The sequence below is a fragment of the Sphingopyxis sp. USTB-05 genome (assembly GCF_023822045.1).
Taxonomy (GTDB): Bacteria; Pseudomonadota; Alphaproteobacteria; order Sphingomonadales; family Sphingomonadaceae; genus Sphingopyxis.
On record NZ_CP084712.1, the window covers coordinates 224,571 to 339,913 of the forward strand.

Annotated in this window: 95 protein-coding genes, 1 tRNA gene and 9 pseudogenes (2 of these 105 cut by a window edge); 59 read left to right on the forward strand and 46 right to left on the reverse strand. The window is 61.3% G+C overall.

The features are described 5' to 3' along the window. Positions 1–205, forward strand: the end of a protein-coding gene (locus KEC45_RS01095) for an alpha/beta fold hydrolase (protein ID WP_062184893.1). The gene continues 698 nt to the left of window position 1, outside the view; the window shows 205 of its 903 coding nt (coding positions 699–903); the start codon falls outside the window, past its left edge; it ends in the stop codon at positions 203–205. A gap of 134 nt (positions 206–339) precedes the next feature. Here KEC45_RS01095 and sppA read toward each other — a convergent pair whose 3' ends face one another. The 5 genes from sppA to lptF all read right to left on the reverse strand — a co-directional run bounded on the left by sppA (position 340) and on the right by lptF (position 7,378). Continuing rightward, entirely contained in the window at positions 340–2,322 is a 1,983-nt protein-coding gene (sppA, locus tag KEC45_RS01100; RefSeq protein WP_083435961.1) for a signal peptide peptidase SppA, read from the reverse strand. Positions 2,323–2,556: 234 nt separating this feature from the next. After that, on the reverse strand, positions 2,557–3,453 hold the full coding sequence (locus KEC45_RS01105; protein WP_062186848.1) for an NAD(P)-dependent oxidoreductase: 897 nt from the start codon (positions 3,451–3,453) through the stop codon (positions 2,557–2,559). A 47-nt stretch (positions 3,454–3,500) separates the two neighbouring features. After that, positions 3,501–4,607, reverse strand: coding sequence for a glutamate 5-kinase (proB, locus tag KEC45_RS01110; protein ID WP_062186846.1), 1,107 nt, complete (start codon positions 4,605–4,607; stop codon positions 3,501–3,503). Positions 4,608–5,110: 503 nt separating this feature from the next. Beyond that, complete coding sequence (gene lptG, locus KEC45_RS01115; RefSeq protein WP_062184890.1) at positions 5,111–6,211, reverse strand: LPS export ABC transporter permease LptG; 1,101 nt, start codon at positions 6,209–6,211, stop codon at positions 5,111–5,113. Further along, positions 6,212–7,378 (reverse strand): LPS export ABC transporter permease LptF, encoded by a 1,167-nt coding sequence (lptF, locus tag KEC45_RS01120; RefSeq protein WP_062186844.1) that lies wholly within the window; start codon positions 7,376–7,378, stop codon positions 6,212–6,214. A gap of 34 nt (positions 7,379–7,412) precedes the next feature. Here lptF and KEC45_RS01125 point away from each other — a divergent pair, with 34 nt between their 5' ends. The 3 genes from KEC45_RS01125 to KEC45_RS01135 are packed head-to-tail and all read left to right on the forward strand — an operon-like array spanning position 7,413 to position 9,888. Next, positions 7,413–8,039 carry a DUF2141 domain-containing protein gene (locus KEC45_RS01125; RefSeq protein ID WP_368389952.1) on the forward strand — a complete coding sequence of 209 codons (627 nt, stop codon included), beginning with the start codon at positions 7,413–7,415 and terminating at the stop codon, positions 8,037–8,039. Between the two features lie 6 nt (positions 8,040–8,045). Then, on the forward strand, positions 8,046–9,020 hold the full coding sequence (locus tag KEC45_RS01130; protein ID WP_062184884.1) for a diacylglycerol kinase family protein: 975 nt from the start codon (positions 8,046–8,048) through the stop codon (positions 9,018–9,020). Positions 9,021–9,027: 7 nt separating this feature from the next. Beyond that, a complete protein-coding gene (locus KEC45_RS01135) occupies positions 9,028–9,888 on the forward strand; it encodes a hypothetical protein (RefSeq protein WP_062184881.1) in 861 nt (286 codons plus the stop codon). Here the strand turns inward: KEC45_RS01135 and KEC45_RS01140 are convergent, their stop codons facing one another. From KEC45_RS01140 to KEC45_RS01150, 3 genes are all read right to left on the reverse strand, one after another. Beyond that, positions 9,889–11,859 (reverse strand): ATP-binding protein, encoded by a 1,971-nt coding sequence (locus KEC45_RS01140; RefSeq protein ID WP_062186842.1) that lies wholly within the window; start codon positions 11,857–11,859, stop codon positions 9,889–9,891. 113 nt (positions 11,860–11,972) lie between these two features. Next, positions 11,973–13,175 (reverse strand): aminotransferase class I/II-fold pyridoxal phosphate-dependent enzyme, encoded by a 1,203-nt coding sequence (locus KEC45_RS01145; protein WP_062184878.1) that lies wholly within the window; start codon positions 13,173–13,175, stop codon positions 11,973–11,975. A 7-nt stretch (positions 13,176–13,182) separates the two neighbouring features. Beyond that, the gene (locus KEC45_RS01150) at positions 13,183–13,419 is read right to left on the reverse strand and encodes an acyl carrier protein (RefSeq protein ID WP_062184875.1); all 237 of its coding nucleotides are present in this window, start codon (positions 13,417–13,419) and stop codon (positions 13,183–13,185) included. Between the two features lie 179 nt (positions 13,420–13,598). On the opposite strand from KEC45_RS01150, the gene KEC45_RS01155 reads away from it, so the two are divergent. The 5 genes from KEC45_RS01155 (at position 13,599) to KEC45_RS01175 (ending at position 18,778) form a co-directional block, all read left to right on the forward strand. Continuing rightward, entirely contained in the window at positions 13,599–14,171 is a 573-nt protein-coding gene (locus KEC45_RS01155) for a Pycsar system effector family protein (protein WP_062184872.1), read from the forward strand. A 103-nt stretch (positions 14,172–14,274) separates the two neighbouring features. Continuing rightward, a complete protein-coding gene (locus KEC45_RS01160; protein WP_062184869.1) occupies positions 14,275–15,672 on the forward strand; it encodes an MATE family efflux transporter in 1,398 nt (465 codons plus the stop codon). Positions 15,673–15,804: 132 nt separating this feature from the next. Then, positions 15,805–16,092: a co-chaperone GroES gene (gene groES / locus KEC45_RS01165; RefSeq protein WP_037514464.1), complete on the forward strand. Its 288-nt coding sequence runs from the start codon at positions 15,805–15,807 to the stop codon at positions 16,090–16,092. 63 nt (positions 16,093–16,155) lie between these two features. After that, a complete protein-coding gene (gene groL / locus KEC45_RS01170; protein WP_062184866.1) occupies positions 16,156–17,799 on the forward strand; it encodes a chaperonin GroEL in 1,644 nt (547 codons plus the stop codon). Positions 17,800–18,019: 220 nt separating this feature from the next. Continuing rightward, positions 18,020–18,778 (forward strand): glutaminyl-peptide cyclotransferase, encoded by a 759-nt coding sequence (locus KEC45_RS01175; protein ID WP_238586749.1) that lies wholly within the window; start codon positions 18,020–18,022, stop codon positions 18,776–18,778. On the opposite strand, the gene KEC45_RS01180 is transcribed toward KEC45_RS01175, so the two are convergent. The 4 genes from KEC45_RS01180 to KEC45_RS01195 all read right to left on the reverse strand — a co-directional run bounded on the left by KEC45_RS01180 (position 18,775) and on the right by KEC45_RS01195 (position 20,714). Next, positions 18,775–19,452 (reverse strand): DJ-1/PfpI family protein, encoded by a 678-nt coding sequence (locus tag KEC45_RS01180; protein ID WP_252171316.1) that lies wholly within the window; start codon positions 19,450–19,452, stop codon positions 18,775–18,777. The genes KEC45_RS01175 and KEC45_RS01180 overlap by 4 nt on opposite strands. A 146-nt stretch (positions 19,453–19,598) precedes the next feature. Next, complete coding sequence (locus tag KEC45_RS01185; RefSeq protein ID WP_152682469.1) at positions 19,599–19,802, reverse strand: hypothetical protein; 204 nt, start codon at positions 19,800–19,802, stop codon at positions 19,599–19,601. Between the two features lie 78 nt (positions 19,803–19,880). After that, complete coding sequence (locus KEC45_RS01190) at positions 19,881–20,210, reverse strand: hypothetical protein (protein ID WP_062184852.1); 330 nt, start codon at positions 20,208–20,210, stop codon at positions 19,881–19,883. Positions 20,211–20,381: 171 nt separating this feature from the next. Then, positions 20,382–20,714, reverse strand: coding sequence for a hypothetical protein (locus KEC45_RS01195; RefSeq protein ID WP_062184849.1), 333 nt, complete (start codon positions 20,712–20,714; stop codon positions 20,382–20,384). A gap of 229 nt (positions 20,715–20,943) precedes the next feature. Between KEC45_RS01195 and KEC45_RS01200 the strand changes: the two genes are divergently transcribed. From KEC45_RS01200 to KEC45_RS01225, 6 genes are all read left to right on the forward strand, one after another. Beyond that, a complete protein-coding gene (locus KEC45_RS01200) occupies positions 20,944–21,930 on the forward strand; it encodes a metalloregulator ArsR/SmtB family transcription factor (protein ID WP_062184847.1) in 987 nt (328 codons plus the stop codon). Next, on the forward strand, positions 21,927–22,865 hold the full coding sequence (metF, locus tag KEC45_RS01205; protein ID WP_062184844.1) for a methylenetetrahydrofolate reductase: 939 nt from the start codon (positions 21,927–21,929) through the stop codon (positions 22,863–22,865). Before KEC45_RS01200 ends, metF begins: the two co-directional genes overlap by 4 nt. After that, positions 22,862–23,926: a homocysteine S-methyltransferase family protein gene (locus KEC45_RS01210; RefSeq protein WP_252171317.1), complete on the forward strand. Its 1,065-nt coding sequence runs from the start codon at positions 22,862–22,864 to the stop codon at positions 23,924–23,926. Before metF ends, KEC45_RS01210 begins: the two co-directional genes overlap by 4 nt. A 4-nt stretch (positions 23,927–23,930) precedes the next feature. After that, on the forward strand, positions 23,931–24,455 hold the full coding sequence (locus KEC45_RS01215) for a GNAT family N-acetyltransferase (protein ID WP_062184839.1): 525 nt from the start codon (positions 23,931–23,933) through the stop codon (positions 24,453–24,455). Positions 24,456–24,477: 22 nt separating this feature from the next. Further along, on the forward strand, positions 24,478–27,096 hold the full coding sequence (gene metH, locus KEC45_RS01220; protein ID WP_252171318.1) for a methionine synthase: 2,619 nt from the start codon (positions 24,478–24,480) through the stop codon (positions 27,094–27,096). Positions 27,097–27,189: 93 nt separating this feature from the next. Further along, entirely contained in the window at positions 27,190–28,143 is a 954-nt protein-coding gene (locus tag KEC45_RS01225; RefSeq protein WP_062186840.1) for a right-handed parallel beta-helix repeat-containing protein, read from the forward strand. Positions 28,144–28,147: 4 nt separating this feature from the next. Here KEC45_RS01225 and KEC45_RS01230 read toward each other — a convergent pair whose 3' ends face one another. The 5 genes from KEC45_RS01230 to KEC45_RS01250 form a co-directional block, all read right to left on the reverse strand. Beyond that, on the reverse strand, positions 28,148–28,654 hold the full coding sequence (locus tag KEC45_RS01230; RefSeq protein ID WP_062184834.1) for a YbjN domain-containing protein: 507 nt from the start codon (positions 28,652–28,654) through the stop codon (positions 28,148–28,150). 95 nt (positions 28,655–28,749) lie between these two features. Continuing rightward, positions 28,750–29,094: an accessory factor UbiK family protein gene (locus KEC45_RS01235; protein ID WP_062184831.1), complete on the reverse strand. Its 345-nt coding sequence runs from the start codon at positions 29,092–29,094 to the stop codon at positions 28,750–28,752. A 37-nt stretch (positions 29,095–29,131) separates the two neighbouring features. Beyond that, the gene (locus KEC45_RS01240) at positions 29,132–29,683 is read right to left on the reverse strand and encodes a TspO/MBR family protein (RefSeq protein WP_062184828.1); all 552 of its coding nucleotides are present in this window, start codon (positions 29,681–29,683) and stop codon (positions 29,132–29,134) included. A gap of 61 nt (positions 29,684–29,744) precedes the next feature. Next, positions 29,745–30,485, reverse strand: coding sequence for a TlyA family RNA methyltransferase (locus KEC45_RS01245; protein WP_062184825.1), 741 nt, complete (start codon positions 30,483–30,485; stop codon positions 29,745–29,747). Then, on the reverse strand, positions 30,485–32,548 hold the full coding sequence (locus KEC45_RS01250; RefSeq protein WP_252171319.1) for a protein-disulfide reductase DsbD: 2,064 nt from the start codon (positions 32,546–32,548) through the stop codon (positions 30,485–30,487). The genes KEC45_RS01245 and KEC45_RS01250 overlap by 1 nt, the downstream gene beginning before the upstream one ends. A gap of 128 nt (positions 32,549–32,676) precedes the next feature. On the opposite strand from KEC45_RS01250, the gene KEC45_RS01255 reads away from it, so the two are divergent. Then, positions 32,677–34,332, forward strand: coding sequence for an alkaline phosphatase family protein (locus KEC45_RS01255; protein ID WP_152682517.1), 1,656 nt, complete (start codon positions 32,677–32,679; stop codon positions 34,330–34,332). A 19-nt stretch (positions 34,333–34,351) separates the two neighbouring features. Continuing rightward, a complete protein-coding gene (gene proC / locus KEC45_RS01260) occupies positions 34,352–35,182 on the forward strand; it encodes a pyrroline-5-carboxylate reductase (RefSeq protein ID WP_062184820.1) in 831 nt (276 codons plus the stop codon). Position 35,183: 1 nt separating this feature from the next. Here proC and KEC45_RS01265 read toward each other — a convergent pair whose 3' ends face one another. Beyond that, a complete protein-coding gene (locus KEC45_RS01265) occupies positions 35,184–35,693 on the reverse strand; it encodes a MarR family winged helix-turn-helix transcriptional regulator (RefSeq protein WP_062184817.1) in 510 nt (169 codons plus the stop codon). 77 nt (positions 35,694–35,770) lie between these two features. Between KEC45_RS01265 and KEC45_RS01270 the strand changes: the two genes are divergently transcribed. The 3 genes from KEC45_RS01270 to KEC45_RS01280 all read left to right on the forward strand — a co-directional run bounded on the left by KEC45_RS01270 (position 35,771) and on the right by KEC45_RS01280 (position 39,178). Continuing rightward, positions 35,771–36,856: a branched-chain amino acid aminotransferase gene (locus tag KEC45_RS01270; protein WP_062184814.1), complete on the forward strand. Its 1,086-nt coding sequence runs from the start codon at positions 35,771–35,773 to the stop codon at positions 36,854–36,856. 55 nt (positions 36,857–36,911) lie between these two features. Then, a tRNA-Gln gene (locus tag KEC45_RS01275) sits at positions 36,912–36,986 on the forward strand. Positions 36,987–37,282: 296 nt separating this feature from the next. After that, a complete protein-coding gene (locus KEC45_RS01280) occupies positions 37,283–39,178 on the forward strand; it encodes an integrase (RefSeq protein ID WP_252171320.1) in 1,896 nt (631 codons plus the stop codon). A gap of 279 nt (positions 39,179–39,457) precedes the next feature. On the opposite strand, the pseudogene KEC45_RS01285 reads toward KEC45_RS01280, so the two are convergent. Next, positions 39,458–39,796 (reverse strand): annotated as a pseudogene (locus tag KEC45_RS01285) (integrase core domain-containing protein); the annotation flags it as partial. Positions 39,797–39,948: 152 nt separating this feature from the next. Between KEC45_RS01285 and KEC45_RS01290 the strand changes: the two are divergent. After that, positions 39,949–41,245 (forward strand): annotated as a pseudogene (locus tag KEC45_RS01290) (IS110 family transposase). A gap of 209 nt (positions 41,246–41,454) precedes the next feature. On the opposite strand, the pseudogene KEC45_RS01295 reads toward KEC45_RS01290, so the two are convergent. Then, positions 41,455–42,287 (reverse strand): annotated as a pseudogene (locus tag KEC45_RS01295) (IS3 family transposase); the annotation flags it as partial. Between the two features lie 338 nt (positions 42,288–42,625). Between KEC45_RS01295 and KEC45_RS01300 the strand changes: the two are divergent. After that, a pseudogene (locus tag KEC45_RS01300) lies at positions 42,626–42,984 on the forward strand (ATP-binding protein); the annotation flags it as partial. 498 nt (positions 42,985–43,482) lie between these two features. On the opposite strand, the gene KEC45_RS01305 reads toward KEC45_RS01300, so the two are convergent. The 3 genes from KEC45_RS01305 to KEC45_RS01315 form a co-directional block, all read right to left on the reverse strand. Beyond that, positions 43,483–43,620 (reverse strand): hypothetical protein, encoded by a 138-nt coding sequence (locus tag KEC45_RS01305; RefSeq protein ID WP_252171321.1) that lies wholly within the window; start codon positions 43,618–43,620, stop codon positions 43,483–43,485. Between the two features lie 19 nt (positions 43,621–43,639). After that, entirely contained in the window at positions 43,640–43,942 is a 303-nt protein-coding gene (locus KEC45_RS01310) for a hypothetical protein (protein WP_252171322.1), read from the reverse strand. 584 nt (positions 43,943–44,526) lie between these two features. Then, on the reverse strand, positions 44,527–45,501 hold the full coding sequence (locus tag KEC45_RS01315; protein ID WP_252171323.1) for a GlxA family transcriptional regulator: 975 nt from the start codon (positions 45,499–45,501) through the stop codon (positions 44,527–44,529). 88 nt (positions 45,502–45,589) lie between these two features. On the opposite strand from KEC45_RS01315, the gene KEC45_RS01320 reads away from it, so the two are divergent. Genes KEC45_RS01320 through KEC45_RS01345 form a run of 6 tightly spaced genes read left to right on the forward strand, consistent with a single transcriptional unit; the run spans position 45,590 to position 52,308 of the window. Continuing rightward, positions 45,590–46,846 carry a sarcosine oxidase subunit beta family protein gene (locus tag KEC45_RS01320; RefSeq protein ID WP_252171324.1) on the forward strand — a complete coding sequence of 419 codons (1,257 nt, stop codon included), beginning with the start codon at positions 45,590–45,592 and terminating at the stop codon, positions 46,844–46,846. 8 nt (positions 46,847–46,854) lie between these two features. Next, complete coding sequence (locus KEC45_RS01325; RefSeq protein WP_252171325.1) at positions 46,855–47,106, forward strand: sarcosine oxidase subunit delta; 252 nt, start codon at positions 46,855–46,857, stop codon at positions 47,104–47,106. Further along, complete coding sequence (locus tag KEC45_RS01330; protein ID WP_252171326.1) at positions 47,103–50,060, forward strand: sarcosine oxidase subunit alpha family protein; 2,958 nt, start codon at positions 47,103–47,105, stop codon at positions 50,058–50,060. The genes KEC45_RS01325 and KEC45_RS01330 overlap by 4 nt, the downstream gene beginning before the upstream one ends. Further along, entirely contained in the window at positions 50,053–50,553 is a 501-nt protein-coding gene (locus tag KEC45_RS01335; RefSeq protein WP_252171327.1) for a sarcosine oxidase subunit gamma, read from the forward strand. The genes KEC45_RS01330 and KEC45_RS01335 overlap by 8 nt, the downstream gene beginning before the upstream one ends. A 22-nt stretch (positions 50,554–50,575) precedes the next feature. Beyond that, positions 50,576–51,436, forward strand: coding sequence for a formyltetrahydrofolate deformylase (purU, locus tag KEC45_RS01340; RefSeq protein WP_252171328.1), 861 nt, complete (start codon positions 50,576–50,578; stop codon positions 51,434–51,436). 5 nt (positions 51,437–51,441) lie between these two features. Further along, positions 51,442–52,308 carry a bifunctional 5,10-methylenetetrahydrofolate dehydrogenase/5,10-methenyltetrahydrofolate cyclohydrolase gene (locus KEC45_RS01345; protein ID WP_252171329.1) on the forward strand — a complete coding sequence of 289 codons (867 nt, stop codon included), beginning with the start codon at positions 51,442–51,444 and terminating at the stop codon, positions 52,306–52,308. A 159-nt stretch (positions 52,309–52,467) separates the two neighbouring features. On the opposite strand, the gene KEC45_RS01350 is transcribed toward KEC45_RS01345, so the two are convergent. The 3 genes and pseudogenes from KEC45_RS01350 to KEC45_RS01360 form a co-directional block, all read right to left on the reverse strand. Further along, the gene (locus KEC45_RS01350; protein ID WP_252171330.1) at positions 52,468–53,793 is read right to left on the reverse strand and encodes an MFS transporter; all 1,326 of its coding nucleotides are present in this window, start codon (positions 53,791–53,793) and stop codon (positions 52,468–52,470) included. A gap of 350 nt (positions 53,794–54,143) precedes the next feature. Beyond that, the gene (locus KEC45_RS01355; RefSeq protein ID WP_252171331.1) at positions 54,144–54,347 is read right to left on the reverse strand and encodes a DUF3422 family protein; all 204 of its coding nucleotides are present in this window, start codon (positions 54,345–54,347) and stop codon (positions 54,144–54,146) included. Between the two features lie 84 nt (positions 54,348–54,431). Further along, positions 54,432–54,770 (reverse strand): annotated as a pseudogene (locus tag KEC45_RS01360) (integrase core domain-containing protein); the annotation flags it as partial. 152 nt (positions 54,771–54,922) lie between these two features. Here KEC45_RS01360 and KEC45_RS01365 point away from each other — a divergent pair. Further along, positions 54,923–56,219: pseudogene (locus KEC45_RS01365) on the forward strand (IS110 family transposase). A gap of 209 nt (positions 56,220–56,428) precedes the next feature. Here KEC45_RS01365 and KEC45_RS01370 read toward each other — a convergent pair. The 5 genes and pseudogenes from KEC45_RS01370 to KEC45_RS01390 form a co-directional block, all read right to left on the reverse strand. After that, positions 56,429–57,201, reverse strand: a pseudogene (locus KEC45_RS01370) (IS3 family transposase); the annotation flags it as partial. Next, entirely contained in the window at positions 57,105–57,908 is an 804-nt protein-coding gene (locus KEC45_RS01375; protein WP_252171332.1) for a DUF3422 family protein, read from the reverse strand. The pseudogene KEC45_RS01370 and the gene KEC45_RS01375, both read right to left, overlap by 97 nt. Before the next feature lie 31 nt (positions 57,909–57,939). Then, positions 57,940–58,305: a DUF3422 family protein gene (locus KEC45_RS01380; RefSeq protein WP_252171333.1), complete on the reverse strand. Its 366-nt coding sequence runs from the start codon at positions 58,303–58,305 to the stop codon at positions 57,940–57,942. Positions 58,306–58,576: 271 nt separating this feature from the next. Then, positions 58,577–59,776: an MFS transporter gene (locus KEC45_RS01385; protein WP_252171334.1), complete on the reverse strand. Its 1,200-nt coding sequence runs from the start codon at positions 59,774–59,776 to the stop codon at positions 58,577–58,579. Positions 59,777–59,815: 39 nt separating this feature from the next. Next, positions 59,816–60,883: an isopenicillin N synthase family oxygenase gene (locus tag KEC45_RS01390; RefSeq protein WP_252171335.1), complete on the reverse strand. Its 1,068-nt coding sequence runs from the start codon at positions 60,881–60,883 to the stop codon at positions 59,816–59,818. 441 nt (positions 60,884–61,324) lie between these two features. Here KEC45_RS01390 and KEC45_RS01395 point away from each other — a divergent pair, with 441 nt between their 5' ends. Genes KEC45_RS01395 through KEC45_RS01405 form a run of 3 tightly spaced genes read left to right on the forward strand, consistent with a single transcriptional unit; the run spans position 61,325 to position 64,596 of the window. Then, the gene (locus KEC45_RS01395) at positions 61,325–62,461 is read left to right on the forward strand and encodes an isopenicillin N synthase family oxygenase (protein ID WP_252171336.1); all 1,137 of its coding nucleotides are present in this window, start codon (positions 61,325–61,327) and stop codon (positions 62,459–62,461) included. A gap of 59 nt (positions 62,462–62,520) precedes the next feature. Next, positions 62,521–63,759, forward strand: coding sequence for an MFS transporter (locus KEC45_RS01400; RefSeq protein ID WP_252171337.1), 1,239 nt, complete (start codon positions 62,521–62,523; stop codon positions 63,757–63,759). Between the two features lie 48 nt (positions 63,760–63,807). Next, positions 63,808–64,596, forward strand: coding sequence for a hypothetical protein (locus KEC45_RS01405; RefSeq protein ID WP_252171338.1), 789 nt, complete (start codon positions 63,808–63,810; stop codon positions 64,594–64,596). Here the strand turns inward: KEC45_RS01405 and KEC45_RS01410 are convergent. After that, positions 64,593–65,126, reverse strand: a complete 534-nt coding sequence (locus KEC45_RS01410; RefSeq protein WP_368389953.1) for a CopG family ribbon-helix-helix protein — start codon at positions 65,124–65,126, stop codon at positions 64,593–64,595. The two genes, KEC45_RS01405 and KEC45_RS01410, sit on opposite strands and share 4 nt — an antisense overlap. Before the next feature lie 214 nt (positions 65,127–65,340). Here KEC45_RS01410 and KEC45_RS01415 point away from each other — a divergent pair, with 214 nt between their 5' ends. Both KEC45_RS01415 and KEC45_RS01420 read left to right on the forward strand, forming a co-directional pair. After that, positions 65,341–66,756, forward strand: coding sequence for an aldehyde dehydrogenase family protein (locus KEC45_RS01415; RefSeq protein WP_252171340.1), 1,416 nt, complete (start codon positions 65,341–65,343; stop codon positions 66,754–66,756). Between the two features lie 172 nt (positions 66,757–66,928). Further along, positions 66,929–67,249: a multidrug efflux SMR transporter gene (locus KEC45_RS01420; protein WP_252171341.1), complete on the forward strand. Its 321-nt coding sequence runs from the start codon at positions 66,929–66,931 to the stop codon at positions 67,247–67,249. A 389-nt stretch (positions 67,250–67,638) separates the two neighbouring features. Here the strand turns inward: KEC45_RS01420 and KEC45_RS01425 are convergent, their stop codons facing one another. The 3 genes from KEC45_RS01425 to KEC45_RS01435 all read right to left on the reverse strand — a co-directional run bounded on the left by KEC45_RS01425 (position 67,639) and on the right by KEC45_RS01435 (position 71,428). Then, entirely contained in the window at positions 67,639–68,658 is a 1,020-nt protein-coding gene (locus KEC45_RS01425; protein ID WP_252171342.1) for an IS110 family transposase, read from the reverse strand. A gap of 81 nt (positions 68,659–68,739) precedes the next feature. Continuing rightward, positions 68,740–68,979 (reverse strand): hypothetical protein, encoded by a 240-nt coding sequence (locus KEC45_RS01430; protein ID WP_252171343.1) that lies wholly within the window; start codon positions 68,977–68,979, stop codon positions 68,740–68,742. A 22-nt stretch (positions 68,980–69,001) separates the two neighbouring features. Beyond that, positions 69,002–71,428 carry a TonB-dependent receptor gene (locus KEC45_RS01435; protein ID WP_252171344.1) on the reverse strand — a complete coding sequence of 809 codons (2,427 nt, stop codon included), beginning with the start codon at positions 71,426–71,428 and terminating at the stop codon, positions 69,002–69,004. An 816-nt stretch (positions 71,429–72,244) separates the two neighbouring features. Between KEC45_RS01435 and KEC45_RS21925 the strand changes: the two genes are divergently transcribed. Further along, positions 72,245–72,316, forward strand: coding sequence for a hypothetical protein (locus KEC45_RS21925; protein WP_368389976.1), 72 nt, complete (start codon positions 72,245–72,247; stop codon positions 72,314–72,316). Between the two features lie 25 nt (positions 72,317–72,341). Then, positions 72,342–72,572, forward strand: a complete 231-nt coding sequence (locus KEC45_RS01440) for a hypothetical protein (RefSeq protein WP_252171345.1) — start codon at positions 72,342–72,344, stop codon at positions 72,570–72,572. Positions 72,573–72,880: 308 nt separating this feature from the next. On the opposite strand, the gene KEC45_RS01445 is transcribed toward KEC45_RS01440, so the two are convergent. The 3 genes from KEC45_RS01445 to KEC45_RS01455 form a co-directional block, all read right to left on the reverse strand. Further along, positions 72,881–73,924 carry an IS4 family transposase gene (locus tag KEC45_RS01445; RefSeq protein ID WP_252171346.1) on the reverse strand — a complete coding sequence of 348 codons (1,044 nt, stop codon included), beginning with the start codon at positions 73,922–73,924 and terminating at the stop codon, positions 72,881–72,883. Between the two features lie 268 nt (positions 73,925–74,192). Further along, positions 74,193–74,642 (reverse strand): globin domain-containing protein, encoded by a 450-nt coding sequence (locus tag KEC45_RS01450; RefSeq protein ID WP_252171347.1) that lies wholly within the window; start codon positions 74,640–74,642, stop codon positions 74,193–74,195. 174 nt (positions 74,643–74,816) lie between these two features. Next, positions 74,817–75,506 carry a TetR/AcrR family transcriptional regulator gene (locus KEC45_RS01455; protein WP_252171348.1) on the reverse strand — a complete coding sequence of 230 codons (690 nt, stop codon included), beginning with the start codon at positions 75,504–75,506 and terminating at the stop codon, positions 74,817–74,819. Between the two features lie 609 nt (positions 75,507–76,115). Here KEC45_RS01455 and KEC45_RS01460 point away from each other — a divergent pair. From KEC45_RS01460 to KEC45_RS01495, 8 genes are all read left to right on the forward strand, one after another. Further along, positions 76,116–78,599, forward strand: a complete 2,484-nt coding sequence (locus tag KEC45_RS01460; RefSeq protein ID WP_252171349.1) for a TonB-dependent receptor — start codon at positions 76,116–76,118, stop codon at positions 78,597–78,599. 161 nt (positions 78,600–78,760) lie between these two features. Then, entirely contained in the window at positions 78,761–80,512 is a 1,752-nt protein-coding gene (locus tag KEC45_RS01465) for a DUF1592 domain-containing protein (protein ID WP_252171350.1), read from the forward strand. A gap of 13 nt (positions 80,513–80,525) precedes the next feature. Beyond that, entirely contained in the window at positions 80,526–81,869 is a 1,344-nt protein-coding gene (locus tag KEC45_RS01470; protein ID WP_252171351.1) for a DUF1552 domain-containing protein, read from the forward strand. Between the two features lie 68 nt (positions 81,870–81,937). After that, positions 81,938–83,248, forward strand: coding sequence for a hypothetical protein (locus KEC45_RS01475; protein WP_252171352.1), 1,311 nt, complete (start codon positions 81,938–81,940; stop codon positions 83,246–83,248). Positions 83,249–83,275: 27 nt separating this feature from the next. Then, positions 83,276–84,484 carry a hypothetical protein gene (locus tag KEC45_RS01480; RefSeq protein WP_252171353.1) on the forward strand — a complete coding sequence of 403 codons (1,209 nt, stop codon included), beginning with the start codon at positions 83,276–83,278 and terminating at the stop codon, positions 84,482–84,484. Between the two features lie 73 nt (positions 84,485–84,557). Beyond that, the gene (locus tag KEC45_RS01485; RefSeq protein ID WP_252171354.1) at positions 84,558–85,895 is read left to right on the forward strand and encodes a c-type cytochrome; all 1,338 of its coding nucleotides are present in this window, start codon (positions 84,558–84,560) and stop codon (positions 85,893–85,895) included. Between the two features lie 29 nt (positions 85,896–85,924). Continuing rightward, entirely contained in the window at positions 85,925–86,395 is a 471-nt protein-coding gene (locus KEC45_RS01490) for a cupin domain-containing protein (RefSeq protein ID WP_252171355.1), read from the forward strand. A gap of 169 nt (positions 86,396–86,564) precedes the next feature. Beyond that, entirely contained in the window at positions 86,565–86,927 is a 363-nt protein-coding gene (locus tag KEC45_RS01495; RefSeq protein ID WP_252171356.1) for a hypothetical protein, read from the forward strand. A gap of 35 nt (positions 86,928–86,962) precedes the next feature. On the opposite strand, the gene KEC45_RS01500 is transcribed toward KEC45_RS01495, so the two are convergent. Then, positions 86,963–88,918, reverse strand: a complete 1,956-nt coding sequence (locus KEC45_RS01500; RefSeq protein WP_252171357.1) for a sigma-54-dependent Fis family transcriptional regulator — start codon at positions 88,916–88,918, stop codon at positions 86,963–86,965. A gap of 93 nt (positions 88,919–89,011) precedes the next feature. After that, positions 89,012–89,584, reverse strand: coding sequence for a hypothetical protein (locus KEC45_RS01505; RefSeq protein ID WP_252171358.1), 573 nt, complete (start codon positions 89,582–89,584; stop codon positions 89,012–89,014). 42 nt (positions 89,585–89,626) lie between these two features. Here KEC45_RS01505 and KEC45_RS01510 point away from each other — a divergent pair, with 42 nt between their 5' ends. The 3 genes from KEC45_RS01510 to KEC45_RS01520 all read left to right on the forward strand — a co-directional run bounded on the left by KEC45_RS01510 (position 89,627) and on the right by KEC45_RS01520 (position 94,500). Then, the gene (locus KEC45_RS01510) at positions 89,627–91,192 is read left to right on the forward strand and encodes a TonB-dependent receptor (RefSeq protein ID WP_252171359.1); all 1,566 of its coding nucleotides are present in this window, start codon (positions 89,627–89,629) and stop codon (positions 91,190–91,192) included. Positions 91,193–91,541: 349 nt separating this feature from the next. Beyond that, positions 91,542–92,984 (forward strand): aldehyde dehydrogenase family protein, encoded by a 1,443-nt coding sequence (locus tag KEC45_RS01515; RefSeq protein ID WP_252171360.1) that lies wholly within the window; start codon positions 91,542–91,544, stop codon positions 92,982–92,984. A 91-nt stretch (positions 92,985–93,075) separates the two neighbouring features. Beyond that, positions 93,076–94,500, forward strand: coding sequence for a class I adenylate-forming enzyme family protein (locus KEC45_RS01520; RefSeq protein WP_252171361.1), 1,425 nt, complete (start codon positions 93,076–93,078; stop codon positions 94,498–94,500). Positions 94,501–94,692: 192 nt separating this feature from the next. On the opposite strand, the gene KEC45_RS01525 is transcribed toward KEC45_RS01520, so the two are convergent. The 3 genes from KEC45_RS01525 to KEC45_RS01535 form a co-directional block, all read right to left on the reverse strand. Further along, positions 94,693–95,994, reverse strand: coding sequence for an FAD-binding oxidoreductase (locus tag KEC45_RS01525; RefSeq protein ID WP_252171362.1), 1,302 nt, complete (start codon positions 95,992–95,994; stop codon positions 94,693–94,695). Positions 95,995–96,005: 11 nt separating this feature from the next. Beyond that, complete coding sequence (locus KEC45_RS01530) at positions 96,006–96,389, reverse strand: hypothetical protein (protein WP_252171363.1); 384 nt, start codon at positions 96,387–96,389, stop codon at positions 96,006–96,008. 131 nt (positions 96,390–96,520) lie between these two features. Continuing rightward, on the reverse strand, positions 96,521–97,054 hold the full coding sequence (locus KEC45_RS01535) for a cupin domain-containing protein (protein WP_252171364.1): 534 nt from the start codon (positions 97,052–97,054) through the stop codon (positions 96,521–96,523). A 266-nt stretch (positions 97,055–97,320) separates the two neighbouring features. Here KEC45_RS01535 and KEC45_RS01540 point away from each other — a divergent pair, with 266 nt between their 5' ends. From KEC45_RS01540 to KEC45_RS01580, 10 genes are all read left to right on the forward strand, one after another. Beyond that, entirely contained in the window at positions 97,321–97,518 is a 198-nt protein-coding gene (locus KEC45_RS01540; protein WP_252171365.1) for an SDR family NAD(P)-dependent oxidoreductase, read from the forward strand. A 174-nt stretch (positions 97,519–97,692) separates the two neighbouring features. Further along, a complete protein-coding gene (locus KEC45_RS01545) occupies positions 97,693–98,367 on the forward strand; it encodes a hypothetical protein (protein ID WP_252171366.1) in 675 nt (224 codons plus the stop codon). Positions 98,368–98,394: 27 nt separating this feature from the next. After that, a complete protein-coding gene (locus tag KEC45_RS01550; protein WP_252171367.1) occupies positions 98,395–99,240 on the forward strand; it encodes an enoyl-CoA hydratase/isomerase family protein in 846 nt (281 codons plus the stop codon). A 69-nt stretch (positions 99,241–99,309) separates the two neighbouring features. Next, the gene (locus KEC45_RS01555) at positions 99,310–100,371 is read left to right on the forward strand and encodes an AMP-binding protein (protein WP_368389954.1); all 1,062 of its coding nucleotides are present in this window, start codon (positions 99,310–99,312) and stop codon (positions 100,369–100,371) included. A gap of 90 nt (positions 100,372–100,461) precedes the next feature. Next, positions 100,462–100,833, forward strand: coding sequence for a hypothetical protein (locus KEC45_RS21930; RefSeq protein ID WP_368389977.1), 372 nt, complete (start codon positions 100,462–100,464; stop codon positions 100,831–100,833). A gap of 544 nt (positions 100,834–101,377) precedes the next feature. Next, positions 101,378–102,418, forward strand: a complete 1,041-nt coding sequence (locus KEC45_RS01560) for a dipeptidase (protein ID WP_252171368.1) — start codon at positions 101,378–101,380, stop codon at positions 102,416–102,418. Positions 102,419–102,665: 247 nt separating this feature from the next. Continuing rightward, on the forward strand, positions 102,666–103,667 hold the full coding sequence (locus KEC45_RS01565) for a GlxA family transcriptional regulator (protein WP_252171369.1): 1,002 nt from the start codon (positions 102,666–102,668) through the stop codon (positions 103,665–103,667). A gap of 241 nt (positions 103,668–103,908) precedes the next feature. Next, positions 103,909–104,922: a GlxA family transcriptional regulator gene (locus tag KEC45_RS01570; protein ID WP_252171370.1), complete on the forward strand. Its 1,014-nt coding sequence runs from the start codon at positions 103,909–103,911 to the stop codon at positions 104,920–104,922. Between the two features lie 188 nt (positions 104,923–105,110). Continuing rightward, positions 105,111–107,348, forward strand: a complete 2,238-nt coding sequence (locus KEC45_RS01575) for a TonB-dependent receptor (RefSeq protein ID WP_252172051.1) — start codon at positions 105,111–105,113, stop codon at positions 107,346–107,348. Positions 107,349–107,955: 607 nt separating this feature from the next. Continuing rightward, a complete protein-coding gene (locus KEC45_RS01580) occupies positions 107,956–111,825 on the forward strand; it encodes a hydantoinase B/oxoprolinase family protein (protein ID WP_252171371.1) in 3,870 nt (1,289 codons plus the stop codon). A 36-nt stretch (positions 111,826–111,861) separates the two neighbouring features. On the opposite strand, the pseudogene KEC45_RS01585 reads toward KEC45_RS01580, so the two are convergent. The 3 genes and pseudogenes from KEC45_RS01585 to KEC45_RS21935 form a co-directional block, all read right to left on the reverse strand. Continuing rightward, positions 111,862–112,851, reverse strand: a pseudogene (locus KEC45_RS01585) (IS110 family transposase); the annotation flags it as partial. 76 nt (positions 112,852–112,927) lie between these two features. Then, positions 112,928–113,302 carry a DDE-type integrase/transposase/recombinase gene (locus KEC45_RS01590; RefSeq protein WP_252171372.1) on the reverse strand — a complete coding sequence of 125 codons (375 nt, stop codon included), beginning with the start codon at positions 113,300–113,302 and terminating at the stop codon, positions 112,928–112,930. A 203-nt stretch (positions 113,303–113,505) separates the two neighbouring features. Continuing rightward, positions 113,506–113,583: pseudogene (locus KEC45_RS21935) on the reverse strand (hypothetical protein); the annotation flags it as partial. Positions 113,584–114,005: 422 nt separating this feature from the next. Between KEC45_RS21935 and istA the strand changes: the two are divergent. After that, the gene (gene istA, locus KEC45_RS01595; protein WP_252171373.1) at positions 114,006–115,262 is read left to right on the forward strand and encodes an IS21 family transposase; all 1,257 of its coding nucleotides are present in this window, start codon (positions 114,006–114,008) and stop codon (positions 115,260–115,262) included. After that, positions 115,259–115,343: the start of an IS21-like element helper ATPase IstB gene (istB, locus tag KEC45_RS01600; protein ID WP_368389978.1), read on the forward strand. It continues 773 nt past the right edge of the window; only the first 85 of its 858 coding nucleotides appear in the window; the start codon lies at positions 115,259–115,261; the stop codon falls past the right edge of the window. The genes istA and istB overlap by 4 nt, the downstream gene beginning before the upstream one ends.

Genomic DNA, 115,343 nt, shown 5'->3' on the forward strand with positions numbered 1-115,343 from the left:
GGATATCAAGGCGCCGACGCTCGTCATCCATGGCGAGGACGATCCGCTCGTGCCGCTGCCCGGCGGACGCGACACTGCCGACAATATCGCGGGCGCGCGGCTGCTGACGATCCCGGGCATGGGTCATGATTTGCCGCTTGGGCTTGTTGATACGATGGCCAATGCGATCGCGGAACACATCAACGAAACGACCGCCGCCGCCTGAGCCGCGGTGAGAGGAAATCGGGCCCCTGCGAAGGCAGGGGCCCATCACCGGTCGGCGCAATTTCGAAGCATCGGGAGATGGGTCCCCGCGCTCGCGGGGACACATTTTTTCGGGCTAACGCCTCCGTTCGAACGCTATTTCAGCAACAACGCCATCGTCGCGAAGAACCCCTTCGCCTCAGCCTGACCCGGCCGCGGGACCGCGGGCAGATAGGCGCGACAGTCGAGGCACGACGCCTGCACCGACCCCGCCCGCGTCAGCATCGTCAGATCCTGGACGAGGCGCCGTTCGGTCAGTTGGCGGTTCATCGCCGCGATCCCGAACCAGCCGCGTGGAAGTGCTGCAGTTTCTTCCTCGGTGCCGGACCAGCTTGCGAGCATCTTCGAAAATTCGCTTGGTTCATCCTCGAAATATTTCGCGTGGAAATCGCCGTCGATCTTCGCGAACTTCGCCGCCGCTTTCAGCGCATCGGGCAAGCCGCCGAACTGGTCGACAAGGCCGATCTGGCGCGCAGTACCGCCGGCCCACACGCGCCCTTCGGCAATGGTGCGGATTTTCTCGATCGGCTGCTTGCGGCTCTTTGCGACGAGCCCGGTGAAGCGCGCATAAATGTCCTCGACGCTCGCCTGCGCCAGCGCGTTGAAATCGTCGTTGACCCCGCCGAATATATCGGGCTGGCCCGACAGCGGCGTCGTCGCGATGCCGTCGGCGTTGACCCCGATCTTGGCAAGCGCCTGATCGAAACTCGGCAAGATGCCGAACACGCCGATCGAACCGGTGATCGTCTCGGGCTCGGCAAAGATGCGGTCGGCGGGGGTCGAGACCCAATAGCCGCCCGATGCCGCGACATTTGCCATCGACACGACGATCGGCAGCTTCTTCGCCTTCGCAGCGAGCAGCGCTTGGCGAATTTCCTCCGACGCCAGCACCGATCCGCCGGGCGAGTCGACCCGCAGGACGATCGCCTTGATGCTGCTGTCGGCAGCGGCGTCGAGGATATGCTGCGCGACGGTCTCCCCACCCGCGGCGCCGTTCGGCGCCTCGCCATCGACGATCTCGCCGACGACGGGGACGACCGCGATTGCGCTGCCCTTTGTTTCGGGCGGGTTCGCGGCGACCCAGTTTTCGAGCGGGATCGCATTATATTCCCACGGCTTGCTGTCGTCCGGGGAGCCGCTGAGCTCCGCAACGCGGCGGTTGAAAGCCATGCGGCTGCCGAGCTTGTCCACAAGGCCCGCATCGACCGATGCCTTCGACAGGTCGTTGCCCGCCGCCTTCACGGCGCCCGCCGTGTCGGCGATGAAGGCGTCGACCTTGGCAGCCGGGCGTGCCTTCTTGACGTCGGTCAGCCAGTTTTCCCACAGCACGCCGGCATATGCGAGGTTGGCTTCCTTCGCCTCGGGCGACTGGTCGGTGCGCAGGAAGGGCTCGACCGCGCTCTTGAAAGTGCCGACGCGATAGATATGCGCGGTGATGCCGAGGCGGTCCATCAACCCCTTGTAATAAAGGCGCGATCCGCCCGGCCCCGCGATCGCTACGCCGCCGATGCCGTCGGCCCAGATTTCGCTGGCGTGCGCCGCGACCTGATAGCTGTCGGTGGTGTAGGCGGTGGCGAAAGCGAGCACGGGCTTTTTCTTCGCGCGCACCTTGTCGACCGCAGCGCCGATTTCGGCAAGCGAGACCTGCCCGCCGCCAAGGAAGCGGTCGAGGTCGAGCACGACCGATGTTACGCGCTTGTCGTCGGCGGCAACCTCCAGCGCATGGACGACGTCGCGGACGCGGATTTCCTTGAGCTGCGCGCCGCCCGACAGCGCCGCGAGCGGGTCGACGTCGGCGGGTTGTTCGCTGACGACGCCGTCGAGTTCGATCAGCAGCGCACCCTGGCTGACCGGCAGGCCCGCATTGGGGCGTCCCGCGAGCAGGCCGAACAATGCGACGAAGAAGAGCAGAAGAAAGATGAGCGCCAGCGCATCCTTGATCCCGACGAGCAGGTTCCAGACCTTGCGCGGAAAGCTTGTTCTCGATTTCGGTTTGTCGTCGCCCGGCAGCGGCCGGCGGACGGGAATGGCCCATGGGCCGGCGGGATCGTTGGGCGCGTTCGCGGTGCTATCGGTCATGTCCGCGAACCTAGGGGCGCGTCCCGTCCTTGGCAATGCACGCTTCGACGGGCGAGCGATCAGTGCCCATGGACTACATTTACCAAGAATATCATATCCGTTTGCACCGAGCCCTTCGACTGCCCTGGCACGCGCTCAAGACCAACTTCGGCCTTTCGCCGATGCCCGGAGAGCCCTGGGTCTGCAGTCCTTCGATGAGTGTCTCGACGTTGCCGGACATAAACGGAAATATATTCAGAGCCAGCCTTCGCGGCGATACCAGCGCACCGTTTCCGCGAGCGCGTCGTCGGTGTCGCGCTCGGGCCGCCACAACGCGGCGGGCGGACAGGCGCCCTCGGTCGCAACCCAGTCGGGATGCGCGATATAGCGCGCGCGGTCGGGGGTCAGTTTCGCCCGGCTGCGGCGCACGAGTTTGTCGAGCTGGCCCCCGGCCTTCAACAGCAGGGCGGGAGTCGCGATCGTCGACAGCCGCTGCCGTCCCACCGCGCGCGCGACCGCGCGGGCAAATCCGCGATGCGACCAGCCAGTGGGCCTACCGTCGTCGGGCTCGTAAATCTGGCCGACGCTCGCGCCCCGGTCGGCGGCGAGTGTCACGAGCAGCCGCGCGAGTTCGTCGACATAAATCGCCGACATGCGCCCGTTCGGCACCAGCGCGATGCCGCGCCGCGCCATGCGGAAAAGGTCGAGCATTTCGGTATCGCCGGGACCGAAGACCGCGGGCGGGCGCACGATCGTCCAGTCGAGCCCGCTCGCCATGACCACCGCTTCGGCGCGTTCCTTTGACCAGCCATAGTTGGAGATATCGGGCTCGCGCGCGGCGAGCGACGACACATGGACGAAGCGCGTGACGCCGGCCCCGCGCGCGGCATCGACGACGTTCGCGGTTGCGATCGCATTGCCCGCCTCGAACGCCGCGCGGGTGGGGACGTTGACCACGCCCGCGATGTGCATGACAACATGGCTGCCCGCCGCCATTTCGGCGAGGCTGTCCTTGTTGTCGAGCGCGCCCGCAATCCACGTCACCCCTTCGATTTCGGCCTGTGGTCGGCGGGTGAGGGCGCGGACGTGCCATCCCGCCGCGACTGCATCGCGCATCGTCGCGCCGCCGACAAAGCCGGTCGCGCCGGTCATCGCCAGCACGCGCCCGCCGTGTTTGTCCCCGGAACGGGGAGGGGGACTCAAAGCAGCACCATATGGTCGCGGTGCACCATCGCGCTGCGCGGCGCATAGCCGAGCGCGGCTTCCTGCGCGTCGCGGCCGAGGCCGACGATGTTCGCGGCGTCGGCGCCCGGATATTCGGACAGGCCGCGTGCGATGATGCGCCCGTCGGGACCGGCGATGTCGAGGATGTCGCCGCGCGCGAAGCTGCCGCTGACCGCGGTTACGCCCGCCGCGAGCAGGCTGGCGCCGCCCTGCAGCGCTCTCGCGGCGCCGGCGTCGATCTCGACCCGCCCCTTGGCGGTGAGCCCGCCCGCGAGCCACGCCTTGCGCGCGCTTGCGCCCTTGTCGGCGACGAACAGGCTGTGCCGTGCAGCGGTCGACAGCGGCCGGTCGATGCGACCCGAGGCGATCGCGAGATGCGCCCCGGCGGCGTTGGCGATGCGGGCCGCCGCGATCTTCGACACCATGCCGCCCGATCCCATGCCCGATGCCGATCCGGTATCGGCCATCGCCTCGATCCCCGCATCGATGCGCTCGATCCGCGCGATATGGACGGCGCCGTCCTGCGCCGGGTTGCGATCATACAGCCCGTCGATGTCGGACAGCAGGATAACGCCGCCCGCCGCCGCGGCCTGCGCGACCCGCGCGGCGAGGCGGTCGTTGTCGCCGAAACGGATTTCCTCGGTCGCGACGCTGTCATTCTCGTTGATGATCGGCACGACGCCAAGGCTGAGCAGCCGGTCGAGCGTCGCCGCGGCATTGAGGTAACGGCGGCGATGTTCGAGGTCGTCGAGCGTCACGAGCATCTGCGCGGCGGTCAGCCCTTCGGCGCCGAGCACTTCGGCCCAGACCTGCGACAGTGCGATCTGCCCCGTCGCGGCCGCCGCCTGCGCATCCTCGAGCGTCCCGCGCCCGCCCTTGGCGAGCCCCAGCCGCCGCGCGCCGAGCGCGATCGCGCCCGAAGACACCACCGCGACCTGCTGTCCCGCGCGCGCGCGCTCGGCAATGTCGGCGGCGATGCCCACAAGCCAGCCGCGCCGCACTGCGCCATCCGGGTCGACGAGCAACGCCGATCCGATCTTGACGATCAGCCGGGGACAGGATGCGGGCGGAAACAGGCTCATGGCGCCGCCGATAGCGCGATGCGCGCGCGCCGCCAATGCGAATGTCCCGGCAAGCCCGGTTCGCGTAATTTTATTCCGCTGATGGTAACGTCGGCTTTGGGGTGGGGAGCGGAGGTTTGCTACTATGTTGTACCCCGGCGAAGGCCGGGGCCCAGGGCTTTAGAAAGCCGAGCTGTGCGGATTGCCGCCCTGGACCCCGGCTTTCGCCGGGGCACACATTACCGTCGTTAGTTTCCGGTCGTTTCTTCGCTCTCGTCATCCCGGGCTTGACCCGGGATCCCGCTTTTTGACGCACTCACCGACTTCGACTTCAAGCGGGACCCCGGGTCAAGCCCGGGGTGACGAGGATGGCAGGGTCCGCCCCCGGTCGTTAGCCGACGGTTCCTACTCCAGCTTCGTCATTCCCGCGAAAGCGGGAGCCCGGCGAGCCGGCGCTGTCACTGGGTTCCCGCTTTCGCGGGGATGACTAATGTGGGGAAGGCAACCAGCGGCCGCTAGCCGCCCTATTCCTCGGTACGGATCAGGATCATCTCGCCGATCAAAGCGAACAGGATGAACGGCCCCCATGCCGCGAGGAAGGGCGAGTAGGCGCCCAGATCACCCATCGCGAGCGCGAAATTGTCGGCGACGAAATAAGCGAAGCCAAGCCCCATGCCGATGATCGCGCGAATGAACAGCTTGCCCGAACGGGCGAGGCCGAACGCGGCCACGGCGCCGAGCAGCGGCATCAATATCGCCGACAATGGTCCCGAAATCTTGTGCCACAGCACGCCCTTCAAGGCATCGACCGGGCGGCCCGCGGCCTCGAGATCTGCAATCGCGGCCTTGAGCTTCATGAACGGCAATTCGTCGCCGTCGACCTGCGCCAGCGTGAATTGGTCGGGGCGCACACTCTTCGCCGCGACGATCGTGCCGAGTGGTTCGAGCGTGCCCGACCGCCGCATGAAACGGCGCGCGTTGGTCAATTCCCAGCCGCCGGTCGGAAGCGCGCGGGCGCTGTCGGCCGACAGCATCGACGACAGCACGCCGCCGGTGCGCTCATAGATCGTCACATAGCCGAGCACGATCACCGGGCCGCTGGTGTCTACCGTCGTTGCATTGATCAGGTCGTCGCCGTCGCGGACCCAGATATTCGTGCGTATGCCGCTGTCCTTGGGCACTTTTTTATACTCGACCTTTTGCCACGCGCTGAGCGCCGCGGTCGAGCGTGTGACGATCCGTTCGTTGAACGCAAAGCTGATCCCGGCGACGAGCAGTGCGGCAAGGAACAGCGGCGCGAGCACCTGATGTGCCGACATGCCCGACGCCTTCATCGCGATCACTTCGCTGTTCTGGTTGAGCGTGACCATCGTCAGGATGGTGCCGAGCAGCACCGAAAAGGGCAGGAAGGTCTCGATAATCTGCGGCATCCGCATACCGACATAGCGCCACACGTCCGAATCGCTGTTGCCCGCGACGGCGAGAATCTTGCCGCTCTCACCCAGAAGGTCGAGCGTCTGGAGGATCAGGACCAGTGCGAAGAGGATCGAGAAGGAGCGGACGAGGAAGAGGCGGCCGACATAGAGCGCCATCGTGCGCGAAGGGAAAAAATGGAGCTGATGCATTTAGTTCAAACTCTCCAACGGCCGCTGCTTGCGCTGGAACATCGTGAGCATCGCACGAATTTTCTGCCCCGCCTTCGCCGCCACGCGTTCGAGCGCGCCGATCGGCTGGCCCCCGGGGACGTGCGCGACGGTGTAGTACATCCAGATCGCGAGCGCCGCGAACAGAAGATAGGGTACCCACATCGCGATCAGCGGGTCGATCGTCCCGCGCGCGCCGAGATCCTCGGCATATTGGTTGATCTTGTGCTGAGTGACCAGCAGCACGATCGACAGGAACACGCCGAGCGACGACGTCGATCTTTTTGGCGGGATCGCGAGGGCGATCGCGATTAGCGGGATCAGGAACATCGACATCACTTCGACGATGCGAAAATGAAAATTCGCCCTCGATTCGAGCCGCGTCTGCACCGATTGCGTCTGGTCCTTGCCCGCGACGAACAGCTCTGGGATCGTCATTTCGCGGTCGGCGCCGCCGCGCAGGCGGAACGCCTCGATCTTGGGCAGCGGGATCGGCAAGTCGTGATTGTCGAAGGTCAGAACGCGCGGGACAGCGAATTTGGGCGATTCATGGATCAGAACGCCCTGCGACAGGCGGAGGATGATCGTGTTCGGATCGTCGGTGGCGAGGAACTGGCCGCGCGCCGCGGTGGCCGACACGCGCTGCCCGTCCTTATTTTCGCCGCGCACGAAGATTCCGCGCAAACTGCGGCCATCATTATAGCTTTCCTCGATCCTTAGCGTCATGCGGTCGCCCAATTTGGTAAACTCGCCGACCTTGATCGATGCGCCGAGCGCGCCCGAGCGGAGTTCGAACTGCAGCCCCTCATAGGCATAGCGCGCGACCGGCTGGATGAACCCCACGATCGCCAGATTAAGCGCAGCAAGCGCGATTGCATAAGCGAAGGGTATGCGCATCAGCCGCCCGAAACTCATGCCCACGCCCTTCAGCACGTCGAGTTCACTCGATGTCGCAAGCCGCCGGAAAGCAAGGAGAATCCCTAACATCAGCCCGATTGGAATACCGAGCGAGAGATATTCGGGAATGAGGTTTGCGAGCATCCGCCACACGACGCTGACCGGCCCCCCTTCGGTGGCGACAAAATCGAACAGGCGAAGCATTTTTTCGAGCACGAGCAGCATCGCCGACAGGACGAGGGTGCCGAGCATCGGGAAGAAGATGAGCCGCGCGATGTAGCGGTCGATGGCAGGAAGCTTATTCAATCTTTGGTCGCCCCATCACCATGATTTGGCCGCAGTTGTTTCCGATATGCCGATTCAAGGGCGACAGGGACCCATCTCGGCGTGCGTTGTTGCGCTCGTGGAGATGGCTATAGCCTCTGGAGGTTTTGAGGTCATGTCGAAATTTGTATCCGCTCTCCTTGCTGTTTCCGTGCTGGCTTTTACCGCCACGGCGCAAGCGGAAGGCCGGGTCCTCTCGAACGATCTGTCGAAGTGCAGAAGCGGCCCGTCGACGCTGGTCCAGATCAGCGGCGTCAAGGCGTCGGCTGGCAAGATTCGCGTGCAAAGCTATCGCGGGACGGCAGATGATTGGCTCGCGAAGGGGCGCTGGCTCGCCCGCGTCGAAGTTCCGGCGCGTGCCGGGATGATGACCGTCTGCGTGCCCCTGCCCGAAGCCGGTGTCTACGGCATTGCAGTGCGTCACGATGTCAACGGGAACGGCAAGACCGACTTCCGCTCGGATGGTGGCGGGATGTCGAACAATCCCAGCATCAATGTCTTCAATCTTGGCAAGCCGAGCTACAAGAAGGCAGCCTTTTCGGTCGGGGATGCGCCCAAGACGATCTCCATTTCGATGAAATATATGTGATCGGGAATGGCTAGCGTCGCGCTCCTTTCCAACCCACGCTCGACGGGTAATCGCTCGTTGTTGCCGCGGGTTCGCGAATATTGCGCGGCGCATCCCGACATTTTTCACTATGAAGTCGAGGATGTCGACCAGATCGAAAAGGCCATCAGCACGATGGCAATGGTCGGTCCGCGCGTCGTCGTTATCAACGGCGGCGACGGCACCGTGCAGGCCGCGCTGACCGAAATTTATTCGGGCGGCCATTTCGGTGGCTCGCCGCCGCCGGTCGCGGTGCTTCCGAATGGGAAAACCAATCTCATCGCGCTCGATCTCGGTGCCGAGGGTGATCCGATCAAGGCGCTGCAGCGCGTTGTCGAACTGGTCGAAAGTGGCCGGCTCGAAGATCATGTGATTGAACGCCAATTGATCGCGCTCGATAGCGGCGGCGAAGAACGACCGGTGCTCGGCATGTTCCTCGGCGGCGCTTATCTTGCCGACGTGATGCTTTATTGCCGCAACCGAATCTACCCGCTCGGCCTGCCCAACGGGATTTCGCATTTCCTCGCGGCGATCCTGGGTCTGTTCGCGATCATCTTTGGAATCGGCGGCGGGCGCCTGCCGCCCAAGCCCGAACCGATGACCGTGTCGCTGATCCGCCAGGGCGAATTCAAGGGCAAATTCTCGTTGCTGATCGTCACGACGCTGGAGAAACTGCTGCTCAGTATCCGCACCAGCGAAGTCTATGGAACGAACGGCAATATGAAATTGCTCGCGACCGACAGCAATGTCGGTGCGCTGTTCCGCATGCTTGGCGCGACCTGGCGCGGGACGCTGGGGCAGAAGCAGCTCGACGGGGTGCATTTCCAGCAGGGTGACGAAATCCGTATCGAGGGCGAACGCTCAAACGTCATCCTCGACGGCGAAATCTTCCAGGCGAAGAACGGCGCGCCGATCATCCTGACTTCGACGCAGCCGGTTCCCTTCCTGCGCCTCGCCGCCTGAGCCCTTCATGTCCGCGCTAGCCGAACTCGTCCGCGAAGAACTCGCGACCCCCGTCGACCCGCGCGTCACCGCTATGGCGCAGGCGATTGCGGCTCAATATCCCGGAAGCGCGCGCGCGGTGCTTTTCTACGGCAGTTGCCTGCGCGAAAGCGAACTCGACGGCTTGATGCTCGATTTCTACCTGATCGTGTCCGACTATGGCGACGCCTATCCCAAGCGCTGGATGGCGGTCGCGAACCGGCTGATCCCGCCCAATGTATTTCCGTTTCAACATGGTGGGCTGATTGCAAAATACGCGGTGCTCAGCGAAGCCGATTTCGACCGACTTAACGGCGCCGCGACGCGTAACGTGTCGGTATGGGCGCGCTTTGCGCAGCCTTCGCGGTTGGTCTGGGCGGTCGACGATACCGCGCGGGGCCGCGCGGTGGGCGCGGTTTCGCGCGCGGCGCCGGCGCTTCTCGCCGCTGCGGGCCGGATCGAGGGCGAAGCGCCGCTCGACTGGTGGCGGCGGGCCTTTTCGCTCACTTACTCGGTCGAACTACGTGCCGAGCGGACCGGGCGGGCGCAATCGGTCGTCGATGCGGACGCCGACCGCTATGAACGTTTCAGCGGCCCGGCCATCGCAGCTATTCCTGCCGATGCCGTCAGCGGACGCTGGTCGCAGCGGCGCTTCGAAGGCAAGGCGCTCAGCATCGCGCGGCTTGCCAAGGCCAGCCTGACCTATGCTGGCGGGATCGATTATCTCGCGTGGAAGATCAATCGGCATGCGGGGACGAAGATCGAGATCAAGGCATGGCAGCGCCGCTGGCCGCTCGTCGCCGCGCTGACGTTGGTGCCGCGCCTGATCAAGGGCGGCGCGATCCGCTGATTAGCCCGCGAGGCGCTGACCCTCGGGCCGCGGTTCGCCGCGCCGCCGGATTGCCTGATCTAGCGCCGTGAGCGTGAAGGGCTTCCTGAGCACGTCATGATCGCCGAACGCGGCATCTTCGCTCGCATCGCCGGCATAGCCCGTTACAAACAGGACCGACAATTCGGGCCAACGCTGCTTCAGCTGCGCGACCATTTCCGGGCCGGTAAGCTCGGGCATCAGAACATCCGACAATATCAGATCAAAGCCGCGCTCTCCGCCCGCCAGCCTTTCTTCGACAAGCGCTTCGGCCTGAAGCGGGTTGCCGCATGCGACGGCGGTATGGCCAAGTTCGCTGACCGCGTCGACCGTGGCGGCCAGGACGCGGGCGTCGTCCTCGACGACAAGGATGCTCAACGCGTCGGTGGGGGCGTCGGGGTCGGTGGCCTCGCTCGGGAGCATCTCTGCCGCGACATCGGCATCCGCCTGGGCGATCGGAAGCAGCATGGCGACGCTTGTGCCTTCGCCCTCGGTCGACGAAATCTGCACCTCGCCGCCCGACTGGCGGCAGAAAGCGAAGACCTGGCTCATGCCAAGTCCGGTGCCCTGGCCTGCAGGCTTGGTGGTATAGAAGGGATCGAAGACGCGTTCCAGCACCTCGGGCGACATGCCGCAACCGGTATCGATGACCTGCACCGCAAGCGCCTTGGCCTCGCCGTCGTCGATCGTCCGGATCGTCAGCGACCCATGGCTGTTCATCGCATCGCGCGCATTGACCGCCAGATTGAGCAGCGCGTTTTCGAACTGTTGCCGGTCGACCCAGCAGGCGAGACCGTCGGCCTGAAGATCGAGTGTCAGCGCAATTCGGTCTCCGATCGTGCGTTCGATGAGCTGCGCAAAGCTTGCGATACAGTCGTCGATCGCCGTCATTTCGGGGCGTGCCGGCTCCGATCTGGCGAAGGTCAGCAGGCGCCGGGTCAGGTCCGCGGCGCGATTGGCGCCGTCGAGCGCGTTGGCGAGGTGGCGCTGCGCCTTTTCGGGGGTTCCCGGTAGCCAGCGCTGCGCAAGTTCGAGCCCGCCAACCACCACCGCGAGCATGTTGTTGAAGTCGTGTGCGATGCCGCCGGTCAGTTGGCCTACGGCCTCCATCTTCTGGGCCTGGCGAAGCTGCGATTCGGCGGTCTCGCGTTCGGTCATTTCGCTGCGCAGCGCCTCGTTGGCCTGCGCCAGTTCGGCAGTTCGCTCCTCGACCGCTGCTTCAAGCTGCATCGCACGGTCGCTTTCGGCAAACTGTTCGCGCCGCGCGAGGCGCCGCTCGCCCTCGGCGCGGAGCAGCGAGAAGGTCGTGGCGATCGCAATGACGGCGGCGGCAGCGCCAAGTAACGAAAAGAGCAGTATTGCCTGGTTCAGGCTGGCACGATCGGCGGCCGCGAGCCGGTTGCGGTCGCGAAGCAAAGTGCGCTCGTTCGCGATGATTTCGCTGATCAGCTTGTCGATCTGGCTGACCCCCTGTCCCTTGCCGGCCGCATAATATTTCGAGATTGCGGCGACCGTCTGATTGTAATTCGCACTCAGCGCTGCATCGCCGAGCAATGCCCCGCGACTGTCCATCTCGCGCGTCAGCCGTTCGACCAGAACCATCTGCTTCGGATTGTCGCGGACGTTGCGCCGCAATTGGGCCAGGAACTGGCGCGCGCGGCCCCACTGATATTCATAGACGCGCCCGTCTTCTTTCTGCAGCCCGACCGCGAAGCGGCCGAGCGATGCCTCGGCCCGCGCAATTGCAGCGTCGACCGAGCGGGTCTGCGAGATGACCTCCATGCTCTGCGTCTGCCAGCCGAGCGAACGGTCATAATTGTCGTTGGCGCGCGCGAGCAGCACAAGGAGCGCCCCGACCACGCCGGTCAGGATCGCACCGAGGACGATCGTCAGCCAGAAGCGGATACGCTCCCGCCGGCCGTCATTTTCGCTGTCGATATCCCGCTCGAACACGCGCATCTCTTACCGGACAAGCGCGGCGCCGCAAAGCGCCGAAGCTTCGGTTAACTTAACACCGCTTCAACTCGCCCCGAAAAGGAATCCGCTGGTCGGCGAAGTCGCTCGATTCAACCGATAATGCCCACGCGTTTGCCCGCACGCTCGAAGCGGCCGAGAATTTCGGTAACCTGCTCGCTCGAATGCTCGGCGCAGAGCGAGCAGCGGAGCAGCGTCATGCCCGCGGGGGTCGCCGGCGGGCGTGCGAGATTGACGTAAAGCCCTTCTTCCAGAAGCGCTTCCCACATCATCGCGCCTCTTTCGAGGTCGGGCATGATCACCGCGATGATAGCCGACTGCGGCTCTGCGGTGCCGAGCTGGAAGCCGAGATCGCGCAGTCCCTTGTGCAGATCCTTGCTGTTTTCCCACAGATGCGCGCGCTTGTTCGACCCGTGCATCAGCTTGCGGATGCTGGTCGCGGCGGTCGCGACGACGCTCGGCGGCAGCGAAGCGGTGAAGACATAAGGGCGACAGACGAGCCGCATGATCTCGAACTTCGGATGGTTCGACACGCAGAAGCCGCCGACCGTGCCGACGCTCTTGCTGAAGGTGCCGATGATGAAGTCGACGTCGTCGATCACACCCTGCGCCTCGGCAACGCCGCGGCCGTGTTCGCCGATAAAGCCCATCGAATGCGCCTCGTCGACGAGGACCATCGCGCCATTTTCCTTCGAGACGCGGATCATCTCTTTCAGCGGAGCGATGTCGCCCAGCATCGAATAGACACCCTCGAGCACGACCAGCTTGCCGGCTTCGGGCGGCAGGCGCTTCAGCCGCTTTTCGAGCGCTTCGACGTCGTTGTGGCGGAAAGCGACGATTTCGGCATCGCCCATCTTGCACCCGTCATAGATCGACGCATGGCTGTCGATGTCGAGGATGACATAGTCGCCCTTGCCGGCGATCGTTGAAATGATGCCAAGGTTCGCCTGATATCCGGTCGAGAACACCATGGCATGGTCCATGGCGTAAAATTCCTTGAGCGCGTCCTCGCACTCCTTGTGCCCCTGATAGGTGCCGTTGAGGACGCGGCTGCCGGTGGTGCCGCTGCCGAACTTGTCCAGTGCGTCCTTGCCCGCTGCGATGACATCCTCGTCGAACGTCATGCCCATATAATTATAGGTGCCGAGCAGAATCGTCTCGCGCCCGTTGCAGATCGCGACGGTTGGCGAGACGACCTTTTCCATGACCAGGCTGAACGGGTCGGTGACGCCGGTCGCGAGCAGCGCCTCACGCTGCTGGATGAGCGGGTCGAACTTGCTGAAGAGGTCGGTCATCGGCGTATCAGCCCTTCAGCTTCTCGACGGCGGCAACCAACTGGCCGACGGTTTCGATTTCGGCCTGCATGTTCATGCTGATGATGATGTCGAATGTGTCCTCGACCTCGGCAACAAAATCCATGACCGTCAGGCTGTCCCATTCGAGGTCGCCGGCAAAGGTCGTGGCGTCGGTCAGTTCGACGCCCTTTTTGTTGAAGGGTTGGATCAGGCCGAAAATCTGGTCGGTGAGGGCGGTGCTCATAGGGTGCGTCCCATTATGGAAGAAAGTTGCGCGCGGGCATGCCGCGAAGGCTCCCGATTGGCAAGTGAATGCGGCGGGAACAGGGCAGCATCTTGCCGCTGGCGGGACTTCATGTCATCCCTGTGGCGGGTCGCTTGCAGGATATCGGGGCAGAGTATTGGGGCAGGGGGCAGCTTGGCATGGACAGCGCAGAAACAACGACACCGACCGAACGGCCGGCGATTTCCTTCCCGCCGAACGCGGTGCACCTGGTGCGCACCAACCAGCAGATCACGATGCAACTGTCGCAGATGGCCGATCAAAAGGCTTCGATCCTGATGGGTGCGACCTTCGTCGTCTTCACGCTCGCGATCGGGCAGGCGCGTTCGGGGGGCGGTGCGCTCGCGATGCCGCTCGCGATCCTCGCGACCTTTTCCTTCCTGTCAGCGCTGCTCGCGGTGTCGGCGGTGCTCCCGCGCGTCGGCAAGGCGCCGCCGGTCGTCTACAAGGACGGTAAGGACCACAGCAATATCCTGTTCTTCGGCCGCTTCGCACAGATGGACGAGGATGAGTTCATCGACGCGGTGAAGACACGCCTGCGCACCGAGGAAGATCTGTACGAGACGATGCTGCGCGATACCTATCAGAACGGCGTCGTCCTCGCGCGGCGCAAATATCGCTATCTCGCTTACGCCTATCGGCTGTTCGTCGTCGGATTGACGCTGACATTCATCGCGTTCGGGGTCGAGATGGCGATGCTTTGGGGTAAATAGCGCAGATGGGGCTGTTGCCCTTATGCCACCCCTGCCGTTGAAAAATCCGATGAGCGCCGTGCGGGATTGAAGCCCGTCCCCGCTGCGACTATCCGGGCCGGCTATGTTGCAGCAGGCGACCTCTCTGACCGCGGACACGCCGCAGGGTCTTCGCGCGGAATTCCGTGCGACGCTGGCGCTCGCGGTGCCGTTGGCGGCCGCCAACCTGCTCCAGATGATGGTTCACGCGATCGACGTGATCTTCGTCGCGCGGCTTGGCGATGCGGCGCTCGCCGCCTCGTCGCTCGGCGTCGCGATCTTCGGCCTCCTCCTCTGGACGGGGTCGGGGCTTGTCGGTGCGTCGGCCCCGCTGATCGCCGCCGAACTCGGCCGCCGCAAACATGCGGTGCGCGAGGTGCGTCGCACCGTGCGCATGGCATTGTGGCTCAGCGCGCTCGTTTCGCTCCTATTCATGGGAATCTGCGCCGCGGGTGGGCCCATCATGCTGGCGACCGGACAGCCGCCGGAAACCTCGGCGCGCGCCGCGAGCTTCCTGCTCATCCTGATGTGGGGGCTGTTCCCGATGATTGCCGCCGCGGTGCTGCGCATCTTCGTCTCGGCGCTCGGGCGCGCGACAATCGCGACTGCGATCACCTTCGGCGCGTTGTTCGTCAATGCGCTCGGTAACTGGGTGCTGGTATTCGGTCACCTCGGCATGCCCGCGCTCGGCTTGCACGGTTCGGCGATCTCCAGCGTGATGACGAGCGTGGCGATGCTTATTGCCTATATTGTCGTCATTCAGACCGATCGCCGGCTGCGCCGTTACCGGCTGTTCGGCAATATATGGCGGTCCGAATGGAGCCGCTTTTTCGACATGCTGCGCATCGGCACGCCGATCAGCCTGACGATTCTGGCCGAAGCCGGGCTGTTCACCGGGGCCGCCTTCCTGATGGGCCGGATCGGCGAGGCCGAGCTTGCCGGACACACGATCGCACTGCAGGTCGCGGCGCTGGCCTTTCAGATTCCCTTCGGGGTCGCGCAGGCCGCGACGATCCGTGTCGGCCTTGCTTATGGCGCGCGCGACCATCGCGGTATCGCCCATGCGGGTTTTGCGTCGCTGGCGCTCGGCATTGGCTTCATGGGCTTCACCGCGCTGCTCATGTGGCTGTTCCCTACGGTGGTGCTGTCGATCTATGTCGACGTCCATGCGGCGCGCAACGCGGCGCTGGTCGGCTTTGCCATGCAGTTTCTTGTCGTCGCGGCCGCTTTTCAGCTGTTCGACGGCGCGCAGGCGGTGGCGGCCGGCGTACTGCGCGGCCTACAGGACACGCGCACGCCGATGATCATCGCGATCTGCGGTTACTGGATCGCGGGCTATGGCACCGCCATCTATCTCGGTTTCTGGACGCCGCTCGCCGGAGTCGGCGTGTGGATCGGGCTGGCCGTGGGGTTGATCGTGGTCTCGGCGGTGCTGCTGCTCAGGTGGCGGATGCGCGGTCGTCTCGGCCTGCTTCCGGCCTGACGCAAAAACTTCGCAAGAATCTTGCAGGGCGGCGCTTGACGCCTATCTGACTCCCACCCATATGCCCGACGTGTTAGCACTCGCGCCCTGTGAGTGCTAAACGACATTATTTCCATCTCTGGAGGGATTTCCATGCAATTTCGCCCGCTGCACGACCGCGTGCTTGTTCGCCGTATCGAAGCCGAAGAAAAGACGGCTGGCGGCATCATCATTCCCGACACCGCCAAGGAAAAGCCGCAGGAAGGCGAAGTCGTCTCCGTCGGCACCGGCACCCGCGCCGATGACGGCAAGGTGACCCCGCTCGACGTCAAGGCTGGCGATCGTATCCTGTTCGGCAAATGGTCGGGTACCGAAGTCAAGGTCGACGGCGAAGAGCTGCTGATCATGAAGGAATCGGACATCCTCGGCGTCATCGCCTGAGCGTTTCCATCGATTTGCGAATGAAGTTGCGCAGTTTTCTGCGCCTTTGAAAGGAATAAGCACATGGCTGCTAAAGACGTAAAATTCAGCCGCGACGCGCGTGAGCGCATTCTTCGCGGCGTCGACACCCTCGCCGACGCGGTGAAGGTGACCCTCGGTCCCAAGGGCCGTAACGTCGTGATCGACAAGAGCTTCGGCGCGCCCCGTATCACCAAGGACGGCGTCACCGTCGCCAAGGAAATCGAACTTAAGGACAAGTTCGAAAACATGGGCGCCCAGATGCTGCGCGAAGTCGCATCGAAGGCAAACGACAAGGCCGGCGACGGCACCACCACCGCGACCGTTCTTGCTCAGGCAATCGTTCGCGAAGGCATGAAGTCGGTTGCTGCCGGCATGAACCCGATGGACCTGAAGCGCGGTATCGACCTCGCGGTCACCAAGGTTGTCGAAACGATCAAGGCGCAGTCGAAGCCGGTTTCGGGCACGTCTGAAATCGCCCAGGTCGGCATTATTTCGGCCAATGGCGACAAGGAAGTCGGCGACAAGATCGCCGAAGCCATGGAAAAGGTCGGCAAGGAAGGCGTGATCACCGTCGAGGAAGCCAAGGGCCTCGATTTCGAACTCGATGTCGTCGAAGGCATGCAGTTCGACCGCGGCTACCTCAGCCCCTATTTCATCACCAACCCCGAAAAGATGCTCGTCGAGCTTTCGGATCCGTACATCCTGATCTTCGAAAAGAAGCTGTCGAACCTCCAGTCGATGCTTCCGATCCTCGAAGCCGTGGTGCAGTCGGGCCGTCCGCTCCTCATCATCGCTGAAGACATCGAAGGCGAAGCGCTCGCAACGCTGGTGGTCAACCGCCTGCGCGGCGGCCTGAAGGTCGCTGCCGTCAAGGCACCGGGCTTCGGCGATCGTCGCAAGGCGATGCTGCAGGACATCGCGATCCTCACCGCCGGTGAAATGATCAGCGAAGACCTGGGCATCAAGCTTGAGTCGGTCACGCTGAACATGCTCGGGCAGGCCAAGCGCGTCACGATCGACAAGGACAACACCACCATCGTCGATGGTGCTGGCGACCATGATGCGATCAAGGGCCGCGTCGAACAGATCCGTGCGCAGATCGAAACGACCACGTCGGATTACGACAAGGAAAAGCTGCAGGAACGTCTGGCGAAGCTCGCTGGCGGCGTTGCAGTGATCAAGGTCGGCGGCGCTTCGGAAGTCGAAGTGAAGGAACGCAAGGATCGCGTCGATGACGCTCTCCACGCGACCCGCGCTGCGGTCGAAGAAGGCATCGTCCCTGGCGGCGGTACTGCGCTTCTGTACGCGACGAAGGCTCTCGAGGGCATGTCGGGCGTCAACGAAGACCAGACCCGCGGCATCGACATCATCCGTCGCGCTCTGCAGGCTCCGGTTCGCCAGATCGCTGAAAACGCCGGCTTCGACGGCGGTGTCGTCGCGGGCAAGCTGTTCGACCAGAACGACAGCAACTTCGGCTTCAACGCCTCTACCGACGTCTATGAAGACCTGGTCAAGGCCGGTGTTATCGACCCGACCAAGGTTGTCCGCACCGCACTTCAGGATGCTGCCTCGGTTGCCGGTCTGCTGATCACCACCGAAGCCGGCATTGCCGAAACGCCCGACGACAAGCCCGCCATGCCCATGGGTGGCGGCGGCATGGGCGGCATGGGCGGCATGGACTTCTAAGTCCAAACCGTTCGGCGTTCAGCCAATAAGAGGGCCGGGGGAGCAATCCTCCGGCCCTTTTTCTTTGTGTTTATGCTCTCTCGTCACCCCGGAGTTGATCCGGGGTCCCGCTTGGCGTCTCTTTCAGGATTACGGCCGGAGTGAGTGGGGCGTTGCTGACGAAATAGGGCGGGCGGGACATTGCCAGTTAAGGCAAGGCGGCATAGCTAGGGCGGCGATGATGTTCGCCCTCGCCCTCGCGCTGCTCGCCGACCCCGCAACCGCCACGCCCCCGCCGCCGGTCGAGCGCTGCGGTTATCGGATCGTCGAGACATTTCCGCACGACAGGTCGTCCTTCACTCAAGGACTATTTTGGCACGAGGGGCATTTATACGAAGCCACCGGTCAATATGGCCAATCGCGCGTCGCACGCCTTGACCTCAAGACCGGCAAGGCGCTCGCCCAATCGAAACTTCCGTCCGATCAATTTGGTGAGGGGATCACGCGTTGGGGTGACCAGATCATCGGTGTGACCTGGCAGGGCGGCATCGGCAATCGTTGGTCTATCAGGGACCTGAAGCCCGCCGGCACCTTTAAATATGAGGGCGAGGGTTGGGGGCTGACAATGGTCGGCGACAGCCTGGTTCTGAGCGACGGCACCACCGACCTTCGTTTCTTCGATCCCGCGACGATGAAGGAGCAGAAGCGTGTCACCGTGCGCTTCGCCGGTCGCCCGCTTCCGATGCTCAACGAGCTTGAGACGATCGATGGCCAGATCTGGGCCAATGTCTGGATGACGGACTTCATCGTCCGCATTGACCCCGCCACCGGCGACGTCGTCTCGCTCGTCGACCTGACGACGCTCAAGGCCGATGCCGGCGTCAGCGATACCGACAGCGTGCTGAACGGCATCGCCTGGGACGCGAAGAAGAAGCGCCTGTTCGTGACGGGCAAGAACTGGCCGAAGCTTTACGAGATCGCGCTCGCCGACTGCCACTAAGCCATCAGCGCCGCCTCCATTCGCGCCGCCGCGGCGTCATAGACGCGCGCTTTCAGTCCGGCGGTCACGGCTTCGGGCGCACGGTCGGGGTGGCCGCCGGTGAAGGGTGGGGCCGGGTCATATTCGATCGCGAGCTGGATCGCCTGAGCGACCGCGTCGCCCTTGAGCCGAGCGATCAATGTCAGCGCGAAATCGAGCCCTGACGTCACGCCGCCGCTGGTCACGACATGGCCGTCCTCAACGACGCGGGCATTTTCATGGCTTGCTCCGACGAGCGGCAGCAGATGCGTATAGCCCCAGTGCGTCGTCGCGCGCCTGCCCGCGAGCAGCCCGGCGCGGCCGAGCAGGAAGGCGCCGGTGCACACGCTCGTCACCCATTGAGCGCCCGCAGCCTGGCGCGCGATGAAGTCGATCGTCGCCTTGTCATTCAGCGCGTCGGTAACGCCGTGACCGCCGGGAACGCACAAAATGTCGGCTTGCGGCGCGCGCGCAAAGTCATGCGTCGGGACGATCGCGAAGCCGCTGTCGGTCGCGATCGGTTCGAGGCTTGCCGCTGCGCCGGCCAGCACTACGCCGGGCATCCGCGACAACGCTTGCGCGGGCGCCGTGAAATCGAGCTGGGTGATGCCCGGAAAAAGCAGGAAAAGGATTGTTGTGGTTGGGGCGTCGGTCATGCGGATGTCCTTGCACTGGCAGTGGATCACCCAGGCGCGCGGCTCGTCTCGATCGTCGGATCGGTCCCGCTTCCCGATGGGACTCCATCTTCAGCGCCAGTTGCGGAACGACGGCAATCTAGCGCGGGCAAGGCCGCGAGGAAAGGCTATTTGGCGGCATCTTTTGCCGCAGGGGCCTCGTCTGAGACCGGAAGACTGTCGCGGCTTTCGAGCATTTCGGCGGCATCGTCGAGCGCCTTTGCCTCGCTGACGGTCACGCCGCCGGGGCCGGGTTCGTTGTCGGTACGGCTGCATCCTGCCGCAAGGATCAGGACCACGAGCGCGGCGCTGGTCTTCCACCGATCGATCATTTCATACGCTCCCACGAAAAAGGGCCCCATCCAAGGTGGATGGAGCCCCGAATATCAGCCCGAAGGCGTGCCGACGACTTACTTCTTGTCGTTTGCTTCGGCCTTCTTGGTTTCTTCGGCGATCTTGTCGCCAGCATTGGCAGCAGCGTCGCCGGCCGCGTTCACGGTGCCTTCGACGGCATTGCCGGCGTTCTTCGCGGCGTCGGCGGTCGCATCGGCGGCTTCGCCAGCGGCGGCGGCGGTCGCGTCGGCAGCGCCAGCGGCTGCATCGGCAGCGGCGTCGCCAGCGGCGGCAGCGTCATCGGCGGCCGAGGTGGCGGTTTCCGACGCGGCGTCCTGCGTCTTTTCCGAGCAGGCGGTGAGGCTGAAGGCCGCAGCGGCCATCGATGCGAGGATGATCTTGCGCATGGGTAATTCCTTTCGAATACAACGGCCGTGTGATGGGCCATTGGGACTGAGAGTTAACGAGGGATCAGGTCCTTTGCAACTGCGCTGCTTGATACCCGACCCGGAAGGAAAAAGGGGCCACCGGTGAACCGGCGACCCCCCTTTGTCTTGGCCGAAAAGCCGAAAAGAAGCTTACTTCTTGGCTTCTTCCAGAGCGCCCTTTGCGGCGTCGGCAGCTTCCTTGGCAGCGCCAGCAGCTTCGGTCGCCTTGTCAGCAGCCTTGGCAGCGTCACCAGCAGCGGCGGCATCGCCTGCGGCGCCGGCAGCGGCGCCGGCTTCGCCAGCGGCAGCAGCGCTCGCGTCGGCAGCGCCTTCGGCTGCTTCCATCGCGCCATCGGCAGCGCCTTCAACGGTCGCGGCTGCGTCTTCGGTTGCAGCGGCCGTGTCATCGGCAGCCTTGTCGGCGCAAGCAGCGAGGCCCATCGAGGCGGCGAGGACGAGCGACAGAGTGATCGATTTCTTCATGTGGGAATACCCCTCTCGGTTTGAACTGACCGATCGGCACAGGAACGGATCGATCCCGAATATTGCCAATCGCGGGCAGAATTACCGCCTCGTGGAATCGCGTGCAACGCCCTTTTTGGGAGAGCTCGTCCGTTTCGTCGTAATTCGGTCGTAATCGGGGGACGTGTGGCGGAAATTGTGGCGTGGCGCTTGGTTGACCGGATATAAAGAAACCTTTATATGTCCTTTCATGAGCGAGCTACTCGACATTTTTCGCGCCTTGGCGGACCCGACGCGTCTGCGAGTCGTCGCGCTTTTGCGCGAAATGGAGCTTGCCATCGGTGAATTGGCGGTCGTTCTCGACCAAAGTCAGCCCCGCGTGTCACGCCATGTCCGGATCCTCGTCGAGGCAGGCATCGTCGAGCGGCGGCGCGAAGGGAGCTGGGTTTTTCTGCGTATTGCCGAGGGCGGAGCGGTTGCCGGGATTATCGGGCAGGCCGAAAAATGGCCTTTCTCGGCCCGTGAAACGCGGGTCATTGCCTATGATGCGCGGCGGCTGGCGGCGGTGCGCGACGAACGCGCAGCGGCAGCCGAGCGCTATTTTGCCGAACATGCTGCCGAATGGGATGCGATCCGCTCGCGTCACGTCGCCGAAAGCCAGGTCGAGGCCGCGATGCTCGCCATGATGCACAACCGCCGGCTAGGCCATCTGCTCGATATAGGTACCGGCACCGGCCGGATGGCGGAAATCTTCGCCCCGACCGCACGGCGCATCACTGCGCTTGATCGCAGTCCCGAAATGCTACGCATTGCGCGCACCAAGCTGGAGGGGCAGTCGGTTCCTGTCGACCTGCTGCAGGGCGATTTCCTGAATCTGCCCGTCGCCGACGCGAGCATCGACAGCGTCGTTATCCATCAGGCCTTGCATTTCGCGCACGAGCCCGACCGTGTGATCGCCGAAGCAAGCCGCGTGCTGCGCGGCGGCGGGCACCTGCTCGTGGTCGATTTCGCGCCGCATGAGGATGAAGAATTGCGCAATCTCGCGGCGCACGCCCGTCTCGGCTTTTCGGACGCGCAGATTCGCGGCTGGTTCGCTTCCGCAGGGCTGCTCCTCGAAACGACTCAAACGCTCGAAGGTGGGGAGCTGGCTGTAAAGCTATGGCTCGGCCGCCGTCGCAGCGACGAAGATCAACCCCCCGCCAGTGAAGGCGGACAAAGTAAAAGGCTTGCGGCATGACGTCGAATTTGAATTCGCTGGCAGAGGCGCGCCGCGCCGCAGCTACGCCGCTGTTTGCCAATCTCGAAGGCGACATCGGCGTCAGCTTCGAATTCTTCCCGCCCAAGACGGAGAAGATGGAAGCGCAGCTGTGGGACACCTTCCGCACGCTCGAACCATTGGCTCCGAGCTTCGTTTCCGTCACGTACGGCGCCGGCGGTTCGACGCGCGAGCGCACCCATGCGACCGTCGCGCGCATTGCCGCCGAAAGCGCCGTTCCCCCGGCGGCGCACCTGACATGCGTCGAGGCCTCGCGCGCCGAGATTGACGAGGTCGCGCGTGCCTATTGGGATGCGGGCGTGCGCCACATCGTCGCGTTGCGTGGGGATGTTCCGGGCGGCGAGCCGTACCGGGCGCATCCGGACGGCTATGCCAATGCGATCGAACTGGTCGCGGGGCTGAAAGCCGTCGCGCCGTTCGACATTTCGGTTGCCGCCTATCCCGAGGTGCACCCCGACGCGTCCTGCGCCGAGGCCGATCTCGATAATCTGAAGCGCAAGCTTGATGCGGGCGCTACGCGCGCGATCACGCAATTCTTCTTCTCGCCCGAGGCGTTCCTGCGTTTCCGCGATGCCGCGGCGGCTGCAGGGATCGATGCGCCGATAATTCCCGGTATCCTGCCGGTGTCGAACGTGTCGCAGACGCGGCGCATGGCCGACATGTGCGGCACGGCGATCCCCGCATGGATGGTGTCGCTGTTCGACGGTCTCGACGATCACCCTGCCGCACGCCAGTTGGTGGCGGCGACGATTGCCGCCGAAATGTGCCGCCGCCTGTACGCGGGCGGCGTGCGGGACTTCCATTTCTACACCCTCAACCGTGCCGAGCTCAGCTATGCCATCTGCCATCTGCTGGGATTGCGGCCGATTTCGACCGCAAAGGATCAGGCAGCATGACCTCCAAATCCATTTCGGGCGCACGTGAAGCCCTTCAGGCCGCGGCAAAGGAGCGCATCCTGCTCACCGATGGTGGCTGGGGAACCCAGATCCAGCTCCGCAAGCTGACCGAGGCTTGCTATGCGGGCAATCTCGGCCTGTCGCATGACCAGAAGGGCAACAACGATATCCTCGCGCTGACGCGTCCCGACGTTGTTACCGCGATCGGAGAGGCCTATCTCGCCGCGGGGTCGGACATCGTGTCAACGAACACGTTCAGCGCGAACCGCATTAGCCAAGCCGACTATGGCGCCGAGGCGCTGGTCGCCGACATCAACATTGAAAGCGCGCGGCTGGGACGCGAGACCGCGGTAAAATATGAAGCGCTCGACGGTCGCCGCCGCTTCGTCGCCGGTGCGGTCGGGCCGACGAACAAGACACTGTCGCTGTCGCCCGACGTCAACAATCCGGGCTTTCGCGAGATCGATTTCGACGAACTCAAGGATGTCTATCTGGAACAGGTGGTCGCGCTGGCCGAGGGTGGCGCCGATTTCATCCTGATCGAGACGATCTTCGATACGCTCAACGCCAAGGCGGGTATCGCCGCGACGCTGGAGGCCGAAGCGAAGATCGGGCGCGAACTGCCGCTGATGATCTCGATGACGCTGACCGACCTTTCGGGACGCAACCTGTCGGGCCACACGGTCGAGGCTTTCTGGTATGCCGTACGCCACGCCAAGCCGCTGACGATCGGGCTCAATTGCTCGTTCGGTGCGTCGCAGCTCCGTCCGCATGTCCGCGTCCTCTCCGATATCGCCGATGCGTTGGTGATGGTCTATCCGAACGCCGGCTTGCCCAACGAACTCGGCGAATATGACGAAATGCCCGACACGACCGCGAGCCTTGTGCGCGAATGGGCCGAACATGGCCAAGTCAATATCCTCGGTGGCTGCTGCGGATCGACACCCGCGCATATCGCGGCGATGGCGAAAGCGATCGAGCGGCTCGCGCCGCGGCAGATTCCCGATGTGCCGGTGCGCACGCGGCTTGCGGGGCTCGAGCCCTTTACCATGGCGGCCTGAACCGATGCCCGACAATCCGACATGGACGATCCGGGAAGCCGGAGTCGATGATGCGCCGGCGCTCGCGCTGATCGGCGCGGCGACCTTCCTCGAAACCTTCGCGGGCATTCTCGATGGCGATGCGATCGTCGGTCACTGCGCCGCACAGCATAATGCGGCTGCCTATGCGGCCGGTCTGGCGGCCGGCGCGCGCGCCTGGATCGCCGAAGCGCAGCCCGGCGGCGCGCCGATCGGATTCGCGCTGGTCGGCAAGCCTGACCTTGCTGCGGCACTCGAAGGCGATATCGAGCTGAAGCGCATCTATTTGCTGTCGCGCTTTCACGGCACCGGGCTCGGCGCGGCGCTGATGAAGCGGGCGCTGGAGGCAGCGCACGGTCATCGCCGTCTGTTGCTCGGTGTCTACGCCCGCAACGAGCGCGCGCTCGCCTTCTATCGCAAACAGGGTTTTGTCGACCTCGGCACGCGCCAGTTCAATGTCGGCGGCAAGCTTTACGACGATCTCGTCCTAGCCCGCCCGCTTGCCGCCTAATGCTCAGTTTCAGGATTATTCGATGACCACCGCCGCTTCCTCCAGCTTCGTCAATATCGGCGAACGCACCAACGTTACCGGATCGGCGGCGTTCAAGAAGCTGATCCTCGCCGACGATTATACCGCGGCGGTCGAGGTTGCGCGCCAGCAGGTCGAAAATGGCGCACAGGTCATCGACGTCAATATGGACGAGGGTCTGCTCGACGCCGAATATGCGATGACGACCTTTCTGAAACTCATCGCCGCGGAGCCCGATATCGCGCGCATTCCAGTGATGATCGACAGCTCGAAATGGGATGTCATCGAGGCGGGGCTGAAATGCGTGCCCGGCAAGCCGATCGTCAATTCGATCAGCATGAAGGAAGGCGAGGAGCAGTTTCTGAATCATGCGCGCAAGTGCATGGCCTATGGCGCCGCGGTCGTCGTGATGGCGTTCGACGAGGTCGGGCAGGCCGACACGAAGCAGCGCAAGATCGAAATTTGCGAGCGCGCCTACAAGCTGCTGATGACTATCGGCTTTCCGCCCGAGGACATCATCTTCGACCCGAATGTGTTTGCGGTCGCGACCGGGCTGGAAGAGCATGATAATTATGCGGTCGACTTCATCGAGGCGGTGAAGGAAATTCGCGTCCGCTGTCCGCACGTTCATTTTTCGGGCGGCCTGTCGAACCTGTCGTTCGGTTTCCGCGGCAACGAGGTCGTGCGCCGGGCGATGCACAGCGTTTTCCTCTATTATGCGATCCCCGCCGGGCTCGACATGGCGATTGTCAACGCTGGCCAGCTCGACGTTTACGACACGATCGATCCCGAGCTTCGGCAGGCGGTCGAGGACGTCGTGCTCAACCGCAAGGTCGACGGCGAGGCGGAATCGCCGACCGAGCGGCTGATCGCGCTTGCCGAACGCTATAAGGGTACCGATGCGGCGCAGGAAAAGGCGGCCGAGGAATGGCGCGGCTGGGAGGTGCGAAAGCGGCTCGAACATGCGCTGGTCAAGGGTATCGACGCCTATGTTGTTGATGATACCGAGGAAATGCGCCTGCTGCTGCCGCGTCCGATCGAGGTGATCGAGGGGCCGCTGATGGACGGCATGAACGTGGTCGGCGACCTGTTCGGATCGGGCAAGATGTTCCTGCCGCAGGTCGTGAAATCGGCGCGCGTGATGAAGAAGGCGGTCGCCCATCTGCTGCCCTTCATCGAGGCGGCGAAGGAGCCCGGCGCCAAGGGCAAGGGCAAGGTCGTGATGGCGACCGTCAAGGGCGACGTTCATGACATCGGCAAGAATATCGTCGGCGTCGTGCTCCAGTGTAACGGCTTCGAGATCGTCGACCTCGGCGTGATGGTGCCCTGGTCGAAGATCCTTGAGGCGGCGAACGAGAATGATGCCGACATGATCGGCCTGTCGGGTCTGATCACCCCCTCGCTCGACGAGATGGTAACGGTCGCCGAGGAGATGCAGCGCGCCGGTATGACTATGCCGCTGCTGATCGGCGGCGCCACGACGTCGAAGGTCCATACCGCGCTGCGGATCGACCCGGCGTACAAGGGCCCGGTGCTTCACGTTCTCGACGCGAGCCGCGCGGTCGGCGTCGCGACTGCACTGGTCAGCGACACCGGGCGCGACGCCTATGTGCAGGGCTATAAGGACGATTATGAGCATGTCCGCGACGTGCGCGCGGGCAAAGGACAGAGCGTTTTGCATACGCTTGAGGAGGCGCGTGCCAATTTTTACGACGCCTATCTCAGCGACAAGCCTGCGCCGCCGCTGCAGCCGGGGCTGCACCGCTTTGACGACTGGTCGCTCGAAGATTTGCGCGAATGCATCGACTGGACGCCCTTTTTCCGCGCGTGGGAGCTGCACGGCACTTATCCGTCGATCCTTCAAGACGATGTCGTCGGCGAAACGGCGCAGGCGCTGAAGGCCGATGCCGACGCGATGCTCGACAAGCTGATCGCCGAAAAATGGCTGACGGCGCGTGGCGTCTGTGCTTTCTGGCCGTGCGCGCGTGACGGCGACAGCGTCACGATCCACCTCGCCGAGGAGGAGCGCCATGTGACGCTTCCTTTCCTGCGTCAGCAGATCAAGAAGAGCCGCGACCGCGCCAATATGTGTCTTGCCGATTTCATCGATCCGGCGGGCGACTGGATGGGCGGCTTTGCGGTGGGCATCCACGGTATCGAACCGCATTCGGAGCGTTTCCGCGCCGATAAGGACGATTATTCGGACATCTTGCTGAAGGCGCTAGCCGATCGCTTTGCGGAGGCGTTTGCCGAGCGGCTGCACCAGCATGTCCGCACCACCCTCTGGGGTTACGCGCCTGGCGAGCAGTTGACAAACGAGGCGCTGATCAAGGAAGAATATCGCGGTATCCGTCCGGCACCCGGCTATCCCGCCTGCCCCGATCACAGCCTGAAGCCGATCCTGTTCGACCTGCTCCAGGCTGGCGACAATGCGGGGTTGGTGCTGACCGAGAGCTTTGCGATGTTGCCCACGGCTGCGGTCAGCGGCTTCTATTTCGGGCATCCCGAAAGCCAGTATTTCGGCGTCGCGCGGATCGGTAGCGACCAGCTTGAGGATTATGCCGAGCGGCGCGGGGTCGACATCGAAACCGCGACGCGCTGGCTACGCCCGAACCTCGATTAACCTGCATCGGTGTGCCTGTCCGATAAGGGGACAGGCGCCCGATTAACCAGCTTCGCGAGCGACGAAGGTCCCGAAAGCCGCTATGGCGCGGCGATGTCCAAGGCAATTCTCCGCCGGCCCTTGCTGCCGCTGCTCGCCCTTCCGCTGCTTCTCGCGCCGCTGCCGCTGCCGGCACAGACCGGCGGCGAGCCCTATAGTGTCGATGGGCGCAGCTTCGGGCGGTTGCAGGATGCCGTCGATGCGATCGGGGAAGGCGAGGGCACAATCCGCGTCGCTCCCGGTTACCATCGCGATTGCGCCGTGCAGACCGCGGGTCGCATCGCCTTCGTTGCGGTCGAACCCGGCCGTGCGATCTTCGACGGTGTGACGTGCGAGGGCAAGGCTGCGCTAGTGCTGCGCGGTGCTGGCGCGAAAGTCGACGGGATCGTGTTCCAGAATATGCGCGTCCCCGACGGCAATGGCGCAGGTATCCGTCTCGAGCAGAGCGACCTCGACGTCGTGAACAGCCTTTTCCGCAACAGCGAGGAGGGTATCCTAACCGCCGACGATCCCGCCGCGACGCTGACGATCGACCGCTCGACCTTCTCGCGCCTTGGTCGCTGCGACCGCGGCCTGAGCTGCGCGCACAGCGTTTACACAGGCAGCTATGGCCGCGTTGTCGTGACGCGCACGCGCTTCGAAAAGGGCAGCGGCGGCCATTATCTGAAAACCCGCGCGGCGCGGGTCGACATCAACGACAACAGCTTCGACGACACGCAGGGCAAGACGACCAATTATCTGATCGACCTGCCCGCAGGTTCGACGGGCCGCGTCGTGAACAATCTGCTGATCCAGGGGCGCGACAAGGAAAATTATTCGGCGCTGATCGCCGTCGCTGCCGAGGCACGCGACAATCCATCGCGCGGCCTGGTGATCGAGGGCAATCGCGCGAGCATTCCGCAAGGCATTGGCCGAAACTCGGTGTTCGTTGCCGATTGGAGCGGCGAACCGCTGGCGATCGGACCAAACGAACTGGGGCCGGGGCTGAAGCGCTTCGAGAAGCGGTAGGGGCTTACGCCTCGCCGCGCGTTTCGATCAGCGACGCGGCGAGCGCCTCAGCGGGCGATTTGCCGCCCCACAGCACGAACTGGAACACCGGGTAAAAGCGCTCGCATTCGTCGATCGCGCTTTCGATCAGCGTCTCGGTGAGGTCGAGCGGCAGCGACGCGTCGGCGCCGAGCAGCATACCGTGGCGGAACAGGATCGTGCCGCTGTTCGACCACAGTTCGAAATGGCCGAGCCACAATTGCTCGTTGATCAGCGCGAGCGCTTCATGCGCCACGGCGCGTTTGTCCTCGACGACGCGAATGTCGGGGAAAGCGAGGAGCTGGATTACCCCGTCGTCGGCACGCCACACCGCGCGCAGTTCATAAGTTGTCCAACTGCCCTGTGCAGTGGCGACAATCTCGTCCTCACCGACCATCTCGTGCGGCCAGTCGTGCGCGGCGAAATAGGATGCCAGCATCTCCATCGGTGCCGCGTCCTGGCCGTCATCATCGTCGTAAATATCGTCACTCATGCGCGCGCCTTAGCCCGGATGGCGCCGCGACGCGAGTCCGCGTCCCGTGCCATCCGGGGAATATATTGTGCATAATGGACCGCGCGCTTGGCGCGTCAGCCCTTGGGCTTGCGCGCCGCAGGCTTCGCGGCCGGTTTCGTCGCAGCCGGCTTTGTTGCGCCCTTCGGCGCCGCCGCAGCCTTCGGAGCCGCCGCCGGCTTCGCCACGCCTTCGAGCTTGTCGAGCCGTGCCTTCAACGCTTCGGCTTCGGCGCGCGCGGTCGCGGCCATCTGCTTCACCGCCTCAAATTCCTCGCGGCTGACGAAATCCATGCGGCCAACCCATTCCTTGGCACGGTCGCGCATCGCGGATTCGGCTTCGCGGCCTGCACCGGCGACGGTTCCGGCAATGCCGTTCACCATCTTGGCGAGGTCGTCGAAAAAGCGGTTTTCGCTTTGCATGTCTCATATTCCTTCGTCGGGGTCTGTCCCCTTGCCGTCACCTTATCTGGGTGCTGGCGGCGGCGGGGACAAGGGTTTCGGCATCGGGATTGCGCTGATCGATCTGGAAATTCAGGATCGCGGCAAAGCTTAGCCAGATCATATAGGGCACCAGCAGCCACGCCGCCGCCTTGCGGATTGCCGCAAATGCGAAGGCCGTCGCGATGGTCACCATCAAGATGAAGATGATCACATAGAGCGCGGTCGTCACCTGATGCTGCCCAAAGAAAAGCGGCGACCAGGCGAAATTAGCGAAAAGCTGAACGAAGAAGAGCAGCAGCGCGAAGCCGCGCCCCTTTGCGCCGCGCGCATGGAGGATCATCGCGAGCGACAGGCCGAGGCAGATGTAGAGGATCGGCCAGACGGTGCCGAACACCCAGCCCGGCGGCGTGATCGGTGGCAAGTCGAGCGATGCGAACCAGCGATTGCCATAACCGCTGTTCGACAAGAGCCCCGACAGGCTGCCCGCAAGCACGATCGCTGGCACAGTAACGAGCGCCCAGCGCAGATAGGACATGCGAAGCTGTCCCGGCGTTGCGATTTCGGTCATGTCCGCATTATCCCCCACACGCGAATCCGTTGCATTGGTGTCGCGATTGTGCGGCGCAGCGTCAAGCGGCTCGCTTCACTGCAGCGATCAGAAATTCGACATTTCCTTCCGGACCGGTGATCGGACTTTCGACGAGGTCGGCGACCTCCCAGTTTTCGCGGGTCAGCCAGTCCCGCACTTCGGCGCAAACGCGTGCATGCACGGCGGCATCGCGAACGACGCCCTTCTTGCCCACCTCGTGGCGCTCCGCCTCGAACTGCGGCTTGATCAGCGCGACCATATGCGCGCCTTCTTTTGCGAAAGACATCGGTACGGGCAGCACTTTTGACAGCGCGATGAAACTGGCGTCGCAGACGATCAGGTCGACCGGTTCGGGGATGTGGGCGGGCGTCAGGATGCGCGCGCTCGTCTGTTCGTGGACGATGACGCGTTCGTCCTGCCGCAGCTTCCACGCGAGTTGATTGGTCCCCGAATCCACCGCATAGACGCGCGCCGCGCCGCGGCTGAGCAGCACGTCAGTAAAGCCGCCCGTCGACGATCCGACGTCGATCGCAACCGCACCGCTGACGTCCCAGCCGAGATGCCTCAGCGCATGGTCGAGCTTGATCCCGCCGCGCGACACCCACGGATGATCGCGGCCCTTGACGCTGATCTCTGCATCGTCGGCGATCTGCTGCCCAGCCTTGTCGATCTTGCGGTCGCCGACGAAGGCAAGCCCCGCAAGGATCAGTGCCTGCGCGCGCGTCCGGCTTTCGGCCAGGCCGCGGTCGACGAGCAGTTGGTCGGCGCGCTGCTTCGCCATCAGCGCTTCGCCTTGTCGGCGAGCAGGCCCGGAGTCAGTATCTGCGGCAGGATTTCGGGCTTGGCGGCGCCGGGCGCGTACCAGAGATAGAGCGGCACGCTGTTGCGGCCATGTTCCGCCAGCGTGCGCGTGATGACCGGATCGCCGTTGGTCCAGTCGCCGACGAGCGTGACGACGCCTGCCTTTTCGAAGACCTGTTGCACCGTCTCGCGGTTGATCGCGCCGGCCTCGTTCGCCTTGCACGACAGGCACCAGTCGGCGGTGAAATAGACGAAGACGGGCTTGCCTGTGGCGCGTGCCTTGGCGAGCGCATCCGCCGAAAAGGTCGATCCGGCGCCGTCGGCGGTGCGTTCGGCCTCGGCGACTTCGGTTACCGTGCCCGCGAGGCTGACGAGCAGAAGCAGACCGGACGCGAACAGCAGCCACGACCGCCGGTCGCCGCGCTGAATCGACCCGTAGTGTGTGAGCAGGACGAACGCCATCGCGACCGCAAGGGTTGGCCACATCAACTGCGCACCGCTACCAAGCTGGCGCCACAGCAGCCATGCCAGCGCGAGGGTGGTGAGCGCCATCGGTAGCGCCATCCATTTGCGGAAACGGTCCATCCATGGCCCCGGCTTTGGCAGCTGATTGCGCAGCGCAGGTACGAAGCCGACCCCAAGGAAGGGCAGGGCGAGCCCCAGCCCCAGCCCGCCGAAGATCGGCAGCGCGGCCCATGCCGGCAGCACCAGTGTCGCGCCCAGCGCCGCGCCGAGCAGCGGCCCGCTGCACGGCGTCGCGACGAAAGCGGCCAGCGCGCCGGTCCAGAAGCCGCCTGCCGCACCGCCCTTGTCGACGAGCGCCTGTCCACGGCCAAAGGACGGCAGTTCATATGCCCCGAGCAGATTGAGCGTGATCGCCAGCGCGAGGAGCAGCAGCGCCAATACGCTGACCGGATGCTGCAATTGGAACGCCCAGCCGACCTGCTCGCCCGCGGCGCGCAACACAAGCAGCGCGCCGCCGAGGAGCAATGCGGTAACGATGGCGCCGGCGGTATAGGCTAGCGCCTCGACCTTCGCGCTGCGCGCATCGCCGCCCGAACGCGCAAGGCTAAGCGCCTTCAGGCTCAATATGGGAAATACGCACGGCATCAGGTTGAGGATGAGCCCGCCAAGGATTGCGCCGCCGAGCGCGGTCCAGAACAGGCCCATGTCGATGCCGCCGGCTTTCCCGGCGATCCCCTCGCCCTTCGCGGGAACCGTGCCGGGTTCGAGCGTCAGTGACAGACCGCGCCCGGCTCCGAGTTTCAGTAGCGCCGAAATCGGCCCCGCCTTGTCGCCCTTCACGCGCGTTTCGACGATGATGTGGTCGCCATTGCGACTGAAGCTTTGCGGCGCGGCATAGTCGACGACGTCCTGTGTCTCGACGAACAGATGCGGCGCGTCGATCGCGGTGCTGGCGGGGAGGGGGATGGCAAAGCGCACCATGTCGCCGCGCCGCTCCCACGTGCCGTGGCGATCGAGCGGCTGCGGCAGCAGCGCGCGCCAGCCGTCGAAGCGGGTGCGCTCGGCGGATGCGACCTTGCCATCGCCTGCCTTCAGTGCGACCGAAATTACGGCTTTTTCGGGCACGCACACCTTGTCTGTACAAGCGAGCCAGTTGGCGACCCCGGATAGCGTCAGGTCGGTGCCCGGCGCGACGCTCTTGTCGACCTGAACTTCGGCGAGCAGCGCATAGGGGTGCTCATAGACATGGTTCATCATGCCAAAGAGGATCAGCGCGTCGGGCACCGGGTAACGGAAGGGGGCGATCGTCACGCCCTCGGGCGCGTTCCATTCGACGGACAGGCCGAAGCCCGCGTCGCCGCCATTTACCCAATAGCCGTGCCATGTCTTTTCAGGCGCCATCGTCAGCGCGAGCGTCATATTGCCGCCGGGAGCGGGCGTTGCCGACTCGGCGACCAGTTTTGGCTGTATATGGGTCGATTGTGCGTGCGCCGTGCTCATGGTGACTAGCGTCAGCGCCAGCAATGCCAGCAGGGCGCGCAATACGCGTGTCACAAAAGCCTCACTTCTCAAATTCATGCTCAGCCCGCGCCCGTTCGTCGTTCGAAGGCTTGCCATATAGGCGGCTTTCGACGAGAGGACAGCCCGCGCTTTTTGGGGCGACACCCCACCATCATTTGGAGAAGCCGTCCGTGAAGCTGAAATATCTGTCCACTGCCCTTGCCGCCGTGCTTTGTGTCGCCGCTGCCGGAACCGGTCTCGCGCAGAATTCGGCCCCGCCGGCGCAAAAGGTTACGGCCGCGACGCCGGCGCCGAAGCTTGTCGTGATGATCGCGGTCGACCAGTTTTCAGCCGACCTGTTCGCCGAATATCGTGGGCATTTCACCGGCGGCCTTGCGCGGCTTGCATCGGGCATCGTTTTTCCGTCGGGCTATCAGGCGCATGGTGCGACCGAGACCTGCCCCGGCCATTCGACGATCCTGACCGGCAATCATCCGGCGCACACGGGCATTGTGGCCAATAATTATTTCGACCTGTCGGTCGCGCGCGCCGACAAGCGCGTCTATTGCGCCGAGGATGAGACAGTCGCGGGGGCGACCTCGAAAAGCGGCGAATATGCGCCGTCGGTGAACCATCTGCTCGTCCCGACGCTCGGCGACCTGATGAAGGCGCGCGATCCGAAGGCGCAGGTGGTTTCGGTGTCGGGCAAGGACCGCTCGGCGATCATGATGGGCGGCCGGCAAGCCGACGAACTGATGTGGCTCGCACCCACCGGGCTCACCAGCTATCGCGGTACGACGCTGTCGCCAGCCGCGCAGCAGGCGAGCGCCGCGATTGCTGCCGCGATTAACCAGCCGCGCACGGCGCTGGCGCTACCCGCGGATTGTGTGGCGCACGATATCGCAATCCCGGTTGGTGATAAGGGCGCGACGGTGGGCACCGGGCGGATGGCGCGCGACGCTGGCGACTTCCGCAAATTCATGGCGTCGCCGGAGGCCGACGGCGCAGTGCTTGCGACTGCGGCAGCGCTGCGTCAGGTGCGCAAGATGGGTGAAGGCAGCACCACCGACCTCCTCATCGTCGGTCTGTCGGCGACCGACTATGTCGGGCACAGCACCGGCACCGAGGGCAGCGAGATGTGCATCCAGATGGCGGGGCTCGACCGCGAGCTCGGTGATTTTTTTGCTCGGCTTGATGCGGCGGGGATGGACTATGTTGTGGCGTTGACCGCCGACCATGGCGGCCATGACCTGCCCGAACGCAACCGTCAGAACGCCTGGCCCGATGCGCAGCGTATCGACAAGGCGCTCAATCCCGGGGCAATCGGAAAGGAAATTGCCGAGAAACTTGGCCTGCCGCAGCCCATTCTCTATGGCGACGGCGACGATTATTATTTCGCGAAGACGCTGACCGAGGCGCAGCGCAAAGCCATTCTTGCCGAGATTCTGCCCCGCTTGCGCGCGCACCCGCAGATCGAAGCGGTGGTCACGCGCGACCAGTTGGAGGCGCATCCGATCTCGAAGCGCGCCCCCGATACGTGGAGCCTGATGGACAAGCTGCGTGCTTCATATAATCCGCAGCGGTCGGGTGATTTCATCATCGCGCTGAAGCCGCGAGTCACCCCGATCCCCGAATCGGGCATCGGCTATGTCGCGACGCACGGGTCGGTGTGGGATTATGATCGCCGCGTGCCGATCCTCTTCTGGCGCAAGGGGCTCGCCGGTTTCGAACAGCCCAATGCGGTGATGACCGTGGATATCATGCCGACATTGGCGTCGGTGATCGGCCTTCCAGTCGATACGAGCAAGATCGACGGCCGTTGTCTCGACCTGTTGTCGGGGCCCGAGACGAGCTGTCGGTAGGACAAGAAAAGAAGGACCTATGACCAAAGCATTGCGGAATTTCTCCGGCCGCCTTCTGCTGGTCGGCTGCGGCAATATGGCGGGCGCAATGCTCGATCGCTGGCTGGCGGCGGGGCTCGACCCGGCGCTGGTCGCGATCGTCGACCCGTTTGCGGCGCCGCGCGCCAGCATCGTCCAGCATGAATCGCTGGGCGAGTGGCAGGCCGCGGGCGGTAGCGCCGACTGGATCATGCTTGGCATGAAGCCGCAGCAACTGGGCGACGTCGCCGAGATACTCGCGCCGCTCGCGACCGGTCAGGTCCATCTCCTGTCGATCCTCGCGGGCGTCTCGCTCGCCGATCTCGCCGCCCGCTTCCCCGACGCCGGGGCACAGGTCCGCATCCTGCCCAACCTCGCCGCACGTATCGGCGCGGGCGTGTCGGCGGTCGCCACATCGGGCGATGCCGACGACAAGGCGATCAATGCGCTGCTCGATCCGCTCGGCAAGACGGTGCGGCTTGCCGACGATTCGACGATGGATCTCGTGACGGCCTTCACCGGCAGCGGTCCCGCCTTTGTCTTTCGCCTGATCGAATCCTATGCCGCGGCGGGCGAACGGCTGGGCCTGTCGGCCGAGGATTCGCTGGCGCTCGCCACCGCGACCTTCGGCGGCGCGACCGCTTTGCTTGCCGACAGCGGCGAAAAGCCCGGTGTGCTGATCGCGCAGGTGGCGAGCAAGGGCGGCACGACGCAGGCGGGGCTGGATGTGCTCGACAGCGAAGGCCAGCTCGCCGCGTTGCTTACCAACGTATTACGCGCCGCGCGCGACCGCGGGCGCGAACTCGCCGATATCGCCCGCGGCGAAAGTTGAGCTAGCCCTCCTTGCCGAGCGTCGCGATCCGGCGGCGCTCGCGCGGGGGAACAAGTGCTTCGCTGACCTGCCAGAACCCGGTCACCGCCTGTTGCCCTGCATGGGTATAGGCACGGCTCATCGTGTCGCGCAGCGCCGTGAAAATCACGCTCTCGGCCGCTCGGCCGGCGTCGGTCAGGCGCAGTTCCTTCGCTCGCCGGTCGCGGTTGCCCGGACGCGTCGTCAGAAACTCCCGCGCCTCCAATTCCTTCACGACGCGGCCCAGCGACTGTTTGGTGATCCCAAGCAAGGCGAGCAGGTCCGAAATCGTAAGCCCCGGCTGCCGAGCGATGAAATAGAGTGCGCGGTAATGCGCACGCCCGAGCTCCTTTTCGGCGAGCCGCGCGTCGATCGCACGCCACAGCGAGGCGTGCGCGAAAAACAGAAATTCGATGCCCCGACGCACCTCGTCTTCGCGCAAGAAAAGAGCAGAGGCAGCGGGTACTTGTGAAAGAAAATTCTCATCCGGCATAGTCGCTACCGTTGCGCGCGGCGCCGGTCTTTGGCAAGAGGCGCGCTCCATAAACCAGCAAACACAGGTGTTTTCGCATGTCCGCTCCCGCTTTCACCCATCTGCCGCACTCCAATCTGATCGCGGACGATGTACGGGCGGCGGCGATCGCCGATCCGGCGTTCGGACGCGTCTTCACCGATCATATGGTGTCGATCCGTTATGCCGAGGGGCGGGGCTGGCACGATGCGCAGGTGATGCCGCGCGGGCCGTTGTCGCTCGATCCCGCGACCGCAGTGCTCCATTATGCGCAGGAAATCTTCGAAGGGCTGAAGGCGTATCGCCTCGACGACGGCTCGATGGCGCTATTCCGCGTCGAGGCAAATGCCGCGCGTTTCAACGCGAGCGCACGCCGGATGGCGATGGCCGAACTGCCTGAGGAACTGTTCATCGCCGCGGTCAAGGAAGCGGTCGCCGCCGATGCGAACTGGTTCCCGCCGGTCGACGGCGGTGCGCTGTACCTGCGCCCCTTCATGTTCGCGAGCGAGGTTTTCCTCGGCGTCAAGCCTGCCTCCGAATATCAGTTCCTCGTCATCACCTCGCCGGTCGGCAATTATTTCAAATCGGGCGCTCCCGCGATCTCGCTCTGGGTGTCGGAAGATTATACCCGCGCCGCACCGGGCGGCACCGGCGCCGCCAAATGCGGCGGCAACTATGCCTCCAGTCTCGTCGCGCAGCGTGAGGCGATCGCCAAGGGGCACGACCAGGTCGTCTTCCTCGACGCCGCCGAACATCGCTGGATCGAGGAACTGGGCGGCATGAACATGTTCTTCGTCTTCAACGACGGCAGCATCGTGACCCCGCCGCTGACCGGCACCATCCTGCCCGGCATCACGCGCGACGCGATCATCACGCTGGCCCGCGACGCCGGCCTGACGGTGCGCGAGGAACCCTATGCGATCGATCAGTGGCAGGCCGATGCGGAAAGCGGCAAACTCACCGAAAGCTTTGCCTGCGGCACCGCCGCAGTGGTGACGCCGGTGGGCAAGGTTACGCGCGGCGACGCAAGCTTTACCATCGGCGCAGGCGGCCCGGGACAGGTGACCGAAAGCCTCAAAGCCAAACTGGTCGATATCCAACGCGGCCGCGCCGAAGATCCCTATGGCTGGGTCACCCGGCTCTGACCCGCTGCTTGCCAAGTAGCGGAGAGGCGCTATAGACGCGCTCGCACCGGCGCATTGGGGCGTCGCCAAGCGGTAAGGCAGCGGCTTTTGATGCCGCCATGCGCAGGTTCGAATCCTGCCGCCCCAGCCAGCCGGTGCTGTGCCTCAGCCAAGGGACGGAAAACCTCAGGTTTCTCCCTTAACTGAGCAAGGCCGACCATCGCATTGGCATCAATTGCTACCAGTGGGTGGAGCCAGTGCCTGATGCCAGCAATCGAAAACGTGAACCGTCGCGGGGCCACCTACTGGTGGCGTCGCCGGGTGCGCTTCGCTGGACGGCTTGAACGTCCTATAACTATCGTAACAACGGTCAGCCTTCTGACGAAGGACCAGTCGGTCGCGCGACGGCGCGCGGCCGCTATGACCGGCCGAAGCGAGGTTGTGCGAATGAACTTATACGAACGGATCGAGCAGGAAGGACTGACCAGCGAGCAGGTGAACCATCTCTTTCGAGAAGAGATGGTGCGGTATCGCAACATGCTGGCGCATCAGTTGGCGGCGATCGAGAAGGACGGTGAGGGTAATGTCACCGCTCGCTTCCAGCAGATGCTTTCGATCTATGCAGCGTTTAACGGCGATTTCATCGCAAATGGCTTCGACGACTATATGGGCATTGAATACATCGGGTCATTCGACAAGCGCTTTCCGTCGCTGGACGACGAGGCCCGTGCCAATCTTTATGCGATGCTTGCCCAAGCAGGCGATGTTCCCGGCAATTTGCTGCATGAGGCAAAAGCCTTGCTGGAGCGGCTCGGCATTGAGCCATCGGCTGACCGCGTCGAAATTGCCCGGCAGGTCATATGTGGCGCACGGTTGACGGCCGCGGCAACCTACGACAACCCCGAAGTTCGCGCGATCGAACATAGCTTGGCGCTGATGAACGCGCTCGGACGAACGCCTCTGCAGACTTCGATGCCTCCCCCGATTTCCGCCCCTGCGCCTCCAAACGCGTGGAACGCCGGCACTATCGTGCCTGCGTCAGCATCGACACTCACCGATGCGCAGACCCATTATGCCGCCCTTAGCCCGGTGCAGGCGGTAGAAAAATATATGGAGCTGAAACCAAAGGCGCGGGGCCGGGACGATGCGCCGGTCCTGGCCGAGGGTGCGAACACCAAAAAGCGCAGGTCGCAGCCGAAGGTCTGGGGGACCAGCCAGAAGCGCCAGTTCAAGGCAGCGCCCTTTCTGTTCGGCAAGTCAAATAATGGCAAGGCCATGGCAGCAACATGCCAGGAAGACCTGAACCAGTTCTACGACCTGTTGAACCGGTTGCCGTCGTCGCATCATAAGTCGCCTCGACACGAAGCGATGTCGCTGGAGGAGATTTGCAGCGAGGCGCGCGATCGTCTTACTGAAAAAGAGGAGCGCAGCGAAGAAATCTCGTTCACGATTGGCCTCGACGTAGGCACGATCAACCGCCATTTCGCCAACCTCAAGAGATTATGTGCGTGGCTTGCAACGAAAACGCCAATGACGCCTCTCGATTTTTCAGATTTTATCCTCGATGAGGATGACAGGGACGAGCGCAACGAGCGCGACCCCTATACGATTGCGCAGGGTGAAGAATTGTTTCGTCTCGGCATCTGGACTGGAGGTGCGGGCGTGGATTTGCCTCGACGTTTGTTACTGACGCCGGGGGGTCCGATTTGGCATGATGCGGCCTATTGGGTCATGCCGCTGGTCTGGTATTCAGGTATGCGGCGGGAGGAAGCTTGTAAGCTTTTGGTCGATGATATCGGCGAAGAAGACGGTATCTTTTTTGTCAACATCAGGAAGACCTCCGCGGGCGGCGTCAAGAACGCGACCAGCGTGCGTAAAATTCCTGTTTGCGAAGAGCTGCGACGCTTGGGCTTCATGCATTATGTCCAAGCCGTGAAGGAAGCGGGCGAACAGTACCTGTTTCCGGAAATCCAGCCCGGCCGCGCAGGACGCGCGCTGGGAGATGTCTTTTTCAAGAATATATGGCTTCACATTAAGCCACGTCTGAAACTCGTGAAGCCGGGACAGGCGGTCCACAGCGGCCGGCATATGGTCAGCACCGAACTAAAGATGTTGCAGACATTCGAAGAATTTCGATCGGATCTGCTCGGCCAGAAGCCTGGCGGTGAAAATGCCAACCGATACGCGAGCGCCACACGCCTCCAAATCCTACTTGATGTTGTGAACCAGATACCAAAGGTGACAGCTCATCTGCCGGAAACCGGGGAAATTCGGTTACTCCCCGCTAGCATGCGTGGGTCGCGGCCGACCCGCGTGAGTGCCGGGCGGCGCAAGCGCGGTTGACACCTTGTCGGACTGCATGTCGAGCGGTAGTTAGGTGGCGATGCACGATCTATAGCGCGCTAGGGTCAGGACCCATTAATTGCGCGATCGAGGCGTCGGAATGGCGAAGATCTCGGGCTTGGGCGGGTGCAGCGGGTCGCGCCGCTACCCGCAAGGCCGCGCAGGCCTGAGATCGAAGCCATTTCGGCGTCCCTTCGGGAATTGACCGATTTTGCTCAGGGCCGCGTCAAAAAGTCTTGAAATATTGACCGGCCCCCACCGAGTGGTCCGGTTGGATTGTTAGTGCATTGACGCCTCCATCGCCAGTGTTGGCCGTAGGTGGAGCGAAGCGGAACCGGAGGGCGACACTGGCGATGGAACGACCTCGGGCGCCGGTGGTCGATACCCGAGCGAGCTGTGCGGCCGGACGGTGTTGTAATGACGCCGCCACGCCTCGATCAGGATGCGGGCCTCGGCGAGCGAGTAGAAGATCTCTCCGTTGAGCAGCTCATCGCGCAGCGATCCGTTGAAGCTTTCGCAATAGCCATTCTCCCATGGCGATCCGGGCGTGATGTAGAGCGTCTTCACGCCGACCTTCGCCAGCCATTCCTGCACCGCCGTCGCGATAAATTCCGGGCCATAGCACATTGGGAAGCTGCCTATTGGAGGGCCGCAATGCCTTGATGGGGACAAGGGCGCGTAGCGCCCGCCGGCTTCATCAAGGCAGTCATGACCGGCCAGCAGGTCTCTAAAGAGAAGTTGTCGACACAACCTTTGGAGGCTGACCGATCATGACCAAGCTGCATTCTACGCCACCCGACGCCGTCCTGGTAGCCATCGATATGTCGAAGCACCGCCAGGAAGTTCTCCTCGAACGACCGGAAGGCGGCCGCCGACGCCGTATGACCGTCATGGCGACGAAGGCGGACTATGACCGGCTGGCTGACGATCTGACGGCCATCGGCAGGCCCGTGATCGTCGGCTTTGAAGCAACCGGCAACTATCACCGCACGTTGGCGCATCGCTTGCTGTCCGCCGGGTTCGAGCTTCGCCTGATTTCGTCGGTCGCCTTGGCCCGGACACGCGAAGCGCTGCACAATGGCTGGGACAAGAATGATTCCAAGGACGCTCAGGTAATCCTGCATATGCTGAAGATCGGGGCGACGCAGCGCTATGTCGATCCGCTGGCTGCGGGCATCAACGATCTGCAGGAGATGTCGAAGACCCACGAAGCCATTTCCAAGGCGAAGACCCAGACCTGGCATCGGATCCTCACCCATTATCTGCCGCTGTATTTCCCGGAGATCGAGCGTTTCGCGGGCAATAGCCGGTCCGACTGGTTCCTGGCGCTGATCGAACGATTCCCGACGCCGGGCAGCATCACCTCGATTGGGCGCGAGGCTTTCACCGAGCAGGTCTGGCCGCTGATCGGCCGCAAGGTTTCCAAGGCCCGGGTAGTCAACGACATTTACGAGACGGCCTGTGCATCGATCGCGCTGCCGATCGACGAAGATTCCACGGCGGTCGCCATGTTCCGTATGGTTATCGCCCAAGCACGCACCCTGATTCAGCAGCGCAACGAGATCGAGCGGATTGCCCATCACGCGCTGGCGACGAACAGCGATTATCAGCTCCTGCGTATGATCCCCGGCATCGGGCCGATCAACGCCCTGACGATCCTGGCCGAGGCCGGTGACCTGCGGCGTTTCAGCCACCATCGCCAGTTCCTCAAGTTCTGCGGCCTCGACCTCGCCACCTACCAGTCAGGGATATTTCGGGGGCGGACCAAACTATCAAAGTACGGCAACGCTCGGCTGCGACGCACCTTCTGGATGGCCACGCAGGTCGCGATCCGACAACCCAACAACAGCTTCCGCGACAAGCTCTCCCGCTATGTCGACGGCCATGCCAGCGATCCCGATCGCCGCCGCAAGGCAATGACCGCTCTCACCGCCAAGATGGCGCGCGTCGTGCACGCCGTCATCAAGACGGGAACCGAGTACCGCCCGTTCGTCGAACGGGCGGACACCAGATGGAAGGACCCCTCTCTGCTGTGCCGTGAGGGCGCTACGGCGACCCTGTAGATAATGTTCGGGCCTTCCATCTGGCATGCGTATCTCATTTTAAGGACGGTGAGGACCACGATCCCGAGGATCGATGGATCCTGTGTTTGCTATGGCCGAGAGCGCCTTCCTTGACGATGGAAGCCATCTGGATCATAAAATCACCAGCGCCGATCACCTTCGGCGCAACGAGACCTGCTGGCATTTTCCCGCTACGCTTTCCCAACATAGGACGTTGTCAGACCGGATATGCGCCGGCGGACCGCGGGTGACGAACAGTTCGGCCAGCGCCGCGAGCACGTCGTCGCTCTTGAGCTTGCGCGCCACCGGCAACGCCAGGCACTCCCGGCTCGCCTCGTCGATGATCGACAGGATCCGGTATTTGCGACCGTCATGCGTCCGCCCTTCGACGAAGTCGTAGGACCAGACGTGCCCGGGATACTCGGGTCGCAGCCGGATACATGATCCGTCGTTCAGCCACAGCCGCCCGCGCTTCGGTTGCCTTTGCGGTAACTTCAGCCCCTCGCGGCGCCAGATACGCTCGACCCGCTTGCGGTTCACATGCCAGCCCGCATCACGCAGCAACGCCGTCACTCGGCGATAGCCATAGCGACCATATTGCCGGGCGAGCGCAATGATATCCTCGGTGAGAGCGGCTTCGTCATCAGCCCCGCGGGGCACCTTGCGCTGTGTCGATCGATGTTGCCCGAGCACACGGCAGAGCCGTCGCTCGGACACCGGCATCATCGTCCTGATGTGGTCGATACAGCGCCTGCGGCGCGCGGGGCTCAGAAGTTTCCCCGGGCAGCTTCCTGCAGGATCAGCTTGTCGAGCGTCAGGTCCGAGATCGCGCGTCGAAGCCGCTGGTTCTCCTTCTCCAGATCCTTCATCCGGCGCGCCTGGTCGGTCTTCAGACCGCCATATTCCTTGCGCCACCGATAATAGGTCTGCTCGCTGATCGCGATCCGACGGCACGCCTCGGCGGTCGTAGCGCCCTGCGCCAGCACAACCTCCGCTTCACGCAGCTTACCGATAATCTCTTCCGGGCGACGCTTCTTGCTCGGCATTCCATGTCTCCTTCGTCATCCAAAATATCATCAATTTTGGACCACTCAGAAGGGGGCAGATCAGATGTTAACAAGGTTCGGCACCGAGTTGGCAAGGTCGAGCAGTCGCAAGGAAGCTTTCGCTTCAATATCGCCAGCTCCGAGAGCGCTGATAGACAGCGGTACATCGATAATTCGCTCATCCCGCTTACGGGCAGTTACGACGATAGTGCTATCGTTGTCGTCAACTTCTGCCTCGGCGGAAGGCGGAACAGCCTCCTGCGCGAGGGAAGGCGTACTGACCAGAATAGCACCCAGAAAAACGAGAACTTACGCATCATCCTTCTCCCTTTGAATACCTGGTGACACGCCTCGAAGAGGAGACCCGGATCGGCAAAGGCGGGACCCTGGCGGCGCATCTGTCGCGGCTCGACCTGATCGTGCTCGACGAGCTCGGTTATCTGCCGTTCGCCCGCTCCGGAGGGCAGTTGTTGTTCCACCTCATCAACAAGCATTATGAGCGCGCCAGCGTCATCATCACCACCAACCTCGCCTTCGGCGAGTGGCCTGCGCGCGATCGGGCTCGAACCGGTGGCGCCTCGATCACTCGCTCTTCGGTGATCCCAAGATGACTACGGCGCTGCTCGACCGCGTCGCCCACCGCTGCGATATCATCGAGACGGGCAACGACAGCTGGCGCTTCAAAAACCGCAGCTGACCGCCACCTTCGGCCCTTTCAAAAATCCATCTTGCGCTGCGCGCGCCTCCGGGCGGGCTACGCCCGCCCTCCGCCGCACGCAGCGCAAGGCGACCCTCAACTAACCAGCATCATATCCGAAAAGGGGGTCCCTCTTCGACGCCGATCGGGAGTCCCTTTTGAACGCCGTTTGACAGCCCTAGATGTTCGAACTGATTCAATCCTAGAAGACTGCACACTTATCGATCTACCGCTTCGTCTCGGCACCCGGCATCCAGTGCGGCAAGTTCAGCAATCCGGTTGCAGAGTTCTCGATGCTCGCTCGATTCCTGATGACCTAGGTATTGCGCCGCGCGTGCATCGTCGGGGACCATCGTTGCGCCGGTATACCAAGGACACCAATCCGGGCTTCCCTTTGCACAGTGGAAGAGGTGGAGATGCTCCAATCACGGCTTGCGCGCGAATGCACAGGCGACCTTCACAGAATCGGCATTTTGCAACGATGCGCTGCACCGACTGTCAACCGATGTTGATCGAATTACGCAGTTGCTCCCAATATTGCGGCATCGCTATAAGGCGTTCGATCGTCACCGCTCCGAGCGGAAGCGTGAAATCCGCGATGCGAACCGTGCGCTCGTGGGCTGAAGGATCGAACATCAAACCGAACCTGGCGGGATCATCGACGGGCGTATCGATTGACCTTTGCAAGCGGCAACCAACCGTACGGGTCGATCAGCAATATCTTCTTCACTCCTTGCTCATCAGCTCTTCGCTGTGCGAGCTCAATCAGTTCGAGCGCCGGAAGCTCGAACCCGCTGAGTTTTCTGGCACGCAATCTATCTGGCGTAACCGGTCCGGTCAGTCCGGTAGCGAGTTCGGCAACGATGGCGCTTCCACGCGCGTTCGGGCGATCGATGTAAGCGGCAAAATAGGTCTCGCCCTCCGCGATATGCGATTTATCGACCACGATTTGAGCCACGCCCATCTCCTCGACACAAGAGAACTTTTATAGAACAAATCTCCTGGCGGAGCAAGGCGGCTCCACTCAAATGCATTCGCGATGGGGCGCCGAATTCCATTCGGGGCGGCTTGTCGCCGTTTGCTTCCGCTACCAGCAAGAATTTGTCTGCCGAGGGCAAGGCTGGCGCGCGGCGGTACGGCATGATGCAGGGCGGTGGCGCGAGGGCCATCCTGGGCGAAGGACGGATCATGGGTGAAATTTTCCGCAGCAAGCAAGCGTACGAAAGCGATCGCTCTAATCCGCCGGGCAAGGGGACAATGCGGTCGGACGGTTCGCAGTCGCGGCGAGGGAACAAGGCGACGGCGGACGGGACCATCGGGTCGGGCGCCATAGCCGCGGCTCTGCTGTTTGTTCGCTCGCGGAAAGGCGACTAGTGCTTGGATTGTTTGGAAAAGCGCAAGGCTGACATCGGGCGCGGCCATCCGGTCGACCCGCGCAATTATCGCCTGGAGTCTCAATCAGTTTCTGATCGCTTATCTCCCGTTCTCCCCGGGGGACTACTTCCGCCATCGCAGCTTCCGTGCTGCGGTGGCGGCGCTTTGTCAGGCTGTTAGCCGGCGATCACTACTGGGTGCGCGTCCGAAGCGAGCCTTATAGGCGGCCGAAAAATGGCTTGTGCTCCGAAAGCCGCAAGCGACCCCGATGTCGGTAACCGAAAGACCCGTTGACCGAAGCAGTTGTGCAGCCTGTTCGAGGCGAGGGCGCAGATAGCATTCTTGAACAGTCTGCTCCATTTGACGCATGAACAGCCGTTCAAGCTGCCGGACCGAGACGCCGGCGATGCGGGCGGGGTCGATCCCGGACGAGGGGTCCTCGACGGACGCTTCCATATGGGCAAGGACATTCAGGACTCGGTCACTCGCGACTCCGTAGCGATCGCGCAAACTCAGGCGCTGGGGTCTGTCTGCAGCCCGCGGTTCGCTCCGGATCAGCCAGTCGCTGACTTCGACCGCAAGGGCATGCCCATGATCGCGTTCGATGAGATCGACCGCGAGGTCGGGGCTGCCCATCCCACCCGCGCATGTGACGCGTCGACGATCTACTACAAAAAGTCCGGGGTCGACGGTCACAAGCGGAAATGCCTCCATGAAGGCGGCGCGATGCTCCCAGTGGATCGTGGCGCGATACCCGTCGAGAAGGCCAGCTTGCGCCAGCACATAGGGACCGCCCGAAATGCCCGCCAGAACCGTGCCGGTTCGCCCGAGCTTGCGGAGCCAGGCCCAGGTCGCGGGGTCCGAGAACCGGGTGGGATCGCCGCCGGCGAAAACGAACAAGGTCTCGCAATCGATAGATGTGTCGACGCCCTGGTCGGCGATGATGGTGGCCCCGTTCGATGCATGGCACGGCCCACCATCGGTCGAGATATGCGTCCATCGATGGAGAGTACGCCCCGCAAGGACGTTGGCCGCGCGAAAGGGTTCGACGACCGACGCATAGGACATGAGCGCAAATCCGTTCACGAGAAGATAGCCGAGGGATTTCTCCTGCGCTACATTCCCAAGGTCGCTCTGGCGCATGGATATGTCTCTATCAGATAAGCAAGCCAGTCGATAGCCGGTAAAGTCGGGGCTTCGCAATCTCCATCCGATAGGGCGCAGAAAACGCATGACGCGATACTCGATTTTCAGTCTGGCGCGGAACGCGCTGTCAGGTCACCGGAACTGGCGGCCCGCATGGCGCGACGCCGAACCGCGTGCGGGCTATGATGTGATCATCATCGGCGGGGGCGGACACGGTCTCGCGACTGCCTATTATCTGGCCAAGAATCACGGCATCACCTGCGTTGCGGTTCTCGAAAAAGGATGGATCGGTGGCGGCAATGTCGGTCGCAACACGACGATTATCCGCTCGAACTATGGGTTGCCCGGCAACGAACCTTTCTACGAATGGTCCATGCAGCTATGGGAAGGGCTCGAGCAGGACCTAAACTATAACGCGATGGTGAGCCAGCGCGGCATCCTCAACCTTTATCATTCGGATGCGCAGCAGGACAACTTCGCGCGCCGGGGTAACGCGATGCGTCTCCACGGCGTCGACTCTGCTCTCCTGGATCAAGATGGGGTTCGCAAGCTCGCGCCCTTCCTCAATTTCGATCACGCACGCTTTCCCGTGATGGGAGGGCTCTACCAAGCGCGAGGCGGCACGGCGCGACACGACGCCGTCGCATGGGGATATGCGCGCGGCGCGTCCGACCGCGGCATCGACATCATCCAGAACTGCGAGGTAACCGGCTTTCTTCGCGACCAGACCGGCGCGGTCGTCGGGGTGGAGACAAACCGCGGTGATATCCGTGCTGAAAAGGTCGGAATGGCCGTAGCCGGCAACTCGTCGCGCGTCGCGTCGCTCGCGGACCTCAAGCTTCCGATCGAAAGCCACGTCCTCCAGGCGTTTGTCAGCGAAGGGCTGAAACCCGTTATACCGGGGGTCATCACTTACGGCGCTGGCCATTTCTATGTGAGCCAGTCCGATAAGGGAGGTCTCGTCTTCGGCGGCAACATTGACGGCTACAACAGTTATGCGAGCCGGGGCAATCTGCCGGTGGTCGAAGATGTCTGCGAGGCGGCAATGTCGCTTATGCCGATGCTCGGCCGCGTTCGCATCCTCCGCGGATGGGGCGGGATTATGGACATGAGCATGGATGGCTCGCCGATCATCGATCATAGCCCCCTCGCCGGTCTCTATATCAATGCCGGCTGGTGCTACGGCGGCTTCAAGGCGACGCCGGCGTCTGGCTGGTGCTTCGCGCATCTCATTGCCACCGGCATGCACCACGAGACTGCGCCCGCTTTTCGTTTCGATCGCTTCGCGACCGGCCATCTCATCGACGAGAATGGCCAGGGCGCTCAGCCCAACCTGCATTGAGCCCAGCCATGCGTCTTCCTTGCCCTTATTGCGGTGACCGCAACGCCCAGGAATTCATTTATCGGGGCGACGCCTCGCCGGTGCGTCCCGAAGATGACGCCGGATTCTTCGAATATGTCTATCTTCGCGAAAATTCGGCGGGGCCGATCCGCGAGCATTGGTATCACGCCCAAGGCTGCCGGAACTGGCTGGTCGTGACGCGGGATACGAGGACGCACGAGATTTTCGGCTCCAAATTCGTCGGGGAGGACAGGACATGAGCCGCCTTGTCGATGGCGGGCTTATCGACAGGACCAGCCCGCTCGCGTTCACCTTCGATGGTAAGGCCTATCAGGGCTTCGAAGGCGACACCCTCGCATCGGCGCTTATCGCTAATGACGTGAAGCTGGTAGGCCGGTCGTTCAAATATCATCGGCCACGCGGCATTCTTACAGCAGGCGGTGAGGAGCCCAACGCACTCGTGACTCTGCGTACCTGTGCGCGTTCGGAACCCAATTCCCGCGCGACAACTGTCCCGTTGTTCGATGGGCTCGTAGCGCAGAGCCAGAATCGCTGGCCGAGCCTCGCGCTCGATCTCCTTGCCATCAACCAGCACGCCTCGCCGCTTTTTGTTGCCGGCTTCTACTACAAGACTTTTATGTGGCCGGCGAAATTCTGGGAGAAGCTTTACGAGCCGCTGATCCGCCGCGCGGCGGGTCTCGGCAAGCTCTCAATGCTTCCCGATCCCGACAGCTATGACCGCGAGCATGCCTTTTGCGACATCCTCGTGATCGGTGGCGGCCCGGCCGGCCTGGCCGCCGCTCTCACGGCGGGCCGCGCCGGATTGCGAGTGATTTTGGCCGAAGACGACGCCCGGCTCGGCGGCCGGCTGCTCTCCGAGCGACACGAGATCAATGGCCTTTTCGGAGCCGAATGGGCCGCGGAGGTTGGGCGCGAACTTGAGGCGCTTCCAAACGTTCGGTTGCTCACACGCACCTCTGTTTTCGGTGTTTATGACGGCCAGGAATATGGGGCCGTCGAGCGTATATCGGATCATATGGCGGTGCCTCGCCCCGGTCAGCCCCGTCAGCGCCTCTGGAAGATCGTGGCGCGGCGAGCGATCCTGGCGTCTGGTGCGATCGAAAGGCCGATCGTCTTCGGTGGAAACGATCGTCCCGGCGTAATGATGGCCTCGGCCGTCTCTACCTATCTGAACCGCTATGCCGCGGTGCCGGGTAAGCGGGCGGTCATTTTTACATCGACCGACAGCGGCTGGTCGACCGCCCATGACCTCGTCGAATCGGGCATTGAAGTGGCCGCGGTGATCGACAGCCGGGAGGGCGAACCTCCCACGGCCCATCTGCTTCGGGCGGCGGGAACGGAAATCCTGTGCGGATCGCGCGTCGTCAACGTGAGGGGGAGCTGTGTCCGGGCCGTCGATGTACGGACGAAGTGCGGAGCCGAGCGGACGATCGAGGCGGATTTCCTGGCGATGGGTGGGGGCTGGAACCCGGCGATCGGACTCGGCAGCAACATGGGATCCCGTCCGGTCTGGTCCGCGATGATCCATTCATTCGTTCTCGACAAGACGCCGCCGGGTTTTGCTGCGGCAGGGGCCGCTTCAGGGCTGTTTGGTCTCGCAGATGTGCTGCACGGCGGAACGGCGACGGCGATCGAGGCAATCGGGGATCTCGGGGCGAACGTTCCGGGTGCGGCGCGAATCTCTGCGATCAACGAACCGTGTGGTGTCAAGCCGATCTGGCATGCGGGTCCGACGAAATCGAAGGCCTTTGTTGATTTTCAGCACGACGTAACGGACGATGATGTCGTGCTGGCGGCGCGCGAAGGCTTTGTCTCAATCGAACATCTCAAGCGCTACACAACGCTTGGGATGGCGACCGACCAAGGCAAGACTAGTCAGCTGAATGGTCACGCTCTTCTCGCCGCGGCAACCGGAAGATCGATTGCTGAGACGGGTACTATCCTTTCGCGGGCGCCATATCAGCCGATCGCGATTGGCGTGCTCGCCGGTCATCACCGGGAGGAATATTACCGCCCGGCGCGGCACACTGCGGGGCATGGCTGGGCCAAAGAGCAAGGTGCGACATTCGTCGATTCCGGCCCATGGAAACGTGCGCAATGGTTCAGCCGTGAAGGCGAGAGCGATTGGCTGGAGACCGTAAACCGCGAAGTGAAAACGACACGCGGGGCCGTCGGCGTGTGCGACGTGTCGAGTCTCGGCAAGATCGATATTCAGGGCCCGGACGCTTCGACGCTGCTCGACCGCCTCTATATCAACATGTTCTCGACGCTCGGAATCGGCAAGGCGCGCTATGGCCTGATGCTGCGCGACGACGGCTTCGCTTTAGACGATGGCACAACGACACGCTTTGCCGAAGACCGCTTTTTCATGACCACGACAACCGCGAATGCTGGCCGCGTGATGCAGCACATCGATTTCGCGCGACAGGTTCTCTGGCCGGACCTTGATGTTCAGGCGGTGTCCGTCACCGAGCAATGGTCGACCTACGCCGTGGCAGGTCCCCTTGCGCGTGAACTCACGGCGCGCCTGTTTCCGGATTTCGATCTCGGAAACGAGAGTTTCCCCTATATGGCGGCGGCGGAGACAGAATGGGCCGGCTATCCCGCACGGCTTTTCCGCCTCTCCTTTTCGGGCGAGCTTGCCTATGAGGTGAGTGTTCCCGCCAAACTCGGTGACCGCCTCGTCCGCGCCCTGTTCGAGGCTGGCCATGATTTAGGTGTCACACCATATGGCGTCGAGGCGCTGAGCGTGATGCGCATTGAAAAAGGCCATGCTGCGGGTAACGAGCTCAACGGCCAGACGACCGCGGCAGACCTCGGCATGGGCCGCATGATGTCGAAAAAGAAGGAATTCATCGGCCGGATCATGGCCGGAAGGCCGGGGCTCGCCAGCCCCGATCGGCCGGCGCTCGTAGGGCTTCGGCCGGTCGATCCCGGCTCGCCCCTTCGGGCCGGCGCGCATCTGCTTTCGCCGGGCGCCCGGGCGATCGCGTCAAACGACGAGGGCTATGTCAGTTCGTCCGCTTTCTCGCCCACGCTGGGCCATTCGATAGCGCTCGCTTTCCTTGCGAACGGACGGGAGCGCCACGGGCAAAGTGTCATTGTCCACGATCCGGTGCGCGGCCCGGATGTCGAGGCGCTCGTCTGCGATCCTGTTTTCGTCGACCCCGAAGGAGTGCGTGTCCGTGGCTGAAGCATTCGCAAGTCGGGAACTCAGCGACTTTGGCTTGGCCGCCGTCGCGGCTCGCAAGGACGTTACAGCCGGCGCGATTGGCCAGCGGCTCGGGATTGAGCTCGAGGACCGCAGCGGCTTGCAACATGGAGCAGGAACGGCGCTAATCGGAACCGGGCCGGGGCAATGGCTGGTCTTTGTGGACGAAGCGGATTCGCACTGGCCCTTACGCCTCGCCGAGATGCTTTGCGGTGTGGCATCGGTCTCGGACCAGTCGAGCGGTTATGTGATCACGCGCCTGACGGGCAAGGTTGCCCCGACCGTCCTCCAGCGCGGCATGTCGATCGACCTCGATCCCGCCATGTTCAAGCCGGGTGCCTCCGCGGCTTCGGCGATCGCCTACATTCCGGTCCACATGTGGCGGGTCGATGACCAGACTTTCGATGTCGCCATTCCCCGAAGTTACGCCGAAAGCTTCCGCCATTGGCTCGCCGCCGTGACGGCGGCGCTTTGATTTCACGAACTGCGAGAAAGACATGACCGTCGTATCCCATATCCTCACGCTTTCCTGTCCCGACCAGCCCGGTATCGTTGCGCGCGTCACCGCCGAACTTTACCGGCACGAGGGCAATATCCGCGAAGCCAGCCAGTTCGACGACGTCGAGACCGGTCGCTTCTTCATGCGCGTTGAATTTACACTTCCCGAGGGCCGCGATATCGCCGACCTGATTGCAAGTTTCGGCCCGCTTGCGCTGCGCAACGAGATGGCCTGGGCCATCCGTTCGAGGGCCGATCGAAGGAAGATATTTCTTCTTGCCTCGAAGTTCGACCATTGTCTCGTCGACCTCCTCTACCGCCAGCGGATCGGCGAGCTGGCGATGGATGTGGTGGGTATCGCTTCAAACCATCCGCGGGAAACTTATGGCAGCGCTGATTTCGGAGATATTCCCTTTCATCATTTGCCGATCACCAAGGACAGCAAGCCCGAACAGGAGGCCAGGATCAAGGCGCTGGTCGAGGAGAGCGGAGCCGAACTGATCGTACTCGCGCGCTATATGCAAATCCTCTCGGACGATCTTGCTGCCTATCTTTCGGGGCGCTGCATCAACATCCATCATAGCTTTCTGCCTGGGTTCAAAGGTGCCAAACCTTATCATCAGGCCCATTTGCGCGGCGTGAAAATGATCGGCGCGACGGCACATTATGTGACCGCCGATCTCGATGAAGGGCCGATCATCGCGCAGGATGTCGAACAGATCACCCATGCAGATTCGCCCGAGGCTCTTGTTCGCAAAGGCCGCGACATCGAGCGCCGTGTATTGGCCCGCGCGGTCCGCTATCATCTCGACGACCGGGTCCTCATGAACGCCGGCAAAACGGTCGTTTTCTCGGACTAAGAGAGATGGCCAGCATCATTGACGGAAAGGCGATCGCCGCACAGGTCGAAGCCGAGGTGGCGGCGTCGGGCGCTGCGCTTTTGCGCGACCACGGCATCCAGGCGGGCCTCGCCGTCGTCCTCGTCGGCGAAGATCCGGCGAGCCGTATCTATGTCAGGCGCAAGATTGCGCAGACTCGCAAAGCGGGCATGCTCTCGATCGAACATCGGTTGCCTGCCGAAACGAGCGAGGCCGATCTCCTGTCGCTTATCGAAGCGCTTAACGTCGATCCAACCGTGCACGGCATTCTGGTGCAGTTGCCGCTCCCGCCCCAGATCGATGCGAACCGGGTCCTCGACCGGATTGACCCCATGAAGGATGTCGATGGCTTCCATCCGGTGAATGTCGGGCGCCTTTCGACGGGGACAGGCGGCCTCATTCCGTGCACCCCGCTGGGTTGCATGATGCTTCTCGACACCGTGATCAGTGATTTTCGCGGGATGAAGGCTGTTGTGATCGGCAAATCCAATATCGTGGGCAAGCCTGTCGCGATGCTCCTCCTCGAGCGCGAATGCACGGTGACGGTAACCCATATCCACACGCGCGGTTTGCCGGAGATCGTTCGCGGCGCGGACATCGTGGTCGTCGCGGCCGGCTGCCCGGGGCTCGTGCGCGGGAACTGGGTGAAGCCGGATGCCATTGTGATCGACGTCGGTATCAACCGGATCGAAGGACCCGACGGTCAGCCGACGCTCGTCGGAGATGCCGCATTTGGAGAGCTCGGTCACGCGAGGGCCATCACACCCGTTCCGGGCGGCGTCGGGCCGATGACGATCGCCTGCCTGCTGCGCAACACCATGGATGCAGCCAGTCGTCATGCGACCGTCCGCTGAGTGCCCGGGGAATGCGCCGTGACCAAGCACGGCACGATCATCGCGAAAGTATCCGGCATAGCGCCAATCGTTGATCGTCGCAGCGATTGCCGGCAAAAACGGTCTCGACAGTTCGCTGTTAAGAAGCGGCCCGGGGCCGAGCGTTTGCTTCAACGACCTTTAATTCTCCACGCGGACGGAGGCGCGGGCAGCGAGATCCGCGAGGAGCGCCCGCGCCGACCACAGGTAGAATATCGCTGGCAGGACATGGAGGCTGGCGACCGCGATCGAGGCTTGACGAAGGCCGTGAGAACCATATTGCGCAGTGAAATGGTCACTGAGCGCGCCGACAATGAGCGGACCGCCTCCAAGGCCGATAATGCTCGTGAGCAGGGTCATGAACGCGACCGCGAGCGCGCGGATTCTGGGATCTACCGTGTTGTGGATTGTAGCGAAGACGCCGCCGGTCGAGACACTGAGAATGATGGCGGAGAGCCCGAAGAGCAGCAGCGACAGGGTCGCGTCGGCGACCATATAGCTTAGCACCGAACAGCCGCACGCGACGCTGTGGCACATCGCGGCGAGCCAAGGCGCCCACCGCGGATCGCGTGTCATCAACCGCTGGGTGAGATAGCCGCCGGCGATAAGCCCGAAGGCACCGCCAAGGCCGACGACAACAGCAATTATGCTCCCAATCTGCGCCGCTGAAAGGCCGTGGCTGCGCATGTAGAAGGCCGGAACCCAGTTCTGCAGGCCAAAAATGACGAGATTGCTGAAGGCGAGAGCAACGCAGATCAGCATATAGCTGGGGGTGGTGAACAAGGCCCGAAAAGCCGGCCAAGTTGCAACGGGCGCAGCATTCGCGACGAAGCCATCGAACTGTCCATGCGGCGGATCCTTCATCGTCAGGCGTACGAGCAAGGCCACGAGAAGTCCGGGAACGGCAAGGATGAGGAGCGTCGCGCGCCAGCCGTAGAGCGCCACCAGAATTCCCGCACCGCCGATCCCCAAAACCTTGCCGAGCATCACGCCCGACGAGAAGAGCGAGAGTGCGAAAGGGCGTTTCTCCTTCGGGAAAAGATCGGAGATGATCGATTGGCCGGTAGGGATGCAACCCGACTCACCGGCGCCGGTCCCGACGCGGGCAACGATAATCTGCCAGAAATTCTGTGCGAGGCCGGTAAAGCCGGTCATGACGCTCCAAACGGTGAGAGCGGCGGCGAGAATGTTGCGCCGGTTGCCGCGGTCAGCAAGCCAGGCGATCGGAAGCGCCGAAACCGAATAGCCGACCGAGAAGGCAGCCCCGGTCAAGAGGCCGATCTCAGTATCGGTGAGCTGCAGATCTGCCTTGATATATTCGACGAGGACAGAGATCGACCAGCGGTCCATGAAATTGATCGCGTTGACCAAGATAAGCAGGCCGAGCACATACCATGTGTAAAGCGGAATCTTGTCGGTCGGATCTTGCGAAGCGATGGCGGGAATTGCTGGGTTGGGCCGTGTCAAATGTGCACCCCTTTTAGTTTCTAACCGTAGCGACGCGATACCTGAGGAACCCCGGGCGTCCCAGTCTGGACCCAAAAGTCGCTTTCGAATTGACGGTGGCCGACTCTGACTTTCCTCCTTGGGACCAAATTGTTGGTCAGTGCACGCCGGCTGCCGGCTGTATCTCCTTCGCCGGGAACTCCCGGGGTGCTGCGGATCGCCTTATAGGGAGGCGGCGATGCCATAGGCGGGCGTCGGTCGCGACGGAAAGCAATATGTGCCGCCCGCCGGCACCAAATGGGGGAGCGTCGCTCTCGTCTTACTTGCGGCCGGTTCGGGGGATGGGATTGAGCGCTGAGCCCGATCCCGGTTCAGAAGGCGTCGCGATGGTGCCGACGTATTCGCAGCATCGCGAAGGTTATAGCGGCAAATAGAAAGGGCGTCGCGGCCGCCGTCAGAAATTCGGCGTCGATGGTTTGCCAGATTGTGTGCGCGCCGGCGAGCATCAGGTGAAGGACATTGGCCATATAATTAGTGATGGCAGCTACCGAGAGTCTCTCGACCGTGTGTTGCATGCGAAGCTGGAGCCGGACGCGGTTGCCCATCGCGGCAAGGAGATCGCGGTTGACCGGCCCCCACCGAGTGGTCCGGTTGGATTGTTAGTGCATTGACGCCTCCATCGCCAGTGTTGGCCGTAGGTGGAGCGAAGCGGAACCGGAGGGCGACACTGGCGATGGAACGACCTCGGGCGCCGGTGGTCGATACCCGAGCGAGCTGTGCGGCCGGACGGTGTTGTAATGACGCCGCCACGCCTCGATCAGGATGCGGGCCTCGGCGAGCGAGTAGAAGATCTCTCCGTTGAGCAGCTCATCGCGCAGCGATCCGTTGAAGCTTTCGCAATAGCCATTCTCCCATGGCGATCCGGGCGTGATGTAGAGCGTCTTCACGCCGACCTTCGCCAGCCATTCCTGCACCGCCGTCGCGATAAATTCCGGGCCATAGCACATTGGGAAGCTGCCTATTGGAGGGCCGCAATGCCTTGATGGGGACAAGGGCGCGTAGCGCCCGCCGGCTTCATCAAGGCAGTCATGACCGGCCAGCAGGTCTCTAAAGAGAAGTTGTCGACACAACCTTTGGAGGCTGACCGATCATGACCAAGCTGCATTCTACGCCACCCGACGCCGTCCTGGTAGCCATCGATATGTCGAAGCACCGCCAGGAAGTTCTCCTCGAACGACCGGAAGGCGGCCGCCGACGCCGTATGACCGTCATGGCGACGAAGGCGGACTATGACCGGCTGGCTGACGATCTGACGGCCATCGGCAGGCCCGTGATCGTCGGCTTTGAAGCAACCGGCAACTATCACCGCACGTTGGCGCATCGCTTGCTGTCCGCCGGGTTCGAGCTTCGCCTGATTTCGTCGGTCGCCTTGGCCCGGACACGCGAAGCGCTGCACAATGGCTGGGACAAGAATGATTCCAAGGACGCTCAGGTAATCCTGCATATGCTGAAGATCGGGGCGACGCAGCGCTATGTCGATCCGCTGGCTGCGGGCATCAACGATCTGCAGGAGATGTCGAAGACCCACGAAGCCATTTCCAAGGCGAAGACCCAGACCTGGCATCGGATCCTCACCCATTATCTGCCGCTGTATTTCCCGGAGATCGAGCGTTTCGCGGGCAATAGCCGGTCCGACTGGTTCCTGGCGCTGATCGAACGATTCCCGACGCCGGGCAGCATCACCTCGATTGGGCGCGAGGCTTTCACCGAGCAGGTCTGGCCGCTGATCGGCCGCAAGGTTTCCAAGGCCCGGGTAGTCAACGACATTTACGAGACGGCCTGTGCATCGATCGCGCTGCCGATCGACGAAGATTCCACGGCGGTCGCCATGTTCCGTATGGTTATCGCCCAAGCACGCACCCTGATTCAGCAGCGCAACGAGATCGAGCGGATTGCCCATCACGCGCTGGCGACGAACAGCGATTATCAGCTCCTGCGTATGATCCCCGGCATCGGGCCGATCAACGCCCTGACGATCCTGGCCGAGGCCGGTGACCTGCGGCGTTTCAGCCACCATCGCCAGTTCCTCAAGTTCTGCGGCCTCGACCTCGCCACCTACCAGTCAGGGATATTTCGGGGGCGGACCAAACTATCAAAGTACGGCAACGCTCGGCTGCGACGCACCTTCTGGATGGCCACGCAGGTCGCGATCCGACAACCCAACAACAGCTTCCGCGACAAGCTCTCCCGCTATGTCGACGGCCATGCCAGCGATCCCGATCGCCGCCGCAAGGCAATGACCGCTCTCACCGCCAAGATGGCGCGCGTCGTGCACGCCGTCATCAAGACGGGAACCGAGTACCGCCCGTTCGTCGAACGGGCGGACACCAGATGGAAGGACCCCTCTCTGCTGTGCCGTGAGGGCGCTACGGCGACCCTGTAGATAATGTTCGGGCCTTCCATCTGGCATGCGTATCTCATTTTAAGGACGGTGAGGACCACGATCCCGAGGATCGATGGATCCTGTGTTTGCTATGGCCGAGAGCGCCTTCCTTGACGATGGAAGCCATCTGGATCATAAAATCACCAGCGCCGATCACCTTCGGCGCAACGAGACCTGCTGGCATTTTCCCGCTACGCTTTCCCAACATAGGACGTTGTCAGACCGGATATGCGCCGGCGGACCGCGGGTGACGAACAGTTCGGCCAGCGCCGCGAGCACGTCGTCGCTCTTGAGCTTGCGCGCCACCGGCAACGCCAGGCACTCCCGGCTCGCCTCGTCGATGATCGACAGGATCCGGTATTTGCGACCGTCATGCGTCCGCCCTTCGACGAAGTCGTAGGACCAGACGTGCCCGGGATACTCGGGTCGCAGCCGGATACATGATCCGTCGTTCAGCCACAGCCGCCCGCGCTTCGGTTGCCTTTGCGGTAACTTCAGCCCCTCGCGGCGCCAGATACGCTCGACCCGCTTGCGGTTCACATGCCAGCCCGCATCACGCAGCAACGCCGTCACTCGGCGATAGCCATAGCGACCATATTGCCGGGCGAGCGCAATGATATCCTCGGTGAGAGCGGCTTCGTCATCAGCCCCGCGGGGCACCTTGCGCTGTGTCGATCGATGTTGCCCGAGCACACGGCAGAGCCGTCGCTCGGACACCGGCATCATCGTCCTGATGTGGTCGATACAGCGCCTGCGGCGCGCGGGGCTCAGAAGTTTCCCCGGGCAGCTTCCTGCAGGATCAGCTTGTCGAGCGTCAGGTCCGAGATCGCGCGTCGAAGCCGCTGGTTCTCCTTCTCCAGATCCTTCATCCGGCGCGCCTGGTCGGTCTTCAGACCGCCATATTCCTTGCGCCACCGATAATAGGTCTGCTCGCTGATCGCGATCCGACGGCACGCCTCGGCGGTCGTAGCGCCCTGCGCCAGCACAACCTCCGCTTCACGCAGCTTACCGATAATCTCTTCCGGGCGACGCTTCTTGCTCGGCATTCCATGTCTCCTTCGTCATCCAAAATATCATCAATTTTGGACCACTCAGAAGGGGGCAGATCACGGTTCTGGCTTTCGAGAGCGATTTCAACACGGGTACGGAGCAACTGAGCCGCGCGGGTAAGCTTGCGGGCAAGAATGGCCTCGCGGTCGAGGGCCGATGTGCAGGTCCGGATTGCGGGATCGAAGCGACGTGAGAAGAATGCGGCGAGACCTCGCTTCGCCGGATCGGGTTGTTCGGAAAGCGCGGCCAGCCGAAGCCGGACCAATTCGCTATAGGCGCGCGCTGCTCCAAGCCTGAAATGCGAGGCGGCGCTGCTGCGCTCGATTTCGAGCGTCATCTTGGAAAGCAAGTCGAGGAGATGCCTATTGTCCTCGAGGCTGTCGGCGGCGTCCATCTTTTCCGTGACGTCGGGCAGTTGGTCTTCGATCTTGGCAATCGCGCGCATTGCCTTCTCCGCCGAGGGTAGTCCGAGAAGAGCGAAGGTCCTGTAGGTTTCCAGCTCGAGAATTCGCTGAACATGCGCGCCCGCGATTTCGGGCGTCATGCCCAGATCGATAACATCAATCCGGATGAACCCGTCTGCTCCGGGTAAGAAGTCGCTGCTTATCCGCGCATCGCCATTGGCAAGCACGGCCTCGACCAACGTTGGCGGAGCGCTTCGCTCGGTCAAAAGACTAAGTTCGCTCGGTCAAAAGACTAAGATCGACCGCGACAAGAAGCGGTCCCGGCGCGATCAGCCCGGAAGGCCAGGCAGCCGGCGCATCGGTATCGACGCGCAGCGTGTAGGTGACGAACTCGCCATGGCGTTCCCAGCGCAGCGCTCCATCCTTCAGAAGCCGGTAGCGACATTCTTGATCGACGGGCGCTTCGCTTGCTGTGCGAGCACGGCTGTCCAGCCTCGCGCGGTCGTCGTCGGCTCCGCCGTGCGATACTTGGAAACCGAAATGCAGAAGCCGGGTTCCGGCCGTCAGAGGGGTAAACGGACGGGCGTGAAGTTCCTCGAGCACGCGTTGCCGCTGCGGATGAATTATCGGCGCCATATTGCCTCCCTCCGATTTGAAGACGCTCTAGCCGCGCCCGGACACACACGCTTTCTCCGGAGGGACATCCATGGGCCGCCCGACGCCCTCGCACCCATTTTTGAGGCAGTGCAAGGAGTCCGGGGCTATGGGGATCAGTATGAGAATGCGAGCCTTGCGACTATTTGATCGGAAACCCGCCATAATGAGAACCGATCTGACCCGAGCAGGCCTTCGGTTACGGGCCGGGACCTTCGAAGGCAATGTAGGGTTTGTTGTGAAGCTGTGGCGGTTATTGGACGTCAGTAGCGATCTTTTCGCGTTTTTCGCTCGCCACATCGACGGAACTGCCGCGTATTGCCCAAATAACGGCGATCGATGCCAGGATGATGAGCGCCATCGAGAAATCGGCAAGGCCGGTGAAGCCGAAACCCGCCGATAGAACGAGAGCGGACAAGGCCGGCGTGACGCCGCTTCCCAAGGCATAGGCGCCGAAGTTCAGAGTGACAAAGCGTCCGCTGGGATCCGCGGCCACGCAAAGCCCGTTCATATACGGCTTCACCAGCATCACCGCCACGCCCTGTAGCATCAGTCCGGCGATCAGGCTTGCTGGAGATGTCGCGTATCCGATGAGCAATGCACCAGAGCCGATGGCCGCATAAGACAGAAGAAGCGGGTTGAGCCGGCCGAAACGAACACCTGCCCAATGTGCGAAAACGGGGCCTAGCAGCATGGACAGGTTCGATAGCGTCATGACGTAAAGGACTTGGGTAAAACTCATCCCGAGAGAGGTTGCTGTCCTCTCGAAGAAAACAAATGTCGCGTTGCTTGCAACCACCATGCAAAAAAAGCTGATGAGCATCAGAGCGATCATGGGTTGCCGTAAAAGGGTCCAGGCCGCGACCCCTGCGGGACGGTCCGGCTCGCTAGCGTCGGCAGGGGCGGCCGGAAAATGGATACGAGGCACCATCGAAATGGCGAGGAGCGGCAATAGCCCAAGCACGACAAAAATCGCATCCTCACCCAAGCGGGGGATCAACATCGGCGCGATAAGCGATACGGCCGTCGAACCAAGGCCGACACCGAAGGCCTGAACCGCAAAACCTTCCTCTACTCCTTCGTCCTTCCCGATCAGAAGGGATACGACGACGATCACTATTCCTTCGCCGATCCCCGCCATCGTGCGCAGCACCACCAGTTCGCTCATCCTGTGAGCGAATATTGTACCAAGGTTGCTGACGAGCAATAGCATCAAGCCGGCGTAGAGTGTCCACTTCGACAGAATTCTGGGAGCGATCGGGAAGAGAAGGCAACCCAGCAATGCTGTCGACATTACCTGGATGGTAGCAAGGATGCCTCCCTGCAGCTCGCTCACTCCATGCCGAACCACCATTGCTCCCAGTATCAGCGGAAGAACGAAATAGGTGAGGTCCGCGGCAACTGAATTTGTTGCAAGATACATGTGCTGCCGCGTCGGCAACTTGATTAACATATCGTCTAGCCTAGCTCAGCATCATGTATGGGATTGTGCTCAATCAGCGCGATCGAACTCGTTGACTGCTTTGCGCTGGAATGGATTGGTTGTGTGGATTGGAAAATCTACCTTCAACTCTCCATTGACGACCTTCTTGCGCAGGTGCTTGGCGCCTTTGATCATGAAGCCTGCGAGATGCTCGCCAGCGATGATGCTGCCGTAACGGGCCGGCTGGTCTGCGGAGACGAACTGCGGCAGCGGCTCGATGACCGTGTCATAGTTGGTCGCGAAGAAGAGCGGCAGCGAGAACCGTTCCTCGCCCTGGTTGACGACACGGTGCTGGGTGGCCTTGAAACGCCCGTTCGTCAGCGCCTCGAGCATATCGCCGATGTTGACGATGAAGGTACCGTCGATGGGCGGCGCCGCGACCCACTCGTCGGCTGCATTCATCACCTGAAGCCCGGCGCTTCGCTGGTTGAGGATCGTGAAACATTCGAAGTCCGAATGCACCCCGATCCCGAGATGCTGATTATCCATCGGCAGGTCATTCTCGGGATAATGAAGAAGCCTTAGATAGGAAGTGGCCCTGTCCGTCATTGAAAGGAAAGTGGCTTCCGGCAAAGCAAGATAGATTGCGAACGCACGGAACAGCAGGTCGCCGATCTCCTTCACCGCATCATAATATTCCATGACTCCATCGCGAAAACCCGGGATCCAGTCAGGCCATTGATTGGGGACGGTTAGCACGTTTCCTGCAAGGAAATCTGGATCGTCCTCGGCTACCTCCTGCGCCAGGTCGAGCGTATCGAACAGCCGGGGACGCGTGAGGAAATCATAGTCAGGATCGGCCGGGACGAGCCGGTAGAGTTCCGGGTCATCGTCATCGTCATCGGCGCTGGTCGGAAACCAGCCGCGGACCCCCTGCGAATGGCGAGCGTTGACCGCGGTTTTTTTCTCAAGCGGCGATGCATGAAACTGCTTTGACAGCGCATAGGTTCGCTCGATCACGCTTCCCGGGATTCCATGGTTCTTGATGTAGAAGAAACCGACCTGTTCGCATGCGAGGCCAATCTCATTGGCAACAGCCGCACGCACCGACGCGCTTTCGGATCGCAATCCGGACATTTCGATGATCGGTATGGAGGAGAATGGCATGAACTTCGCATTCATAGCGCCATGCCCGTCCGTCTTTTCGCCAGCTCCCACGTCCATCTGCCTCTCCATTTTGAAGCCTCAAATCTGGCAGCGACCCTCCCGGTTTCCGCTGCCAGTATTACATACTTTATAATTCGTAATACGTAATGTAAAGCTGCTCTGCGATATTTTCGGTCCCTCGCATGCATTGCGTCTTTCGGTATAGGTCTTGGGGCCCGGCGTTGGCGTAAGGGCCGCCTGTCCGAAAGATATAGGGCGGGCAGTAGATCAATGTGCTGCCACTGCGATTCCAGGTAGCCGGACGAGGAATAATGGGCTTGACTCGCGCCAATATTAATACGAATTTGAAAATTCGTAATATCATTGTCGCCGCCTGCTGCTGCCGGGGTGAACAGCTATACGGAGAGGCAGATGGACGTGGGAGCTGGCGAAAAGACGGACGGGCATGGTGCTATGAATGCGAAGCTTATGCCATTCTCCTCCATACCCGTCATCGATATTTCGGCTCTCCGGACTTCGGATCCCGTCGCACGGCATGCCACTGCTGAACGCATCGGTCTCGCGTGCGAGCAGGTCGGTTTCTTTTACGTCAAGAATCACGGCATTCCGGAAAGCGTGATCGAGCGCGCCTACGCCTTGTCGAAGGAATTCCACCACTCTTCGAATCAGCAAAAGTCGCGCGTACATGTTCGCAACTCCCAAGGTGTGAGGGGCTGGACACCAACTACCGCGGACGATGATGACGATGACCCGGAACTCTACCGGCTGGCCGATGCGGACCCGGACTATGACTATCTCACCCGTCCCCGGCTGTTCGATACGCTCGATCTGGCAGGCGAAATTGCTGAAGATGATCCAGACTATCTTGCGGGCGATATTCTGCTCGTCCCCAATCAATGGCCTGATTGGATCCCGGGCTTTCGCGATGGAGTCATGGAATATTATGATGCGGTGAAGGAGATCGGCGACCTGCTGTTCCGTGCGTTCGAATTGCGCCTGGATCTACCGAACGGCTTTTTCGCCGGGATGACCACCAAAACGGCGTCGCAATTACGGCTTCTTCATTATCCCGAGAATGACCTGCCGATGGATAATCAGCATCTCGGGATCGGAGTGCATTCGGACTTCGAGTGTTTCACGATCCTCAACCAGCGAAGCGCCGGGCTTCAGGTGATGAATGCAGCCGACGAGTGGGTCGCGGCGCCGCCCATCGACGGTACCTTCATCGTCAACATCGGCGATATGCTCGAGGCGCTGACGAACGGGCGTTTCAAGGCCACCCAGCACCGTGTCGTCAACCAGGGCAAGGAACGGTTCTCGCTGCCGCTCTTCTTCGCGACCAACTATGACACGGTCATCGAGCCGCTGCCGCAGTTCGTCTCCGCAGACCAGCCCGCCCGTTACGGCAGCATCATCGCCGGCGAGCATCTCGCAGGCTTCATGATCGAAGGAACCAAGCACCTGCGCAAGAAGGTCGTCAATGGAGAGCTGCAAATAAACTTCAAAATTCACTCGACTAACCCTTTTCAGCGCAAAGCTGTCAATTAGTTCGAAGATTGAATATATATATAATAAATAATCATAAAATCATGCGGGGGAGTGATGGTATGAGTAAAAAGTGGCCGACGCGCCAGCATATGTCCCTTGCAACTGTGTCTGTAGCAGCAGATATTACATATTTTGTCCTTCCACTTGTGCTGGGCGCTCTTACCGAGCGGCATGGCATGAGCCGGGTGCAGGGAGGTATGATTGCCACGGTCCAAGTAATGTCTACAGCCGTGGCTGTCGGCCTGATCTTCCCTATTGCTCACCGGATCAGCGCACGATGGTTCCTATATTGCGGTCTCAGCATGTTGATCCTGGGCAATATGCTCACGATCCTGGCTGATGGGTTCGCGTCGCTTGTAGCGCTTCGTGCCTTAGCCGGCGGCGGCGAAGGTGTGGTACTGGCGGTGATCGGCATTTTGATCGGACTTCAAGACGAAGCGGAACGGGGATTCGCGGTCCAGGCCTTCGGCGTGGGCCTCGGATCGGCGATCGTCTCGCTCCTCGCACCATTGCTCGTGCCCAGCTTGGGTGCCGACGCCATCTTCATGGTACTCGGGCTGTTGCCGCTGGCTGCGATGTTCATGGTCCCTGGCATCACCCGCCGCGCGACAGCGCCTGGGCGCGCGTCATCATCGCCGATCGCAGCCATGTCTTCTTGGGCAATGCTGAGAAGCCCCATAATTCTGCTCTTGGTGGTAAGCTTCTTCAGCATGGTAATCGCAAGCAATGCGACCTACATCTTCTTCGAACAAACGGCGCGCTCTGTTGGACTGACCTTCGTCGACCTCCTGTACGTCATGGCGGTGGTGAACATGTCCATGCTTTTGGGTCCTCTGTTCGCGCATTGGGCAGGTGTTCGCTTTGGTCGTTTGAAGCCCATTCTTGTTGCCTATGCGGGGCTGGCGATCGGCGCGATGATGATCGGCTATGCGGCGTCTGCTTCCGTGCTGATATCGGGACTGGTTCTACAGGCGATCGCGGCGATGCTGGTGAAGCCGTATATGAACGGGCTGTGCGTTGCCATCGATCCGACCGGCCGGCTCGTCACTCTGAACTATAGCGTCTATCGCATAGGTAGCGGGATCACGCCCATGCTGGCGACCGTCATTCTTGCGGCAGGATACGGAAGTCACGGACTTGCGATCTTTTCGGTTGCCCTCGTCGGCGTCGCGACGATCAGTGTCATAATAGCTGTTCAGCGGAAGCTGTTCGGCGCTTCACAGCCTGTCATCCCTTCCAGCGAGTTCGGAGTCTCTGCCGAGCCCGCAGGCTTCGAGCGTGAAAACACCTCGGCGTAAGGCTGGATATCGCCCCTCCTTATCTCCTCCTATTCGACGGGATTGCCCATGACCGATGTTCCGACAGCGTTTCGAGGCCTTTGGCAACGGCAGGTTATCACTGCACCGGGCTACCGGGACGAGACAACCAAGGTGTTCTGGCTGCAAACGGACCGTTGGTTTGTGGATTTGCGGGTGCCTGAGGGCGTGTTGGCCATCGATGCAGAGAGCCTGTCGCAATGTTCCAAGGAACAACTGTTGCAATTAGCCGATGTCCAGGCCTTTGTGGGTACTCTCACGGTTCGAAATGATATCCTTCACTGGATCCGGATCCACGACCGCCATCCGCCGACAGGAATCCTCGATGAGGCTTATTGCGAAATCCGGAGCAATATACTGATCGAGAATGGCATGCATGCCAACTATCAAGAGATATGGGAAAAGCTTACGCCCCGTCAGGCGCCAACCGAGGCTTTTCTTCTCGACGATGGCGGCTTTCATACGGGCGTCCTGGTAATGGTCGGCGACCACCTGATGGAGTTTGTCGTCTCCGCGGACGCTGCCCCGGCTTTTGCAGCGAGCTCTCAAGGCGTCTCGAGCGAACTGGTTTGCGGCCGCAGGCCCGAGGTCGAGGCCTGGCTGGGTGATCGGGTCCGTTATGCGCGTCGATCATCGACCGGGGAGTGGGAGACGGTGGTAGCGTCATTGCCATGGCTCGTGGGGAAGGCGTTCTCCGTTGAGCTATTCGACGCGGACGATCAATGTGCAACGCGAACGGCACGGCTCAGCGACACTCGGGATTGCTGGCGAGCGGCAACCATAGCCGCCGGACTGCAACCCGATGGTGACGAAACCTAGCGGCGCGCCGTTCGCCCTCGTCCGCTCGCTCTCGTCTTTTCGGAATGAAGGGGAGGGAGCAACGCGGTGGTAATGGTCAAGCAAATCTGGTGCACCCCGCGGATACCGCGAAGCTCGTCGCACAGACTCCGTATCCGGGCTCCCGGCCCTTGGACGAGAAGTACCTCGAGCGACTCATCATTTTCCAGAAAGACGTGCTGGGAGGAAATAACCTCTTTCAGAAATGCTAGCTGGGTTTGAGCGAGGGATTCCCTTACCCGGCCGCTTTCAGCGCGGTAAACCAACGTGATCGTTCCCGCCACTACTGAGTCCACATGCGTTGAATTATATTCCGCGACCTCATTCCGTAGCAGCTCTGCTATGATTTGCGAACGGTTCGAGAGTCCTCTCTCGGCCATCATCCTGTCCAGCTGTTCAAGCAATCTGCTGGGCAAGCTCATGCTCAGCCGGCCGAGAGTGCCGTTGCTGAACCCTTGCGCGTCGTCGCTGGCAGGACTCTTTGTCATGCGATCAAGTTCTTTCCATCCCATTCTTCATCTTGCGGAGTCATCGCAGATTTTCCTTCCGTCGGTCAATGCGGCTGAAACTCGGACGGCAGAAAATCAAGGCCAATTTTCAATGGCATCTGGCAAAATAACATCTTTATCAATTTTCGTAATACGGATAGGTCTTGATTTCCATCGTTGCAGATGGCCGGCAGCCTTCCGGCGTCGGAAACCAGGATAGAATTTCGAGGGGCCAGAAATGCAGGATTGCTCTTCATTTTACATTGATGGTGTCTGGCAGAAGCCGCAGGGCAGCGAGAAATTCACTGCGATTAATCCGGCCACGGAAATGCAGTCCGGCACAGTTGCGCTTGCGAACAAGCAGGACGTCGACAGCGCCGTTTCGGCAGCGAACCGAGCGTTCGAATCGTTTTCGGCGACAAGTCGGAACGAGAGGCTCGAATTGCTCGAAGCCATCCTTGTCCAGTACGATCGTCGGACTGATAATCTGGCGATTGCCGTGCGGGAAGAGATGGGCGCACCGAAAACACTCGCCGAAGAGGCGCATGTCACTTCCGGCCGCTTAAACATCGCGACTGCGATCGATATCCTCCGAAAGTTCGATTTTGAAGAACGGGTGGGTACCGCGCTTATCTGCAAGGAACCGATCGGTCCTTGTGCCCTCATCACGCCATGGAACTGGCCGCTCAGCCAGACGACGCTGAAACTTGGCGCGGCGCTCGCTGCGGGCTGCACGGTAGTGCTCAAACCCTCCGAGCATGCGTGCTTTTCGGCCAGGATTCTTGCGGAGATATTCCACGACGCCGGCACGCCGCCGGGTGTTTTCAACATGATCTATGGTATCGGGGAGGCCGGTGCGGCGCTAGCCGAACATCCGGATATTGCGATGGTTTCCTTCACCGGTTCCACCCGGGCCGGGGTCGACGTGGCCCGAAGAGCGGCATTCAGCGTCAAGCGCGTCACACAGGAACTGGGAGGAAAATCGCCCAACATCATCCTCGATGACGCAGATTTCGAAACGGCTGTGATCGAGGGGACTGAAGCGGTCATGTCCAATTCCGGTCAAACCTGTGTTGCGCCCACCAGAATGCTCGTGCCGGCGCACCGCATGGAACAAGTGAAAGCGCTGATTGCGGCTGTAGCCGACCAGTTTATCGTCGACGATCCTGCCAAGCCGGACACTTTTCTGGGTCCGGTCGTCTCCCGCGCGCAATGGGAACGTGTTCAGACGCTCATCGCCAGCGGCATTGACGAGGGCGCTTCCTTGGTGATCGGTGGGTTGGGAAGGCCCCCGCACCTCGACAAGGGATGGTTCGTACGCCCCACTGTCTTCGCCGACGTTGAACCGGACATGGAAATTGCTCGTGTGGAAATTTTCGGGCCAGTCTTGTCGATTTTGTCATATCGGGACGAAGAACACGCGATAGCGCTCGCCAACGACACCAACTACGGCCTCGCCGCAAGGGTCCAAGGGTCGCCGGAGCGTTCTGCAAGGGTCGCTAGAAGGCTACGCAGCGGGTTTGTCAGCGTGAACGGCGCGCCCTGGAGCAGCGCATTGCCTTTTGGCGGTTACAAGCAATCTGGAAACGGCCGGGAAGGTGGAGCTATGGGCCTCGCGGAGTATCTCGAAGTTAAAACCTTGGCCGGCGCTTGAGGTTGATGAACTCTGCGGTCCTGAAGGTCATTGAAAAACTAAAATCTGCGCGCGTTCATCGATGCAAGCAGTCTTGGAAGAATCGATTTTGTGTGCGGGGTCGAGCGAACGCGTCCGGCTAACCCGATACTGCGATCGAAGCTCGGTGTCGAAAATCCCATTGGGAGGGCTTATGGCGTGGGTAATGTTAGGTGTGGCTGGTCTCTTGGAGGTGGTTTGGACCTATTTCATGAAGCAATCGGACGGCTTTACTCGAATGACGCCATCCGCAATCACGATATTGACGATGATTGCAAGTTTCTCACTGCTTTCCATGTCGATGAAAACGCTACCACTGGGGACGGCCTATACCGTCTGGACAGGTATTGGAGCCGTTGGTGCGTTCTTGGTAGGAATAATCGTGCTCGGTGAAGAGGTTAGCCCGTTGCGCGTCTTGGCAGCTTCGCTGATAGTCAGCGGGCTTGTCATCATGAAGTTTTCGGCTGCAAGCTGAAGTTCGCGGCGAACGAAGCGATGGATGACTTTGCCTGCCAACGTTGGAGACTGGCCTGACGTGATGGCATGGACGGCCCCTGCACCAGCGTAGCTGTGCAATGATGCGGCCGTTGTAGGTCCATGTGTGGACGACCCCTGCGGCGCAAGAGCTTTTGTTTAATGATGAGCACCGGTCGGGTGCATCCATGTGTTCGGCCTGTTCGCGCAGCGCCGCATGGCTGCTGGCCCTGATGAAGTCCGCAGGCAGGCTCCCTAATCACGTCATCGCGCTCGAAGCGCTGTGACCCCCTGGGTTTTGCCGACCCCCGGTCTGACCGGTTTGTCATCACTACTCAGCTACTCCTACGCCATCCTCTCGCTGGCGTTACCCAGCAGCGGGGAAGACGGTCATGCGGCCGGCGCCGCGTAGACTTCTTTGCGCGACATCACCGCCCAAGCAATGCGTGCTGTCTTGTTGGCGAGCGCGACTGTCGCGATCTTCGCAGGCTTGCGCTCCAGGAGCTGTGCCATCCAAGGCTGCCGATCGCCGTTTTTGCGTGTCATACGCATCACCGCTGTTGCGCCGACCACAAGCTGCCGCCGCAAATAGCCATCTCCCTGCTTCGTGATCCCACCCAAGCGCTCCTTGCCGCCAGAGCTGTTAGCTCGAGGCGTCAGTCCTAGCCATGCCGCGAACTGGCGGCCGGATCGGAACAGCGACGCATCTGGCACCGCGGCCGACATCGCTGACGCGGTAATCGGGCCGATGCCCGGTATCGTGGCGAGCCGCCGGCTTGTCTCGTCAGCGCGGTGCCACGCGAGAATCTGCGCTTCCAACCTGTCGATCTCGCTGGCGAGCGCCCTCATCTGGGCAGCGAGTCCGCGCAAGGCGGAACGAGCGTGAGCGGGCAGCTCATCTTCTCGCTCATGCAGGGCTTTGAGCATCGCGGTAACACCGCCGGCGCCCATCCCTGTCACAATGCCATACTCAGCCAAGTGCCCTCGCAAGGCGTTGATGAGCATGGTCCGCTGCCGCACCAACAGGTCGCGGCTCTTGTGAAGCATGAGCACCGCCTGCTGTTCAACCGACTTTACCGCAACGAACCGCATCGTCGGGCGCGTCACTGCTTCGCAGATCGCCTCGGCATCTGCTGCATCAGTCTTCCCGCGCTTCACATATGGCTTCACGTAGGCGGGCGGCATAAGCCGGACTTCGTGGCCCAATGCGATCAGCTCGCGAGCCCAATGGTGCGCGGATGCGCACGCTTCCATGCCGACCACGCAGCCTGGAAGGTCGGTGAAGAAGCCGATCACCTCCGCGCGCCTCAACTTCCGCCGCACCAGGACGGCTCCGTCGCTACCGATCGCATGTACCTGAAAAACGTTCTTCGCCAAATCTAATCCGACGGTGGCAACCTCCTGCTTCATATGACGACTCCTAGACGTGGACCTACAACGGCCGCATCATTGCACAGCTACGCTGGTGCAGGGGCCGTCCATGCCATCACGTCAGGTCACGTCAAGATCCAGCGAAAACTCATCCAGACCTTCCCGGGCCGCGACGGTTCGCGCGAGGTGCAAGGCGGTCGCCATGTCGCCGAGAAGGGCATAGGCGTAGGAACAGGCGGCGATGGCGCGAGGATCATCATTCTCCGCGCCGGAAATGGAAGCCAGGACGTGTAACGCATCGATGGGGCGGCGTTGGCGAAGCAGCGCCGCCCCTTGATGCAGGCGATCAATGATCTCCATTTAAAGCAATGCGAATGGCAACTTAATAGTCATACCCAATTCTAATGCCGATCGTCGCCGGCGTCTGCACCTGATTTGAGATGCCACGGGGATCGAAGATCAGAAGATTTCTGGAACTGAGCACTCCGCGTGTGTTGGTGATATTATCGGCAAAGATTGTAGCCCGCCACCGGTCTTTTGAAATCCCTATGGAAGCGTTGGCCATCAAGAAGGACGGGAGTGTGACGCTTGACGCGGGTTGAAGCTCCGTGGTCGTGTTGCTACGCCAATTTGCTCCTGCCTGAAGACTAAGCTCATAACCTCCGGCGAGCGGCTGTTCGTATGTGCTGCTGAAGCTGGCCAGATGATGGGGCGTTCCGGGGAGGCGCCGACCTGCCACCCCAAAGATGGCGCCGCCCACACTGACATCGCGCGTCAGCTCCGCATCATTATAGGAATAGGTCGCGGCAACGGTGAGCCCAGGCGCCAAGCGAAGCCTGCTCTCGAAATCGACGCCTCTCGAGCGTGCTTTCGAACCATTGACGACAGCTGGAAGGAACGCGATCGGCGTCGTGATATTTACCTGGGGCTTCTGCCAGTCGATCCAGTAAAATGATGCCGAAAAATCGAACGCGGAACTTGGCCTGCCCTTGAAGCCGACCTCATAATTGTTGACCTTGTCAGGATCGAAAAACTGGAAAATGGGGGGTACGCCAAACGGGCCGGTTAGCGGCACGCCATTTGCGCCACCTCGGCGTTGGCCTTGAGAGAATGTGCCGAAAATCAGCAAGCCCGGATTCACTTCATACGATGTGTTCAGCTTGAAAAGCTTGCTCGTTTTGCTGGTCTTCGCCGCTCCGGTGCTCGTCCCCAGCGGGTCATCCCCGAACTGGGAGCAGAACACCCCGCAAATCGGTTGCTGGTTTATGGTGGTGATATCCAGCTTTTGATTGTACAGTCGGGCGCCGCCGGTGATCTGCCATTTCGGAGTGATATGGTAGGTCATTTCACCATATAGTGCCGCATCCTTGAACCGAATTGAGCGGCCGTTCAGGAATGCGAGATCGGTGCCGGTGGGAATCCCGAGCGCCTCCGAAAACTGCGTAAAGCCGGCAATGGAATCTTCCTGCAGGAAGCGGTTCTTTTGGCGCATGTAGAACGCGCCTATCGAGTAAGAAAATTTTGTATCACCGTTCGAGACGAGGCGAAGCTCCTGAATCTCGCCTTTATCCTTCGACATCCGTCGGCTTCCGGTCGAGAGGCGCGGATATCCGGAATATAGAAAAGCCAGGCTTTTCTGATAAGGCGCAGATGCGTCGGTAATCGAGTCGACGTCGTTGCGGTACCACGATGTTGTGGATGTCAGTGTCGCAAAGCCGAAATCATAGGAAGCTTCGAGAGAAGCCAGATCGACGTTGCGTTCATATGGTTGTGGCAGGAAGGCGCCTGTTTCATACTGATCGAAGACGGCCGGGAAGGCTGCATCAAATCTGTCGTTGAGGAAACCCGGCGAATTGACCGATGAGTAGCTCGTCGGACCGGTGGTGCCGGGATATTCATCGTAATTGTTCGCATTGGCCGTCTCGTGCTGATGCTGATAGGTCAGCAAGAGCTTGAGGCCCTCATTCTCGTACAAAAGGGACGGGCGCACATAGTACATTTCCGCCTTGTTTATGTCCCGTTCCGAGCGCGAGACGGGCAAGCTGTGGATAAGGTCGCCGGGAGTCTCCAGTACGGGAATGCCATTGGCATCGAGCTGAAAAAGATGCTTGGCGTCGATGAAGCCGGCCTGACGACTATAACCGGCCGAGACCCGAGCTGCAAAGCGATCGCTCAGCGGCAGGTTGGCCACAGCATCAGCAGAGAAATTTGGCGAGCCGGCGTGTTTCGTCTGGCTTAGCTGCGTGGTGAGTTTGAAAGCGGCCCTTTTCAGATCAGGCTCGTTGAGCAATATTCGAACGGTGCCCCCGATAGACGAAAGACCATAGAGTGAAGCTTGGGGGCCGCGGAGCACTTCGATTCGCTTGACGTCCATGAGTCGCAGATTCACGAAGGTCGGTGTCTCGTTCACGTAAGTCGAGACGGGCGGAAGCGTTGGCAGTGGCGAGTCTCCGGTGGCTGTCCCATCGTCGAGATTCAAACCATGGATGATGAAACTGTTGTTCGCGCCGCCATTGCGGATGCTCGTACCGGTGTAGACCATGCCCGGTACGGACCGGGCGAGTGCCGAAAAGTCGCTCGTGCCGCTCTTCTCGAGATCGGCTCCGCTGATCGCCGAGATATTGATCGGGGTCTTCAATGCCGTGGTATCGCGGCGGGACGCGGTTACCACGATCTCGGACGGATCGGATGCATCAGCTGGCGATGGCGTGGACTGGGCGGCCGCAGGCGCTGCGATAATCGTTGTGAGCAACATTCCCAGAGCGGAACCGCTGCTGAGGAAAGCTGCGCGGCTGAGCTTATTGTGCATTGGTTTTTCCCCCAAATCCTTTTTTGGTCCAGACATAGAACGCATGACAACATGATGCCGCTCTGCTCGACTGAACGTCAGCACCCACTACTCAAGGAACTCCGGCCGAAAATTTAAGCGCGGCCGGACATTCGCTTGCCTCTCGCCACCTTGTCCCCTGACCTCCTTTCTCGCGTGCGGATGGCATCGAGTGGGAGACAATCAAAATGGCAGTATTACGATTTGGATAAAAAATCACACCTCATGGACCACGTCAAGGGCTGCCGAAGCCCATCGCCGCCATGATCGAATATGAGGCATCGTCGGCCCGCCCTTGAGGCGCGAAATTTGAACGGATTTTGCGAGCACTGGCCGGCGGTGCAGCTGCTGCTGGATGCCGATTCACGGTCTCCGCGTGGCCCAAGGATCGCCCCGGCCGCGCTTTGCTGCGACGCGCTTTTCGCTTGCCGGCATTTTGTGGTTATGCGGGCGGCGAACGTGGTGAGTTGATGGCAAGCGCATTGGCGTTACGCCGTATCTGCTGAGCGCTGGAGGTCGCCTTGGCACGCCAAGGACCCGAAAGGCATGCGCGGAATGTCTCGGCCCCTGACTTCGGACGTCGCCGGTTTGGATTCCCTATTTCTGGTCGAGTGTATCAAGCGACATCGTGAAGTGGTCCGGGGGCGACACGTAAAACTGGTCCACCCCGGGTTGTTAAGCGGCGTTTGTTTCGAGCGTCGGAGTGGCCTTTTGCAAAAGGCCACTCCGACGCTTTTCGCGTAGTCTGCCAGCATGGAAGGTGCGCAGCTGGGCGCCGCTGAGCGTCTGATCGCGCCGATGGTCGAACGATTCATGGCGGGCGACCGGGAGTTTGGGAAGCAGCGAAAGAGGACTTACCCGATCAAATGAGTGCGAGGTCAACCGGGTCAAGGATGTGGCATACCTTCACACGCTCTATGTCGATGGGCTGATCAGCCCGGAAACGTTCAACACGATGCCGCCGCAGACGCTGGATGCGTTTCGTACCCGCGGCACCGTTGCCGAGACGCTGACCGGGGGCATCGCCGGGGCGCGGCGACAGCTGGCCGAGGCCGAGCTTGCCAAGGTGCGCGCAGCTGCAGATTTCATCGACGACGTGATCGACCGCCACAAGGCCAAATTCTGACCAGATGGTGCCTGATGGCGCTGGCCGCCTTGATCCGGCTGACGCGTCCGAATTTCATGGATCGCGCCAACCTGGCGCCGGGGGCTACTAGATTCACACATTGAGTTTGTGGCCGAGTAAGTTGATTGCGCGTTTGGCGGTTTGGATTTCGAGCCATCCTTCGAGCATGACGATTGGTCCGGGTTTTCCGTAATATCCGGTCCATCCGCCGAGGCGGGCGCAGACCCATGAGGCTTAGGCGAGAGAGCCTTTGGGGTGAGGGTTTTCCTGGCGCTCGGTTTTGCCTTCGAGCTTGGCGCAATAGGCTTCTAGCAGCGGCAGGTCCTCAGGGTCGAGCGCATCGGTTGCCGGTCTGAGTGGTCCGGGCCACCCTCACGGGCATGGACGAGTTGCTGGATGGTGACGGCGGCGACAAGGGCAGCGATGACGAGCTTGTCGCGCGGCTCGGGGTATTCGATGCGCAGGCCCTCGACGTCGAACCCCTTGGTTTTCAAGGTACGGAACAGCTGTTCGATCGCCCAGCGGCGGCAGTAGAGATCGACGATCTTCCAGGCTTGCAGGACGTTTTCGACGGGACGAGTGGTCAGGAGCCGCCAGTGGATTTCAGGCCTGCCCGGCAGCGGGTCGACCTCGCGAACATCGACCAGTTGCACCGCGAGCGTCTCGGGCAAGCCGGCCCTGAAGCCGCGCTGCGGCCGGGCCAGCTTCATCGTCGCGAAGCGTATGGCGAGCCGGGTAAGGCGGGCGGGACATCCGGGCTTGGCCGGCAGATCGAGATCGGCTCGACCCATTTCGGGCAGCGCATCGAGCGCGGCGAACAGCCGCCCGCCATCACCCAGGCTGCGATCCTGCGCGGATCGTACCAAAAGGTCCGCGGGCTCGGGCCGCAGCGCGAACGCCTCGTAAATGTCGCCCTCCCGGTCGCAGATAATCGTGATCCGCCGCGCCCCTGAGCATGTCGAAGCCGCCTGATCCGCCGCTTCCAGCCAGCGGAAGCTCTCTTTCTCTTCGATCGGCAGGATCCGGCGTTCCGCCTTGCGCCCCGACTGCCGCCGCAAGAAGCAGCCGCCCGCCAAGCCCAATATCGCGCCGTCCTGCTCGTCGAGCGCGAGCGCCGCGTGCAGATAATCTCCGCCGCCGCCCTGCGAACGCTGCACCGTCGTGTCCTGGATCACCAGCACATCGCGGTCCAGGCAACGCTCCGAAAGCCCACGACCGGCCTCCGCCAAGTTCTCTGTCACCGTCACCGCGGTATTGCGTAACAATCGACTGATCCGGATCTCGCCCGCACGATCGCCGCTAAGACGACGGACCCGAAGCGCGCGCCCACCAACCTCAACAAGCCGGCCCAAAAGAAAGGCCCCCCTTTTTGCAGCCGCAAATCGCCAAAATGGCCCAGCGTCAGTTCCATCCATACCTCCATCCAAGTCAGGACAGAGAATCAGACTTCCCACAACCCTTCAACCCTCATTCAAAACACGATGTGTGAATGTCGTAGCTCCGGGGGAGGGGGGACATCTTCAGCCACGCAAAGATGCTGCCGCGCCGCGCCGCGCGGCGAACTGCCAGATCAGCCGCCGGCGCAGACGAGACGGGCCTTCACAGCCTTAAGCCTTTCGGCTACTCGATTCCGGTTGTCGCATAGGCTTGCTCCTCGGCCGCGATCAATACGCTCGCGAGCATCCAATACGCCTCGCCCCACGCCTCCAGCACCGCATCGGTAACGACGTCCGGGCCAAGAACATCACGTATGGCTGGCAGGAGCGCCTCGGCAACCAGGGGATAATGTTCGGGTCTGACGCCGGTTTCGACATGGCGCGCGATCATGCGCGCGACGGCAGGACTGAGATTTTCCAGCCGGTCGATGTTGCGTGCATAAGCAAGGATCGCAGCGGCGAGCTTTCGCGGCTGCTCGCCGCTGCTTTGGGCGGCGCGATCGAACATCGCCTCTACCTCGGGATGCTCGAAGAGCCTCGCGTACATCGCGGACGTTATCGCGACGCCATGCTGTTCGAGTGCCGGCGCCGTCGACTTCACAATCTCCATTGTGTGCTGCGATGCTATTTTCATCGAAGTTGAACTTCCTTCCCTTGCATTTTTGCTTGCCGTCATCCCGCTGACGGCGTCGCGCTATCGCCGAAGACGATATGCAAGAGATGCGCCAGTCGATGGACGCCGGGCGGACGTGGCCGGGAGGGGGCCGAATGTCGGATCAGGGATGTGTCTATGGGTTCGAATACACGCCTATGCGCTGGCGGCCAGCTTCCCGTCCGCCTTGAACCAGGACGTCGCCGAAACATAGGAGCGCAGCATGGCCATCCACTCCTCACGCACCCAGTCGCGTTCGGCACCGGGAAACTGGAAAGCGACATCAAGCCCGGTCCCGATGTGCGAAACCAGCAGGATGGCGAGCATGTTAGCCTCCCGCTGATCGAGCAAGGGAAACCACTGGAGCAGGCGCCCGCTGACCGCATCCCTGCTCGGCTGGTTGACTTCCGTTTCATAGGTCTCGATTTCGGGGATCGAGCGATAGGCAAAATACAGGTCGAGAATGCTTGCATACTCTTTCCATATGCGGGCGAAGTCGCGCTCGATTTCGGCGAGAAGCTTGTCAACATCAGGAGCCTTGGCCGCCGCCTGCTGGACACTTTCGGCGATCTCGTCGAGCACTGTCCGGATCAGGCTGCAAAATATCGCGGTGCGATCCGGGAAGAAGAAGTAGATCGTCCCGACCGGAATTCCCGATTGCTTGGCAATCTGGGCAATCGAGACCTTGTCGAATGGATATTTGCCGAGAAGGTCGCGGCAAGCCAAGAGTATTTCGGCAACACGTTCATGGCCGCGACCTTGGGTCGGAACTCGTCGCATGCCGCGCTCTGATCCCGACTTGGCCGGGCTGGGTTTGGACCGTGTACGGCCCCTCTTTTCGATCATGGGAACTTTCTACTCGGCGCGTTTCGACTCGCCTTGATGAAAAGAGGCCGCGCCAGGGAAAACTATGCGGCGCAGGCCGCCCGCGCAAGTACGTGCCATGCGGGGCCGTCGCGGAACCTGGCGCCATTTCTCCTTTGCTGTCTTTCAAGCCCCCTGTCTCGGACCGAGCTTTCCCCGGACAGGGCGTTCGCTGTTCGGAACCTGAACACCCGCCTGCATCCGCTGAACAGATTGAACAGCAGGCGGTGGACGCTGCGGCATCCACCGATCTTGCTGCCCGGCCATGGCGTGAATTGCCCCCCTTGAACGGGCTTTTGACGCAAGATGCGCCAGACAAATTCTGCCCGGCGCACAATTGGCACAGCCTTTGCTTTGTCACTCTTGCAACGCAGTCAGGGAAAGGGGGCCGGGGTATGATGTTCTTGGCGGACGCACGCGAATTTGTCCGCCGTGCGCTCACGGCTGCCGCTCGCGCCATTCCCGACGATTCTTCGGTCACGGCTGTCGGAGCGACTTCGCGCCCGTTCGGGCCCCAGAGGAGAAGATCGCGCATCGGGCGCCGTTGAAGGCCCGGGTCAAAACCAAAACAAGCAAAACAGGGAGAGGAAAATGGGAATGCATCTTGATTATGGGGCATCGAACGCGATGCGCCGCCGCCTCATGGCTTCGGTTTCGATCGCCATCTTGACGCTGGCGCTGGGCACGCCAGCCGCTCATGCACAGGACGCGCCAACCGAAGCGGCCGCGCAGGCCGACGACCAGTCGGCCATGGCCGATCCGAATGACATCATCGTGACGGCAACCCGCAAGGCGGAAGCTCTCAGCAAAATTCCTGTCAGCGTCGCGGCCTTTTCACAGGAGCAACTTGATGTTCAGGGTGTTTCGACGGTCGACAGCCTCGTCAAGAACACGCCTGGCGTGACATTGCGCCGGGATGGCGATGGAACCAGCAACATCGCGGTCCGTGGCATCTCGTCCACGATCGGCGCTGCAACGACGGGTGTCTATATCGACGACACGCCTGTCCAGATCCGGCAGGCCGGGCTGAGCTTCACGGCGACGAACGCTTTTCCCAACATCCTCGACCTCGAACGCGTCGAAGTTCTGCGCGGCCCGCAGGGCACGCTCTTCGGGTCCGGTTCGATGGGCGGCGCCATTCGCTTTATTACGCCGCAGCCGAGCCTCGACGAGCTTCAGGTCTATGGGCGCGCCGACGTGTCCTTCACCCACTATGGCGAAGCCAATTTCGAGACCGTGGCCGCAGTCGGCGCTCCCATCATCGAGGACAAGCTCGGTTTCCGCATCAGTGCCAGCTACACCCGCGAAGGCGGCTGGATCGACCGCATTCCGCGGCCGGAACTCCAGCAGCAGTATCTTTCGGAGCAGGCTGGTCTCAATCGCCGGGCCGGAAGCGACAAGAATGCCAATTGGGGCGATGCCTACACGTTTCGCCTGGCCGTGACCGCGAAGCCCGCGGAGAATATCCGCATCACGCCCAGCGTCTATTTCCAGCAGACCTATCAGAACAGCGCCTCCGACTTCTGGGAATTCTTCTCCGATCCAAAGAAAGGGGTGTTCCGGAACGGCGACGTCGTCGATGGACCCAAGCGCGACCGCTGGTGGCTCCCCGCGCTCGCGACCGAATTTGATTTCGACTTCGCGACGTTGGCAACCAACACGTCCTATTTCATCCGTTCAAACCCGAACACCTATGATGTCACGACGGCGGTGGTGCAGCTTACTGCGGGCGGCGAACAGGTTCTCACCCCGATGAGCGAATGGGTTCCGGGTGCGCCCTACTTCGCATCAGCGGCATATGATCCCAACCGCCAGAAGGTGTTCACGCAGGAACTCCGGTTGCAGTCGAACAATCCGGACTCGCGGTTCGGATGGCTCTTGGGTCTCTTCTATCAGCATTCCAAGGGCGTATCGGAAGATTTTGTCCTTGGCGACGAGACCACTTTCAACCAGCTGACAAACGGTCTCTTCGGCGTACCGAACTATGTCGATTTCTTCGGGGTGCCGCTGATCGACGGGCAGATCGCCTATCAAACGTACGACAAGCTCATCGACAAGCAATATGCCGCGTTCGGAGAACTCAACTACAAGATCCTCGACAATCTTACCGTCACCGTGGGCGCACGCTTCTCGAAGAACAAGCTGGTCGCAACCTCGCTTCAGGGCGGACCCTATGCGGGCACCTCGACCCTCTCGGGGTTCACGGCCAGTCAGTCGGAATCGCCAATCACTCCGAAGTTCAACATTTCGTGGCAGGCAACCCCGGACAGTCTGCTGTACGCGACCGCATCGAAGGGCTTTCGTGGCGGCGGCGTGAACCAACCGCTCCCGGACCGCTGCGATGCGGGCCTGGCCGACGCTGGCTTTTCCGAGCCGCCGGACAGCTATGATTCGGACTCGCTGTGGAGCTATGAGGTCGGCACCAAGAATCGTCTTTTTAACAATCGCCTCTCGCTCGACGCGAGCGCCTTCCATATCGATTGGACCGGCATTCAGAACGCGGTCTACATCGGCTTGGGCTGCAATCGATCGGTCGTATTCAACGCCGCGAACGCGAAGATCGATGGCTTCGATATCGCCGCTACCGTCCGTCCGGTGGACAATCTGACCGTCGCTGCGGCAGCCGGCTATGTGAACGCCAAATACAGCGATGACCTCCTCGGCGGGGCCGACGCGAACGGCGTCCAGCCGCTGATCATCGCCAAGGGTGATTCCATCCCGAACGTGACACCCTGGAGTGTGTCGGCGAGCGTTCAGTATGACACGGTCCTCGCCGGCAAGGACGTCTATCTGCGCGGCGAATATCAATATGCCGGCAGGAAGCGGCCCTCGACGATCAATAATCCGCTAGCTGCATCCTACAATGCGAACGCCATTCCCGATGCCGCATCGAACGAGTTCAACCTGCGGCTTGGCGTGGCGCTCGGCGACGTCGATCTGACGGCCTATGTCGACAATGTGTTCGATGCGACGCCGAGGTATCGCACGTCGAGCGGCGATGCCGGAAACACGGTTTTCCGGGGCTTCACGCTGCGGCCTCGCACAGTGGGCGTCACCGTCAGTTACCGCCGCTAACGGGCGGGCGCGGGACCGGCCATGCTCCGCGGCCGGTCCCAGCTTGCATCGGCCAATTGAAACTCGACGAATCCTCAAGTTTCAATTGACCCTGCAAATGGCGGGGATTACGAAGACATAGTGGGCGACTCACTTAAGCGAGCGCTGCCTGGGAGAGTATGATGCGGTTGCCTGCTAAGGGTCGGTACAGAGTCGTTGCGCTTGGAAGCGCGGTCATTCTGCTTGTCGCGGCGCTTCTCCTCTGGAACATTTTTCTGCGCGCGCCCGACTGGGCTGCGGGCAAGGACCGTCCGAAGTCCGGCGATGAATATACGCGCATGGTCAAGCTCAGCCCGGACCAATATCGCCAGACAATCGCCAGCATCTTTGGACCCGCGGTCAAGATCGAAGGGCAGTTCGTCGAGCCGGGTGTGCGTGAGGATGGTCTTCTGGCCGTCGGGGCCGGTCAGGTGAGCATCACTTCGGCAGGGCTCGAAGCTGCAGATGCCATGGCGGCGGGAATCGCCCAGCAAGTGTTCGACCCGACCATGCGGGCATCGACCATGCCATGCAAACCCGAGGCGACGAACCGGCCGGACGACAAGTGCGCGGGCGAATTCTTCTCGAAGGTGGGCCGGCTGCTGCTGCGCCGCTCGCTCACCGATGAGGAGCTCAAGGCCTATGTCGCCGTCGCCGCCGAGGTGACCGGCGATTCCAAGGACTTTTATTACGGAATGCAGGTCGCCCTTCGCAATCTCCTCATCGACCCGCAGTTCCTGTTCCGCTTCGAACATGCGGCGGCCGATGGCAACGGCGTGTTCCGCCTGACGCCGGACTCGCAGGCGTCGCGGCTCAGCTTCTTCCTCTGGAACGGTCCGCCGGACGCGGAGCTGCTCGACGCTGCAGAAAATGGCGATCTCGACAGCGCCTCGGGCCGCGAGGACCAAGTCGAGCGCATGATTGCCTCGCCACTTTACGCAAATGGAGTCCGGGCCTTTTTCGAGGATCTTCTCGGGTTCGACCAGTTCGCGACGCTCAGCAAGGACACGACGCTCTTCCCCAAATTCACCGCGAGCATCGGCGCCGACTCGAGAGAGCAGACGATGCGGACGATACTCGACCTGCTCGTTTATCACGACGGCGATTACCGCGAGATTTTCACGACGCGCAAGACATTCCTGACGCCGGCGCTCGGTGCAATTTACCGCGTCCCTGTCATAACCGACATCGAGAACGGCGCGGTCGATCCGTGGGTGCCTTACGAGTTTTCAGTCGGCGACAAACGTCCGGGCATCCTCTCTCACATCAGCTTCGTGGCTCTCCACTCACACCCCGGCCGCAGCTCGCCTACCCACCGTGGTAAAGCCCTCCGCGAATTGCTGTTGTGCCAGAAAGTGCCGCCGCCGCCGGGGGATGTCGATTTCAGCCTCGTGCAGGATATCAGCAGCCCGACCCTGAAGACGGCCCGGATGCGGCTGAACCTGCACGCTGCGCAACCAGCCTGTGCCGGCTGTCACAAGATCACCGATCCGATCGGGCTTGCGCTCGAGAACTTCGACGCTGCCGGTGAGTTCCGCACCACCGAAAATGGCGCAGTCATCGACACCCACGGCGACCTCAACGGCGTCCATTACAAGGACGCCGACGGTCTCGCCAAGGCGCTGTATAACGATCCGTCGGTGCCAGCCTGCTTCGTCAAGCGCGTCTATGCCTACGCAACAAGTCAGGCGCCGACCGGGAGCGATCTCGGCAATCTCAAGCAGTTCAAGGAAACCTTTGCGAATAATGGATATCGCGTCCGGTCGCTGATGACGGCGATCGCCGTCGACGAAGACATGTATCGTGTCATTCGGCCGCGCAAACCGCTGCCAGCCCGGCCCGTCCTGACCGCCGGTCACGGGCGCCCTGTCAAACCGGCAAGCCCCACAACATGAAGGGAGTAAGATCGTGACTAGAGACCTGGACATTTCGCGCCGCATGGTTCTCCGCGGCTCGCTCAACGCCGCGGCGGTCACCGTTGCCCTGCCGTTCCTCGATTCGATGTTCGATGTGAACGGCGAAGCCTATGCGGCGACCAATACCACGCTACCGACGATCTTCGGCACCTGGTTCTACGGCCTCGGTCTCGCTCCTGGCTTCTGGCAGCCGTCAGCAACGGGAGCGAATTTCCCGCTAACGCCGCAGCTCGAGCTATTCGCGCCCGTGAAGGACAAGATGAACGTCTACAGCGGCATGCAGGTGTTTCTCGACGGCAAGGTAAACCAGAATCATTATTCGAGCGCGCAGGGGATCATGACGGGCTATGTCGCGCCGACCGGCGCCGGATATAGCACAAGTCTCGATCAGGCGATCCTCGCAAAGTTGCAGCCCACGACCCGCTTCCGTTCGATCGAGGTCGCGTGCGACGGCGATACAAAATCGAGTTGGAGCGCGCGAGGAGATAGCGGAATGAATCCGTCGATCGTTTCGCCGGCGTCTCTTTATGGCCGCATTTTTGGCCCCGAGTTCGTCAATCCCAATGCCGCGAACTTCAAGCCCGACACGAAGACGATGGTACGGCACAGCGCGCTTTCGGCCATCACCGAACAGCGCAAGAAGCTCGTCACGATGGTCGGTGCGGACGATCGCGCAAAGCTGGACGAATATTTCACTTCGGTTCGCGATCTTGAAAAGAAGCTCTCGTTCGAGCTCCAGCGCCCGGCACCGCTAGAGGCCTGTACCGTAGCCGGGAGGCCCGAGGGCGAGAAGGAAGGGACGGTCATCGAGGACGCGATGCACCGGCACAATCTTTTCATCGACCTGCTGACTCATGCCCTGGCCTGCGGCCAGACGCGGGTCTTCAACCTCAGCATCTCGCAGGGGATGTCAGGCCTTCGCAAGGCCGGTGACCCCACGGGTCACCACACTTACACGCACGAGGAGCCCATCGATCCGGTGCTCGGCTACCAGAAGATGTCGCGCTGGTTCTCCGACCAGAATATGGCAGCGTTCCTTTACGTCATCCAGTCGCTAGACAATGTGAAGGAAGGGGACCGCACGCTGCTCGATCGCAGTCTGGTGTTTGCCTACACCGATCATGGCGAGGCCCGGCTGCATTCCATGAAGGAGTTCCCCCTTTTCACTGCCGGCAGTGCCAACGGCCGCCTGCGGACCGGTTACCATGTCAATGCGAAGGGCGATACGGTGAGCCGTCTTCCTCTCACCATCCAGCATGCCCTGGGCATCAGCGTTGATAGCTGGGGCCGCGAATCGAACATGACCTCGAAGCCCTTCACGGAGCTTCTCGTGTGATCGGGGGCAAGGTAAAGACCCTGGCGAGGATCAAGCGAAGCGCCGCCGCGGCCGCGAGGATCGGGGCGGTGCTCGCAGCCGCGGGGGCGCTCGCATCCTGTTCGATGTCTGGCGCCGGCAGCGGCGAACAACTCTCGACGCCGCCTGGAATCACGACCGTCGACGTCACTTTCACGCTTTTTGCCTCGCAACCCGAATACCAATGGACCCGGCTTGGCGATGACAAGGGCCGCAGCCTGTTCCAGTTCGTCGGAACGGAGAAGGACAAGGCGGCATGCACCGGCAAGTGCCGCGCGCAGTTCCAGCCCCTCGTCGCGCCGGAAGACGCCGGGAGCTACAAGTCCTGGTCGCTGGTCGACCTTGCCAACGGCAAGCAGCAGTGGAGCTATCGCGGACGCCCGCTCTACACCTGGAAAAAGGAAACCGAGCCCGGCGCGATCGCGGAGAACATCGTCTGCAAGCAGCGCGAGAGCGCGAAGCTCGCCGAGTTCAACACCTGCAGTATCCCGAAGGATCGTCCGCTGCCGCCAAAGGGGTGGCGCCTCGTCCGTTACGAACCGACCACGATCCTCAAGACGCCGCCCTTCATTGCGGTCCAGCGGGTTGCCAATGTCTCGGGCAACACGCTGGTCGATGGTAAGGGAGCCACCATCTACGAATTCACGGGCGACGTCGAGGACGACAACAGCGCCTGCGAAAATGCGAAGGGGCGCTGCCTGCAGGAGTGGAGTCCGGTTCTTGCCTCCGCGCTTGCGCAAGACGTTGGCCCGATTACCACGATTGCGCGTGCGGACGGCACCCGCCAATGGGCCTTCAACGGCAATCCGCTGTACACCTATTCGTCGGACCGGCAGCCGGGAGATGCCAAGGGGGCTGGCCGCGAGACGTCATGGCACGTCGCCATGGTGCAGCGCGATTTCGCTCCGGCCAATGTCAAAACGCAGATCGTGGCCGGGCGCGGCGCCGTTCTCGCAACATCCGACGGCCATACCCTTTATACGCGCCATCCGTTCGAATTCCGCTGGGGCGGCCGCAACGCCCGCAACGGTTTCAACAACGACTATGCGACCGGAAAAAAGCTCGGCGCAGGCGGCTGTGACAAAGCTTGCCTTGCCGAGTGGCAGCCGTTTCTCGCGCCCTCCGACGCCGTCAGTTCCGGATATTGGGAAGTCTACAAGCGCAAGGACGGCAAGAAGCAGTGGGCCTATAAAGGCTACGCGCTTTATACCCGAAAAGGCGAAAAGCCGGGCGTCGTCAGCGCCAACAATGTCTACGATTATATTGTCGGCAAGAACGACAGATACAGTTTTGAGGAAGCGGGCGTCCAGTCGGGCTTTGGCGGAGGAGCGGGGCTCTTCTGGCACGCTGCCATTCCATGAGCGCGCACGTCGGAAGGGAATAATCTGATGAGAGCCACCATCAAGCGGCTGCTTTCGGGCGCGGCCGGCGCACGAGGAGTCGCTGTCGCCATGGGTTCGCTGCTGGCACTGGCCGCGCCAACAGCTGTTCGCGCGGAAACGCGAGGCTTCGTGATCAGCACCTTTAGTACCGCGACATTCTCGCATCCGACCAACTGCAAGAGCGGAGGGAATGGGGCGAGTATCGACATCCAGCGCCGCCAATTGCAACGGCTCGGATATTCGTCATCAGAGATCGCCTACATCCTGCAGGAAGGGAAGGATCACAAAGGCCGCAAGCAGCGCGAGCTTAACCTCATGCGGGGCCCAGGGGGCAAGGTTGTCGATCCGTTCAACGATCCGGGCGCGGCCGTTGATCCCGGCATCAAGCTCATGGCGGGCCGCTATGCGCCCGGATTCAATCTCGACGGCAACCTCGCGACCGGGTTCGAAGATCCTTACTCCGGCGCCAAAGGCATCGACAATCAGCTCCTGCGCGTGGTCGGCTGCTTTCAGGCCTATGACGTTACCTGGCCTGTCCGCCCATTCTACGAAGAAGTGATGTGGGACACGATGACCGACACCATGCCGGCCTGGGTCGTCTCTGTCTCTGGACCGAACCTGCGAAAGGACGGACCGGTGACGGTCACCTTCGATCGCGCTCTTCAGCATGTGCGACGCAATGCCTCGGGCGGCGCCCTGCACGACGCCACCTATATGCTGGAACGCGGATCGCGATCGCATAGCGTCTTCAAGGGAACGGTCCGCAACGGCATTCTCACCATCGCCCCGGGCAAGCTCAAGCTTGAAGGCGAAGCTCCGATCTTTACGACCTTGCGACTCTACAGAACGCAGGTGTCCCTCCGGTTCAAGCCTGACGGATCGATGGAGGGGTTCATCGGCGGCTACCAGCCGTGGCTCGATTTCTTCTACATGGCTTCATCGGCAGGCGAGGGAAACATTGGCCTCGACATCCCCGGGCTCTTCCATTCCTTCAAGCGGCTTGCCGACTATGGCCCTCATCCGAAGACCGGGCAGAACATGCTGATTTCCTCGGCCTACTCGGTGGTGGCGGTTCCTGCCTTTCTCGCGACAATAGACAAGAAGCTGGTTGCGACGACGGGCGGCATTCGGCGGACGACCCCGCCGCTTGTCTCCAACGTGCCTGGAGCGGTCAAACCAAAAGCCGAAATGTCGGAAGAAGACAAAGCAAAATGAGGCCGGTCCGGCGTGTGGCGATCGGTCTAACGAACGCAGACCACGCCCCGACCGGCCGCCTAGGGGGCGTAGAATGAAGATTTCCGCTGGCATCGCATCGATCATGCGCCGCAGAAAATTGCTTGTTGGGCTCGCAGTCGCCATCCTGCTCCTGGCAGCCTGGACGATTTATGAGTTCAGCCGAATGGGTCCGGGCATTCCCCCGGCTGCGAAGGCTGGTGCGATCGACACCACGCATCAGATTTTGCAGCCGGCCCGGACGCAAGATGCCGAACGCGGGCGCGTGCTGGCGTTGGCGGGCAATTGTTTCAGCTGCCACACGGCCGACAAGGGCAAGCCTTTTGCGGGCGGCGTGCCCTTTTATACGGATTTCGGCACAATCTACTCGACAAACATCAGCTCCGATCCGAAAACGGGCATCGGGAAATGGACCGAAGCCGAATTCGTCCGCGCAATGCGCGAAGGCATCGGTCGCGACGGCGAGCATCTGTATCCTGCGTTCCCCTACACCAGCTTCACGCAATTGTCGGACCGGGATGTGCGCTCCCTCTACGCGTTCATCCGCACGCTCAATCCCGTTGCCTATGTGCCGCCCGAAAACGAGATGAAGTTCCCGCTCAATTTCCGGCTGTCGCTGCTCGGATGGAAGCAGCTCTATTTCCGTCCCGGTCGCTTTCGCGCCAAATCGGGCCAGACGGCCGAGCAGAAGCGAGGCGATTACCTTGTGTCCGCTCTCGCCCACTGCAGCGCGTGCCATACTCCCCGCAACACGCTGGGGGCGGAGAAAGAGGATCTCGCCTTCGCCGGCGGCACTTTCTACGACCATGTGCGTACAGGCGACGTCAGGTCGTGGGGTTCGCCGAACCTTACCCAGCATTCGTCCGGCCTGAAAAGCTGGAGCCGGCAAGATATCGAGGAATATCTGACTCAAGGGACCTCTTCCAAGGCATTCCTCATGGGTCCGATGAACGAGGTCGTTCTCAACAGCACGCGGCACCTCCCCGAATCGGACATCCGCTCCATCGCGGCCTATCTGAAGGCGTTGCCGCCGCGGAGCTATGATCGTCCGAAGGCCGTAGACAAGGACCGGTTCAAGGCAGGCGAACTCTCCTACATAGCGAATTGCGGTTCGTGCCATGGCCTCGGTGGAAAAGGTGATCGCCAGACCGCGCCGTCGCTAGCGGGTAGTCCGATGGCTCAGGCGCCCGACCCCGCTTCGCTTATTAATATCATTCTTTATGGTCCCGATATCTCTCCCGGCCTGGAGACTTCGGTCAGCAGACCGGACATGCCGTCCTTCGACGCAAAGCTCGACGACCAGGAGATCGCCGACCTCACCACATATCTGCGCGCCAGCTTCGGGAATCGTGCCAGCCCGGTCTCGGCCAAACAGGTCCAAAAGCAACGGTGATCGACCCGGTCCCCAAGAGGAGAAATCCAATGAGACGTTCCAGACTCCAGTTGTTCGCCGCCCTGACCGCCCTTGCGGTGTCGCAGCCGGCCCTGGCTGCGGAGGGCGGCGGCACCCGGCACATCACCCAGCTCAAGCTTTCCGATCTTGAAGGGCAGCCGGCGTCGACGCTGGATCTGGCGCCTGCTGTTCCCGGCGATGCGAAGCAGCCTTCCATTTCCTACACTGCGGTCCCGCGATATGAATCCAAGGATCGCAAACTACTGGCTTCGGTAAAACGATATGCGAAGATGACACTCCCGCTCCGCGACTGGCCCGTCGACGAGTTCATGCAGCTGATGGTCGGCGAAGTGGAAATCGTGGACGAAGCCGGAACGGTAACGCGCTATCGCGACGGCGATGCAATCCTCATTCCACGAGGATTTAACGGCATCTGGAGGCAGCTCACCGATGTCGAGTTCATCGCCGTCGAATATGGAGAGACGCCGCCCGGCGGCTGAGATGGCGCTATTCAGGACAAAGCTAGGTCGGGATCCGGCCCTGTTGATTCTGGCGGTCGGGGGCCTTGCCGGCTGTTCATCGAAGGCGCCGACAATCGATGCATGCCACTTGCTCGCTCGCGAAGACATAGCGGTCACACTCGAAGTCGGCGTGGGGCCAGGCAAGCGAATGGACGATGGTCCAACCAGGGATGGAGCCTATTCGTCAACCTGCGTCTGGGAAGTTCACGTCGAATCCGCGAGCCGGTCGTCGGCGCGGCGGCTCATCTTGTTGAATGCCATGCGTTGGCCGAACGGTCGTGACCCCGGCAAATTCCTCCATGCCTTCCGGGCAGCCGCGAAGGACGGCATGATTCCGCACGCGCTCGAGCCGCTGGCGATTGGGGACGAGTCGTTCTGGTGGGGCGACGGAGTCGCAGTTAGAACCGGCCGGATCAGCTACGGCGTCTCCGTCCTCATCCCCGACGCCGACGCCGGCTGGCGCCGGGCGAGATCGGAAGATCTCGCGGGGCTTGTCGCGTCCGGTCTTTAGCGCTTGGTCGGCCTCTGCGCCGACGATGATGATCGTCAATGCGCGCGAATGCGGCTAAGGTGGCTATAGACCGTCGTGCGAGATATTTTCAGCCTCCGTGCCGTTTCCGAGACATTGTTGTTCGTCTCGTTCAACATTTTCAGGATGCAGTCGGCCTGGTTCTCGAGAAGGCTCCCGGCATGATCGGCGACGGCCAGACTGCGCGGTTCGAGAAGCTCTTCCTGCAAATCTGCCGGAAAATCCTCTAGGGTGATCCGCTCAGGGTCGTCGCAAAGCCCTACCGCAGCAGCGAGCGCCTGCGAGAGCTGCCTTACGTTCCCCGGCCAGTCATACGCCAACAGGGCAGCACGGGCATCGGGTGCCAATGTGGAAGCCGTGCCATCATGGTGGAGGCCGCCAAGAATGTCGTCGATCAGCTGCTCGATATCCTGCCGCTCCCTGAGCGGCGGCAGGCGAACAGAAATGCCGTTAAGACGGTAGTAGAGATCCTCTCGAAAACTTCCCTCGGCGATCATCTGTTTCAGATCCCGGTGGGTCGCCGCGACCACATTCACATCGACCTGAACCTCTCGGCGGCTGCCAAGTCTGCAGAATGTACCTTCCTGAAGTACGCGCAGCAGCTTTGCCTGGAGCGCAAGCGTCGCATCGCCGATCTCGTCCAGAAATAGCGTCCCTCCGTCGGCTTGCTCGATCGCTCCGATCGATCCACCCTTCTTTGCGCCGGTAAAAGCCCCGTCGGCGTAGCCGAACAGCTCAGCCTCCATCAGGCTCTCCGGTATCGCGGAGCAGTTCAGGGCAACGAAAGGCTTGCCCTTGCTGTGCAAGCTTCTCGCTAGCACTTCCTTGCCGCTGCCGGTCTCGCCCCGGATCAGGAGCGACAGGCCCCTGGATATCGCCTTCCGCCCGCTTTCAATTGCTTTGGCGACTGCGGGATCTCCGACATCGATCGCCTGCGGCGCCGGTGGCGCGCGCATAGCGGCCCTCGGCCGGGCTGGAAGTTCGGTGACGGGGGTTTGCAGGGCAGTGCGGATGAAATAGCGCCGCCCGGCCCTGCCGAGAACGGCACGGGGGGCCTCGGGCCCATGGCTTATGGCATGAGCGGGGCCTTCGAAAACTTCCTCGAGCGAGCGCCTGACCAGCTCTTGCCGCGACGTACCGAGCATGCGGCACGCGGCCCTGTTCGCTGCGGTGATTGCACCGTCGTCGGTCACGGCCAGAATGCCCTCGGACGGCGTGCCAAGAAACTCTGGCATATAATGGAGGGCTATGAGGCGAACGTCGCGGATATGGGAGAACATGCGATTTTCAATCGCGTGCGCCGCAAGGATAACATGTTCGAGAATGGCATCATGGAGATGAACCGAGCTTCCCGTCACATCGATGGCGCCGGCAATCTCGCCATCGACGCCGTAAATCGGAGATGCCGCGCATACATAGGTATCGAGATCGACCAGGAAGTGTTCGGCACGCTGTACGACCACCGGCTCGCGATCGAGGAGCGCGATTGCCGGTGCGTTCGTGCCGATGTCATGCTCCATCACCGAGTGGCCTGCGCGCAGCGGGCCGACGATTTCAGCGGGCGCACCCAGATTGTCGCACAGCGCTCCGATGATCGCTCCCGCGGGGTTGATGCAGAGAACCGACCATGACTTTGAACGAAGGCTACCATGCAGCGCTTCCATTTCCGGGGTCGCTGCGGACAAGAGATTGCGGTTGCCCCGATCGTCGAGGAGGTGGGAGGGAATACGGCTTCTCTCGAAGCGTGCGCGGTCCTTTGGTGTGGCGCCCGTTTGCCTCAGTCGCTCCCAGGATCGTTGCACATTGTGAGAAACGAGACCCGCCGGCAGTTCGCGCCCGTCCATAAACGCGAACTGCGCGCGCCGAATCTGCTGCCCCTCGTAAGGAAGTGAACGCATGTGCCAGCCTCTCCAGTCCGGGCGCGTTGTTTCGGTAGCGCCCGTCACCAAACTTGAGGAAACGACAATTTTCATCGCTTGTCCATAGCTGACGTGAAGAAGCCGGTGCCGGCGCGGCGCGAAGATCCTGATTCGGCGCGATTCGATTGCGGTCGCAAAACCCCCGCTTCATCGGAACAGCGGCGCTTCGACCGGCGGGTGGCGCCAATACCTCGCATGTCTTTTGGTGTGCCGCTGCGCAACGACGCAAAGCACCGCGGCTACGAAGAAGGTCGAAACGAGGCCCCACAGAAACTGCCCGTTCCCGGCGAGGCCTACCGTAAATAGCCCGCCGAACAGCGGTCCGGCGAACGATCCGAGGAAGTCACCGCCGCCAGCAGCGGCGGCGATGCGTCCCGAACTGTCGAGGTTGGCCCCCAGCATGCGCGCATACGGCAGAAGGATGCAGATCAGGATGTTCAGGGCGATGATGCATCCCGCGAAAATGGTCGGCGACGGGTTGGTGAGATAAAGTGCAACGATTATGGCCTGGAGCGCGCACCCGACGATGATCGGCAGGAAGCCTCCGATCTTCTCGAAGATCTTGAGCGCGATGACAGGTGTGATCACCATCAGCAGCCCGCCGATCGTCGTGAGCGTCACAAGCTCGCGAAACGAAAATCCACGAAGTTCGCCGAGGTGCTCATAGTGCAGCCAGACCGCGTTTGAGCCGGTGCCGAAGATCGCAACGATGGCGACCATGAGCCACCAGAGCGTCGAGCGCGTCGAAGACGCAAGGTCGAGATGCTCTTCCGGTACGGGAATGTTCCGGAGCGAAAGGGCAAAAGGAAGCGTGATGGCGGTTGGGATCCCTTTCTTGCGGGCAGCTTCGCATATGGCTCGCCAACCGTCGAGATCGACGCACAGCTGCCCTTGTCGGCAGACAAGCTCGGCGTTGCCTTTGGAGTCGCGCTTTCTCACGACGAATATTCCGATGGTGCGAACGGGAGGGCGTTCAGTGCGGCGGTCATTCCTCGCTGGCGCCCGGCCGATGGCATTGAGGTCATCCCCTTTTGGTCGATGTCGACGCTCAAAGATGAAGAGGTGGCTTCGACCTTCACAACCGCCGGGGCTTTCGTTCCGACCAACCTTCCGCGCCGCCGCTACTTTGGTCAGGACTGGGCGCAGAAGGATAGCCGGAACGACAACTTCAGCCTGATCAGCAAGGTCCGGCTTTCCGACAGTTGGTCGATATCGGCCGGTCTCTTCCGATCGATCTCGAAGAGTGAGGAAAATTTCTACCAGGATTATCTCGACGATTCTACCGACGGACAGGCAAGAGCGGAAGTGACGGCCGATCCGGGAAATCGGTCTGCGTCCAGCAGCGGCGAAATCCGGCTGACGTACGGGTGGGGCAACGGCGATCGCCGCCACCTGGTTCATGCCGCGGTTCGAGCCCGAAAAGTCCAGAGCCAATATGGCGGCGCCGCCGAGCCGACAGACCTTGGTGAACGCAAGCTTGGAGACAAGTTTCCGGTTCCGCGTCCAGCTTCATTAGAGTTCGGAGAGCAGGATCGAACCGAAGTCAGGCAGATGACACTTGGGCTGTCTTACAATGGCGTGTGGAGAAATGTCGGGGAGCTCAGTCTCGGATTACAGAAGACCGATTATGACAAGCGCGTAGACTTCCCCGGGACTGTGCCCGACACAAGGGCGATAGACAAACCTTGGCTCTTCAATGCCGCCTTGGCCATTCACGCCTACACGGCAATTGCCGTTTACGGCAGCTACACCTGCGGCCTGGAGGAAAGCGGAACGGCGCCGGGAAATGCTGCCAATCGCAACGAAGCGCTTCCGGCCATCCGAACCAAGCAGATCGACGTCGGAGTAAGGCTATCCGTCGCCCCAGGATTGCGCCTGCTTGCAGGCGCTTTCGATATCACCAAGCCCTATTTCAGCACCGACGAGGATAATATTTTCACCGCGCTCGGTCAGGTCAGGCATCGTGGTTTCGAAATCAGCATGACGGCAAACCCGACAAAGCAGGTCAGCATCGTCGCCGGCGCGGTGGTCATGGACCCGAAGGTCACAGGCGAAGCTGTCGAGCTCGGGCGCGTTGGGAGGAGGCCGCTCGGGCAGGAAAAGGTCACCTTCACGGGCGACGTCGATTATCGTCTGCCATGGCTCGACGGCGCTTCGCTCGACCTGTCGCTTACCTGGACCGGGCGCCGGCCCTCGTCCCGGGACAAGGTCGTGAGCACAGATCCATATCTGAACCTCGATTTGGGGGCTCGCTACGCTTTCAAGCTGGGCAATTTTCCAGCTCTGCTTCGGCTGCAACTGCGCAACCTGACGAATAGCAACGGATAGATGATCGTAGGCAGCAACGCTTATAACTTCGGGGACAAGTGTACGGTCAACGCATTTCTCGCGGTTGACTTCTGAGCCGATCATCGTCGGCCCGTGCCCGATCTCCCGGGTGCGACATGCCCCTGTCCGGACGCTTAGCCCGGCTGGACAGCTGTCCACTTACTGAACAACGCGAAGAGCAAAAATGTTCATAATGGGCGGAAGGAAGTCATTCTGCCGCGATGTTCAGTGAAACGCTGCCTTGGCATGTAATTTGCTTCTTACCTTGGCGTACCAGCCGGTCCGCTTACCGCCGCGCAGCGATGAGGAGAGAACCGGATTGGCGCATCGAGATACAATCGGGAAGGTGATGCCAGTGAACTTTTTTGACGATTATACGATGACGATCGACGGCCGCGCCGGAGTCTCGGCCGCCACGATCGAAGCCATCAACCCTGCGACCGAGGAAGTGATCGCTCAGGTCCCTGACGCAAGCCGTGCGCAACTCGACGAAGCTGTCGATGCTGCACGTCGGGCGTTTCCGGCATGGAGCGCGCGCCCGGTCGCGGAGCGCCAGGCTTTTGTGTCGAAGATCGGAGATGCTATCGAGGCCCATGCGGAGGATTTCATGCGCCTCTTGACCCGCGAACAGGGCAAGGCGCGCGCTGGCGCGGAGTGGGAAATCGGTGGATCGGTAATCTGGTGCCGCGAAATCGCAAAGCAGGAACTGCCCTTGCATGTCGTGGAAGAAAGCGATGACAGGACCGTCGAGACACGCCGTGTTCCGCTTGGCGTCGTCGGCGGAATCACGCCGTGGAACTTCCCTGTACTGCTCGCGATCTGGAAGATTGCTCCCGCTCTCGTCGCGGGCAACACGATGGTTCTGAAGCCGTCGCCCTACACGCCGCTATGCACTCTGAAGCTCGGCGAAATCCTTCGCGACATCCTTCCGGCAGGCGTGCTCAACATCGTGTCGGGCGGCAACGACCTTGGCGCATGGATGACCGGGCATCCCGGGATCGCGAAGGTCAGCTTTACCGGCTCGACTGCGACAGGCCGCAAGATCATGGAGAGCTCGGCTAGTAATCTCAAGCGCATCACCCTCGAACTTGGCGGCAACGATCCCGCAATCGTGCTACCCGATGTCGACCCGGCCAAGGTTGCGCAGGAGCTGTTCTGGGCGGCATTCCAGAACAGCGCCCAGTTCTGCGTCGCGGCCAAGCGGCTCTATGTTCATGCCGACGTTTACGACGAACTGCGCGACGCGCTCGTCGATTATGCGAAGACCGTCAAGGTCGGCGACGGGGCGGAACAGGGAACGGATCTCGGGCCGATCCAGAACCGCATGCAGTTCGAAAAGGTGAAGGATTTGCTCGTCGACGCCAAGGCGTCGGGACTCAAGGCGCTGATCGGTGGCGAGGTCGAAGACGGAACCGGATTTTTCGTGCCGGTTACCATCTACGACAATCCGCCCGAAGACTCGCGCGTCGTGCGTGAAGAAGCCTTCGGCCCGATCCTCCCTCTGTTGAAATTCGATGATCTGGAAGACGTCGTCGCGCGGGCAAACGACACGGAATATGGATTGGCCGCGTCGGTCTGGTCGAACGATAGCCAGAAGGCCAAGGAGATCGCTTCGCGCATCGAGGCCGGCACGGTCTGGATCAATGAAATCCACAGTTTCTCGCCGCATGTCGCATTCGGTGGGCATAAACAGTCGGGTGTCGGGATCGAAAACTCGCTCGAAGGTCTCGCGGAATACACGAACTCCCAGACGATCGTGACGAGACGGGTTCCGGCGTCCAGCGGAGCTTGAAGCCATGCTGTATGACGAAACCCTCGCCACGGTAACCTCGCGCGCTAGGGTTTTCGGTAACAAGGTTGCGATCATCTGCGGCGATACGCAGATGAGCTTCGTCGAACTCGACGACAAGGTCGCGCGCCTCGCGCGCGACCTGCGGGTCCGAGGGGTCGCCACAAAGGATGTGATCAGCCTTTATGGTCCTGTAGGCTGGGAATGGATTGTCGCCTACCATGCCGCGCTTCGCGTGGGCGCGGTGGTGAACCCGATCAACGCCTTGCTGACGCCTGACGAGGTCAACTATATTCTCAGCGACTGCGGAGCGAAACTGATCTTCGCCGATCGGGGCCGGCTCGACAGCCTCGCAGCCGCAGACGCCGTTCATTCCGGAATCGAGACTGTCGACTTCGGAGAAATCGATCTCCTCTCATCGACCGGCGAGGGGATCGATCCGGCCGGTGTAAGCGACCCGGATGCCTTGTCGACGATTTGCTATACGTCTGGTACCACGGGGCGCCCGAAAGGTGCGATGCTGAGCCACCGGAATGTTCTGATGAACGCCGCACTCACAGGGCTCATGCACGGACGCTCGGCAGCTGATACGACCGTTACGGCCCTGCCGCTTGCCCATGTGTATGGCAATGTGGTGATGAACGGTTCGATTATTGCCGGGGCCACTTTGGTGCTGATACCTGCCTTTGCTCCCGAAGCGGTTCTGGAGGCGATCGAGTTGCATCGCGCGACGCGCTTCGAAGGCGTTCCCACCATGTATTACCGGCTTCTGGACTCGCCGGCCTTGCCGCGTACGAACGTCGGAACGCTTCAATATTGTACGGTCGGCGGCCAGACGATGCCGGTCGACAAGATGCAGGCCGTCGAGGCTCGCCTTGGTTGCCCACTCCTTGAATTGTGGGGGATGAGCGAAATCGGCGGGCTTGGTACAACATTCCCCTGGACCGGCCCGCGCACCCTCGGCTCGATCGGCATTGCCCTGCCGGGGATGGAAGTCAGGACTGTGAATGCCGAGACCCGTTTGCCGACGGCGTCAGGGGAAGCCGGAGAGTTGCAAATTCGCGGGGCGACCGTGATGATCGGCTATCTCGGGAACCCGGAGGCGACGCGCGAAACGCTCGACGCAAACGGCTGGCTGTCGACCGGAGATGTTGCGCGCATCGATGACCAAGGCCAGGTCTTCGTCATCGATCGCATGAAGGACGTCATTCTAACGTCGGGCAACAATGTCTACCCCGCCGAGATCGAACGTGCCATTTCGAGCTTGGCCGGCGTGGCCATGGTTGGCGTGGGCCGCGACAGTCATCCCGACAAGGGCGAGGTCCCGCACGCGTTCATCGTGTGCGAAACGGGTGCCTCGCTGACCGCCGAGATCGTCGTGGATCATTGTAGGGGCTTGCTTGCACCCTATAAAATCCCGCGCAGCATCAGTTTTGTCGACGACCTGCCCAAAACATCGTCGGGCAAGATTCTGCGCCGACTTCTAGGCAAGGCAGCTTTCGACCAGACGCCGGTCTGACCGAACTCCGCTCCGGCGCGACAGGAAACGAGTTGCGGAAAGGGGAAAGACCCGCGGTCGCAAGGCGGCTGCGGGCCCGACTCGTTCGGGTCCAACAAGGCTATCCGAGCGGGAAGCCAAGCTTTTCGACGAGCTTCAGCCAGGTCCGGCGCCAGCCGCCCTTGGCGTCGACGTCCTGCAGAACCCGGAATGTCAGCCGCGCCCCGATCCAGCGAAGGGGTCCGGGCGGAATGACGTTGGGCCGGCCGGTGACGATTTCCAGCTTGAGCTCCGGAAGATCCGAACCATCGAGAAGAGCGACGCCGATGCGCGCGCCAAATCGGCTCCCAGCGACACCGAAGCCTGTGTACTCCCGACATAAACAGCTTTTTCACCGAACAATCGCTCGAAGAACACCGAGAAGCGCGAACAATAGTCGATCGATCCGCCCCAGAGGTGCGTTATGCCGAGGTCCGACAGCTGCGGAAATTTCTCGTAGAAGCTCGAGACAAGATCGCGAAAGCTTTCTCGTTCCTGGTCTACTGCGGGATTGATGTCTCCATTGAAATAGTACCTCACGCTCCTGCCGAACACGATCCTGTTATCCCGCGTGAGACGCATGTAGTTTAATTGCGCGCGCGTATCGTACACGCCTTGCCGGTTCTTCCATCCGAGACGGCCAAGCTGCTCGTCCGTGAGGGGCGCTGTGGCAAGCACGCGGTCCCTCATGGCCATGACCCGGCGTTTGATCTTGCGATGGCCCGCTGTCCAGGCATTGGTTGCGAACAACACCCGGTTCGCAGCAACCCGCCCCCCGGGGGTGACAATTACAAGAGCGTCTCCATGGTCTTCGACCGCTTCCATGGGACTATGCTCGAATACCCGCACGCCCAGCCCGATAGCCGCCGCCTTCAGGCCCCACGCCAGCTTTGCCGGATGAACAATCCCACTCCGCTGGCGGGACCACATAGCTCCTTCGAAAACGGGCGAACGCAGCTCATTCTGCGTCTCCTCGCGATCGAGGAGTTCCACGTCATGGCCGTGCGACTGGTGGGGTTCGTATTCGTCGCGGATTTTCTCGAGACCGTCGGCCGAGACAGCCACGGTCATTTCGCCATTCCACTCAATATCGGCATCGATGCCAAAGCGTTCGACGGCCGCGCGAAATCCGTCGAGATTTTCCTTGCCAAGGCGTTCAATCGCCTCGACATCGTCAGGAAAGACGCTCGCCTCGTTCCTCAGTCCGTGCATCACGGATGTCGAGATAATCCCGCCGGGACGCCCTGAAGCACCCGCGGCGATTTCACGGGCCTCGAGCAGGACAATCGACTTTTCCGGGTGTGCCTCCTTGGCCTGCACTGCGGCGCAAAGCCCCGTGAAACCTCCTCCGACGATCACGAGATCCGCGGTGACATCTGCGGTCAGTGCCCGTTCGGCTTGCGGCCGTTGGGCATCGTCCAGCCAGAAGGGCGTCAGGCTTGCTTCGCAAAGGGCACGGTCGACGGGGCTGCTCATGACGCGATCCTTCATCTGGCCGGCCGAACAGAGTTCAGCCGCCCTCTTAAAATGTCCTGGTCGGATTTCGGCCAGAACTGACTCATGTTGATCAGAGTATCCGACGCCTTTTGCAGAGCGGCCGCCTGATCGGGCGACGGAATGCCGTCAGGATCGGCGCCGTAGTGCGCAATCGGGTTATCAAAACCCGACTTGTCTTCGGAGAACGCCTCAATCGTCGCCAGCGCATGAAACGGGACGCTCGACTCTTCGTAGCCGCCCTCCTGGGTGACGACGAGGCGCCCGTTGCAAATGCAATTTGCCAGGTCGCGGACTTCCGACATCATCCACGCGAAGGCATTGCTGCCAAGGCACATCCGCCCCAGTGGATCGAAAAAGCCGGCGTCGTATCGCAAGTTGGCAAAATCTGGCGGATTCGGGCGAGCCGGAGAAGCGCGAAATACCGAGCCACGCCGTGGGGACCGGTTTCTTCGGCGGCTGGTAAGAGGCACCCGCACGAGCGGGCGATCGGGCAGGTGCCCCGCTGCTATACGCGCGGATCGCCGCCGATGATCGCTACCGCCACGACGACAGATTCGCTGCCTTCGTTGGACCACTTATGGTGCGTGCCATTCTGTACGAAGGCATCGCCAGCGCGGAGTTCGATTTTTTCGCCGGTGTCGAGTTCCATCGTAACGACCCCCGATAGAACAATGCCGAGATCGACCGAATCGGTCCGGTGCATGCCGGGGGCCTCGCCTGTGGCGACAGCGTCGATACCGGCATTCGCATACATGTCGCGGACGGCTGCGCTGAGTTCGACAGGACCACCCTTGTTCGCGTCGGACAAGATATGCTTGGGCATAATCTGCATGATAGAGAAGCGATACCCGCCGGCGGGCGGCATCAGCGCCTGGAAGCATGGTGCCGCGCCGTCATTGGGGAAAGCTGGCGGGGTGTCACTTCCCCAGAGCTGGGTGAAGCCGAACCCGCCGCCCAAGCGCTCGAACCCGATGTCCTTGTCGGACAGAATGCACGCCGAACCATCGGGCCGCTCGCCGGTAACCACAAGCCTAGTCACATCCGCTCTCCTGCGTGATCGGGCGCTTCCCGGATCCGAAATCGCCGCGCCCTCCTGATATCGGCGCTGGCCTGGCTCGCTGTGGCTCCGTTGCACCATTGTGAATGAGCCGGGATATGAACAGGAGCATCGGCTCCTGACAAGGCGACTGTGCGATCCATCATATATGTGATGCGTTGTTCATTTGCGCGGTGTGCGTTGCAAATAATGCCTCCGATTAATTAGGATGGCGCAGTCAGGGAATTGGGAGAGCGAGCTGTGGAAGGTTGCAGGACAAGGCCATCATCATCGCCGGTGCCGCTTCGGGCATCGGCGCGGCGACGGCGCGCAAGCTCGCGGCAAATGGGGCGCGGGTCGTCGTCGCCGACATCAACGAGGCGGGCGCGGCGGCGACGGCCGAAGCCATCAGGCAGCTGGCCGGGCGTTCGAGGAGGATCTCGTCGCGGATGGCTGGACCGACATGAACGCAAAGCTGGCCCGTGGACTCTACCCCTTGCCACCGCTGGCGCCCGATATGGCAGCGGATGAGAGCGCAGTTGTTCTCGAGTGTGCCGATTTTCACAAGATGGACGAGATCCGGGCGAGGGTCGACGAAATCATCGGCGACCCGGAGACGGCCGAAGCGTTGAAGGCGTGGTATGCGCGCCTCTGCAAACGCCCCACTTTCAGCGATCATTTATCTCGACACTTTCAATCGTCCCAACGTGACGCTCGTGGACACGAGTAACTCGCGCGGCGTCGAGCGTATCACGCCGACCGGCGTGGTGGCGGGCGGGGTGGAATATGAGGTCGACTGCATCATTTTTTCGACCGGTTTCGAACAAAGCAGCTCCTACGACCGGAGGCTGGGGGTCGAGATCTACGGTGTGGGTGGCCGCTCTCTATACGAGCATTGGGCGGACGGCATGCGTACGCTCCACGGCCATTCGATCAACGGATTCCCGAACTGGTTCTTCATCGGCTTGTCGCAGGTTGGGCTGACATTCAACTTCCGCGCGGTCGTCGATCCGGTCGCCCAGCAGGTCGCCTATATCATCTCGGAGGCGCAGAAGCGGGGGCTGGTGCGGGTCGAGGCGACACCGGAAGGGGAACAGGATTGGGTCGAGGCTGTCCGCGCTGCCGCTCCTGCTGATCTCAGTTTCCAGGAGGCGTGCACGCCTGGCTACTACAACAATGAAGGCAAGCTCGCGGAATCGACCGCGACATTCTGGGGCGACTTCTACATGGGGGGACTCAACAGCTTCGTCGCCATCATGGAAAAGTGGCGAGGCGAGGGGACAATGAAGGGTATAGCTCTCGCGGAGGGCAAATAGGTCAGCGGCAGCCGGGCTAGCGACCGGTTGTCGCCCGGCTTCTTATCTCTTGCGACCCGGGAGGAAGGCGCGATGTCCCAGACGAATTTCGTACCGCATATACCGCTCGATCAGTACGGAGCCGTCTTCGCCGAACATTTCGCGATGACGCGCCGTGATGGCGTGATCGAGGTCCGCTTTCACACCGGCGGCGACGAGGCGCTCTGGAGCATGGAATTGCACCGCGCGATCTCCCAGATGTTTCAGGCCGTCGGTCAGGATGCCGACAATGAAGTGATGATCATCACGGGAACCGGCGACTTGTGGATCAATAAGCGCGATATGGAAAGCTACCGGCAGCATCCGACGGGAACATACGACATCTGGTACCGGGATTCGGTCAAGCTGATCGAGAATCTGCTCTGGTCGGTCGATATTCCCACGATAGCCGCGATCAACGGGCCCGGCTTCCACACGGAGTTCGGATTGCTGTGCGATCTTACCATCGCCGCGGAAGAAGCCATATTCTTCGAGCCCCATTTTCACGTCGGGGTAGCGCCGGGCGATGGCCAGTTCCTTGTCTATCAGGCGCTCATGGGGCCGAAGCGGGCAAACCATGTCATGTATATTCGCGATGAAGGCATTTTCGCATCGGAGGCACTGGACTGGGGCCTTGTCGGCGAAGTCCTGCCGCGGGAGCGTTTGCTTGACCGTGCGCATGAAATGGCGGCGCAGATCATGCGTCAGCCGCGGACCGTGAGGCGTTTGACAACGCAGATCGCGCGCCGGCCTCTGCGCCAGATTGTCCAGCGCGATCTCGGAATGCACCTCTCGCACGAATTGTTCGGCGTGCATGAAACGCCGCGCTCGCTGCGCCACTTTGATCAGGATTGATATCTTGGTCAGTCTTCGAACCGGTGCGCGTTCGCCGTGCCGCGCGCCCAGCAAGGATATTCGACTTCAATGCATCTCTCGACCCATGCCAGGATCGCTCCCGATCGCCCCGCCCTGATCATGGCAGCCAGCGGCGAGGCCATAAGCTATCGCGAGCTTGAACAACGTTCCAACCAGGGCGCACAGCTTTTCCGGCAACTCGGCCTCGCGCGCGGCGACGTGATCGCTATTCTCCTCGAGAATAGTCCGCGCTATTTCGAACTGGCTTGGGCGGCGCAGCGTACTGGCCTTTATTATACCTGCATCTCCTCGAAGCTGACGGCGGACGAGGCCGAGTATATCATCCGCGACTGCGGCGCCCGATTGCTTGTCACGTCCCGGGAATTTGGCGAGCTCGCGGTTGACCTTAAACGCCGGCTGACCGGCCTTCCGATCTATATGGTCGTCGAACCGCTTCGGGCGTTTCTCGATTTCGAGGCTGAGCGCGAGGCGCAGCCCGTCGAGCCCGTCGCCGATGAGTCCGCAGGCTCGGATATGCTCTATACCTCGGGTACAACCGGCCGGCCGAAGGGCGTCAAGCCGCCGCTCGGCGACCAGCCGCTTGATGAAGAAACCCGGCTCGAGGGCGTTTGCCGCCGGATGTTTGCGTTTGAAGCGGGCTGCAATTATCTGTGCCCCGCTCCGCTTTATCATTCCGCCCCGCTCCGTTTCTCCATGACCGTTCAGCGTCTTGGCGGGACTGTGGTTCTCATGGAGCGCTATGATGCAGAGGCCGCGCTCGAACTGATCGAACGCTATCGTATCGCCTGCGCACAATTTGTCCCGACGCATTTCAACCGGATGTTGAAATTGCCCGAAGAGGCCCGAAAACGGTCCGACATGAGCTCGCTCCGGTCGGTTGTTCACGCTTCGGCGCCTTGTCCGGTGCCGGTCAAGGAGGCGATGATCGACTGGTGGGGACCCATCGTTCACGAATATTACTCGGGAACCGAGGGGAATGGCATGTGCTGCATCTCCTCACCCAAATGGTTGGCGCACAAAGGATCGGTGGGCAAGTCGATCGTGGGAACCCTGTATATCTGCGACGATAGCGGCGAGCCGCTGCCCGTTCGCGCCGAAGGTCTTGTCTAGTTCGAAGGCGGCGCGCCGATCGTCTATCATTCCGATCCCGGCAAGACCGCGGATTGCTATAACCAATATGGCTGGTCGACCTTGGGCGATGTGGGATGGGTGGATGAGGACGGCTACCTGTATCTGACCGATCGCAAGAGCTTCATGATCATCTCCGGCGGGGTGAATATCTATCCGCAAGAAATCGAAAACGCGATGATCGCGCATCCCAAGATCGCCGATGTAGCGGTGATTGGCGCACCGCACGAGGACATGGGCGAAGAGGTTGTCGCCGTCGTCGAGCTCGCGGCCGGTGTGTCTCCTGATGACGGTACGGCGGCCAAGTTGATCGATTTCGAGCGGTCGAAGCTCAGTCATATCAAGGCGCCGAGAAGGGTGGATTTCATGGATGAACTCCCCCGGCATGCGACGGGCAAACTCTACAAGCGTGTAATACGGGATCGTTATTGGCAGCAGCCTTGAATGCGTCGCGCATAGTCTGCCCAAAGCACCTGTCATGCCCATGCCAGAGGCTGGCCGCAGTTCTCCGGATCGAACGGCGAGCCCCTTCGCCAAGATAAGGCCGCTGCACCGCATGGCCGCTGAGATACGAAGAGGGCCGCTGAGCTGCCGTCGAACGAGATCTCGAGTGTTGCCGTTCCGGCGGGTTTTGTTCATTCTGTGAATCGAGCAGGCCTTGGGCCGGACGAGGCTCGATCGAAAAAAAAGCGGCTGGCAGCGCCGGAGCGCGCCGCGGCGCTATTTGGATAAGGGTGCGCATCGACGCGGGCTGAATGAGCGCGCCCATCTCTCGAAGCTGGTTTGGCCTCGCCTCCCTGCAAGCGCGGGGTGCGCCATGATTTGGCGAGCATTATTTCGCCGGCCGTGGGATGATGGGGTGATCACGGCATTTCGACATGGCGATTGGAAAATATGTGTCTGGCTGGAGCAAGTCGGAGGTAGCGGTTTTGTTTTATTCCTGTCTTCTTGAAGCAGAAAACAGAGCAGCCTGACGAGAGGTAAGAGAATGAGCCAATCTCAAGAAAAAGCGGCTGGGCCCTTGATGGCGATGGAGATTGATCATGTCAGCGATCATGCGCGTCGGCTGTTGCGCGAGTCCTTCGTCTGGGACGCGCATGGAGGATTTACGAGCAAGCCTGATCAGAATTTGAACGAGCTGAGCCGGTGGGAAAAGGCTGGCGTCGATTTCCTTTCGGTCAACATCGGGTTTGACGTACATCCTTGGGAATTCACTGTGCAGACGGTGGCTGCCTATCGGCATTGGATTGCTCACCATCCGGATCGTTTTGTCCTGGTCGAGTCAATGGATGATGTTTTCCTTGCGAAGCGCGAGGGTAAACTCGCGATCGCATTTGATTTGGAAGGGGCCGTGTCGCTGGGCAACCAGCTTTCAATGCTTGCGCTGTATCACCGGCTAGGCGTCCGTCAGATGCACTTTGTCTACAACCTCAACAATGAGGCGGGCGGCGGATGCCAGGACGATGACCAGGGTTTGACGGATTTCGGTAGGGCGCTCGTGGATGAGGTTAACCGGCTCGGTATCCTGCTGGACATGTCGCATGTCGGCTATCGCTCGACGATGGAAATCATGGAGAGATCCAAGAAGCCGGTTGTATTCTCTCATTCGAATCCTCGCGCGTTGGTGGATCACCCCCGAAATCTGACAGACGAGCAGATGTTGGCCTGTGCCGCCACGGGCGGCCTTATCGGCGTGACTGGTGTCGGCCGTTTCCTTGGTGATCCCGAAGCGAGATCGTCGACCTTCGTGAAAGCAATAGATTTGGCCGTAGAGCGGGTAGGGATCGACGCCGTTGGCATTGGGCTCGATTTTGTATGGGCACCCGGCGGGCCGTCCCGTTTCCCGCAATTTTGGCCACCGGAATATTACACTGGCAAATTTGCCTATCTGGGCCCGCATCAGCTGCCAGAAATAACTGAAATGCTCCTCCGTAAAGGCTATGACGATGCCGATATCCGAAAGATATTCGGCGAGAATTACTTGCGCGTAGCCGGCGAAGCTTGGGACGTGGGGTTCGTCCAGACTTGAGGAGCTTGGAATGAGCAGTTTCGATCGGCCGGATCGAACAGAGGCTGCATCGGTTTCCGCGCTGTGCACATGGAAGTGGAAGAGCGTGACAATTTCATGGGGGGGCTATAGGTTCCGTGAGAATTGTTGCGGCAGCTCGTTATGTTAAGTGCGCCGGCAAACTTGACGCGGACCTTGTTGACGGGGTAGGTCTAGGTCGATCTGCAGCCGTGGTTGTTGGATGATACCATTGGACATGGACGCACCGATGTCTGCGCTCGAACGTCGTTCACCGGCCACCGAGGCCCGCTCGGCCCGTTCACGTCCATATGTCGTAGGCTTCCTGTTGCCCCCGGAATTCGTGTTACTATCCTACGCGGCAGCCCTTGAGCCATTGCGTGCTGCCAACACTCTTTCAGGCAAAACGCTATACGTCTGGAAACGGATCACAGTCGGAGGAGGGCCTGTCACGGCGCTGACGGGAGGCACCTTTGAGGCAGATTATGCCGTCGGAGACGATTTCATTCCGGACCTTGTTCTTGTTTGCTGTCCCTCCGATTCCACGCGGTTTCGCGATGAGGCCGTCTTTGCCTGGTTGCGGCAGATCGAGCGTAAAGGCGGGGCCGTCGGCGGAATTTCCGGTGGGGTGTTCATTCTTGCGCGAGCTGGGCTGCTGGAGGGATATCGTAGTTCCGTCGCGTGGCCGCGCATTTCCGCGTTCCGCGAAGAGTTCCCAGAGCATCCGGTAACCGAATCCTTGTTCGTGTTTGACGGCAATCGGATTACTTGCGGTGGCGGCTTATCCTCAAGCGACATGATGCACGCTCTGATCAAGGCGCATCATGGCCACGAACTTGCCGATGCTGTCAGCGAATGGTTCCTCCAAACGCAAATCCGTACGGATCGCGACCCTCAGCGAATGTCGCTGCGTTATCGCTTGGGCGTCTCGAACGGCACGGTAATCAAAGCGATAAGCCATATGGAACAGAGCCTGGAACAGCCACTTTCGATCGCAGAACTCGCCAAGCTTACGGGAACATCGGTACGTCAACTGCAGCGATTGTTCAAAACGCATATGAACGCTTCGATTGCGACGATCTACCGGGACCTCCGTTTGGCCGGTGCGCAGAAACTTCTGCAGCAAACGACCAATTCCATAACGGAGATCGGTATCTCGGCGGGTTTCACGAGCCTTGCCCATTTCTCGCATGCCTTCCGTACGAAGTATGGATATCCGCCCTCTCTCGAACGAATGCCTCGACCCGATTGATTGCGCGACTTTCGAGACAAATTTCTCGTGAGCGACATTTTTGCGCTCTCGGTGGCGCAATTTCGAAAATCTATGTCGCTCTGGAGAAAGCTGCCAGCTCGCTGCGGCCATAGCTTCTGCTATCAGAAATCTGTCGCCTGCCGGTGGAAGGCCAGCCGAAGGATCCGCAGCCGGAACCAAAGGGGCGTGTTCGACGAGCGATCATATGGTCTCTCGGTAGCATTTCTGAGGAGCACGAACCATGCTTGTGGCCTCGGATCATCTTTCTCCACTGGGCGAAGATGCTGTGAAACCCGTTCGCGTTGGTTTCTTGCTTCTGAGCGGTTTTGCGCTGCTTGCCTATGCTGCTGCTATCGAGTCCCTGCGCGCGGCGAACCAAGTGGCCGGCAAAAAATTATACACATGGCATCATATCAGCCCAGCCGGCCGCGCAGCCGTTGCCTCGAACGGCGTCGAACTCCATTGCGAATATGACACATCCTGTCACGAAAAATTCGACTATGTTTTCGTTTGCGCGAGCGACGAAGCCCTTAACTTCCGTCACCCTCCTACCTTTTGCTGGCTGCGAAATCTTGCCGCGAATGATGCAGTCCTCGGCGGCATCTCGGGCGGCGTCTTTGTTCTCGCGCGTGCTGGCTTGCTCCATAGCCAGCGGGTGACTCTGCATTGGCTTTATGCACCAGCCTTTTCCGAAGAGTTTCCAGAAGCAAACCTGCACCGGTCGCTCTACGAAATCGACGGTAAGCGAATGACCTGTGGGGGAGGGATGGCTCCGCTCGACATGTTTCATGCCCTTCTCGCTCGGCAACATGGCGAAGAACTTGCCGCGCGGGTCAGCGACTGGTTTCTCCACACGGAAATAAGAGAAGGCCAAAAACCCCAACGACTTTCATTCAGAGCCCGGCTTGGCGTAAATCACTCGGGATTGATCCGCGCGCTGGAGGCTATGGAAGACGCTTTGGAGGAGCCTCTCTCGAGAAGCGAACTGGCTCGCATCGCTGCTATGTCTGAACGACATCTCGATCGACTTTTCTTGGCGCAGGTGGGTTCCCCGCTCAGTGTCTATTATTTGCAGCTCAGGCTCGAGCGTGCCCGCCAATTGGTGTTGCAAAGCAGTCTCTCGCTACTCGAGATCGCGATTGCATGTGGTTTCAATCGTGCCAGCACCTTCTCGAAATCCTATCGAAAGCTCTTCGGCGTGCCTCCCAGCACCGATCGCGGGATCACATTGCGGCGGTGGCGCGAGCATCACTAAGGATCGGGCGACTCGAGAATCCTCGGGCCCACTTGCTGCAATCATTTTTTTGGGCGCTGCGTGTTTCTGCGGAGGCCCCGCGCTGATCTAGGACGGACAGATGCAAGAAGCTGTCGGCCAGAGGAAAGCCTCTTCCATGGTTCGAGCATAGCCTCGCTACAGAAATGTTAAAAGGAGGGGGCGTGACAATGACCATTCGGTTTCAAGGCATTTCGACCATGGCGATGATTGCGGCGGCCATGATCGCAGCGGTTCCCGCGCATGCGCAGGACAGCGATGTGCCGGCGGTGTCTGACGATACAGCGGCACCCGATGATACGGCGAGCATGGGCGAAATTACGGTGACCGCACGCCGGCGATCAGAACGCCTGCAGTCGGTGCCCGACTCGATTACCGCATTCACCGAGCTTACGATCGCCAACGCCAACATCAAGAACATAGCGGACCTCGCGAAGGTCACGCCTGGCATGAATTTTCGTGATGGGCGGTCGTTTGCCGCGAACTTTTTCGACATCAGGATGCGTGGCATCGGCACCGCACAGCGCGGTTGGGCGTCGACTGCGCTCATCGTCGATGGCGTCCCGAGCGATTCAGCGGATGCGCTGACGGGAGCGACGCTCTCCGATGTCGCTCGCATCGAAGTTTTGCGTGGTCCGCAGAGTGCCTTGTATGGCTCGGGGGCCATCGCCGGTGCGATCAACGTGATATCCAAGCGTCCCAGCAATGAATTTCAAGCCGAAGGCCGCTTCTTCTATGGTAACGGTCAAAATGCGCAAGCGCAGGGCGCGATTTCGGGCGCCCTGATCCCCAGCAAGATTCTTGGCCGACTTTCGGTCAATTACGTCAACGACAATGGGCGTATCAATAGCGCGACGAATGGCATGCATTTGGATCCGCGAGATCGAAAATTGGTCGATGGCCGGCTTCTTTTTGTACCAAGCGAGCGCTTGGAAATCGATCTTCGGGGCAGCTATAGCAGTGAACGCGGGGGATATGCGTTTCAAGGCCGCGTTCCGCGGACGGAAGACATCGACAACGAGGATCTCGTGGTTTTTGCGCGGGCGACTCAAGGCATCCAGACGCGAAAGTTCACGCGTCTTTCGGGGCGCCTGACCTGGGACTTCGATGGCTTCACAATGACCTCGGTGGGTTCATACAGCAAAACTCGGCAATATGGCTTTGGCAGCGCCTGTTATGACGATGTTGATAATCCCAACTTTGTCTTGCCGACGGGCGGCGTAGGCTGCCTCAGTTATCCGGCGATTAACGGACCGGCCTTCGGGCGTGGTGCGACAACCGGTCAAGTCCAGGATGTGTTTACGGCTGGGCGAGACGATTATCGCACCTACTTCGGAGATTTCCGTCTTGCGTCTTCGGGGGGAGGGGCATTCAGCTGGCTTGTCGGCGGCTCGGCGATGAATCGGCATTCGTTTAGCACGGGTGAAAATTTCCGGCGTGTCGCGGGTAATCCCGCCGATGTTCCTTTTTCTCCTCGAGCGGATCTGCGCGTCGACAAATGGTGGGGCGCTTATGGCCAGGTCGGCCTTAAAGCGGGTAAATTCGAATTTACCGCAAACGCTCGCTACGATCATCAAAACTATTCGAATACCTCCTATGCCAACAAGACGGCGACCACGATTGTTCCGGTGCGCGATCCCGATACCGGCCTTCCGGTACCTAAATCTCTCGATCAGGCGAGACGATTTCAGCCGAAAGTTCAGATCAGCTATAGCTTTGATGCCGACCGTATGGGCTATGTGACAGTCTCTCGGGGTTTCCGGGCGGGGTTCTATAATAATGGCCAGTTCTCGGCACCGGAACAGACCACGAATTATGAGATCGGTCTCAAAACGCAGTGGCTTGATCGCCGTCTTCTCTGGAATGTTGCGGCATTTCGAATTGATTACTCTAACCAGCAAATTTCCCAGAACAGCAACAATCCGCCCTTCCGTATCCCTGTCGTGATCCCGAAAACGACGATTCACGGTGCGGAATTCGAAACCAGCTATCGTTTCAGCGAGGCGTTTACACTAAGCGCGAATCTCGCTTACCTGCATGCACGGGTGGATCCTAGCGCCACCGTTCTCACGAAGACCTGGTCGCCGAAATCGCCGAAGCTTAGCGGCTCGGTGGCGGCGCAGTTGTATTTGCCGATCAACGATGTTTGGACACTGAACGCGCGGAGTGATTTCAATTTCCACTCGTCGCAATTTCTCAATCCGTTCAATCAACAGATGGTTGGCAACAAGCAATATCTCAACGCGCGTGTCGGGGTCGAACGGGAAGGCTGGGGCATTTATGCGGTGGGAAGCAATTTGACCAACGAAACGGAAGATCAGATCGCGACATCCACCAATGGACCGCATCGAGTGGTCTATCCGGTCGAACCGCGGAGCTACGGTGTCGAAGTTCGCGTCAAGTTCTGACGCGCACAGGCTATAAGTCCCTACGCTCAGACGTGATATCGACTGAGCGTAGGGCTGCCCTCGATAAGGAGGCAGCCCCTCAGCGCCGCCCGGCGAAACCCCTCGAGCGAGTTTTCTGACCGGCTCGAAGATGCAGCCAGGGCTGCGTCTCTTATAAAACTAGGATTTCTGCGCCGGGCTTTGCATTCGACCCGGGCTTGCATCCCACCGGCCGATTAACTGCCTCGATCCGAATCATCATACGAACGCTCGTATGATTGCCCTCGCCAAATTCCACGATCTCGACGCTCGGGGTGATCTTGCTCAGAAGTGCTATCGGCACGCTGGCAGACTGCCGAGCAATATGGCCTTCGTCCGATGAGGGATGATCATGTGATGCAATATGATCTGCATTCCCGCCAGGGGTGGCGCCGAACTGCCACAAAGCCACGGGTTTCGAGCTCCACCGCGGCTGTTCGGCGCCGTCAGGCCCTGTCGCTTATAGCGAACGAATATTGGCGGGAATCGAAAAGGGCAGGTCGCTACCAGGCAATCGCGCGGTCGTCGCTCTGCCACATTGGCTTCCAATAAAGTCCCACGTCGGGGCTGTTATCGGAGGAACTAGTCTATGAGCGTCCAACGTTACCGCGTCGGCTTCGACATTGGCGGAACATTCACCGACTTCGCTCTCTATGATGGTGAAACCGGGCAAATCCAGATTCACAAGGCGCTTACAACTCCGACGGATCCCTGGCGGGGCGCAGTGCAGGGCATCGAGACGCTATTGGCCAACGCGGGTCTCGACTTCTCGGATGTGGCCGAAATTCTGCACGGTACGACACTCGTCACCAATGCGCTGATTGAGGGCAAGGGGGCATCGACGGCCTTGCTGACGACGCGGGGGTTTCGTGATGTTATGGAATCGGGGCGGGAGCAGCGCTACGATATTTACGACCTGTTTTTGACATATCCCGAGACTCTCGTCCCGAGGAAATTCCGGCGCGAGATCACCGAACGGATGTTGGCCAACGGCCAGCCGCTGACGGCCATTGACGTTGATGAAGTGCGGCGGGAGGCTGCATATCTCCGCGATGCCGGGATTAAATCGATAGCGGTGTGCTTCCTTCACAGTTACCGCAATCCTGAGCATGAGCAGCAGGTGGGTAATCTGCTCAGAGATGAGTTTCCCGAGTTGTCCGTCTCGCTCTCCTGTGAGGTTGCGCCGGAGGTGCGGGAGTATGAACGCCTCTGTACGACGGCGGCTAATGCATTCGTCCGTCCCCTGATGGACGATTATCTCCAGACTCTGGAAGTCAAACTGGCAGAACGCGGGTTTGTCGGGCGTCTTTTCCTCATGCTCAGCTCGGGTGGCTTGGCTACGCCGGATGTTGCCCGACGCTTCCCTATCCGTCTCTTGGAGTCTGGCCCTGCTGGCGGTGCGCTTGCCACCGGCCTCATCAGTCACAAGATCGGCCGGCCAGATCTTATCAGCTTTGACATGGGGGGGACGACCGCAAAGACCGCCATGGTGCAGGATCATGCTGTTGCCGTTGCGTCCATGATGGAGGTTGCACGCGTTCATCGGTTCAAGAAAGGGAGCGGTATCCCCGTACGTGCCCCCGTCGTGGAAATGATCGAGATTGGGGCTGGTGGTGGTTCCATCGCGCGTCTCGACGAAGTCAACTTGATTAAGGTCGGTCCCGAAAGCGCGAGTTCAAAGCCCGGCCCGGCCTGCTATGGCCTCGGTGGCACCGAGCCGACGGTTACAGATGCCAATCTCGTGCTCGGCTATCTTGACCCGAATGCGTTTCTCGGCGGTCGTATGGCGCTGGACAAGCCGGCGGCCGAGCAGGCCCTCGACCGCTTGGGTGCCAGTGTGAATCTGAGTGCCGTTGACACGGCATTGGGCGTCTACAACATCGTTTGCGAGAATATGGCTGCCGCGGCCCGCTCGCACATCGTTGAAAAGGGGTGTGACCCGCGAGCATTTTCGATGGTCGCGTTCGGCGGCGCGGGGCCGCTCCACGCAGCCAAGGTCGCGCGAATCATGGGCGTCCGCGAAGTGATAATTCCGCCCGCTTCCGGTGCCGCCTCCGCAATCGGATTTCTGGCCGCTCCGGCCAGTTTTGAAACGGTGCGAAGCGAGGTGTTTGTGATCGAGGGGGACCTCGATTTGGACAAGCTGAATGGCCTGTTGCAAGATGTCGAGGCACAGTCTTGGCATCACCTCAAGCTGACCGGGCTTACCGAAGCCGAGACCACGATCATGCGAACCGCCGACATGCGCCTCGCGGGTCAGATGAACGAAATCTCGATTACCATTCCGAACGGCCGCCTCTCGGTTGAATCCGTGCAGGAGATCCGTGACGAATTCGTTAGTGTTTATGAGCAGAAATTCCACGCCGTGCCACCATCGGCAGTCATTGAAGCCTTGAGCTGGCGCGTTCTTGTTTCGGGGCCTGCTCCTCAGATTGGCATGCGGCCGCACACTGGAGGGTTGATTGCGGACAACGCGCTGAAAGGCGTGCGTCCGCTTTACTTCGGCGGCGAATTTGTCGAAGCCAGCGTGTACGATCGTTACGCATTGAAGCCTGGTGACACCGTGACGGGACCGGCGGTGATCGAGGAGCGCGAATCGACGACCGTCGTGCCGCCCTCGGACAGTGTCGTGGTTGATGACGATTTCAATTTGAAGGTCCAGATCGCCGAACTTGGGACGACGGCCGTGAGTTTCGATCGGGATCTCAACTTCGAGCAGGTCGTCGAACGGATCGAGGCCGACCCAATCGGTTTGGAGATCATGTGGGGACGTCTCGCAAACATTATCGATGAAGGATGGGACACGGTCGTGCGCACGGCCTTTTCCTTGATCATCTCGGATGCCCAGGATTTTTCGATCGCACTGTTCGATAATCGTGGCGAAATCCTGGTTCACAGCCCCCGGGCTCAGCCGGTATTCAACCTCGGACTCCCGGCCGCTATCAATGCGGTGCTGGAGACCTTCTCGGAAGATAAGCTGGAGCCCGGCGATGTCCTTGCCACCAACGATCCTTGGCTGGCAGCCGGCCATCTTTTTGACGTCGCCCTCGTCACGCCCGTATTTCACGATGGACGGGTCGTCGCCTATGTCGGTGCGATCGGCCATGTCAGTGATATCGGTGGTATCAAGCGTCTCGGAACGGCGCGCGAGATATTCGACGAAGGCTTTCAGATCCCACCCATGAAGCTGATGCGGGCGGGTAAACCAAATGATGACCTTTTCGTATTGCTGCGTCAGAATATCCGGACTCCCGATAGCGTTGTCGGTGATCTGCACGCACTCGCTACCGCCTCAAATGTTGCGGCTTTGCGTCTTCGGAGCTTTTTGGAGGAATATGGTCTCCATGACCTGGCGCCGCTTGCGCATATCTTCCAGAATAGATCCGAAGCAGCAATGCGTCATGCCATTCGGGCAGTGCCTGACGGCGAATATAGCAGTGAAGTTTCCGGTCGCATCGGGCAGCAGTATCTCACAATTCCAATCCGCATTGCAGTGGAAGGGGATGAGGTCGTTATCGATCACGCTGGTGCGCCGGATCAGGCGCCGGTGGGCGGATTTAATTGCACCCTGAACTATACGAAGTCGCACTCCTTGTTTCCGATGAAGTGCCTTCTGACGCCCAATGTGCGAGGGAATGCCGGATGTTATAAGCCGTTCACGGTGAAGGCCCCGGAGGGGACCATCATGAACTGCGTCAGACCTGCGGCAGTAAACTCAAGGCAGGTGACTGGCTGGTTTCAGGGGCCAAACATCTTTTCTGCATTGAGCGACGCATTGCCGGACAGGGTGCGTGCGTTCAGCGGCATGCCCGGCACGGCGATATTCCACGGCGCCAACGAAAGTGGCGAACCGGTCATCGGCCACATTATTTCGGGTGGCGGGCAGGGGGCATCCGCTTCGGATGATGGTCGGTCGGGCCTCCTTTTCCCGATTGGAGGAACCTGCGTTTCGATCGAGCTGTTCGAGTTGCGAATGAACTTGGTTGTCGATCAAAAGCAGTTCGACGTCGATTCAGGGGGCGCAGGTGCCCGGCGTGGAGGCCTCGGTCAGCGCATAATGTTCAGGCGCCTGCCAGGTGACAATCGCCCGACGCAGTTCGTTCAACGGTTGAACGGTTCGGAGATTGTCGTTCCCTTGATGGCTGAAGGCCAGCGGGGGTCAACGGCAGTCGGTCGTATCATCGCACCCGATGGCAGTTCGTCCGCGGTTGAGATGGCAGCCTTGCTCAGCTTGTCTCCCGGTGAAACTCTCGAAATGCGATCGGCGGGCGGCTATGGCTATGGCTCGCCCCTCGATCGGCCGATCGAGCTGGTTCAAGAGGATCTGGACCATGGCTACGTCAGCCAGGCGAATGCCGAGAAGGAATATGGCTGCGTTTTCAAGCAAGAGGGCGAAATCGACCCGACGGCTACCGCTTACATGCGAGAGCGGCTGCGAGGCGCGTTGGAGCGCGCCTGAAAGCGATCGAGGTCTAGAAAGGGAGAGGTCCCATTTGCGCGACATCACCGCCCAAGCAATGCGTGCTGTCTTGTTGGCGAGCGCGACTGTCGCGATCTTCGCAGGCTTGCGCTCCAGGAGCTGTGCCATCCAAGGCTGCCGATCGCCGTTTTTGCGTGTCATACGCATCACCGCTGTTGCGCCGACCACAAGCTGCCGCCGCAAATAGCCATCTCCCTGCTTCGTGATCCCACCCAAGCGCTCCTTGCCGCCAGAGCTGTTAGCTCGAGGCGTCAGTCCTAGCCATGCCGCGAACTGGCGGCCGGATCGGAACAGCGACGCATCTGGCACCGCGGCCGACATCGCTGACGCGGTAATCGGGCCGATGCCCGGTATCGTGGCGAGCCGCCGGCTTGTCTCGTCAGCGCGGTGCCACGCGAGAATCTGCGCTTCCAACCTGTCGATCTCGCTGGCGAGCGCCCTCATCTGGGCAGCGAGTCCGCGCAAGGCGGAACGAGCGTGAGCGGGCAGCTCATCTTCTCGCTCATGCAGGGCTTTGAGCATCGCGGTAACACCGCCGGCGCCCATCCCTGTCACAATGCCATACTCAGCCAAGTGCCCTCGCAAGGCGTTGATGAGCATGGTCCGCTGCCGCACCAACAGGTCGCGGCTCTTGTGAAGCATGAGCACCGCCTGCTGTTCAACCGACTTTACCGCAACGAACCGCATCGTCGGGCGCGTCACTGCTTCGCAGATCGCCTCGGCATCTGCTGCATCAGTCTTCCCGCGCTTCACATATGGCTTCACGTAGGCGGGCGGCATAAGCCGGACTTCGTGGCCCAATGCGATCAGCTCGCGAGCCCAATGGTGCGCGGATGCGCACGCTTCCATGCCGACCACGCAGCCTGGAAGGTCGGTGAAGAAGCCGATCACCTCCGCGCGCCTCAACTTCCGCCGCACCAGGACGGCTCCGTCGCTACCGATCGCATGTACCTGAAAAACGTTCTTCGCCAAATCTAATCCGACGGTGGCAACCTCCTGCTTCATATGACGACTCCTAGACGTGGACCTACAACGGCCGCATCATTGCACAGCTACGCTGGTGCAGGGGCCGTCCATGCCATCACGTCACCGCCAGGTCACAAAGCGCCCGGTTGTAGACGACGCGGCCCTCCTCATCCTCGCCAATGACCGCAGTTTTCATCCGGTCATAAAGAATCTCGCGCGGCACGCCGCCGATCGCTTCGAACGCAGCCCGGTGGCACGCCAGGACCGTCTGCCGTGTCTGACGGTACGCAAAACGGGCCCAGATCAATTGCGAGAAGCCCAGCACCATCGAGAACAGCCACACGATCTGAACCTTGTCCGGCTGGTCCCTGAAGCGGACCTGGAACTGGGCAAAATCGACCTGCGCCTGATGGCCCGGCGGCGTCTCGAAGCGTACTGCGAACCCGCGCCCGCTGCCCGGTGGTCGCAGCTCTCGCACAACATCTCGCACCGTGCTGTAGCCGCCCTTATACCCCGCTCGCCGATTTCGCGCATCAAACGCTGCGCGGTAAGGCCGGGATAGGCATCAAGCCGTTGCTTGAGATAATCGACATGGCCATCGATCAACCGCTTCCTCGGCTGTTTCGGCCCGTAAGCCGGAATGCCCACATCCCGGGCAAGATATTTTCGGACAGTCTTGCGGTCGATACCCAGCTGACGAGCGATCATCGAGATCTTCAGCCCCTGACGGTGTAAGTCTAAGATCATTATCAAATCCCCAAACTTCTTCATCGCGCCCGCACCTCCTCGCCGGAGATACTTGCCCGAATTTTTCCGATTTCACGCTGTCCGGGGCGCGCCCCGGACAGCGTGAAATCAAAAGAAGTGGGGAATATTCAATTGTCACAACTGGGGCAGATTACTCTGTCAGCGACACTTGAGTCCGAGGCCGCGCATCGTGTCGATCATATCATGCCGCTGCATCATAGCCTCGCAGCAGATCGTAGCGGGCACAGTCGGCGAGCGGAGGATGCTGCAGCATCCGGTCTTCCGAAGCGACGATGCTGTCAGTGGGCGTGTAATTCTCCGCAAAAGTGAGCTTTGAAAATTCCCTGATTGTTGGTCCTGGTTCCCCAAAGAGCCGGGGTTAACCCCGGCTCTTTGGGGAACGCAAAAATTGGCGCGAGAAGGTCTCCCGACAGGAGGCGACGCCGATGATCCGACTTGGAGAAGCCATGATGATATTGGAGCTGCACCGGCAGGGGCTGTCGATAACTGCGATTGCCCGCCGCACAGGCCGCGATCCCAAGACTGTTCGCAAGTATATCGAGCGCGGTGTGGAAGCGCTGGCCTACGGCCCGCGGAGAATAGGGCGGCCGTTTAAGATCGCCCCGTACATGGAGTTCCTGCGCGAGCGCGTAAAAGCGTTCCCCGACCTGACGGCGTCGCGCCTGACCCGGGAGATCCGGGAAACGGGCTACATGGGCGCCTACACGGCGGTGAAGCGCTATCTGGCGGCGATCCGGCCCGAACATGATGTCAGACCTTACGAGGTCGGCTTCGAGACCAGGGCCGGCGTCCAAGGCCAGGTCGACTTCGCGCGCTTCGTTGTTGAGTTTACCGACGAGCCTGGCGTGGCGCGCATCGTCTGGCTGTTCAGCATGGTGCTGGGCTACTCGCGCTTTCTGTTCGCCCGCTATGTGTTGCATCAGGACCTGCAGACGCTGCTGCGCTGCCATATGCAGGCGTTCGAGGCGATGGACGGCGCGCCGATCGAGATCCTCTATGATCGAATGAAGACGGCAGTGACCGGCGAAGATGACCAGGGTCATATCGTTTACAACAGCTCGCTGCTGGCGCTGGCGAAGCATTACCGCTTCCAGCCGAGGGCGTGCCGGCCCTATCGCGCCAAGACCAAAGGGAAAGTCGAGCGGCCGCTCCGTTACATCCGTGAGGACTTCTTCCCGGGGCGATCCTTCCGTACCATGGAGGACCTCAATGCCCAGTTCATCGTCTGGCTCGACACGGTCGCCAATGCACGGGTCCATTGCACGACCCAGCGCGTGGTCGCTGAAGCCTTTGCCGAAGAACAGGACGAACTGCAGCGCCTGCCTGAGCACCGCTTCAATGCGGTGTTGAAGCTTGAGAGGCGGGTCAGCCATGACGGGCTCGTGGCGGTTGGTGGAAACTACTACAGCGTGCCCGACCGGACACGTCGGGTCGTCGAGATCGAGCAGCTGCCGGACCTGATCCGCATCATCGACCGCGGTATCGTGGTTGCTGAGCATCCCGTACTTGAAGGGCGCCTACAATATCGCATCGACCGGCGCCATCGCACCGGGCGACCGCAAGCGCGCACGCCCGATCGGCCGACGATGATGATCGGTCGGATCGGCGATCATGTGCCGCTGCGCTCGCTGGCGATTTACGAGGCAATCGGCGCGAGCCTGGCAATGGAGGGGCGGCCCTGAACGGCGCGGCTCCTTCTGCGCGCGTGGACTCGATCCGCCGGAGTCTCGTGAGCCTCAAGATGCCCAGAGCGCTCGAAATCC

What these genes read in the sequence shown, in the direction of transcription:
- sppA (WP_083435961.1), bottom strand. Translation starts at nt 2,322, where the DNA reads ATGACCGATAGCACCGCGAACGCGCCCAACGATCCCGCCGGCCCATGG.
- KEC45_RS01105 (WP_062186848.1), bottom strand. Translation starts at nt 3,453, where the DNA reads ATGACCGGCGCGACCGGCTTTGTCGGCGGCGCGACGATGCGCGATGCA.
- proB (WP_062186846.1), bottom strand. Translation starts at nt 4,607, where the DNA reads ATGAGCCTGTTTCCGCCCGCATCCTGTCCCCGGCTGATCGTCAAGATC.
- lptG (WP_062184890.1), bottom strand. Translation starts at nt 6,211, where the DNA reads ATGCATCAGCTCCATTTTTTCCCTTCGCGCACGATGGCGCTCTATGTC.
- lptF (WP_062186844.1), bottom strand. Translation starts at nt 7,378, where the DNA reads ATGCTCGGCACCCTCGTCCTGTCGGCGATGCTGCTCGTGCTCGAAAAA.
- KEC45_RS01125 (WP_368389952.1), top strand. Translation starts at nt 7,413, where the DNA reads ATGGCAGGAAGCTTATTCAATCTTTGGTCGCCCCATCACCATGATTTG.
- KEC45_RS01130 (WP_062184884.1), top strand. Translation starts at nt 8,046, where the DNA reads ATGGCTAGCGTCGCGCTCCTTTCCAACCCACGCTCGACGGGTAATCGC.
- KEC45_RS01135 (WP_062184881.1), top strand. Translation starts at nt 9,028, where the DNA reads ATGTCCGCGCTAGCCGAACTCGTCCGCGAAGAACTCGCGACCCCCGTC.
- KEC45_RS01145 (WP_062184878.1), bottom strand. Translation starts at nt 13,175, where the DNA reads ATGACCGACCTCTTCAGCAAGTTCGACCCGCTCATCCAGCAGCGTGAG.
- KEC45_RS01150 (WP_062184875.1), bottom strand. Translation starts at nt 13,419, where the DNA reads ATGAGCACCGCCCTCACCGACCAGATTTTCGGCCTGATCCAACCCTTC.
- KEC45_RS01155 (WP_062184872.1), top strand. Translation starts at nt 13,599, where the DNA reads ATGGACAGCGCAGAAACAACGACACCGACCGAACGGCCGGCGATTTCC.
- KEC45_RS01160 (WP_062184869.1), top strand. Translation starts at nt 14,275, where the DNA reads ATGTTGCAGCAGGCGACCTCTCTGACCGCGGACACGCCGCAGGGTCTT.
- groES (WP_037514464.1), top strand. Translation starts at nt 15,805, where the DNA reads ATGCAATTTCGCCCGCTGCACGACCGCGTGCTTGTTCGCCGTATCGAA.
- groL (WP_062184866.1), top strand. Translation starts at nt 16,156, where the DNA reads ATGGCTGCTAAAGACGTAAAATTCAGCCGCGACGCGCGTGAGCGCATT.
- KEC45_RS01175 (WP_238586749.1), top strand. Translation starts at nt 18,020, where the DNA reads ATGTTCGCCCTCGCCCTCGCGCTGCTCGCCGACCCCGCAACCGCCACG.
- KEC45_RS01180 (WP_252171316.1), bottom strand. Translation starts at nt 19,452, where the DNA reads ATGACCGACGCCCCAACCACAACAATCCTTTTCCTGCTTTTTCCGGGC.
- KEC45_RS01185 (WP_152682469.1), bottom strand. Translation starts at nt 19,802, where the DNA reads ATGATCGATCGGTGGAAGACCAGCGCCGCGCTCGTGGTCCTGATCCTT.
- KEC45_RS01190 (WP_062184852.1), bottom strand. Translation starts at nt 20,210, where the DNA reads ATGCGCAAGATCATCCTCGCATCGATGGCCGCTGCGGCCTTCAGCCTC.
- KEC45_RS01195 (WP_062184849.1), bottom strand. Translation starts at nt 20,714, where the DNA reads ATGAAGAAATCGATCACTCTGTCGCTCGTCCTCGCCGCCTCGATGGGC.
- KEC45_RS01200 (WP_062184847.1), top strand. Translation starts at nt 20,944, where the DNA reads ATGAGCGAGCTACTCGACATTTTTCGCGCCTTGGCGGACCCGACGCGT.
- metF (WP_062184844.1), top strand. Translation starts at nt 21,927, where the DNA reads ATGACGTCGAATTTGAATTCGCTGGCAGAGGCGCGCCGCGCCGCAGCT.
- KEC45_RS01210 (WP_252171317.1), top strand. Translation starts at nt 22,862, where the DNA reads ATGACCTCCAAATCCATTTCGGGCGCACGTGAAGCCCTTCAGGCCGCG.
- KEC45_RS01215 (WP_062184839.1), top strand. Translation starts at nt 23,931, where the DNA reads ATGCCCGACAATCCGACATGGACGATCCGGGAAGCCGGAGTCGATGAT.
- metH (WP_252171318.1), top strand. Translation starts at nt 24,478, where the DNA reads ATGACCACCGCCGCTTCCTCCAGCTTCGTCAATATCGGCGAACGCACC.
- KEC45_RS01225 (WP_062186840.1), top strand. Translation starts at nt 27,190, where the DNA reads ATGTCCAAGGCAATTCTCCGCCGGCCCTTGCTGCCGCTGCTCGCCCTT.
- KEC45_RS01230 (WP_062184834.1), bottom strand. Translation starts at nt 28,654, where the DNA reads ATGAGTGACGATATTTACGACGATGATGACGGCCAGGACGCGGCACCG.
- KEC45_RS01235 (WP_062184831.1), bottom strand. Translation starts at nt 29,094, where the DNA reads ATGCAAAGCGAAAACCGCTTTTTCGACGACCTCGCCAAGATGGTGAAC.
- KEC45_RS01240 (WP_062184828.1), bottom strand. Translation starts at nt 29,683, where the DNA reads ATGACCGAAATCGCAACGCCGGGACAGCTTCGCATGTCCTATCTGCGC.
- KEC45_RS01245 (WP_062184825.1), bottom strand. Translation starts at nt 30,485, where the DNA reads ATGGCGAAGCAGCGCGCCGACCAACTGCTCGTCGACCGCGGCCTGGCC.
- KEC45_RS01250 (WP_252171319.1), bottom strand. Translation starts at nt 32,548, where the DNA reads ATGAATTTGAGAAGTGAGGCTTTTGTGACACGCGTATTGCGCGCCCTG.
- proC (WP_062184820.1), top strand. Translation starts at nt 34,352, where the DNA reads ATGACCAAAGCATTGCGGAATTTCTCCGGCCGCCTTCTGCTGGTCGGC.
- KEC45_RS01265 (WP_062184817.1), bottom strand. Translation starts at nt 35,693, where the DNA reads ATGCCGGATGAGAATTTTCTTTCACAAGTACCCGCTGCCTCTGCTCTT.
- KEC45_RS01270 (WP_062184814.1), top strand. Translation starts at nt 35,771, where the DNA reads ATGTCCGCTCCCGCTTTCACCCATCTGCCGCACTCCAATCTGATCGCG.
- KEC45_RS01280 (WP_252171320.1), top strand. Translation starts at nt 37,283, where the DNA reads ATGAACTTATACGAACGGATCGAGCAGGAAGGACTGACCAGCGAGCAG.
- KEC45_RS01305 (WP_252171321.1), bottom strand. Translation starts at nt 43,620, where the DNA reads ATGTTCGATCCTTCAGCCCACGAGCGCACGGTTCGCATCGCGGATTTC.
- KEC45_RS01315 (WP_252171323.1), bottom strand. Translation starts at nt 45,501, where the DNA reads ATGCGCCAGAGCGACCTTGGGAATGTAGCGCAGGAGAAATCCCTCGGC.
- KEC45_RS01320 (WP_252171324.1), top strand. Translation starts at nt 45,590, where the DNA reads ATGACGCGATACTCGATTTTCAGTCTGGCGCGGAACGCGCTGTCAGGT.
- KEC45_RS01325 (WP_252171325.1), top strand. Translation starts at nt 46,855, where the DNA reads ATGCGTCTTCCTTGCCCTTATTGCGGTGACCGCAACGCCCAGGAATTC.
- KEC45_RS01330 (WP_252171326.1), top strand. Translation starts at nt 47,103, where the DNA reads ATGAGCCGCCTTGTCGATGGCGGGCTTATCGACAGGACCAGCCCGCTC.
- purU (WP_252171328.1), top strand. Translation starts at nt 50,576, where the DNA reads ATGACCGTCGTATCCCATATCCTCACGCTTTCCTGTCCCGACCAGCCC.
- KEC45_RS01345 (WP_252171329.1), top strand. Translation starts at nt 51,442, where the DNA reads ATGGCCAGCATCATTGACGGAAAGGCGATCGCCGCACAGGTCGAAGCC.
- KEC45_RS01355 (WP_252171331.1), bottom strand. Translation starts at nt 54,347, where the DNA reads ATGCAACACACGGTCGAGAGACTCTCGGTAGCTGCCATCACTAATTAT.
- KEC45_RS01380 (WP_252171333.1), bottom strand. Translation starts at nt 58,305, where the DNA reads ATGGCGCCGATAATTCATCCGCAGCGGCAACGCGTGCTCGAGGAACTT.
- KEC45_RS01385 (WP_252171334.1), bottom strand. Translation starts at nt 59,776, where the DNA reads ATGTTAATCAAGTTGCCGACGCGGCAGCACATGTATCTTGCAACAAAT.
- KEC45_RS01390 (WP_252171335.1), bottom strand. Translation starts at nt 60,883, where the DNA reads ATGTCCGGATTGCGATCCGAAAGCGCGTCGGTGCGTGCGGCTGTTGCC.
- KEC45_RS01395 (WP_252171336.1), top strand. Translation starts at nt 61,325, where the DNA reads ATGGACGTGGGAGCTGGCGAAAAGACGGACGGGCATGGTGCTATGAAT.
- KEC45_RS01400 (WP_252171337.1), top strand. Translation starts at nt 62,521, where the DNA reads ATGAGTAAAAAGTGGCCGACGCGCCAGCATATGTCCCTTGCAACTGTG.
- KEC45_RS01405 (WP_252171338.1), top strand. Translation starts at nt 63,808, where the DNA reads ATGACCGATGTTCCGACAGCGTTTCGAGGCCTTTGGCAACGGCAGGTT.
- KEC45_RS01410 (WP_368389953.1), bottom strand. Translation starts at nt 65,126, where the DNA reads ATGGGATGGAAAGAACTTGATCGCATGACAAAGAGTCCTGCCAGCGAC.
- KEC45_RS01415 (WP_252171340.1), top strand. Translation starts at nt 65,341, where the DNA reads ATGCAGGATTGCTCTTCATTTTACATTGATGGTGTCTGGCAGAAGCCG.
- KEC45_RS01420 (WP_252171341.1), top strand. Translation starts at nt 66,929, where the DNA reads ATGGCGTGGGTAATGTTAGGTGTGGCTGGTCTCTTGGAGGTGGTTTGG.
- KEC45_RS01425 (WP_252171342.1), bottom strand. Translation starts at nt 68,658, where the DNA reads ATGAAGCAGGAGGTTGCCACCGTCGGATTAGATTTGGCGAAGAACGTT.
- KEC45_RS01430 (WP_252171343.1), bottom strand. Translation starts at nt 68,979, where the DNA reads ATGGAGATCATTGATCGCCTGCATCAAGGGGCGGCGCTGCTTCGCCAA.
- KEC45_RS01435 (WP_252171344.1), bottom strand. Translation starts at nt 71,428, where the DNA reads ATGCACAATAAGCTCAGCCGCGCAGCTTTCCTCAGCAGCGGTTCCGCT.
- KEC45_RS01450 (WP_252171347.1), bottom strand. Translation starts at nt 74,642, where the DNA reads ATGAAAATAGCATCGCAGCACACAATGGAGATTGTGAAGTCGACGGCG.
- KEC45_RS01455 (WP_252171348.1), bottom strand. Translation starts at nt 75,506, where the DNA reads ATGATCGAAAAGAGGGGCCGTACACGGTCCAAACCCAGCCCGGCCAAG.
- KEC45_RS01460 (WP_252171349.1), top strand. Translation starts at nt 76,116, where the DNA reads ATGGGAATGCATCTTGATTATGGGGCATCGAACGCGATGCGCCGCCGC.
- KEC45_RS01465 (WP_252171350.1), top strand. Translation starts at nt 78,761, where the DNA reads ATGCGGTTGCCTGCTAAGGGTCGGTACAGAGTCGTTGCGCTTGGAAGC.
- KEC45_RS01480 (WP_252171353.1), top strand. Translation starts at nt 83,276, where the DNA reads ATGAGAGCCACCATCAAGCGGCTGCTTTCGGGCGCGGCCGGCGCACGA.
- KEC45_RS01485 (WP_252171354.1), top strand. Translation starts at nt 84,558, where the DNA reads ATGAAGATTTCCGCTGGCATCGCATCGATCATGCGCCGCAGAAAATTG.
- KEC45_RS01490 (WP_252171355.1), top strand. Translation starts at nt 85,925, where the DNA reads ATGAGACGTTCCAGACTCCAGTTGTTCGCCGCCCTGACCGCCCTTGCG.
- KEC45_RS01495 (WP_252171356.1), top strand. Translation starts at nt 86,565, where the DNA reads ATGGACGATGGTCCAACCAGGGATGGAGCCTATTCGTCAACCTGCGTC.
- KEC45_RS01500 (WP_252171357.1), bottom strand. Translation starts at nt 88,918, where the DNA reads ATGAAAATTGTCGTTTCCTCAAGTTTGGTGACGGGCGCTACCGAAACA.
- KEC45_RS01505 (WP_252171358.1), bottom strand. Translation starts at nt 89,584, where the DNA reads ATGGTCGCCATCGTTGCGATCTTCGGCACCGGCTCAAACGCGGTCTGG.
- KEC45_RS01510 (WP_252171359.1), top strand. Translation starts at nt 89,627, where the DNA reads ATGCTCTTCCGGTACGGGAATGTTCCGGAGCGAAAGGGCAAAAGGAAG.
- KEC45_RS01515 (WP_252171360.1), top strand. Translation starts at nt 91,542, where the DNA reads ATGCCAGTGAACTTTTTTGACGATTATACGATGACGATCGACGGCCGC.
- KEC45_RS01520 (WP_252171361.1), top strand. Translation starts at nt 93,076, where the DNA reads ATGAGCTTCGTCGAACTCGACGACAAGGTCGCGCGCCTCGCGCGCGAC.
- KEC45_RS01525 (WP_252171362.1), bottom strand. Translation starts at nt 95,994, where the DNA reads ATGAGCAGCCCCGTCGACCGTGCCCTTTGCGAAGCAAGCCTGACGCCC.
- KEC45_RS01545 (WP_252171366.1), top strand. Translation starts at nt 97,693, where the DNA reads ATGCGCGCCTCTGCAAACGCCCCACTTTCAGCGATCATTTATCTCGAC.
- KEC45_RS01555 (WP_368389954.1), top strand. Translation starts at nt 99,310, where the DNA reads ATGCATCTCTCGACCCATGCCAGGATCGCTCCCGATCGCCCCGCCCTG.
- KEC45_RS01560 (WP_252171368.1), top strand. Translation starts at nt 101,378, where the DNA reads ATGAGCCAATCTCAAGAAAAAGCGGCTGGGCCCTTGATGGCGATGGAG.
- KEC45_RS01565 (WP_252171369.1), top strand. Translation starts at nt 102,666, where the DNA reads ATGTCTGCGCTCGAACGTCGTTCACCGGCCACCGAGGCCCGCTCGGCC.
- KEC45_RS01570 (WP_252171370.1), top strand. Translation starts at nt 103,909, where the DNA reads ATGCTTGTGGCCTCGGATCATCTTTCTCCACTGGGCGAAGATGCTGTG.
- KEC45_RS01575 (WP_252172051.1), top strand. Translation starts at nt 105,111, where the DNA reads ATGACCATTCGGTTTCAAGGCATTTCGACCATGGCGATGATTGCGGCG.
- KEC45_RS01580 (WP_252171371.1), top strand. Translation starts at nt 107,956, where the DNA reads ATGAGCGTCCAACGTTACCGCGTCGGCTTCGACATTGGCGGAACATTC.
- istA (WP_252171373.1), top strand. Translation starts at nt 114,006, where the DNA reads ATGATCCGACTTGGAGAAGCCATGATGATATTGGAGCTGCACCGGCAG.